Source organism: Streptomyces sp. NPDC002537, assembly GCF_053594975.1.
This window is the reverse complement of sequence record NZ_JBSFWT010000008.1, coordinates 54,653-141,486: the sequence shown is the minus strand read 5'-3', so window position 1 is coordinate 141,486 and position 86,834 is coordinate 54,653. Positions and strand designations below refer to the sequence as shown.

Below are 86,834 nucleotides of genomic sequence, written 5' to 3'. Positions count from 1 at the left end.
GCACGCGGCCGTTCGGGTCGGCGTCCTTGTAGTACTCGACGCCCTGCACCAGCGAGGCGGCGCAGTTGCCCACGCCGACGATGGCTACGCGAACCGAACCCATTCCGGTTGCTCCCTGTGTTGACTCGACGAAAGCCCTGCGTGTGCAGGGCTCACTTGACGGTGCCGCCGGACCGATCCGCCCGGGAGCCGCCCCGGCTACCGGGGCGGACCGCCTGTTTCTCCTGATGTGTCCTGCGGCGCGGCGGCCTTGCGCATGTCGCGCCCGGACCGCTCGCTCTCGATCAGCTCGTTCAGCCAGCGGACCTCGCGCTCCACCGACTCCATACTGTGCCGCTGCAGTTCGAGGGTGTAGTCGTCCAACCGGTCACGGGTACGGGCCAGGGAAGCGCGCATCTTCTCCAGGCGCTCCTCCAGCCGGCTGCGGCGGCCTTCCAGCACCCGCATCCGGACGTCACGTGAGGTCTGCCCGAAGAACGCGAAGCGGGCGGCGAAGTGCTCGTCCTCCCACGCGTCCGGCCCCGTATGGGCGAGCAGTTCCTCGAAGTGGTCCTTGCCGTCCGCCGTCAGGCGGTAGACGATCTTCGCCCGTCGCCCCGCCAGGGAAGCCGCGCGGGCGTCCTCCGGGGCACTTCCCGGTTCCTCGATCAACCACCCGTTGGCCACGAGGGTCTTGAGGCAGGGGTAGAGGCTGCCGTAGCTGAACGCTCGGAACACCCCGAGCGAGGTGTTGAGACGTTTCCGCAGTTCATAGCCGTGCATCGGGGACTCACGGAGCAGCCCGAGAACGGCGAACTCGAGGATGCCGGAGCGTCTGCTCATTTGTCGCCCTCCTTCGTCCCCAGTGTCCCCTATGCCGCACTATGCCGAGCTGATGTATCGACTCGATACATCCAGACGATAGAACGAGCGTGTTGATGCGACAAGAGGGGGCACGGTGAACGAGGTCACATCACCGATTCGTGGGACACAACCTGCCTGAATTGGAGTGAACATCCCCAGTGGGAGCGATTTGGCCGTGCGTAGTCTGTGCGCCATGCAGACCACCGGGAACCGAGTGACTCCGTCAGGCGTCCTCGTCCCGGATGCAGTGCGCCCGGTCGCTCAGGGGGGTTACCGGCAGCGCATCGGGGGGAACGCAAGCCACCTGCCGCTTCCAGGCGTTGAGACGCCTGCCCTAGGAGTAATCGTTCGATGAGCGAGCACCGCCGCAAGCCGCCGCAGCCCCAGGGCGGCGGACGAGCCGCGGCCAGGCGCGCGGCCCAGCCGTCGTCCGGCCGCCGTGCCGCACCGCCCAGCAGTTCCGCCGCGTCGGGTTCCGGAGGCGGTGACGCATCTCAGTACGCCAGCCGGGCCGAAGCCCGTCGCGCGGCCCAGCGCGGGGGCGGGGGCGGGGGGCGCAGACGCCCGGCCGACCCGGGCCCCGGAGGCGGGGGCCGCGGACGCGGCGGCCACCCGGGAAAGAAGCGGTTCATCGACTATCCCCGCGCGGGCAAGACCGGGGCGTGGCGCTGGGTGCCGTCCTGGAAGCTGGTCCTGGGCATGTGCTTCGGCTTCGCCGGCCTGATTCTCGGCGCCGTGGGCGTCGCGCTCGCGGTGGTGCAGGTGCCGAGTGAGCAGAAGGCGGCGGCCGTCCAGAAGAACGTCTATTACTGGGCGGACGGCAAGCAGATGGTCGTCGCGGGCGGTGGCAATCTCAACCGGCAGATCGTGCCGATCAGCAAGATTCCCGTGTCGATGCGGAACGCGGTGATCTCGGCCGAGAACGCCAGTTTCTACAAGGACTGGGGCGTCGACCCCATGGGTATCGCGCGCGCCGTCGTGAAGATGGCACAGGGCGGTGAGACCCAGAGTGGCTCGACCATCACCCAGCAGTTCGTGAAGAACACGTACCTCAGCCAGGAGCAGACGCTCAAGCGCAAGGCCACGGAACTGCTGATCTCCATAAAGGTCGGGGCCACGAAGGACAAGGACGACATCCTCGCGGGCTATCTCAACACGGCCTATTACGGGCGCGGCGCGTACGGCATCCAGGCGGCGGCGCGGGCGTACTACGACAAGGACTCCTTCCAGCTGACGCCCAGCGAGGGCGCCTTTCTCGCGGCGACGCTGAACGGGCCGAACCTTTACGACCCTTATGGCGGTCAGGGCCCCGCGGCGACGCCGGAGAAGAACACCAAGCGATCGACGGACCGCTGGAAGTGGACCCTGGACCGTGAGGTCCAGGTCGGCCACATGCAGGCCGCGGAGCGCGACGACTGGGTGAAGAAGGGCTTCCCGATGCCCCAGAAGCCCAAGCCCGCGACCAACCGGGCCGGTCAGATCGGCTATCTCACGGATCTCGCCGACAATTACATCGTCGCCCACTCCAACATCAGCAAGAGCCAGCTGGACCGCGGCGGGTACCAGATCCGCACGACCTTCGACCACGACAAGGTCGACGCCCTTTCGAAGGCCGTCGAGGACGTGCGCAAGGCCAACATCAAGCCCGATGTGCGCGACGTCGACAAGTTCGTGCAGTTCGGCGGGGCCTCGGTGGAGCCGAAGACCGGCAAGATCGTCGCCATTTACGGTGGCGAGAACGCGCTGGAGCACTACACCAACAACGCCGATTACACGGGTGTGCAGGTCGGCTCGACGTTCAAGCCCTTCGTGCTCGCCGCGGCGATGACGCACGGCAAGCGGGATCCCAATCTCGGGCCCCAGCAGAGCGACAGTCAGCGCACGCTGGTCTCGCCGGAGAGTATCTACAACGGCAACAACAAGGTGACGCTGCGGACTTACGACGGCAAGGTCTGGCACGACAACGACGGCAGCGAATGGCGCCAGGCGAACGACGGCGACGAGGACAGGGGCAATGTCTCGCTCCGCACCGCCATGCAGTTCTCGGTGAACACGCCGTACATCCAGCTCGGCATGGACGTCGGCACCGACCTGGTCAAGGAAGCCGCTCTGAGTGCGGGGCTGGACAAGGACCAGCTCGCCTCCACCACGCCCACGTTCTCCCTCGGCACCTCGGCGCCCAGCGCGATCCGGCTGGCGGGCGCCTATGCGACCTTCGCCGCCAGCGGAAAACAGATCGACCCCTATTCGGTCGAGAAGGTGGAGAAGGACGGCAAGCCGGTCTTCGCCCATGAGATGTCCAGCAAGGTCGCGTTCTCCTCGCAGGTGGCCGACAATGTCACCGATGTCCTGAAGACGGTCGTGGAAGCGGGCACCGGTACCTCCGCCCAGCTCGGCGACCGCCCGGTGGCGGGCAAGACGGGTACGACCGACGGAAACCGGTCGGCCTGGTTCGCGGGCTACACCCCGCAGCTCTCCACCTCGATCGGGATGTACCGGGTCGACCCCAACGCCAAGAAGCAGGAATTCCTTTCCATGCGCGGCGTGGGCGGCAAGCCGACCATTCACGGTGCGTCGTTCCCGGCGGACATCTGGGCCGATTACATGGGCAAGGCGCTCAAGGGCGTGCCCGTCGAGCAGTTCGAGTCGGCGGAGCCGATCGGTCAGAAGGTCTTCGGGGACGGCGCGAGCCCCGCGCCCAGCGCGGTCCCGTCCACGGCGCCGTCGGCGATGCCGTCGCAGTCCGCCCCGGCGACGCCCTCGAAGCCCGCCTCCCCCAGCCCCTCGGCGAGCAAGCCCTGCTCCCTGTTCGACCGCCACTGCCAGGGCGGCAACGGCGGGGCCGCCAACGGCGGCGCGAACGGCGGTGGACCGGGCGGCATCGGTGGCACCGGTGACCCGGGCGAATCGCCGAGCCCATCGGACCCCGGCCATGGGCGCCCCGGTGGGCTGTTCGGCGGGATGCGCGGCTGACCAGCTGAAACACCCTGCCGAGAGACTCGGCTGAGCCATCCGACCCGAGGGCCGTCCCGCGTTCGCGTGAGACGGCCCTCGAGGTTATCCACAGGCTCCGACGGCTGTTGGCGCCGTACGGCAGGATGGGCGTATGAGGAGCGAGCGGGACGATCAGCTTGTACGGCCCACCGTCGAGGACGAGGTGGCCGCTGCCGGCAGCGAGCTCATCGGCGGTCCGATCGGGCGGCGGGCGCTGATCGGCACGAGCTGGTGGACACCCGTCCGGGTGATCGCGCTCGTGGCGATCGGGATGTTCGCGCTCGGGATGGTGCAGAAGCTGCCGTGCTACGACTACGGCTGGTTCTTCGGCGCCACCACCCAGTACACCCACGCCTGCTACTCGGACATCCCGCACCTGTACAGCGGCCGTGGCTTCGACGCCGGGCTCATCCCGTACTTCGACCGGATCCCCCAGTCGCTGTCCGGCGGCATGGACTATCTGGAATACCCGGTCCTCACCGGTCTGTTCATGGAGGTCGCCGCCCGGCTCACCCCCGGCGGCGGCTCGCTCCAGCACCGCGAGCAGCTCAACTGGATCGTCAACGCGGGCATGCTGATGGCCTGCACCGCGGTCATCGCGGTCTGCTCCGCCCGTACGCACCGGCGCAGGCCCTGGGACGCCCTGTTGATCGCGCTCGCCCCGGCCTTCGCCCTGACGGCCACCGTCAACTGGGACCTCTTCGCGGTCGCCCTCACCGCCGCCGCGATGCTGATGTGGTCACGCGGCCGGACAGTGCTGGCAGGCGCCCTGATCGGGCTCGCCGCCGCGGCCAAGCTCTATCCGGTGCTGCTGCTGGGCCCGTTGCTCGTCCTGTGCTGGCGGGCGGGCCGGCTGCGGGCCTTCCGCGCCGCGGCCCTGTCGGCGGCCGGAGCCTGGCTGGTGGTGAACCTGCCGGTCATGATCACGCATGACGCGGGCGGCTTCCACATCCGCGAGGGCTGGGCGAAGTTCTACACCTTCAGCCAGGAGCGCCCGATCGACTTCGGCTCGATCTGGCTCCTGATCTCCCAGCGCACGGGCGATCCGCTGGAGAACGCCAACACCTATGTGACGCTGCTGATGATCCTGGGCAGTCTGGCCATCGGCGCCCTGGCCCTCTGCGCGCCCAGGCGCCCGCGCTTCGCGCAGCTGGCCTTCCTGATCGTGGCGCTGTTCATCCTCACCAACAAGGTCTATTCACCGCAGTACGTGCTGTGGCTGGTCCCGCTGGCCGCGCTGGCGCGCCCCAAGTGGCGGGACTTCCTCGTCTGGCAGGCGTGCGAGGTGCTCTACTTCCTGGGCATCTGGATGTACCTGGCCTACACGGGAAGCGGGGACAAACACCAGGGGCTGCCCACGGAGGGCTATCAACTGGCGATCGCCGTCCACCTGTTGGGGACGCTGTACCTGTGCGCGGTCGTGGTGCGCGACATCCTCCTGCCGGAGCGGGATGTCATCCGGCGCGACGGCTCGGACGACCCCTCGGGCGGAGTGCTGGACGGGGCGCCGGACATATTCGTCCTCGGCTCCGCGGGCCGGTCCCGGCACGCGGAGCCCTCCGACGCCACGTATGTCCAATGGGGGACGGGGAACCGCTCGCGGTAGCGGCGGCTCCCGCCCCGTACCCGGGGGGTGGGTCAGTGATCGAGCAGACGGTCGAACTGGGTGGTGGTGTTGCGCAGGTGCGCGAGCAACTCGTCGCCCACCTGCGGCGGGGTGACGTCGCCCGGCACGAACAGGATCGAGACCTGCATGTGCGGGGGCTCCGCGAACCAGCGCTGCTTGCCTGCCCAGACGAACGGCGAGAGGTTGCGGTTCATGGTCGCGAGACCGGCGCGGGCCACGCCCTTGGCGCGCGGCATCATGCCGTGCAGCGCCTTCGGCGCCTCCAGGCCGACGCCGTGCGAGGTGCCGCCCGCCACCACCACGAGGTAGCCGTCGCCGGCGGCCTTCTGCTGGCGGTAGCCGAAGCGGTCGCCCTTGGCGACGGGCGTGACGTCCAGGACGGCGCCGCGGTACTGGGTGGCGTCGTGGTCGCCGAGCCACAGCCGCGTGCCGATCCGGGCGCGGAAGCGGGTCTGCGGGTACTGCTGCTGCAGCCGTCCGAGCTCGTCGGACTTGAGGTGGCTGACGAACATGGTGTGCAGCGGCAGCCGGGCGTTGCGCAGCCGCTCCATCCAGCCGGAGACCTCCGAGACCGCGTCGGTGCCGTCCGTGCGGTCCAGCGGGAGGTGGATCGCGAAGCCCTCCAGGCGCACGTCCTCGATGGCGGCGTGCAGCTTGGGGAGGTCCTCCTCGCTGATGCCGTGCCGCTTCATGCTGCTCATGACCTCGACGACGACGCGGGCGCCGACCAGGCCGCGCACCCCCTCGACCGAGGACACGGACCGTATGGCCCGGTCGGGCAGCGGCACCGGCTCCTCGCCCAGCCGGAAGGGGGTGAGCACCAGCAGGTCGCCGCTGAAGTAGTCCTTGATACGGGCCGCTTCGTAGGTCGTGCCCACGGCGAGGATGTCCGAGCCGAAGCGCGTCGCCTCTTCGGACAGCCGCTCGTGGCCGAAGCCGTAGCCGTTGCCCTTGCAGACCGGGACGATGCCCGGGAACTGCTGGAGGATGGACTGCTGGTGTGCCCGCCAGCGCGCGGTGTCGACGTAGAGCGTGAGCGCCATGGCCGGTCCCGGAGCCTTTCCCTGTACCTGCTGCTGGATGAGGTGTTCGTGTGCCTGACGGCGGTGCCGCGTGGTCGTGCGGAGGGGTCAGCGGCGCGACATGTACATATCGAGCGCCTTGTGGAGCAGCTTGTTGAGCGGGAAGTCCCACTCACCGAGGTACTCGGCCGCCTGGCCGCCCGTGCCGACCTTGAACTGGATGAGGCCGAAGAGGTGGTCGCTCTCGTCGAGGGAGTCGCCGATGCCGCGCAGGTCGTAGACGCTCGCGCCCAGGGCGTAGGCGTCGCGCAGCATCCGCCACTGCATCGCGTTCGACGGGCGGACCTCGCGCTTGTGGTTGGCGGAGGCGCCGTACGAGTACCAGACGTGCCCGCCGACGATCAGCATGGTCGCGGCGGCGACGGCCTCGCCCTCGTGCACGGCGAAGTACAGCCGCATGCGGTTGGGGTCCTCGGTGTTGAGGGCCGTCCACATGCGCTGGAAGTAACTCAGCGGGCGCGGGCGGAACTTGTCGCGCTCGGCCGTGATCTCGTAGAGGTGCTGCCAGGTGGGCAGGTCCTCGTAGCCGCCCTGGACGACCTCGACGCCGGCCTTCTCGGCCTTCTTGATGTTGCGGCGCCACAGCTGGTTGAAGCCCTTGTGGACGTCCTCCAGGGAGCGGTTCTGCAGTGGCACCTGGAAGACGTAGCGCGGCTGCACGTCGCCGAAGCCGGCTCCCTCCTCCTCGCCCTGCTGCCAGCCCATGCGGCGGAGCTTGTCGGAGACCTCGAAGGCGCGCGGCTCGATGAAGGTGGGCTCGACGTCGCGCAGACGCTTGGCGTCCGGGTCCGCGATGCCCTTCTTGATCGCGTCGGCGTCCCAGCGGCGGATGACGACCGGCGGGCCCATCTTCACGGAGAAGGCGCCCTGCTTCTTCAGGTGGGCCAGCATCGGCTGGAGCCAGTCCTCGAGGTTCGGGGCGTACCAGTTGATCACTGGGCCCTCGGGGAGGTAGGCCAGGTAACGCTTGATCTTGGGGAGCTGGCGGTAGAGCACCAGGCCCGCGCCGACCATCTGGCCGTTCTTGTCGAACCAGCCCAGGTTCTCCGAGCGCCACTCGCCCTTCACATCGGCCCACGCCGGCACCTGCATGTGACTCGCCGCGGGCAGGCTCTGGATATATGCCAGATGCTGCTCTCGGCTGATTGTCCTCAGGGTCAGGCTCATGCGGGGCGCTCCTCGGCAGGTGTGTCCCCAGGGTCGGGGCTCCGGCTCTCGCGCCGAAGCCTACTGCGACCTGGGAGCGCCCCGTCTGGGCGTACCCGCCGCTACCCGATCAGGCCCCCGAAGAGACCGCCGTGCGCCATGCCCAGGAAGAAGCCCACGGCGGACGCGCCCAGCCCGATGATCAGCAGGAAGCGCTCGCCCGTCGTGGCCGATATGAACTGGCCCCACGCGCCCGAGAGGATGCCCACGAGGCCGCTCCACGAGCTGAGCAGATGCAGGTTCTCGAATGCCGAGCTGATGAAGGCGAGGGCGCCGAGCACGACCGTCACCGCGACGAGGGTGTTCTCGACGGGGTGCGGTTTGCCGTCGCTGTTGAGAGCGGAATTGATCAGCGCCCTGAGCCCGCGGGGCTGCCGAGCTGCCTGTGTCATGGGGCTACCTCCTGAAGGCAGGCGGCGCACTGTAGCGCCGGTCACACCCGATGCGTCCAGATTGCGGTGCCGGACCGCTGGATTTCAACCGGAAGCCGGAGTGCGGGTACTGTGTACGGTCTGCACCGGTGTCTGCCCAGACCCAGCTTCGGTCCCAGGGGCGACCCAGGGACTTTCCGCTGATTGTCAGTGTCGGCCGATACCGTTGCTCACGCATCACGACCCTCCTGCCACGGAACGACCGTGGCCGCTGAGTCCAAAGGAGGTGGGTTCCACATGCGTCACTACGAGGTGATGGTCATCCTCGACCCCGATCTCGAGGAGCGCGCTGTCTCCCCGCTGATCGAGAACTTCCTCTCCGTCGTCCGTGAGGGCAACGGAAAGGTCGAGAAGGTCGACACCTGGGGCCGTCGTCGTCTGTCGTACGAGATCAAGAAGAAGCCCGAGGGCATCTACTCGGTCATCGACCTGCAGGCCACGCCTGCGGTCGTCAAGGAGCTCGACCGCCAGATGAACCTGAACGAGTCGGTCCTCCGGACCAAGGTCCTCCGTCCCGAGACCCACTGAACCCCAGCGGTTCAGAGGTAATCGGGCTGCATCTCATCGAGTAGCAAGCAGCCAGCACACCCGCCGAGAGGTTCACCCATGGCAGGCGAGACCGTCATCACGGTCGTCGGCAATCTCGTCGACGACCCCGAGCTGCGCTTCACCCCGTCCGGTGCGGCGGTCGCGAAGTTCCGCGTCGCGTCCACTCCCCGCACCTTCGACCGCCAGACCAACGAGTGGAAGGACGGCGAGAGCCTCTTCCTCACGTGCTCGGTGTGGCGTCAGGCGGCGGAGAACGTCGCCGAGTCGCTTCAGCGCGGCATGCGCGTCATCGTGCAGGGCCGTCTGAAGCAGCGGTCCTACGAGGACCGCGAGGGCGTCAAGCGCACGGTCTACGAGCTCGACGTCGAAGAGGTCGGTGCCAGCCTGAAGAACGCCACGGCCAAGGTCACCAAGACCATGGGCCGCGGCGGTCAGGGCGGTGGCTTCGGCGGCGGCGGTGCCCAGCAGGGCGGCGGCTGGGGCAATGGCCCCAGCGGCGGCCAGCAGGGCGGCGGCGGGGCTCCCGCCGACGACCCGTGGGCGACCGGCGCTCCGTCCGGCGGCCAGCAGGGCGGCGGCGGAGGCGGCTGGGGCGGCGGCTCCGGCAACTCCGGCGGCTACTCGGACGAGCCGCCCTTCTAGGCCCTTCGTGGGCCCGGGTCCGTACGGACCCGAGGGCGAAGCACCACAACTTCTTGATCACACAGGAGAGAGACAATGGCGAAGCCGCCTCCGCGCAAGCCTAAGAAGAAGGTCTGCGCGTTCTGCAAGGACAAGACCGCTTACGTGGACTACAAGGACACGAACATGCTGCGGAAGTTCATTTCCGACCGCGGCAAGATCCGTGCCCGTCGCGTGACCGGCAACTGCACTCAGCACCAGCGTGACGTCGCCACGGCCGTGAAGAACAGCCGTGAGATGGCGCTGCTGCCCTACACCTCGTCCGCGCGATAAGGGAAGGGTGACCGAAAAATGAAGATCATCCTCACCCACGAGGTCTCCGGCCTCGGCACCGCCGGTGACGTCGTCGACGTCAAGGACGGTTACGCCCGCAACTACCTGGTCCCGCGCGGTTTCGCGATCCGCTGGACCAAGGGTGGCGAGCAGGACGTGGCGCAGATCCGCCGTGGCCGCAAGCTGCGCGAGATCGCCACGATCGAGCAGGCCAACGAGGTCAAGGGCCAGCTCGAGGGCGTCAAGGTCCGCCTGGCCGTCCGCGCCGGCGACGCCGGCCGCCTGTTCGGCTCGGTGACCCAGGCCGACGTCGCGTCCGCGATCGAGGCTTCGGGTGGCCCGAAGGTCGACAAGCGTCGCGTCGAGCTGGGCTCGCCCATCAAGACCCTGGGTGCGCACCAGGTGTCCGTGCGTCTGCACGCCGACGTCGTCGCCAAGCTCGGCGTCGAGGTCATCGCTGCCTGATCGCTCCGCGATCGTCAGTGTGAGAAGGGCCGCACCCCACTGGGGTGCGGCCCTTCCGCCGTTCGGGGTGCGCGCCGTCAGGCCCGTACGGCCCCCGTGACCAGCCAGTGGCCCGACCGGGTGCGCAGCCACAGGCTCAGCATGCGGACCGTCATCATCAGCGTCATCGCCCACCACAACGTGGTGAGGCCGCCGCCGAGGGTGGGGACGAGCAGCGCGACGGGGGCGAAGACGGCGAGGACCACCAGCATCGCCCGAGCGAGGTAGGGGCCGTCCCCGGCGCCCATCAGGACGCCGTCCAGGACGAAGACGACGCCCGCGACCGGCTGGGTGACGGCGACGATCAGCAGGGTGGGCAGCAGGGCGTCCCGTACGGCACCGTCGGAGGTGAACATCGGGATGAACAGCGGCCGCGCGGCCACCACCAGCACCCCCAGTGCCACCCCTGACGCGATCCCCCACTGCACCATGCGGCGGCAGGCGGCCCGTGCTCCGGCGGCGTCGTCCGCGCCGAGGCAGCGGCCGATGATCGCCTGTCCGGCGATGGCGATGGCGTCCAGGGCGAAGGCGAGCAGGCTCCACAGGGTCAGCACGATCTGGTGCGCGGCGATCTCCGCGTCACCGAGGCGGGCCGCCACCGCCGTGGCGATCATGAGGACGGCGCGCAGCGAGAGCGTACGGACCAGGAGGGGCGCACCGGCCTGGGCGCAGGCCCGTATGCCGGCCGCGTCGGGGCGCAGGGAGGCGCCGTGCCGCCGCGCGCCCCGTACGACGACGGCGAGGTAGACGGCGGCCATGGCGTACTGGGCGATGACCGTGCCCCAGGCGGAGCCCTCGATGCCGAGGCCGGCGCCGTAGACCAGCCCGAGGTTGAGCGCGCCGTTGGCGGCGAAGCCGCCGATGGCGACGTACAGCGGCGTACGGGTGTCCTGGAGGCCGCGCAGCACGCCGGTGGCGGCGAGCACGACGAGCATGGCGGGGATGCCGAGCGCGCTGATCCGCAGATAAGCGGTGGCGTACGGGGCCGCGGTCGGGGAGGCCCCGAAGAGCTCGACGACGGCGTGCGCCGTGGGGAGGACGGCGGCTATGACGGCGGCGCCGATGAGGAGGGCGAGCCAGATGCCGTCCATGCCCTGGCGGATCGCGGCCTGGAGGTCCCCGGCGCCGACGCGGCGCGCGACGGCCGCGGTGGTGGCGTAGGCGAGGAAGACGAAGACGCTGACGGCCGTGGTGAGCAGGGCCGCGGCGACCCCGAGCCCGGCGAGCTGGGGGGTGCCGAGGTGGCCGACGATGGCGCTGTCGGCCATCACGAAGAGCGGTTCCGCGACGAGTGCGCCGAAGGCGGGGAGGGCCAGCGAGACGATCTCGCGGTCGTGCCTGCGGGCGCTGTGCGCGTCTCGCGCGGGGGACTGGCTCATGTTCTCAACCTAATCTTCCACAGGTAACCTGTGCAATGGCCGAATGACCCTTACATCGGGCTCTTCGGCGAGATCTTCTCTGCGGCGTTTGTCGCGATCTTGCGCCGAGCGGGAAAGTTTTTCTCCTCAACAGCCAGTGGATGGCGAAAGTGCAGGTCAGAGCGGTGTGCCGGGGGTGATTGTGTGTTTGTCCACAGCGCTTTCCCCCGTGCCGTGCACAGGTTGCGCGGACTTCTCCACAGGATGGGGCCCATCATCCACATGCCCTGTGGATAACCAGATTGGCTGACGGTGCCCGCGGGCCTACCGTGGACCGGCGCCTGTCGCCTGTTCCGGCCCCGAAGACCTTACGAGATCGACACGAACTCGATGCACCGGAACCGGAGTCGGGCGTCCTATTTGTCAGAGCCGTGCCGTAAGAAAGAACAGCACGGCGAGGTCCGCTCCGCGGACGGGAGGAGGTGGCGGGGTGAGCATCCCCGAGCCCATGGACGACCCCTGGGCGGACGCCGGACCCGGCGACCGGCTCCCCGTCTCCCGCCCCCGCCGGGGCGACGGCCAGCCCCGCGGCGAGCGGCACGACCGCGGCGACGACGGCGGTTCGTGGGACCGGGGCGGGTCCTCCCAGGGGGCGCAGGGCTTCGAGCGCGTCCCCCCGCAGGACCTCGACGCCGAGCAGTCCGTGCTCGGCGGCATGCTGCTCTCCAAGGACGCCATCGCGGACGTCGTCGAGGTCCTCAAGGGCGTCGACTTCTACCGCCCGGCACACGAGACGATCTTCCAGGCCGTCCTCGACCTGTACGCCAAGGGCGAGCCCGCCGACCCGATCACCGTGGCCGCGGAGCTCACCAAGCGCGGTGAGATCACCCGTGTCGGCGGTGCGGCGTACCTCCACACCCTGGTCCAGTCCGTCCCCACCGCGGCCAACGCGGAGTACTACGCCGAGATCGTCCACGAGCGTGCCGTGCTGCGCCGCCTGGTCGAGGCGGGCACGCGCATCACGCAGATGGGATACGCGGCGGACGGCGACGTCGACGACATCGTCAACAACGCCCAGGCGGAGATCTACGCCGTCACCGAGCAGCGCACCACCGAGGACTATCTGCCGCTCGGCGACATCATGGAGGGCGCGCTCGACGAGATCGAGGCCATCGGCTCGCGCAGCGGCCAGATGTCCGGCGTCCCCACCGGCTTCACCGATCTCGACGCGCTCACCAACGGCCTCCACCCGGGCCAGATGATCGTCATCGCCGCCCGTCCCGCGATGGGCAAGTCGACCCTCGCGCTGGACTTCGCCCGCGCCTGTTCGATCAAGCACAATCTGCCGAGCGTGATCTTCTCGCTCGAAATGGGGCGCAACGAGATCGCGATGCGCCTGCTGTCCGCCGAGGCGCGGGTGGCGCTGCACCACATGCGCTCCGGTTCCATGACGGACGAGGACTGGACGCGTCTCGCCCGCCGGATGCCGGACGTCTCCACCGCCCCGCTCTACATCGACGACTCCCCGAACCTGTCGATGATGGAGATCCGCGCCAAGTGCCGCCGCCTCAAGCAGCGCGCGGACATCAAGCTGGTGATCATCGACTATCTCCAGCTGATGCAGTCCGGCGGCGCCAAGCGCGCCGAGAGCCGTCAGCAGGAGGTCTCGGACATGTCCCGAAACCTCAAGCTGCTGGCCAAGGAGCTCGAACTGCCGGTCATCGCGCTCTCCCAGCTGAACCGTGGTCCCGAGCAGCGCACCGACAAGAAGCCGATGGTCTCCGACCTCCGTGAGTCCGGTTCCATCGAGCAGGACGCCGACATGGTCATCCTGCTGCACCGCGAGGACGCCTACGAGAAGGAGTCCCCCCGCGCGGGCGAGGCGGACATCATCGTCGGCAAGCACCGAAACGGCCCGACGGCCACCATCACGGTGGCCTTCCAGGGCCACTACTCCCGCTTCGTGGACATGGCGGGGGCGTAACCCGTGGCTGCGGTGCTTCCGCGCGGGGCGGATCGGTCGGCGGCGGAAGCGCTCGGCTAGTGCGGGGCCAGCCAGGGGAGTTCGGCGGCGAGGTCCTGGCGGAGGCGGCGCAGGGGCCGGGCGCCGACGACGGAGCGGACCGGGGCGCCCGCGCGGAAGAGCAGCAGGGTCGGCATGGAGAGCACGCCGTACGCCGCCTGCGTACGGGGGTTGGCGTCCACGTCGAGCTGAACGACCTTGAGGCGGCCCGCCTCCTGCCGCGCCAGTTCGGCGAGCACGGGCGCGATCATGCGGCACGGGCCGCACCAGGACGCGGTGAAGTCGACGAGTACGGGCAGCTCCGAGGCGAGCACTTCGGTGGCGAACGTGTCGTCCGTGACCGCTGCGACGGAGGTGGCGGAGGTTGCGGTGATGGTCATGGTGTGTCGAGCTCCGTTTCGATGTCCGGCGGGGTTTCGGTGTCTGGTGTTTCGATGCGGGGCGGGGTGAGGTCGCAGCGCGGGGACGGACCTCCGGGCACATCCGCGGCGGCCCTCAGCGCGGCGGTCTCCCGTTCGGCGCGGGCGAGTTGGGCGCCGACCTCCGCCCGTACGCGCCGGAGGTGCTCGATGCAGTCGTCGAGCTCCGCCAGCTTGCGGCGGTAGACCTCCAGCGAGGCCGGGCAGGAATCGCCCGCCGGGTGACCCGCGCGCAGGCACTCGACGAACGGCCGGGTCTCCTCCAGGCCGAACCCGAAGTCCTGGAGGACGCGGATCTGCCGGAGGAGGCGCAGATCGTCCTCGTCGTACGTGCGGTAGCCGTTGCCCGCGCGGCGGGCCGGCAGGAGCCCCAGCGACTCGTAGTGCCGCAGGGTGCGGGTGGTGGTGTCCGCCTGCCGAGCCAGTTCCCCGATGCGCATGACGACGACCGTAGACGTTGACGTGGACGTCAAGGCCAGCGGCGATGCGGACAGCGGGTGGCTAGGGTGCTGGCATGACCACCTTGCACGAAGTGTCCATGGACGACCTGCAGTTCTCCGGTTTGCTCCCCGCCACCCGGCGGGCCCTGCTGCACCGGATCGCCGTCGCCCAGTCGGAGGGCCGTACGCCATCCCTGGTGGGAGCGGTGATGCGAGAGGGGCGCATGGTGTGGTCCGCGGGCCGGGGTGAGGTCGACGGGACGGCGCCCGGCCCCGATACGCAGTACCGGATCGGCTCGATCACCAAGGTGATGGTCGCCGTGCTGGTCATGCGGCTGCACGAGGAGGGGCTGATCGACATCGACGCCCCGGTCGGCACGTACCTCGACACCCCCGAGGCGGGCGAGGCGACCGTCGCACAGCTCCTCTCCCACACCTCCGGGCTGGCTGCGGAGGCGCGCGGCCCGTGGTGGGAGCGCACGGACGGTGACTTGCGCCCCAAGCTCGCCGATGTCTTCGGCGAGCGCCCCCAACGGCACGCGCCCGGACGGCTGTACCACTACTCCAACCCCGGCTACGCGCTGCTCGGAGCCCTGGTGGAGCGACTGCGCGGGGAGCCGTGGGACGAGGTGCTGCGCCGTGAGGTGCTGGTGCCGCTCGGCATGGACCGTACGACGCTCGAGCCCGTGGCCCCGTACGCGGCGGGCTGGGCCGTGCACCCCTGGGCGGACGCGGTCCTTCCGGAGCCCTCGGTGGACGCCGGACGGATGGCTCCTGCCGGTCAGCTCTGGTCCACGGCGGCCGATCTGTGCCGCTTCGCGGCGTTCCTGCTGGACGGGGACGAGCGGGTGCTCGGGGCGGAGGCCGTCGCGAGGATGCGGGTACCGGCGTCCGGCCCCCAGGACCCTGGCTGGGCGTTCGGGTACGGCCTCGGTGTGCAGCTGACCCGCCGGAACGGCCGTACCCTCATCGGCCACACCGGGTCGATGCCGGGGTTCGTGACGGTGCTGTGGGCGAGCCCCGAGGAGGGGCTGGCCGGGGTCGTCCTGACGAACTCCACCTACTGCGCGGTGGTGGACCCCACGGCCGCGGACCTGGTGGCGGCGGTCGCCGAGCGCGAACCGCGGATTCCCGCGCCGTGGCGCCCGCGTGGCGATGTGGACAGCGAACTGCTGGAACTGGCCGGGCCCTGGTACTGGGGCGCCACGCCGTTCGCCCTGCGGCTTCGCGCGGGCCGGGACCTGGAACTCGTGCCGCTCGCCGGCACGGGCCGCGCGTCGCGCTTCCGCGCGGAGGACGACGGCACGTGGACCGGCCTCGACGCGTACTACGTCGGCGAGACGCTGACGGCCGTCCGGACGCCGGAGGGTGCCGTGAGCCATCTCGACGTCGGGACGTTCGTGCTGACGCGGTCCCCGTACGAGGATGCCGGAGTGGTTCCGGGTGGGGTGGACCGGGAGGGGTGGCGGTAGGTAGGGGTTTCGCCTCGCGCTGTCCTCGGCTGCGGGCCGGTTCGCCGCCTGCGGCGGTGGCGGCCTGCGGCCGCGTCCTCAATCGCCGGACAGGCTGGATCTGCCGGCTGTGGTCCGCAACCTGCGGGCATTTCAGCCCGTCCGGAGATTGAGGACAACGCGGCGGAGCCGCACGTTGGCGCCGGGGGAGGGACGGGGCAGGGGGCAGAGCCCGCCGCAGGCGTGGACGTAAGGTCGGGGAGAGATTGGCGGGCGCCGGTGTACGGCGCTGTATCCCTGGAAGGTCACCGTGACTGCGAACACCGCACCGGTCCTGCTCGACCTCGCGCCGCTCGACGCCGCGCACTTCGCGCGCATCGAGGACAAGGTCGCCGCGCTGATGCGCACACGCGAGAGCGTCGTCGCCATGCAGGGCGAGGCCCTGCTGCCCCTGGAGGCGTGCATCCGCTCCGCCGTGCGCCCCGGCAGCACCGCGCTGAACATCATCACGGGCCCGTACGGCGAGACGTTCGGCGGCTGGCTGCGCTCCTGCGGGGCGGAGGTGGTCACGGTGGCGGCGCCGTTCAGCGGCGCGGTCACGCCGGAGCAGGTGGCGGAGGCGCTGCGGGCGCACCCGGAGATCGACTTCGTCAGCCTCGTGCACGCGGAGGCGGCCACCGGCAACACCAACCCCGTCGCCGGGATCGGTGCCGTCGTACGGGAGCACGGCGCCCTGCTGATGCTGGACGCCGTGGCGTCCGTCGGAGCGGAGCCGCTGCTCACCGACGAGTGGGGGGTCGACCTGTGCGTCATCGGCGGACAGAAGGCCATGGCGGGCCCGGCGGGTGTGTCGGCCGTGTCGGTCAGCGCCCGCGCGTGGGAGCGGATCGCGGCCAATGAGCGGGCGCCGCGCCGCTCGTACCTCTCCCTCCTGGACTGGAAGGAGCGGTGGATCGACGGGGGGCGCACGGCGCTGCCGCACGCCCCCGCGCAGTTGGAGATGCTCGCCCTGGAGCAGGCGGTGGACCGTATCGAGGCGGCCGGTCTGGACACCGTCATCGCGCGTCACCGCGCCGCCGCCGCGGCCACGCGGGCGGGCGTACGGGTACTGGGCGGCCTCGCCCCGTACGTCGTCCGGGACGTGGACGCGGCCCCCGCGGCGACCACCCTGCGTGCCTCCGACGGGCTCGACGCGCGCGAGGTCGTCGCGGCCGCACTGGCGGCCGATCCCGCCGTGCCGGTGCAGGCGGCGGCCGGGGCGCTCGCCAAGGAGATGATCCGCGTGAACCACTACGGGCTCGCGGCCGACCGTTCCGTCGTCCTGGACTCGCTGTCGGCGCTCGGTGCCGCGCTGCGGTCGTTGAACGGCGGCACGGTGGGCGCGACGGAGGAGGCACTCGCGGCCGCGGGCGCGTCCTGGGACGCGGTGATCGCGGGCTGACCCCCCAGGGGCTCAGGGGAGCGATTCGTTCGGGCTGACCTTCTGTCGCTCGTACGCGCTAAACATCACATCTCGAAGCCGCTGTCGGTGCGTTATGCGCCGACAGCGGCTTTTTTGCTTTTTACCCGGTTTCGCCGCTGCGGTGCCTTGTTCAGGTGCCCGGATAGAATCGGAACACCCAGCCCGTTTCGTTTTTTCGCCCCTCGGAGGTGTCGCGCATGCCGCGACGCAGCAACACGGTGGCTCAGGCCTCTGCTTCGACGTCCCTTCGCGCGGACGCGCGGCGCAACAGGGCGCTCATCCTCGAAGCGGCCCGATCCGCCTTCGAGGAAAAGGGGTTGGCGGTTCCGCTGGGGGAGATCGCGCGTCGCGCCGGGGTCGGTACGGGTACGGTCCATCGCCATTTTCCTTCCAAAGAAGCGCTGTTCAGGGAGACAGTGGCAGGCCGGATCCGGCTTTTCGCCGACACGGCTGGGGAGTTGGCGGATGCGGACGACCCCGGAACGGTGTTCTTCCGCTATCTGTCGGCAGTGGTACGGCTCTCGGTGCGCAACAAGGCGCTGCGGGACGCTCTGGAGGCGAGCGCGGACGGCCTGTTCGAGCCCACCCCGGGCCTGGAGAAGGACTTCCGTGACGCTCTGTCCGTCCTGCTGACGCGCGCTCAAGAAGCCGGTGCTGTACGGAAGGACGTCCAGGTCGAGGATGTGGTCGCCCTGCTCTTCGGATGTCTCGCGATGGAACGGCGGCGCCTCCCGGACGGGGCGGCCGGGCGGATGACGGCGCTGATGTGCGACAGCCTTCGGCCGGGGCGGAACGTGACGAAACTGCCGATCGCTGCCGCTTCGCGTGACGAAACCGGTGTGTGTGAGATGTGCGGGGGGCCGGTGCGGGTGGCTCGTACGGGGAGGCCGGGGCGGTACTGCGGGGCCGCTTGCCGGCAGCGGGCCTATCGGGAGCGGTGCCGCTGACCGCGGCGGTTCACCGGGGTTCGGGGCCGGTCAGGGTGCGGCGCCGTCGCCGCCTGCGGCGGGGGCGGCCTTCGGCCGCGTCCTCAAACACCGGACGGGCTGGTTCGTGCGGACCGTGGCCGGCACATTCAGCCCGTCCGGCGTTCGAGGGCAACGCGGCGAAGCCGTGTTGTGAGGTCCGGGGCGGAGCCCCGGTTACGGCGACCGGCCCGCAGTCGGGGGCCGGCCGTGTCGCTAGGACACCGGTGACAGCGACCGCACCGCGGCCACCAGCGGCGCCAATTCCTCGCGCATGGAGGCCGATTCGAGCGCTTCGCGCAAAGCCGTGTCGTTGGTGGGGCGGGCCTCCGCGAGCAGGGCGAGGCCGGCCTCGGTGACGTCGGTGTAGATGCCGCGCCGGTCCGTGAGGCAGAGGTAGCGGGTCAGCAGGCCGCGGTCCTCCAGGCGGTTGACCAGGCGGGTCGTCGCGCTCTGGCTGAGGACGACGGAGTCGGCGACCTCGTTCATCCGCAGATGGCCGCCCTCGCCGCTGTGCTGCCTGCTGAGCACGTCGAGGACGCCGAACTCGCGCACGCTCAGGCCGTGCCGCGACTGCAGGGCGCGCTCGATGTGGGTCTCGATCCGGCCGTGCAGCGCGGAGAGCGCGCACCAGCCCTGCGCCGGCCCGAGCAGGGCTGGATCCGGAGTACAGGTCATGAGGCGGGCCCTCCTTCATGTGCGGAGTCGGGTGTGGTGCCCGTACGGAACAGGATAGACCTCCCCTGCAATAGCCCGCGCTTGCAAGTAACAGGCGTCTGCAATTATTGTTCACGCTTGTAAGGCCCGCCTGCAATCAACAACCCCCAGCCTCGAAGGACACACCCGTCATGCCTCTCGCACTGCTGGCGCTCGCCATCGGCGCCTTCGGGATCGGCACCACCGAATTCGTGACCTCCGGGCTGCTCCCCGAGATCGCGGCCGAGTTCGGCGTCTCCATCCCCACCGCCGGCTACCTGACCACGGGCTATGCGCTCGGCGTGGTGATCGGCGCCCCGATCCTCGCGATCATCGGCAGTCGTGTGCCGCGCAAGCAGATGCTGATGTTCCTGATGGGGCTGTTCGTCGTGGGCAACGCGCTGTCCGCCGTCGCCCCCGTCTTCGCGCTGATGCTCGCGGGGCGGATCGTCGCCTCCCTCGCGCACGGCGCGTTCTTCGGCATCGGCGCGATCGTCGCCGCCGGACTCGTCGCCCCGCAGAAGAAGGCGGGCGCGATCGCGATGATGTTCACCGGGCTCACCGTGGCCAATGTGGTCGGTGTGCCGCTGGGCACCGTGGTCGGACAGAACGCCGGCTGGCGCCTCACCTTTTTCCTCATCGCCGGGCTCGGCGTGCTCGCCGTCCTCGGGGTCGCGGCTCTCGTACCGCGGCAGCCGCGCCCCGAGCGGAGCCGCGTCGGCGGCGAGCTCGCCGCCTTCCGCAACCCCCAGGTCCTGCTCGCCATGGCGATGACCGTCCTCGGCTTCGGCGGCGTCTTCACCATGAGCACCTACCTCGCGTCCATGGCGACCGAGGTCGCGGGCTATGCCCCGTCCTCCGTCACCTGGCTGCTCATCCTCTTCGGCCTCGGCATGGTCGTCGGCAACCTCGTCGGCGGCCGGTACGCGGACCGGGCCCTCATGCCCCTGCTGTACGTCAGCCTGAGCGCCCTCGCGATCGTGCTCGCGCTGCTGCCGCTGGCCGCGCACGACAAGATCGCGGCCGCCGTCGCGATCCCCCTGGTCGGCGCGTTCGGCTTCGCGTCCGTACCGCCGCTGCAGAAGCGCGTCCTCGACCAGACCGCCGACGCGCCGACGCTCGCCTCCGCGGTCAACATCGGCGCCTTCAACCTGGGCAACGCCATCGCGGCCTGGCTCGGCGGCCTCGTGATCTCCGCGGGCTTCGGCTACGCCGCGCCCAACCTGGTCGGTGCCGCGATGGCCGCCTCCGCCCTCGCCCTGGCCGTACTGGCCGCGTCGCTGGAGCGGCGCGCGGGCCGGGGCGGCGGCCGGATCGCGGCCCGGTCCGGTGCCGCGGCAGCCGCCGAGCCCGAGGTCGCGGCGACGGGCCACTGAGACCCGCGGGCCCGGGCCCGCACCCCTGGACCACCACGGGTCCCCCGGGATGCCGCACGCAACACCGCGCACAGCAGCACCGCGCGCAACGCCGCACGCATCCGCACAACAGCGCTGCACGTACCCACACGCAACACCGCACACACGAACAGCTAGGAGCACCACCTCATGACCGCCCCCATCCCCGCCTCCACCCCCGTCTTCCCGCTCACCACGGACGAGGCGGAGGCCCTGGTCGCCGCCGCCCGCCGCGCCGCCGACGAGCAGGGCGTACGGGCCGCCGTGACCGTCCTCGACGCCGGTGGGCACCTGCTGGCCTTCCGGCGTGACGACCGGGCGGTGCTGATCGCGGGGGAGACCAGCAACCGCAAGGCGTTCACCGCGCTGCAGCTGGACGCGCCGACCGCCGACGTGGTCGACGCCGTACAGCCCGGCGGGCTCTTCCACACCCTGCCGACCGCGCTGGACCGCCCGCTCCTCTTCATCGCGGGCGGCGTCCCGCTGCACCGCGACGGCCGACTGATCGGCGCGATCGGCGTGGGCGGCGGTGCGCCGGAGCAGGACCACGGCATCGCGCGGACGGCGATCGAGGCGGTCCTGGGCGGCTGAGGCCCGTCCGGTCCGTGCCGGGGTCCGGGAGCTCGCGCCCCCGGACCCCGCGTGCGTGATATACCCCTCTTCGAAGGTTGCGCGATTGCGCAACCTTTTACGCGGCTCCGCCCCTCTCTTGAGAGGAGAAACCGGTCACCTGCCGGAGAGCGGGGCCGTCCGAGCCGAGGGGGACAAGGAATGAGCGCTGGAGCGAGGGCTTCGGTCCGCACGGCGCGGAGCCGGAACGCCGAGTTGCTGCTGCTGGGCGCGGCGGTGCTGCTGACGCTGTTCGGCTATGCCTCGGTCGGGCTGGCCACGGCCGGGAAAGTGCCCGGCGAACTGCTCATGTACGGCATCGGGCTGACCGTCGCCGCCGGGCTGGCGCACCTGGCCGTGCGCCGCTTCGCGCCGCACGCCGATCCGCTGATCCTGCCGCTCGCCTTCGCGCTCAGCGGCCTGGGCCTGGTGCTGATCCACCGGCTCGACATCTCGTACAAGATCCGTTACCACTCACCGCCCGCCGCGTCGAACCAGGTGATGTGGAGCGCCGTCGGGCTCGCCGTCCTCCTGGCGGTCCTGTTCTTCCTCAAGGATCACCGGCACCTCCAGCGGTACACCTACGTCATGGTCTTCGCGGCCCTGGTGCTGCTGATGGCACCGGCGTTCTTCCCGGGCGACTCCTACGGCGCCAAGCGGTGGATCCGGCTCGGGGCGCTGTCCTTCCAGCCCGGCGAGTTCGTCCGCATCGCCATCGCGGTGTTCTTCGCCGGGTATCTCACGATGCACAAGGACGCGCTCGCACTGGCCAGCAGGCGGGTGATGGGCTTCTACCTGCCCCGCGGGCGCCAGTTCGGGCCGATCGCGGCGGTGTGGGTGCTGAGCCTGCTCGTGCTGATCTTCGAGCGGGACCTCGGCACGTCGCTGATCTTCTTCGGGCTGTTCGTCATCATGCTCTACGCCGCCACCGAGCGGTCGAGCTGGGTGCTGTCGGGCCTGGCGATGTTCGCCGTCGGGGCGGCCGTCGTGGGCTCCATGGAGCCGCACGTCCACGGCCGCGTCGTCGCCTGGCTGCACCCGATGGACTACTACCTGCCGCACCCCCCGGCCGGGCTCACCTCCCCGCAGGCCGCGGAGGCGCTGTTCAGCTTCGGCAGCGGCGGCGTGCTCGGCACCGGCCTCGGGCGCGGGCACTCCGACCTCATCGGTTTCGCCGGGCGCAGCGACTTCATCCTCACCACGGTGGGCGAGGAACTGGGGCTCGCGGGCATGATGGCCGTGTTCCTGCTGTACGCGCTGCTCGTCGAGCGCGGGCTGCGCGCGGCGCTCGACGCCCGGGACCCCTTCGGCAAGCTCCTGGCGACCGGCCTCGCCGGCGCGCTGGCCCTCCAGGTCTTCGTGGTCGCGGGCGGCGTCACCGGACTGATGCCGCTGACCGGCAAGGCGCTGCCCTTCCTCGCGCAGGGCGGTTCCTCGCAAGTGGCGAACTGGGTGCTCATCGCCCTGCTCCTGAAGATCAGCGACGCGGCGCGCAGGCCCGCGCCGGAGCCCGTGAACGACCTCGACGACCAGGCGACGCAGTTGATAAGGCGCTGATGACAGGGCGCTGAGCCGCTTACGCTCGGGACTGTGAGCAGACTGCATGTATTCGACATGGACGGGACCCTGATGCACGGGTCCGCGGCGGCCGTCGAGATATCCCGGCAGCTGGGCCTGGAGCGCGAGATCGGTGAACTGGAGCGGGCCTTCGCGGCCCGCGAGCTGACGCCGCCCCGATTCGCGGTCCTGGTGTGCGAGCTGTGGGCGGGACTCACCGAGGAACACGTCGCCGCCGCTTTCGAGGGCGCCCCCTGGATGGACGGCATCAAGGAGGTGTGGGCGGACATCCGGGCCCGCGGCGAGCGGTGCGCGGTGATCTCGCTGTCGCCGCACTTCTTCGTGGACCGCCTGCTGACCTGGGGCGCGGACGCGACCCACGGCTCCCGCTGGCCCGCCGTCCCCTTCCGGGAGCCCGTGGACCCGAGGACGATCCTCGACGCGGACGCGAAGGTGCGGATCACCGACGCGCTCTGCGCGGAGTACGGGCTGGCCCGCGCCGACTGCGTGGCGTACGGGGACTCGATGTCGGACGCGAAGCTGTTCGCGGCGGTGCCGGTGTCGGTGGCGGTGAACGCGGATCACCATGTGCGGGACATCGCGGCGCACGCCTATACGGGGACGGACCTGCGGGACGCGTACGCCTTGGTGGGCGCGGCCTGACGCCCTTCCGCGGACACGGCGGGTGGACGCCCTTCCACGGCGGCGGGCGCGGCGGATGCGGCGGGGCACAGAAGCGCACCACCCTAGCCCCAACCACCCACGCGGTACCCGGAGTTCCGCCGATTCGCCCAACTCCCACCCGGAGGGTGGCAAGCTGCGTCGCCTGACGAGCAGAGCGGGAATCGTGAGGCGAGGCGATGAAGGACGCTCCGACCACGTCGTCCGACGGCGGGAGAGACGTCAACCGGCGTGACCAGGGCTGGTTCACCCCACGCCCGAACGAGGGCCCGGAAGGCGGCGCGCGCTCCGAACGCCCCGCCGTACGCCCGGCGAAGTGGGTGCCCGTACAGGCGCCGGCATCCGCCCGTACGGCGGCCCTCCCCCCGGCCGATCCCGTGCGCCGCCATTACGCGGGGCCGCCGGACGATCAGCCCCGGGCGCACCCGGCGGCTCCGGAGGACCGGGAGCACCAGCGGTCGCCGGAGCCCGTCCCGGACCACGAGACCCTCCCCCACAGCCGGGACGGCATGAGCGGTCCCCCCGCCCCCGCTCCGGACGGCATGGGAGGCGACCCCACCGTTCCGCCGGGCCCGCCACCGGAGACCGGAGCGGAACCGGCCTCGCCCGACGCGCGGTTGATCCGCCGGACCATGGCGGAGCTCGGCCCCGTCGCCGACAAAGCCACCTCGTACTTCTACGCGTTGCTGTTCATACGCCACCCCGATCTGCGATCCCTCTTCCCCGTCGCCATGGACGTCCAGCGCGACCGGCTCTTCAAGGCGCTGTTGACCGCGGCCCGGCACGCCGACGACGCCGCCACGCTCACCGACTACCTCTCCCGGCTCGGCCGCGGGCACCGCAAGTACGGGACGCTGCCCACGCATTACCCCGCGGTGGGCGAGTGCCTGATCGGGGCGCTGACCCGCTATGCCCCCGACTCCTGGGACGAGGCGACCGAGGCCGCCTGGGTGCGGGTGTACACCGCGATCTCACAGATCATGATCGACGCGGCCGCCGAGGACGAGGCGGTCTCCCCCGCCTGGTGGCAGGCGGAGGTCATCGGCCATGAGCTGCGCACGCCGGACGTCGCCGTCGTGACCGTACGGCCCGACCAGCCCTACCCCTTCCTCGCCGGGCAGTACGCGAGCATGGAAACCCCCTGGTGGCCGCGCGTGTGGCGGCATTACTCCTTCTCCACCGCCCCGCGCCGGGACGGGCTGCTCTCCTTCCACGTCAAGGCCGTTCCGGCCGGCTGGGTGTCCACCGCGCTCGTGCACCGCGCCCGCCCCGGCGACGTGCTGCGCCTCGGACCCCCCACCGGTTCCATGATTGTGGACCACACCACTGACAACGGCCTGTTGTGCCTGGGCGGCGGCACCGGCATCGCGCCCATCAAGGCCCTGGTGGAGGACGTCGCCGAGCACGGCAGGCGCCGTCCCGTCGAGGTCTTCTACGGCGCGCGCCACGACGGCGACCTCTACGACATCGACACCATGCTGCGGCTGCAGCGCTCGCACCCCTGGCTGTCCGTCCGGCCCGTGGTGGGCGAGGGACCGGTGCGCGGCCTGGGCGGGCAACTCCCGTACATCGCCCGGCAGTACGGCCCGTGGCGCGACCACGACGCCTATCTCTCCGGCCCGCCGGGGATGATCCGGTGCGGTGTGGACGCCCTGACGCGGATGGGCATGCCGTCGCACCGGATACGGCACGACGCGGTCGACGGGCTGATGACGACGGCCCTGGAACGAGGACGGGAACGAGGACGGGAACGAGGACCGGAATGACGGCGGGAACGGCGGCGGGAACGACGGCCCGTCGGCCGTGCGGAGCGTCAGCCGAGGTCGTGCGCCAGCAGCGCCCGTACGCCCTCGATGTTCGCGTCGAGGTACGCGCGCAGGGACGGCGGGACGAGCGTGACGGAGGCGATCCCGGCCCGGGTGAAGGGGATGCGCACCACCTCGTACGTCCCGCAGGGCTCGTCCACCTCGGGGCCGTGGCGCTGCGAGAGGTCCATGGAGGCGAGTCTGCAGACGAAGAAGTGCTGGACCTTGACGCCGTGGGCGGCGATGGGGGCACCTCCCATGCCGTTCAGGCCATGGGGGAGTGTGGAGTGGGTGACGGTGTCGACGAAGGCCGGTACGACGTCGACGACCTTGGCGCCGAGTTCTTCGTCGACCTCGCGGTGGAGGGCCGCGACGACGGTCGCGTCCTCGGGCTCCATGCCGCCGCCGGGGGTGATCCAGTACGGGGCCTCGCCGGGCTTGGTCCGCTTGATCAGGATCATTTCGAGGGCGGGACCGGGCGTGGCTCCGGGGCTGCCGGGGGTGGGGCTGTCGAGCAGGATGGCACGTGCGGTGCGCTTGACCACTGGACGTTCGGTCATACGGGACATCTGCCGCGTGACCGCCCCGGTGAAACCCCTTGGTGCAGGCGTTTCTCACCAGGAGACGGCAGCGCGCAGCAGCCACTCGTGTGCGCGTGCCAGGTGGGGGTGGGCGAGGCTGCCGGTGCGTACGACGAGGAAATAGGTGCGCAGCGGGGGGACGGGAGGGTCGAGGAGGGCCACGATCTCCCCGGTGTCGAGGGCGTCGGAGCACAGGTAGCGGGGCAGCACGCCGAGCCCGGCCCCCGCGGCCACGCAGGTGAGGACGGCGCGCAGATCGGGTGCGATGACGCTGCCGTTGGTGACCGGTTTGGCGTCGAAGACGGCTGCCCAGTAGCGGGTGACGAGCGGCAGGCTCTCGTGGACCTCGACGACGGGCAGGTGCTCCAGGGCCCGCACGCCCTTGTCGCGGACGACGGCCGCGCCGCCGAGGCGGGCCGCCCAGCGCGGTGCGGCGACGAGGACGTGCTCCTCGTCGCAGAGCGGGGTGGCGGTGAACAGCCGGCCGCGTGGGCGGGTGGTGGTGATGGCGAGTTCGTGGTGGCCCGCGGCGAGCCCTTCGAAGAGTTCCTCGGCGATGCCGTGCGCGGCCCGTACGGTCAGCCCCTGGGTGATGAGGGGGGTGAGCGCGGGCAGGGCGCGCAGGGCCAGGAATTCGGGCGGCCCGGCGAGGTGGAGCGTGCGGTCGGCGGACGGGTCGTCCAGGCCGCCCGCCTCGGCGATCTCCAACAGGGCGTCGACGTGCGGCGCGAGCTTGTGGGCGAGTTCGTCGCCGATGGTGGTGGGGGTGACGCCGCGCGCCTGCCGGAGGAAGAGCGGGCGCCCCAGTTGTTTCTCCAGTGCCCGTATCTGGCTGGTGACGGCCGGCTGCGAGAGCCCCAGGAGGGCGGCGGCCCGGGTGAAGGAACCGGCTCGGTGCACCGTGACGAACGTGCGTAGCAGGGTCAGATCCATGCCGGCTCCCCTGGGCCCGAGGCAGTCGCTCGTAGGGGAACTATAAATAAGTCGATAGGGCTGTGTCGTCGGAGTGATTGGACACTGACGCAGAGTCAACTAGCCTTGGTCGCGCGGCCCGTCGTGTGTCCACCGACCGGCCCGACGGCTCAAGCCATGAGGGGGGAGGCTTGAGCCGTCCCCCTGTGCGGGTCGGCGCGGCGGCTCCGTCGGCTCATCCGGGGATCCTTCAGTCCTTGTCGTCCGGCAGGATCATGTGCATCGCCCACGCCACGACCGAGATGATCACGCCGCCGACCAGCGCGCTCCAGAATCCCTCGACGTGGAAGCCGATCCCGAGCCTGCCCGCGATCCACGACGTCAGCAGCAGCATCAACGCGTTGATCACCAGCGTGATCAGCCCGAGGGTCAGGATGAACAGCGGGAAGGAGAGCAGTTTCACGACCGGCTTGACGACGAAGTTGACCACGCCGAAGACGAGTGCGACGAGAATGAGCGTGAGTACCTTGCTCACCGTGGTGTTGTTCTCGCCGGACAGCGTGATGCCCTTGAGCAGCCAGATGGCTGCCGCCAGGGCCGCCGCATTGGCGATCGTCTTGACTACGAAATTCCTCATGGTGAGATCGTTGCAGACGGGATCGGCCGACGGACCCCCGCGGGGAACGCGCGGTAAAGCGACAAAGCGACGTGAACAACGGTAACGAGGTGGGCGAGAGATGAAGGCGTTCCGGCTGGACGAGCTGGAGGCGGAACGCGCCGCCAACGAGGGCGCGTATTTGCAGTTCCTGCGCGAGCGCAACATGTCCGTCGGGCTGTACGCGCTGGACGCGGGCGACCTCGACCCGCAGTCGCCGCACTCCCAGGACGAGGTCTACGTGGTGATGAGCGGCCGCGGGGCGATCACGGTGGGGGACGAGACGACGGAGGTCGGGCGCGGCAGCGTCGTGTACGTACCGGCCGGGGCGGTGCACCGGTTCCACCACATCAGCGAGGACCTGAGGGTTCTGGTGGTCTTCTCTCCGCCTGAGAGCTGACCCCGGCCCCCGGCAACCCGTAGGGGGTCGCTCAGGGACGGACGGGGGCTCCGGGGCCCCCGCCGGGCCACTCCGTCGCCCTAGCATCGAGAGCGAGGCCGGAAGCACTTCCGCTCCGGCTCCACACAGCGAAGAGCAAGGACGGACGACATGGCTGAGAAGGGGATTTTCGCAGGACTGCCGTGGTGGGTGAAGTGGATCGCCGTGCCGGTCCTCGTCCTCATGGTCTTCGGCAGCCTGATCATGAGCGCGCTCGGTTTCGTCATCGCGCTGGTCTTCAAGGCCCTGCTGCTGGTGGCGCTCGTCGGTGGTCTGATCTTCGTCGTCAGGAAGTTCACCTCGTCCTCGTCGTCGAAGGGCGACTGGTAGAGGATCCCATCGGTGTGCGGGAGACAGGAGTACGTCACCCGCACCCGTCCCCGGCACCGCCTTCCGACTGTCGCCCCGGGCCGGTGTTGACGGATATGGCGATTTCTCCGCCCCGAATCGCCCGGAACGACTCCACCCCGTAGTCGAGTCGCTACGCTCCAGAGTCATAGAGCTCGTAAGCTCACTCTCGATCTCTATTGGTATCTGAAATATCACTCCCTGTGATCCACGGATGCTGTCGAATGACGGAATCCACGGACATAAGGAACAAAATCCCGGACAAAGCGACGAATCGGGGCATTGGGCGATGCGTGAAACGGTTCAGGCAGAAGTGATCATGACCTTCCTCGTCTCCGAGGAACTGTCCTTCCGGATCCCGGTGGGGCTGGTCTACGACAGCAGTGACCCCTACGCGGTGAAATTCACCTTCCACCTGCCCGGCGACGCGCCCGTGACCTGGGCGTTCGCAAGGGAGTTGCTGCTCGACGGGCTCAGCCAGCCCTCCGGCGAGGGCGATGTGCACATCGCCCCCGCCTCTGCCGAGCATCTCTCGGACGTCTTCATCCGGCTGCAAGTGGGCTGCGAAGGAGCCCTGTTCCGGGCCGGGGCGGCGCCCCTCGTGGCGTTCCTCGACCGGACCGACCGCATCGCGCCCCTCGGCGAGGAGCGCACGGTCGCGGACTTCGACTACGACCTCGCCGCGGCCCTGGACAACATCCTCACCGGCAACCCCGAGGGCCAGAACGCCGGTTAGCGGCGGTCAGGAGCGGTGCCCTCGGCCCCGCCCTCCTGCTGGATCCTCACCCGCTCCGTGCGCGGGGCCGTGCCCGTAGGCGCGGCCGCAGGACCCCGGCCCACGGGGCTCCCGCCGTCACGGGTCACAGTGCCGCCGATCCCACCGGCACTGCTCCCCCCGGCGCCGCCCGTACCGCCCGCGGTGCCGCCGTTCACGGCCGGGCCGCCGGCGCCGTTCGTCCCCGGAGCGTCCGTCGTGCCCATGCTGGCCAGCAGCTGCCGCGCCAGCCCCAGGCCCGTACCGCCCATGGTCAGGGCCTTGGCGAACAGGTCGGACATGCCGTCCGCCCCGTTCAGCAGCACCATGTGATCGACGTTCCCGAAGGCTTCCGCCCCGGCGCGCACGATCTCCGGCCAGTTCTCGGCCAGTTGCTGCGCGACCACGGCCTCCTGGTTCTCCGCCAGGGCCGCCGCCCTGGCCTTGATCGCCTCGGCCTCGGCGAGACCCTGCGCCTTGGCCGCCTCCGCCGCCGCCAGACCCTTGGCCTGCGCGGCCGCGGCCTCCGCCTCACCCGTCGCCCGTGTCGCCTGGGCGGCCGCGGCACCGCGCGCCTTGGTGGCCTCCGCCTCCGCGACCGCCGCCGTCTTCACCCGCGTCGCCTCGGCGGCCGCGGCCAGTTCGGTCTCCTGGGCCTTCGCCTGCGCGGCGGAGATGCGGGCGTCGCGCTCCGCCTCCGCCAGCGTCCGCTTCTCGTACGCCGCCGCGTCCGCAGGCTTGCGCACGTCGGCCTGGAGCTGCTGCTCCTTGCGGTGCGCCGTGAGTTCGGCGACCCGGGTCTCCTGGACCACGACCTCCTGCTGCGCCGCGGCGTCCGCCAGCGGACCGGCCTGCCGCGCCTTGGCGGCCGCGCTGTCCCGCTCGGCCTGGTAACCGGCTTGGAGGATCTCGCTGTCGCGCTTCGCCTCCGACATCCGCGCCGCGGCCTGCTGCTCCGCCTCCGTGGCGAGGCGGTCCGCCTCCGCCTGGGCGATGCGCGCGTCGCGCTGCACCGCGGCCGCGTGCGGCGCGGAGAGGTTCTTGATGTAGCCCGTCGGGTCCTGGATCTCGTGGATCTGCAGGGAATCGATGATCAGGCCCAGCTTCTCCATCTCGGTGCCCGAGGCGGCCCGGGTCTCACCGGTCAGCCGCTCCCGGTCACGGATCATGTCCTCGACCGTCAACCCGCCGACGATCGAGCGGAGGTGACCGGCGAAGACGTTGTGCACGCGATGGCCCATGACCTTCTGCTGGTCCAGGAAGCGGCGGGCCGCATTCGCGATCGACACGAAGTCGTCGCCCACCTTGAAGATCACCACGCCGTGGACCTTGAGCGGAATGCCCTGCTTGGTCACGCAATCCACGTTCAGCTCGGCCTCGTTGAGGTCGAGCGACAGCTTCCGTACCACCTGCACCCCGGGTAGCACGAGCGTTCCCCGGCCGGTGACGATCCGGAAGCCCATGCCTTCGCCCAGGCCCTCGGTGCGGTGCTTGGAACCGGAGATGACCAGCGCCTCATTGGGCTCCGCCACTCGCCACATCAGCTTGAACAGACCTACCAGGATGCCGACGCCGAGGACGACGGCTCCCGCGACGATGCCGATGAGCATCGTTCAGCCCCCCCTTTTGCGGTCCCCCTCCGAACAGGGACCCGTGATCAAAAGTGTGCGCCCGCGCGGGCCGGTGGTGAAGAGCTGTCGCAGTCTTGGCGCGTTCTTGACACGGTGGGCATTCCTGTCGGCCGGGGCCGGATGCACCCCTGCCCTCCGGCGGGCAGGAATCGGCCGAACGCGCCCCCGCACAGGCGGAAATCAGCCATACGCCGCCGCCACGTACACCGTGCGCGGCGCCTGATACTCCACGATCACCACCACCGTGCCCCGCTCGAAGCGCTCGCCGGCCTCCACCGCGTACGCCAGGAACGCCTCGGCGCCGCCCCGGACCCCGACGATCACCTCGCCGACCAGCCCGGGGCCGATCGCCCCCGTCACTCTGCCCTGTTCGCCGACCATCAGCCCGCCCCCCGTGTGTGGTCACTTCGCCCGGCGACGCCTGCCCCGCCCCCTCGCGCTCTTATTCGTATTGTGCCGGTCGGCACTGACAACGAGCGCTGACAGTGCGGTCGTCACGGGCACCGAGGCCACCAACCCGATACTGCCGATCAGCGTCCGGACGATCTCCTCCGCCACGATCTCGCTGGTCGCCACCCTCCCCACCCCGCTGTCCGCGATCGAGAACAGCAGCAACAGGGGCAGGGCGGCACCGGCGTACGCCATCACCAGCGTATTGACCACCGACGCGATGTGGTCCCGCCCGATGCGCATCCCCGCCCCGTACAGCTTGCGCCAACTCGCGCTCGGGTCGGCCTCCTTCAGCTCCCACACCGCCGAGGTCTGCGTCACCGTCACGTCGTCGAGCACGCCCAGGGAGCCGATGATGATCCCGGCGAGCAGCAGACCGCGGATCTCGATCTCCGGGTAGAGACCGTGCACCAGCCCCGTCTGGTCGTCGGTGTCGCCGGTCAGGTGCGCCCAGCCGGTGAACAACGCGCCGAGCAGGCCGATGAGCATCAGCGAGGTGAGCGTGCCGACGACCGCCACGGACGTCCGCGCGTTCAGGCCGTGGCACATGTAGAGCGCGATCAGCATGATCGCGCTGCCGCCGACCACGGCCACCAGCAGCGGATCCGAACCGTGGAGGATCGCGGGGAGGATGAACAGCGTCAGCACCCCGAAGCTGACCACCAGCGCGATCAGCGCGAAGAGCCCCCGCAGCCGGCCGACCACGACCACGGCGAGCGCGAACAGCCCGGCGAGCACCGCCATCGGCACGGTCCGGTCCACGTCGGTGACCGCGTACTGGAGGTTCTTCGGCGCCTTCGGCGCGTACGCGAGGACGACCTCCTGGCCCACCGAGTAGCGGCGCGAGGCGCTCGGCTGGACGATCTCGGTGAACGTACGGCCCTTGTCCGGGCCCGACGTCACCTCGATCTCCGACTTCTCGCAGGGACCCTTCGGCGGCGCGGCACCGCCCGGCTGCGGCGTCTGTTGCTGCGGCTGCGCGCCCGCCGTCGTGCAGTCCATCTCCTCGATCTTCACGACCCGGCCCGACCGCGTCTGCTGGTCGAGCCCGAGCCCGGAGTGCTTGTGCGGCGGCGCGCCGCCCGGCCACATCACGACCATCCCGGCGAGCACGGCGACGGCGAACGGGATCAGCACCGCCGCGATCACCTTGCGGAGGTGCGCCGAGACGGGCGTGGGCGGGCCGTGGCCGTGCGAATGACCATGGCCGTGGTGGGGGGCATGGGTGAGAGGCTGCTGTTCCGTGGGGGACATGCCCCGCATCATCGCAACCCCCTCTGGCCCTCCGCGCGGGGGAAGCGCTAGCGTGGTGGCACCTTTGCAATCGCGGGAGCTCGGAGCACCGGGCTGAGAGGGCGCTGACCGCCGTACGGTTCGTACGGACACCGCTGCGTCGACCGCCGAACCTGTTACCGGGTAATGCCGGCGTAGGGAGTTCTGGTCTCATGACCTCGCAGGATGCACGCACGTCCGAAACCGGTCCGATCGGTTGGCACAAGGACTACGTGACCGGCTCGCGCCCGGACCTTCGGGTCCCGGTGCGGCGGGTGCATCTCACCAACGGGCAGGACGTACGGCTGTACGACACCTCCGGCCCGTACACCGACCCGGCCGTCGAGACGGACGTCCGCCGTGGTCTCCAGCCGCTCCGGGAGAACTGGATCATCGGGCGCGGTGACACCGAGGAGTACGCGGGCCGCCCGATGCGCCCGGAGGACGACGGCATCAAGCACACCGCTCCGCGCGGGGGCCTGCGGAACCTCGACGCGGTCTTCCCCGGCCGTCCGCGCCAGCCCCGCCGGGGCCGGTCCGGCGCCGCGGTGACCCAGCTCGCGTACGCCCGCCGTGGTGAGATCACCGAGGAGATGGAGTACGTCGCCCTCCGGGAGAACGTCTCGCCGGAGACCGTGCGCGAGGAGATCGCGGCGGGCCGGGCCGTGCTGCCCGCCAATGTGAACCACCCGGAGATCGAGCCGATGATCATCGGCAAGAAGTTCCTGGTGAAGGTGAACGCCAACATCGGCAATTCCGCGGTCACCTCCTCCATCGAGGAGGAGGTCGAGAAGATGACCTGGGCCACGCGCTGGGGCGCCGACACGGTCATGGACCTCTCCACCGGCCGCAACATCCACACCACCCGTGAGTGGGTGCTGCGCAACTCCCCCGTGCCGATCGGCACCGTGCCGCTCTACCAGGCCCTGGAGAAGGTCGACGGCAAGGCGGAGGAGCTCACCTGGGAGATCTACAAGGACACCGTCATCGAGCAGGCCGAGCAGGGCGTGGACTACATGACCGTCCACGCGGGCGTGCTGCTCCGGTACGTGCCGCTCACCGCCCGCCGCAAGACCGGCATCGTCTCGCGCGGCGGCTCGATCATGGCCGCGTGGTGCCTGGCGCACCACAAGGAGTCCTTCCTCTACGAGAACTTCGAGGAGCTCTGCGAGATCCTCGCCTCGTACGACGTGACGTACTCCCTCGGCGACGGGCTGCGCCCCGGCTCGATCGCGGACGCCAACGACGAGGCGCAGTTCGCCGAACTCCGGACGCTGGGCGAGCTGAACACGATCGCCAAGCGGCACAACGTGCAGACGATGATCGAGGGTCCGGGCCATGTCCCGATGCACAAGATCAAGGAGAACATCGACCTCCAGCAGGAGATCTGCGAGGAGGCGCCGTTCTACACGCTCGGCCCGCTGACGACCGACGTCGCGCCCGCGTACGACCACATCACCTCGGGCATCGGCGCGGCGATGATCGCCTGGTGGGGCACGGCGATGCTCTGCTACGTGACGCCGAAGGAGCACCTGGGCCTGCCGGACCGCGACGACGTCAAGACCGGCGTGATCACCTACAAGATCGCGGCACACGCGGCGGACCTCGCCAAGGGCCACCCGGGCGCCCAGGAGTGGGACGACGCGCTGTCCGACGCCCGCTTCGAGTTCCGCTGGGAGGACCAGTTCAACCTGGCCCTCGACCCGGACACGGCCCGCGCCTTCCACGACGCGACGCTGCCCGCGGAGCCCGCGAAGACGGCGCACTTCTGCTCGATGTGCGGGCCCAAGTTCTGCTCGATGAAGATCTCGCAGGACATCCGCCGGGAGCACGGCGGCGAGCTCGCGGTCGACGCGGCGGCGGGCATGGCGGAGAAGTCCCGCGAGTTCGCGGCCGCGGGCAACCGGGTGTACCTGCCGATCGCCGACTAGCGGTCGGGCCCCGGGAACCGCTTGCCCGGACCTCGATCCTCAACGGCCGGCCGGCCGGAAGGCCGATCCGGCCGGCCGTTGAGGACCTGGTGCGGGGCTCACTCGGGACGGTGGTCCGGGCCGCCGTAGTCGGGGCTGGTGAAGTCCGGGCTGGTGTAGCGCGGGCGGAGGTGGGGGGTGGATTCGCTGTCCGGGCTGGAGAAACCCGGGCGGGAGTACCCCAGGTGCGGGGTGCGTTGGTGGCCTTCCGTGCGCCTGCGGGCGTACGAGGGCGGCGCGATGGCGGGGGCGTCGGCGAGCGCCTCGCGCAGGAAGGGCAGTATGCCGCGGTGGAGCAGCGCCTGCCGCCAGGCCTCACCGGCCCGCTCCGCCTCCTCGGCCAGGCTCACCCCTCGCGCGTCGCTGCCCTCGCCGACCCCGTTGCGCAGGGCCGTCACGACCATGCCGACCATCGCCACGAACGCACCGGCGGCGGTGAGTCCGGCGAACCACCAGCCGATGGTGACCATGGGATCGGCGACGGCCGCGTTGGAGCCGACCGTCCGCAGTACATAGCCGACGAGGAGGAAGAGCAGCGCGGCTATCCCGGAGAGCACCGGGGCCAGCACGGCGAGGACGGCACCGGCGCCCGCGCCGGCCGATTCCACGACCTCGCCGTCCGTGAGGGTGAATCCACCGGCCGCGGTCATTCCATCGGGGGCGCTTTCATCGCCGCGCGCGCCTCCGGCGCTCACGGTCTGGGGGTGCACGCTCGCGGAGAGCGTGCGCAGAGCGCCGCGCGCCCTTACAAAGGTCTGGTACTCGGTGCCAGCGCACGCCGAGATGGCGGTCATGGCGTTGAGCGCCATGGTGCGCAACTGTTCTGCCGTGAGCCGCTGTCCTATCGCGGCGGCCAGTTCCGGGTCATGGTCGGCGGTACGCAACGCCTGGTCGAGAACCCGCTCGAATTCCGGGCGGTCCTCGGCCAGCAGGTGCGGAGCGCTGTTCATGTGCATCCCCCGATGCTCCGTAGGGCCTTCTTCCCGGCTTGTACCGGGCAGTGGGCGGAAACGGAGGAGAGCCTGCTACGGATAAGCCGATGGTAGAGCGGTACCGGCGCGCGGTGACAGTGTGTTTCGTGAATTGCCCCGCGCCGGTGGAACTCCCTACCTGCCCTGGCGCTTACCCGCTGAACCCTCAGCCACCCAGCGGAAGTTGCACCACCAGCAGTTTTCCGGCCATTGTGACCCCTCCGTCCATTGCGAGCGCGAGCCCGTCCGCGTACAGGTGCGGGCCGTCGACGGCGGGCGCGCCGCCGTCCTCGCCGTCCTCGTCCTCGGCGCCGACCTCGCCCAGCAGATACGGAATCGGACTGTGGCCGTGCACGAGGCGGCCGCCGCCGTAGGTGTCCAGCAGCTCCCGCACGGCCGTCGGGCCGGACTCGTCGCGGAAGGCGAAACGCTTGGTGAACTTGCGGAAGAGGTCCCAGCACTCGTCCGGGTCGTTGCGCTGGAGCGCTTCCGTCACCGCGTCGTTGACGGCCTCGATGGAGTCGCCGTACTCGAGGTAGACGGTGGTGTCGGAGTGCACGAGCAGGTGCCCGTCCTCCTCCGCCATCGCGTCGAGCCGTGACATCCACTGGAGGTGGTGGTCCTCCAGGCGCTCCATGTCGGTGCGCTGGCCGCCGTTGAGCAGCCACGCCGCCTGGAAGGAGGCGGTGCCCGCACCGGAGTTGACCGGCGTGTCGGCGAACCGCTTGGCGCCGATGATCAGCAGTTCGTGGTTGCCCATGAGGGCCTTGCAGTAGCCGCCCGCGGCCGCGGCCTCCGCCGACAGCCGCATCACGAGGTCGATCACGCCGACGCCGTCGGGACCGCGGTCGGTGAAGTCGCCGAGGAACCACAGCCGGGTGTTGCCCGCGCACCAGCTGCCGTTCGCGTCGATGAGGCCCTGCGCCTGCAGCGCCGCGACCAGCTGGTCCAGATAGCCGTGCACGTCGCCCACGACGTAGAGCGGCCCGGGGCCCGAGCGCGGTGCCGGCACATGGTGCTCGGTCAGGGGCGTCAGCGCGACGGTCGGCACGTCGTCGGGGACGACCTGGCCGATGACGGGCAGGTCGCGCTCGGTCGGGGTGTAGCCGTCCGGGGCGTCCAGGAGGGGCTGCACGGGCGGGACCGTCCCGTCGTAGGGAGGCATGGGGGCAGGAGGAGGGGGTGCGGCGTACCCGGGGAAGGGCGGGATCGCCGCCGTGGTCCGTGCCGCGGGTCCTTGACCGGCCCCCTGAGTCATCGACCCCTCCACCATCGCGCCGCCGTGCACCTTGTGGACCTTGCCTGGTCGACGGCGGTCCGTGGTGTCGTGCGCCCATCATAGGAATGACCGTCGCGCCTTGTGACGCACCAGGGGCCGTGAATCGGGGCGGGAGGGTGCGCGCGTCGGTTATTTCTCCCCAATTGAGCCATTCGCCCCCGGGTCTCCGCGCCCTTCGCGCCCTCCGGGCGCCGTCGCCGAAGGTGTGGCGGCCCGGAAACGGCACGTTGACCCCGGAGGCCCCTACGGGCGCGTCTCAGCCCTGGGCGGGGCCGCGCGGCGGGTTGACCGTGGTCTGCGGCCGACGGCGCTGCGAGGAGGTCCTGACGATCAGCTCCGTCGGTATCACCTGCTCGACCGGCCGCCCGCTGTCGAGCCCTTCGATGGCGTCGATGAGGAGCTGTACGACCGCCGTGCCGATCCGCCGGGGCTTGAGGGACAGGGTGGTGACGGGCGGCTCGGTGGCCGCGTAGACCGTCGATTCGCTGCAGCACACGAGCAGCAGGTCGTCCGGCACGCGCAGGCCGTAGCGGCGGGCCGCGGCGAGCAGGTCGGTGCCGTTGGGGTCGAACAGGCCGTACACGGCGTCGGGCCGGTCGGGCCTGGCGAGCAGCCGGTCGGCCGCCACGGCCCCGGCGCACGGGTCGTGCGCCGGGTACTCCTCGTAGACCGGGTCCTGCCCCACCCGCTCGCACCAGCGCAGATAGGCCTGGGTGGAGAGCCGGGTGTACGTGTCCGTGGTGGTGCCGGTCAGCAGGCCGATCCGGCGGGCGCCCGCCGCCGCGAGGTGGTCGAGGATGCCGAGGACGGCGGCCTCGTGGTCGTTGTCGACCCACGCGGTGACCGGGAGGGAGCCCGCGGGGCGGCCGTCGGAGACGACGGGGATGCCCTGCCGGACCAGGTCGGAGACGACCGGGTCGTGGTCGGAGGGATCGACGACGACGGTGCCGTCGAGGGCGACGTTGGACCACACGTCGTGGCGCGAGGTGGCCGGGAGGATGACCAGTGCATAGCCGCGGGCCAGCGCCGCCGAGGTGGCGGCCCTGGCCATCTCGGCGAAGTACGCGAACTCGGTGAAGGTGAAAGGTTCATCCCCGTAGGTGGTCACGGTCAGACCGATGAGGCCGGACTTGCCCGTACGGAGGGTGCGGGCCGCGGCCGACGGGCGGTAGCCCAGCCGGTCGGCGACCTCGCGGACATGGCGGCGGGTCGCGTCCGGTAGCCGGCCCTTGCCGTTGAGCGCGTCGGAGACGGTCGTGATCGAAACCCCGGCGGCGGCGGCCACGTCCCGGATGCCCGCCCGGCCCAGCCGGCGTCCGGTGGCCCGGCTCACCTGATGCTTCCCTGGTGCTGTCATGGCGAGCCGATAGTAGGGCTCGGGTCGTGCCGGGACCCGGTGCCGCATTTAGCTGTTGACAGGCACGTTTCTGCATGTTCGCAATGGCTCAATGACCATGGAAATGCAGGGAGTTAGGGCCCTTGATGGCGAACCATTGGCCTCTGGCATATCCGCACCTGATATCGGGCCCAGGTCTCGAAGAGGTCTCAACTCACCTTCACGGGCGATGCGCGCCACGGCGCTCGCCACCGGCGCGCGGAACTTCAAGGAGCGCTACCCCTGCTCTGGACGCCGCCCGGGGGAATCCTCTTAAGGTGTGCAGTATTCATGTCCATTCATGTCTGCTGACTCGTGTGCGGTCTGCCCGTGCGGGTGCGAGCGCACGGGATGTCGAGGAGGACCCGGTGACCGAGAAGACCCCGAGGCTGCGCCCCGCCCTGGAGGGCGTGCCGACCTACAAGCCGGGCAGGCCCGCCGCCGTGGGCGGCCCCGTCGCCTACAAGCTGTCCTCCAACGAGAACCCCTATCCGCCGCTGCCCGGGGTGCTGGAGAAGGCGGTCGACGCGGCGGGCAGCATCAACCGTTACCCCGACATGACCTGCACGGCCCTGATGGCCGAACTCGCGGACCGCTTCTCCGTCCCGGTCTCGCACCTGGCCACCGGCACCGGCTCGGTGGGCGTCGCCCAGCAGCTGGTGCAGGCCACTTCGGGGCCCGGCGACGAGGTGATCTACGCCTGGCGGTCCTTCGAGGCGTACCCGATCATCACCCAGGTCTCCGGCGCCACTCCTGTGCAGGTGCCGCTGACGGACGACGAGGTGCACGACCTCGACGCCATGCTGGCCGCGATCACCGACCGCACCCGGCTGATCTTCGTCTGCAACCCCAACAACCCCACGGGCACCGTGGTGCGCCGTGCCGAGCTGGAGTCCTTCCTGGACCGGGTGCCGGCCGACGTGCTGGTCGTCCTGGACGAGGCGTACATCGAGTTCGTCCGTGACGCGGACGTCCCCGACGGCCTGGACCTCTACCGGGACCGCCCGAACGTCTGCGTGCTGCGCACCTTCTCCAAGGCGTACGGGCTGGCGGGGCTGCGCGTCGGCTTCGCGGTCGCGCACGAGCCCGTCGCGGCGGCGCTGCGGAAGACGGCCGTCCCGTTCGGTGTGAGCCACATCGCGCAGGAGGCGGCGATCGCCTCGCTGCGCAGCGAGGGCGCGCTCCGGGAGCGGGTGCAGGCGCTGGTGGAGGAGCGCGCCCGGGTGGTCGAGGCGCTGACCGGGCAGGGCTGGACCGTGCCGGAGACGCAGGCCAACTTCGTCTGGCTGCGGCTGGGGGATCGCGCGGCGGACTTCGCGGCGGCGTGCGAGCGGGCCGGGGTGGTCGTACGGCCGTTCCCGGGCGAGGGCATCCGCGTGACGATCGGCGAGACGGAAGGGAACGACCTCTTCCTGGAGGTGGCGGGGGCGTTCCGCAAGGAGCTGTAGCCCCTGTCGCCGTGCTGCCGCAGGCCGTGCCCGTCCGTCGGGCACGGCCTGTCGTCGTGTGCGCCCCGGGTGCCGTTCGGCGTTTCGTCCGCCTGTCGCTCCGGGCGGTCCGGGCCCCGGGGATCTGGCCGAAGGACGTCGGCCGGCGGCTGAGGGGACCCCCTTGCATGATCGCGAAGGGCTGTGCGTCATAATTGCTTGTGAATGTGAACGCGTTCACAAGCACGTCCTTTACCTCCTGTTTTCAGTGGGGCAAAAGGGTGCATATCGCCGATGGACGAGTCGTCGGTGACGCAAGAGGCAAGGAGAGTCCGCGTGAATCTCGCTATGGCGCCGGAAACGCTGGCGCGCTGGCAATTCGGCATCACCACCGTCTACCACTTCCTCTTCGTGCCGCTCACGATCAGCCTGGCGGCGATCACCGCCGGGCTGGAGACGGCCTGGGTGCGCACCGGCAAGGACAAGTACTTCCACGCGACGAAGTTCTGGGGAAAGCTCTTCCTGATCAACATCGCGATGGGCGTGGTCACCGGCCTCGTGCAGGAGTTCCAGTTCGGGATGAACTGGTCGGACTACTCGCGGTTCGTCGGTGATGTCTTCGGCGCGCCGCTCGCGATGGAGGCCCTGCTGGCCTTCTTCTTCGAGTCCACGTTCATCGGTCTGTGGATCTTCGGCTGGGACAAGCTGCCCAAGAAGATCCACTGCGCGTGCATCTGGATCGTCTTCATCGGCACGGTGCTCTCCTCGTACTTCATCCTGGCGGCGAACTCCTGGATGCAGCACCCGATCGGCTACGCCATCGACAAGGCGACCGGCAAGGCCCGGCTCACCGACATCTGGGCCGTGCTGACGCAGGACACCACGCTCGTCGTGGTCTTCCACACGCTCACCGCGGCGTTCCTCACCGGTGGTGCCTTCGTGATCGGCATCGCCTCCTTCCACCTGTGGCGCGCCAAGCGCAAGCAGTTGAAGGGCGAGGAGCTGGGGGAGAAGCAGCGGGCGCAGGTCGGCGCGATGCGGGCCTCGCTGCGCGTCGGCCTGGTGGTCGCGGTCATCGCGGGCCTGGGCACCGCGCTCAGCGGCGACAGCCTCGGCAAGGTGATGTTCGAACAGCAGCCGATGAAGATGGCCGCCGCCGAGGCCCTGTGGGACACCCAGGCACCGGCACCCTTCTCGGTCTTCGCCGTCGGCGATGTCACCAAGGGCCACAACAGCGTGGAGATAGAGGTGCCCGGCGTCCTCTCCTTCCTCGCGCACAGCAACTTCACCGAGGCCGTCCCCGGCATCAACGACGTCGCGGCGCAGGAGGCCGCACGGTACGGCGGCAAGCCGGAGGACTACATCCCCAGCATCTTCATGACCTTCTGGGGCTTCCGGCTCATGATCGGCTTCGGGATGACCTCCTTCGTCGCCGCGCTGATCGGGCTGTGGACCACCCGAAAGAAGCTCTGGCTCGCACCCGAGTTCCGCACGGGCGACGACGAGGTGCCGCGCCTGATGCTGACGAAGACCCGGGAGATGAGCCCCTTCCTCACCGCCTGGTCCTGGCGCATCGGCCTGCTGACCATGGGCTTCCCGCTCATCGCCAACTCCTTCGGCTGGATCTTCACCGAGATGGGCCGCCAGCCGTGGGCCGTCTACGGGCTGATGAAGACCGGCCACGCGGTCTCCCCCGGCGTCAGCCAGGCCGAAGTCCTCACCTCCATGGGCGTCTTCACGCTGCTGTACGGGGTGCTGGCGGTGGTCGAGGTCAAGCTGCTGGTGAAGTACGCCAAGGCCGGCCCCGACACGGACGAGAAGCCGCCCACGCGGGATCCGCGGCTGCGGCTGCCGTCCGGCGGCGCCGGAGCGGAGCGTCCGGAGGACGCCGACAAGCCGATGACCTTCGCGTACTGACGCGGCCGCGAACGGAGACAACGAGCCATGCACCTGTACGACTTCTGGTTCCTGCTGATCGCCGTCCTGTGGACCGGCTACTTCTTCCTCGAAGGCTTCGACTTCGGCATCGGCGTCCTGACCAAGGGCCTGGCCAAGGACCGCACCGAGCGCCGGGTGCTGATCAATACGATCGGCCCCGTCTGGGACGGCAACGAGGTCTGGCTGATCACCGCGGCGGGCGCGACCTTCGCGGCCTTCCCCGACTGGTACGCCACCCTGTTCAGCGGTTTCTACCTGCCGCTGCTGGCCGTCCTGGTCTGTCTGATCGTGCGCGGGGTCGCCTTCGAGTACCGCCACAAGCGGACCGGCGAGCGCTGGCAGCGCAACTGGGAACACGCGATCTTCTGGTGCTCGCTGCTGCCCGCCTTCCTGTGGGGTCTCGTCTTCGCCAACCTCGTGCGCGGGGTGCCGATAGGGCCGGACAAGAACTTCAGCGGCACCGTTCTGGACCTGCTCAACCCGTACGCCCTGCTGGGCGGCCTCCTCACGCTCGTGCTGTTCACCTTCCACGGGGCGGTGTTCGCCGCCCTCAAGACGGCGGGCGCCATCCGGCACCGGGCCCGGTCGTACGCCACCGTGCTGGGCCTGACCGCGGGCGTCCTCGCGGTCGCCTTCCTCGGCTGGACGCAGGCGGAGTCGGGCAACGCGCGCAGCCTGGCCGCCCTGATCGTGTCCGTGGCCGCCCTGGGCGCGGCGCTGGTGATGAACCACGCGGGGCGCGAGGGCTGGGCGTTCGGCTTCTCCGGGGTGGCGATCGCGGCCGCCTTCGCGCTGGTCTTCCTCGCGCTCTTCCCCGATGTGATGCCGTCCTCGGTCAACCCGGCCTGGAGTCTCACGGTGGCCGGCTCCGCCTCCAGCCCGTACACGTTGAAGATCATGACGTGGGTCGCGGTGCCCATGACGCCTCTCATCGTCGCCTACCAGGCCTGGACCTACTGGGTGTTCCGCAAGCGGATCGGCACCCAGCACATCCCGGCCCCCGCCGCCCACTAGGACGGAACGCGCATGAAGCCCGTCGACCCCCGACTGCTCAGGTACGCCTCCGCGACCCGGCTCTTCCTGGTCGCCTCCCTCGTGCTCGGGCTGGCGGGGGCCGGCCTGGTGATCGCCCAGGCGATGCTGATCGCCGAGGTCGTGACCGGCGCCTTCCGGCACGGCCGGACCACCGGCGACCTGGCCGTGCCGCTGGCCCTGCTGGTGGCCGTGGCCGTGGGCCGGGCCGCCGTCGCCTGGCTCACCGAGCTGACCGCCCACCGTGCGAGCGCGGCGGTCAAGTCCGAGCTGCGCACCCGGCTGCTGGCGCGGGCCACCCGGCTGGGGCCGGACCGGCAGAGCGGCACCGGGGAACTGGCCACCCTCGCCACGCGCGGCATCGACGCGCTGGACGACTACTTCGCCCGCTACCTGCCCCAGTTGGGCCTCGCGGTCGTCGTGCCCGTGGCCGTGCTCGCCCGTATCGTCTCCGCGGACTGGCTCTCCGCGCTCGTCATCGTCCTCACCCTGCCGCTCATCCCCCTCTTCATGGTCCTCATCGGATGGGCCACCCAGTCCCGGATGGACCGGCAGTGGCGGCTGCTGTCCCGGCTGTCCGGCCACTTCCTCGACGTCGTCGCGGGGCTGCCCACGCTGAAGGTCTTCGGGCGGGCCAAGGCGCAGGCGGAGTCGATCCGCGCCATCACCTCGGACTACCGGCGGGCCACGCTGCGGACGCTGCGGATCGCCTTCCTCTCCTCCTTCGCGCTGGAACTGCTGGCCACGATCTCGGTGGCGCTGGTCGCGGTGGGCATCGGCATGCGGCTCGTGCACGGCGAACTCGACCTGGAGACCGGCCTGATGGTGCTGGTCCTGGCGCCCGAGGCGTATCTGCCGCTGCGGCAGGTCGGCGCGCAGTACCACGCGGCGGCGGAGGGGCTGACGGCCGCCGACGCGGTCTTCGCGGTGCTGGAGACCGAGCCCGGACCCGTCGGCACCCTGCCCGCGCCCGAGGCCGGCACCGCGACCCTGACGGTCGACCGGCTGGTGGTGCGCCACGCGGGACGGGCCGAACCCTCGCTGCCCGAGACGTCGTTCGAGGTGCGGCCCGGGGAGACGGTCGCACTTGTGGGCCCGAGCGGCGCCGGGAAGTCCACACTGCTGAACGTGCTGCTCGGCTTCGCGCGCCCCACGAGCGGGCGGGTGCTCGTCGGCGGTACGGACCTGTCATCGCTCTCCCCCGAAAGCTGGCGGGACCAGGTGGCCTGGGTCCCGCAACGACCCCGTCTCTTCGCCGGGACGGTCGCCGAGAACGTACGACTGGCCCGGCCGGACGCCACGGACGCGCAGGTGCGGGAAGCACTCCGCGCGGCCGGTGCGCTCGACTTCGTCTCCATGCTGCACCACGGCACTGACACCCGCCTCGGCGAGGACGGTGCCGGGCTCTCGGCCGGGCAGCGCCAACGCATCGCGCTGGCACGGGCGTTCCTCGCCGACCGGCCGGTCCTGCTGCTCGACGAGCCGACCGCGAACCTCGACGGCGGGACGGAGGCCGCCGTGGTGGCGGCCGTACGGCGGCTGGCCGCGGGCCGGACCGTCCTGCTGGTCGTGCACCGGCCCGCACTCCTCGCCGTCGCGGACCGCGTCGTCCGCCTCGACGGCGCGCACCAGGGGCGCGAGGCCGCGCCCGCGCGCCTGCCCGCGCAACCGAAACCCTCGGGCACGGCTGCCCCGGCGCCTTCCGACGACCACCCGGAGGAACACGCTCCGGAGCGCGGGGCGGGGACGCTGGCCCGGGTACGGGCCATGGGCAGGCCGCTCCGGGCGCGGTTCGCCCTCGCGCTGCTGCTGGGCGCGCTGGCCCTCGGCAGCGCCGTCGGCCTGATGGCCGTCTCCGGCTGGCTGATCTCCCGCGCGTCCCAACAGCCGCCCGTGCTCTACCTGATGGTGGCCGTCACCGCGACTCGCGCGTTCGGGATCGGCCGCGCCGTCTTCCGCTACGCCGAGCGCCTCGTCTCCCACGACGCCGCGCTGCGTGCCCTCGCGGGGCTGCGGGTCTCGGTGTACCGGCGCCTGGAACGGCTGGCGCCCGCCGGGCTCCGGGACACCCGCCGCGGCGACCTGCTCTCCCGGCTCGTCGCGGACGTCGACGCCCTCCAGGACTACTTCCTGCGCTGGCTGCTGCCCGTGGGGTCGGCCGTCGCCGTGGGCACCGTCTCGGTCGCCTTCACGGCGTGGCTGCTGCCGGAGGCGGGCCTGCTGCTCGCCCTCGGGCTGCTCACCGCGGGAGTGGCCGTGCCGGCGCTGTCCGGGGCGTTCGCCCGGCGTGCCGAGCGGCAGTCGGCGCCCGCGCGCGGCGCGTTGTCCACTCAGGTCGTCGACGTCCTGGAGGGCACGGCCGAACTGACGGTCGCGGGCGCCCTTCCGGCCCGGCTGGAGCGGCTGCGCCGGGCGGACGGCGCGCTCACCGCGATCGCCCGCCGGACGTCGGCCGCCACCGCGCTCGGCTCCGGCCTCTCCGCCCTGGCCTGCGGGCTGACCGTGGCGGCCGCGGCCTGGGCGGGCACGGCCGCGGTGCGCGACGGGCGTCTGGGCGGCCTGTGGCTCGCGGTGGTGGTGCTGATGCCGCTGGCCGTGTTCGAGGCGGTGGCCGGGCTTCCGCTCGCCGTGCAGTACCGGCAGCGGGTACGGCGCTCCGCGGAGCGGGTGCACGAGGTGCTGGACGCGCCCGTGCCCGTGCGGGAGGGCACGGCGAAGGCGCCGGGCTCGCCGTTCCCGCTGCGCGTGGAGGGGCTCACGGCGCGCTACCCGGGGCAGCCCGGACCGGCCCTGGAAGGGTTCGGCATGGAACTCGTGGCGGGCCGCAGGGTGGCCGTCGTGGGGCAGTCCGGTGCGGGCAAGACGACACTCGCGCAGGTGCTGTTGCGCTTCCTGGACGCCGAGTCCGGCACGTACACCCTGGCGGGCGAGGACACCGGCCCCATGGCGGGCGAGGCGGTACGGCGGCTGGTGGGCCTGTGCGCGCAGGACGCGCACATCTTCGACAGTTCGGTGCGCGAGAACCTGCGGCTCGCGCGGCCCGGGGCGAGCGATGCCGAACTGCGGGCCGCCCTGCGGTCCGCGCGGCTCCTGGAGTGGGCCGACAGCCTGCCGCAGGGGCTCGACACGCTGGTCGGCGAGCACGGGGCGCGGATGTCCGGCGGACAGCGGCAGCGGCTCGCCCTGGCCCGCGCACTGCTCGCGGACTTCCCCGTCGTCGTACTGGACGAGCCCGCCGAACACCTCGACCTGGCGACGGCGGACGCCCTGACCGCCGACCTGCTGTCGGCCACAGAGGGCCGCACGACCGTACTGATCACCCACCGGCTGGCCGGACTGGAGGCTGTCGACGAGGTGATCGTGCTGGACCGTGGCAGGACGGTGCAGCAGGGCCCGTACGAGGCCCTGGCGGCGACGGAGGGGCCGTTCCTGCGCATGCTGGAACGGGAACGCGAGGCGGACGCGTTCGCCCGCGGCGCGCTGACCGGTACTTCCTGAGCCGGGCCCCGGGTTCTCGACCCGGGGCTCCGCACCGGCCCCGGTCCGCGCTCCGCGCGGTGTCCTCAGGAGCCGGACAGGCTGAATCCGGACGGGCCGAATTCCGCGGACCGTGGCCCGTGCCTCCCACCCGTCCGCGCCGCAATCCGGCCCGTCCGGCGCTTGAGGACGCTCCCGGAGGGAGCTCCCGCCGCAGGCGGCGACCGGCTCGCAGTCGCCCCCGAGGCCAGACGCCAGCCGCCACCACTTTCCCTGACAAATAGTGCTTATTAGTCTCTAGGCATGGCAGCCACGGCAAACCCCTCCGACCCACAGGGCCCGATGGATCCCCTGGCCATCGCCACGGAGGCCACTCGCAGCCTTCAAGGGATGTCCACGGAGATGGCCGCGCGCGTGCCGCAGCTGCTGGAGGCGATGCGCTCCGTGGGCACCGGGCTGGAGCTCCACACCACGCTCGACCGGATCGCCGAGACCGCCGCCGAACTGGCCGACGCCAAGTACGCCGCTATCGGAATCATCGACTCCACGGGCGAGGGGCTGGCCGACTTCATCACCTATGGGGTCACCAGGGAGCAGCACGAGCGCATCGGAGCGCTGCCGGACGGCCATCGCGGTCTGCTGGGCGCGCTCATCCACCAGCCCGCGCCGGTGATGCTCGCCGATCTGGCGGCCGATCCCCGCTCCGCGGGATTCCCCCCGGAGCATCCGCCGATGCGCAACTTCCTGGGCGTGCCCATCCAGGTGGAGGGGGAGATCTTCGGCAACCTCTACCTCACGGAGAAGCGCGGAGGCGGGGAGTTCAGCATCGCGGACCTCCACATGGTGAAGATTCTCGCGACCGAGGCGGGTATCGCGATCGGCAACGCGCGCGTGCACGAAGAGGGGCGCCAGCGGATGCGCTGGATCGACGGTTCGGTGGCCGTCACGACGGCCCTGCTGTCCGCCAGTGACGCCGAGGACGCGCTGTCCGTCGTCGCCGAACAGGCGCGCAGGCTCGCGGATTCGGCGGCGGGCATCGTGCTGCTGCCGGACGGCGAGGGCGGGCTGGAGATGGTGGCCGTCTCCGCCGACGACCCCACCGGCCTGCTGGGTACGGTGATGCCCGCGCACAGCCCGGTCGTCTCCCGTCTTCTCGCGGGTGAACCGGTTTTCGTCGACGACTCCGCCACCGACCCGCGCATGATCACCGGAGTGGCTCCGCGCTTCGGCCCGAGCATGCTGCTGCCGCTCAAGAGCGGCGACCGGGTGCTCGGCACCCTCGCGACGCCACGCGCGCGTGGAGCGCGCAAGTACACGGCGGCGGAGCGCACCCTGGCCGCCCAGTTCGCCGCGCAGGCGGCCCTGGCGCTCGTCCTGGCGGAGGCGCAGCGCGACCGGGAGCGGCTCGCCGTCTACGAGGACCGCGACCGGATCGCCAGGGACCTCCACGACCTGGTCATCCAACGGCTGTTCGCCACCGGTCTGATGCTGGAGAGCGCGCAGCGCAACGCCGTCGTGCCCGATGTGCAGGCGAGGGTCGGCCAGGCCGTCGACCAACTGGACGTGACCATCCAGGAGATCCGTACGGCCATCTTCGCGCTCCAGCAGGGTCCCGCGGAGGCGCCCACAGGGCTGCGCACGCGCGTCCTGCGGGAGCTCGGCACGGCCGCCGTCCCGTTGGGCTTCCAGCCCTCCGCCAACTTCGTCGGGCCGGTCGACGCGAAGGTCGGCGAACTCGCCGGCAAGAACCTCGTCGCCGCTCTGCGGGAGGCGCTGTCCAACGCGTTCCGGCACGCGCGGGCGTCCCGTATCGAGGTCGTCGTCGACGCCACGGCCGAACTGCCGGACGGCAGGCCCGCGGTACGGCTCACCGTCGCCGACGACGGTGTGGGCATCCCCGACGGCGGTCGGCGCAGCGGTCTGCGGAACCTCGCCAAGCGGGCCGAATCACTGGGCGGCTCCAGCTCGTACGGGCCGGGGCTGGGGGAGGGCGGGGGCGGTACGCGGGTGGTGTGGGAAGCGCCCCTGTAGTGGTCCGTGGTGGCCCCCGCGGGCCGCGTCCCGTGTCACCCGGCGGCGGCCGCCCCGTCCTCCGAACGGACCTCAGCGGGCGCGCCCGGCCGCGGTGCGGGACACGATCGCGTTCATGGGACACCCGTACCGTCCGCTCCGCGGACCGCGCGGTCTGCGGAGAGCCGGAGACTGCGCGCTGTGTGTCCTGTGCGCGCTCTGCGCGGTGGTCTGCCCGCCGCTCGGTTCCGGTCCGTCGGTGGCCGTCAGGGCTCCGGACAGGGCCGCGCGCGTCACCTCCGACGTGTTCCGGCTGACGGAGGAGGCGGTACGGGTCAAGCGGCGCTACGAGCGGGCGCTGCGGGCGGCCAAGGAGCACAAGGCGCGGGCCGACGAACTCGGCCGGCTGCTGCGCGGCCGGAAGGTCGTCTCCGCGGCGCTGCGCGACGACGCGGGAGCCGCTGCCCGCGCGCAGTACCGCACGGGCGGCTTCACCGTCGGGGAGGGCACGGAGGACGTCGAGGACCCGGTCGAGCTGCTGGAGCTCCAGGAGCCCGCGGTGCGCCGCCGGGCCGCGCTGGGGCGGCTGCTGGACGAGGACGGCCGTACGGGCCGGAGGCTGGCGGGGGAGGAGCGGGCGCTGAAGGCCGCCCGGCCCGCCCTGGAGAAGGACAGGGCGCGGCTGAAGGAGGCGCAGCACTCGGTCACCAAGCGCCTGGCGGCCGCGAGGGACCGGCTGAACGCGCTGTCCCAGGAGGCCGTCGGCAGCGGCCACTGCGAGCCGGTCGACGAGGAGGAACCGGAGACCGGGAGGGCCGTCGTCCGCAGGGCGGTCGAGGAGCACGGGGAGTGGATCCGCCCCGTGGAGTCGTACGAGCTCACGGCGGGTTTCGGCGGCACGGGCGCGAACTGGGCGAACGGGCACACCGGGCAGGACTTCGCCGTCCCGATCGGTACGCCGGTGCGCTCGGTGGGTGAGGGGACGGTGGTCTCCGTCGGGTGCGGCGGTGCCTACGGCATCAGCCTGGTGATCCAGCACGAGGGCGGCTGGTATTCGCAGTACGCGCACCTGTCGGCGCTGCTCGTGGCCCCGGGGCAGCAGGTGGGCACCGGTCAGTGCGTCGGCCTGTCGGGGACCACGGGCAACTCCACCGGCCCGCACCTGCACTTCGAGATCCGCACCACGCCGGAGTACGGCTCGGCGGTGGACCCGGTGGAGTGGCTGAACGCGCGGGGCGTACGGCTGTAGGCGGCCGGCCCGGATCCGGGGGACTACAGAGTGCGGCCGTGCAGGAGCTGCTCGATCACCGTGGCGACGCCGTCGTCGGTATTGGCGGCGGTGTGCCGGGCGGTGGCCGCGAGAACCTCGGGATGGGCATTGGCCATCGCGTACGCCGTCCCCGCCCAGTCGAGCATCTCCAGGTCGTTCGGCATGTCGCCGAACGCCACGACGTCCTCGGGCGCGATGCCGCGCTCGGCGCAACACCGCGCGAGCGTACTGGCCTTGCTGACCCCGAGGCCGCTTATCTCCAGCAGCGCGGTCGGGCTGGACCGCGTGAACTCGCCGTGCGCGCCTCCCGCTTCGCGGGCGATGGCCAGGAATTCGTCGGGGCCCAGTTCGGGGTGGTGGGTGAGCAGCTTGAGGATGGGGTCGGTGTGGCCGGAGTCCTCGGCGAGCAGTTCCTCGGCGGGCCCGGTCACCGCGCCCGGGTCGAGGAAGAAGGGCGGGTACGCGGGCTCGTAGTGGATGCCACCGGTGTGCTCCACGGCGAACGAGGCGCCGGGTGCGGCGGCGCGCACCGCGTGCACGACGGCGAGGGCGTCGGCGCGCTCCAGCGGGCGGACCTCGATGAACCGGCCGCCGTCGTGCAGGTCGACGACGGCGGCGCCGTTGGCGCAGATCGCCAGCCCGTGGCCGTGCACGTGATCGCGGACGACGTCCATCCAGCGGGCCGGGCGGCCGGTGACGAAGAAGACCTCGATGCCCGCCGCCTCGGCCGCGGCCAGGGCCGCGACGGTCCGGTCGGAGACCGTCTTGTCGTCGTGCAGGAGGGTGCCGTCGAGGTCGGTCGCGATCAGCCGGGGGAAGGCGGCTGGGCGGAGGGCCGCCGGGGTCTCGGGCTGCTCGATAGCTGAAGTCACGGCTCCATTCTCGTCCACGGACCCCAGGGGTCGCACAGGCGTGCGCCGGTCCGGCTGTCCCGCTTCCGGGGCCGGTCATGGCCGTCGCGCGGGCGGATGCCGTGCCGGGGGCATGGGCTTTTGTCATACCCAGCGCTTAGGCTCGGGGCCATGCGACTGAGCACCGTGATCCTTCCCGAGCGCCGCTGGTCCGAGGGCGGCCGTGAGACGTGGCAGCGAGCCGAGGAACTGGGCTTCCACGCGGCCTACACCTACGACCACCTGTCGTGGCGCACCTTCCGGGACGGCCCCTGGTTCGGCGCGGTGCCGACGCTGACGGCGGCCGCGACCGTGACCTCCCGGATGCGGCTCGGCACGCTCGTCACCTCACCCAACTTCCGGCACCCGGTGACGCTGGCCAAGGAGCTCATCTCCCTGGACGACATCTCGGGCGGGCGCATCACGCTCGGCATCGGCGCGGGCGGCTCGGGCTTCGACGCCACCGCGCTGCTGAAGGACGGGGAGGAGGCGTGGACCCCGCGCGAGCGCGCCGACCGCTTCGCCGAGTTCGTGCCGCTGCTGGACCGGCTGCTCACCCAGGACGTCGTCTCGTACGACGGCGAGCACTACTCGGCGTCCGAGGTGCGCAACATCCCCGGCTGCGTGCAGCGCCCCCGGCTGCCCTTCGCGGTGGCCGCGACCGGCCCGCGCGGCCTGAAGCTCGCCGCCCGCCACGGGCAGGCGTGGGTGACCACGGGTGACCCGAAGCTGTTCGAGACGGGCACGCCGGAGCAGTCCCGCGAGGCCGTCGCCGGGCAGATCCGGCGGCTGGGCGCGGCCTGCGCCGAGATCGACCGCGACCCCGCGGAGCTCGGCAGGATCATGCTCACGGGCTTCACCCCGGACCGTCCGCTGGACTCCGTCGACGCCTTCGTCGACTTCGCCGGCTCGCACGCCGAGCTGGGCATCGACGAGATCGTGGTGCACTGGCCGATAGCCGGCTCGATGTTCGCGGCCGACCCGGTGATCTTCGAGAAGATCGCGGCGGAGGGCCTCGCACAGCTTTCGTGAGGGCCCCGGGACGATCCTCGTGGGTTCTTTACCCCGCGCACAGCCGGTGAGGTGGAGAATCGGGAGCAGAGGCAATTACTGGGGGCGCGTTTGCGCGGAGCCTTGGAGGTAGCCCCATGCCACGGACCCGATTCGCTCCCGACCGCGGGCTGACCGCCCGCATGGTGAGCACGATGTTCTTCATCGGACTGCTCTACGTGGTCTTCGTGGGCGTGCTGATCGTGCTGCTGCGCGGGGCCTGGCCGATCGTCCTGGTGATCGCGGGCGGCATGTTCATCGCGCAGTTCTGGTTCAGCGACCGGATCGCCGCCTTCAGCATGGGGGCGCGGGAGGTCACCCCGGAGGAGGCGCCCGAGCTGCACGGCGCCGTCGACCGGCTGTGCGCGCTCGCGGACATGCCCAAGCCGCGCGTCGCCATCGCCGACAGCGATGTGCCCAACGCCTTCGCCACCGGGCGCAACCAGAAGAACGCCCTGGTGTGTGCCACGACCGGGCTGCTGCGCCGACTGGAGCCGGAGGAGCTGGAGGGCGTGCTCGCCCACGAGCTCTCCCATGTGGCGCACCGCGATGTGGCCGTCATGACCATCGCGTCGTTCCTCGGGGTGCTGGCCGGGATCATCACCCGCATAGGGCTCTGGGGCGGCTTCCGCCGGGCGGGCGGCCGTGACCAGAACACCGCGATCCTCATGGTGCTGATTCCGCTCGTCAGCGCGGTCGTCTACGCCATCAGCTTCCTGCTCACCCGGCTCCTGTCCCGCTACCGCGAGCTGTCCGCCGACCGCGCGGGCGCCCTGCTGACGGGCAGGCCCTCGGCGCTGGCGTCGGCGCTCACCAAGGTGACCGGGCAGATGGCGCGGATCCCGACGCGCGACCTCCGGCAGGCCGAACCGTTCAACGCGTTCTACTTCGCCCCCGCCTTCTCCAAGGACAGCCTGGGCCGGCTGCTGTCCTCGCATCCGACGCTGGAGCAGCGGCTGGAGCAGCTCGGCCGGATCTCGGCACAGCTCGGCCGCGCCTGACCGCCGTACGCCCGCCTCAACGCCGTACGCCTCCGGGAAAGGAGCGACCGTCCGTGGGATTCCTGGACGCCATCCTGGGCCGCAGCAAGCCGGTCCGGCCCGACCTCGACCAGCTCTTCGGACTGCCGTCCGCCGCCGTCACGCTCCAGGCCGGTGCCGGGTTCACCCCGACGGGGCTGGGCTCGGTGTGTTTCGCGAGCGTGGAGGGCGGCGCCTTCACCCGGCTCCAGGAGGACGTGCGGGAGCTGCTGGACGCCGGTACGGGGCCGGGCGGGGCGCCCGTGGAGTTCAGCCGGGACGGCTACGGCTACACCTGGCTGCTCGCGCGGCGGCCCGCCGACGACGTGGCCGGTCTGGTCAACGACCTGCACGCGGTCAACACCCTGCTCCAGGACGGCGGTTTCGGCCCGCAGCTGCTCTGCTCCCTGCTGGGCTTCCGGGACGAGGGCCGACGTTCGCTGGCCCTCGTCTACCTCTACAAGCGCGGCACCTTCTACCCCTTCGCGCCGGTGCCCGGCGGGGGAGACAAGCGGGACAACGGGCTGGAACTCCAGACGCGGGCGCTGCTGGCGGACGACCTGCGGATCGAGGAGGACCTGGCCCGGTGGTTCCCCGTATGGGGCGCGCCCGGCCTGAACTGATGACCCGTCACATGGCTTGTGGCGCACCGATCTCGTCCGCCGCCCAACGGGCCCACTCCTCGCGCATGGCGGTGAAGCGCAGCCCGTACTCCAGGGCCAGCCGGCCGTTGACCGACAGGGCGTCGTCGCCCCAGTCGACCTTCTTCTCCAGCTCCTGGAGCGCGCCGTGCTGGTCGGCGGCGCGCTCCGCCTCGCCGACGAGGTAGGCCGTCGCCTCCAGGGGCGTGAGGTGGCTGAGGAAGAAGACGCGCAGCAGCGCGTCGCTCCGGCGGACCGGGCTGGGGTCGGCCTCCGTGAGCCAGTGGTGCAGCTCGGCGCGGCCCTCTTCGGTGATGGCGTATTCCTTGCGGCCGCGGGGGCCTTCCGCCGCGACCTCCAGCAGGCCGCTCTTCGCGAGCTTGCCCAGCTCGCCGTAGACCTGGCTCTGGGTGGCCGGCCAGACATTGCTGAGCGAGGTCTCGAACCGCTTCATCAGGTCATAGCCGCTGGCGGGCCGGTCGGCCAGCAGGCCCAGCATCGCGTGTCTCAGGCTCATGCCTTCACTCTACATTCCACTCTTGACACGTCAAGAGTGGAACCTCTACTTTCGACGTGTCACAGTTGGAATGTCGGTTGGGCGGCCAACCGGGGGCAGACCGCATCGGCTGAGGAGATCCCTTCCATGAACTACCTGCGTGGCTTCGTTCCTTGGATCGCGTTCGCGGTCGTCTCCTCCGTCGGCTGGCAGTGGGGAGCCGTCACCGGCCTGGTCGTCGGCGCCGCGCTGCTGGTCAAGGACCGCAAGGCCGGGGCCACGGGCGAGTCGCAGATCCTCGAGCGCAGCACGGTCGCCTTCTTCGCCGCGCTCACCGTGCTGGCCTTCGCCGTCCCGGACAGCGGGCTGCGGAACTTCGCCGGCCCCATGTCGCTGGGCTGGCTCGCCCTCACCGCCTGGGCCACGCTGATCATCGGGCGTCCCTTCACCCTCGGGATAGCCAAGCGGCAGACACCGCCCGAGATCTGGGACTCGCCGGTCTTCCGCAGTGTCAATGTCGTGCTCACCACGGTGTGGGCCGGGGCGTTCACGGCGACCGCCGTCGCCCTCACCGCCGTCCACGCCGCGGGGCTCGGCAGCGGGGTGTCCATCCCGGTCCAGGTCGCGGGATTCGTCCTCCCCGCCGTCTTCACCGCCCGCTACCCGGAACGCGTCCGCGCCCGCCACATGCCTGTCGGCTGACCGAGATGGGGCACCCTCTGTCCGGGGGTTGCGCCCCCGGACCCCCGACCGCGCTCCGCGCGGTGTCCTCAATCGCCGGACGGGCTGAATCAGGCGCCCGATCCAGCCCGTCCGGCGATTGAGGATGCGGCCGGAGGCCGCCCCGCCGCAGGCGGTGAACCGGCCCCGCAGCCGGAGATCCGGGGTGAGCCCTGCAGGGAACCCGCTCCCGCCGCTGGGGGTACCTCCCGGACGGAGTCCGGGGGAGGCAACGGGGCGGCCAGGAGTCCGGGCACGCCTCAGCGGCGCAAGCGCATCGCGTCCATCCTCCGGGCCTGGACCTCCCGCTCGGCAGCGGCTGCTATGAAGGCCTCCACGTGTTCCCGTCCCACGAGGGCGCGGACGGCCGCCACAGTCCGCGAGGGCAGCCGGACCGGCTCGCAGGAGGGCCGGATCTCCGGTGCGGCCGGTATCTCGGTGGCCTCGGCGGTCATGGCGGCGCTGCCGGCCGGGGGTGTCTCGCCCTCCAGGTGCCGGCGAAGGTGGCGCGTGGCCAACACCCGCATCGCGCGGGCGAGTTCGGCATCCATGGCCTGCTGTGCCAGTGGGCGCAGTCGACGGACCAGGACGGCGGCCTCGGCGGCCTCCTCGTCGGTCGGCGGGTGGTCGAAGTACTGGTGGAAGAGGTGCTCGGTCGTGAAGTCGAGGAAGCGGCCGGCGATGTGCTCGACCTGGGTGCGCAGTTCGCGCAGATGGCCGGAGATGGCCGGCAGCGGCACTCCGGCCGCGTGCAGTTCGACGGCGACGGCGAGTTCCCGGGGGCTGGGCACCAGGAACTCGTCCGGCGCGTCCGGCACCCGTACCAGCACCCCCAGGTCCACCGCGTCGTCGACTGCCCGGTCGTCCTGGACGCCGCCGAACCTCTCGTCCAGTGTCGCCCGCGTGATCCGTTCGGCCTGTTCGTCGGTCCACGGCCGGTCGACCTCGGCGACCAGCCCCAGGACCCCGTCGAGCCCCCGGCCCGCGTCCCACGCCTCCAGCAGCTCCTTGATGCTGGCGAGCGTGTAGCCGCGGTCGAGGAGCCCGGCGATCTGGCGGAGCCGCGCCAGGTGGTGCTCCCCGTAGACATTGGACCGGCCGCGCCGCTCGGGCCGGGGGAGCAGCCCGCGGTCCTGATAGGCGCGGATCGTGCGGACCGTGGCCCCGCTGTGATGGGCCAGAGCCTCGATCCGGTACTCGACCGCCGCCCGTTCCGGCGGCTCCAGCGGTTCCGGCGGCTCCACCGGCTCCGAGGTCCGCTTCCGCTTCGTGGTCACAGGGCGCTCCTTACGAGATGGCGGCGCGGCCGATCGCGCCCGCCGCGGCCCGTGCCGCGGGCGAGGTCGCCAGATATTCGACGGCTCTGCGCAGCGATCCCTCCTGCGAGGGGTGATACGAGCGCCGCAGATAGCGTGGCACGGCGGAGCCGAGCTCCCGCCAACCGGGCAACAAGCCCTTGTCGATGGCCTTGTTGTGCTCGCGCAGCGAATACCGCCGCTGCCGTCCTGCGAGCCGCGGGTCGTGGCGGAGGAGATAGGCGGATCCGTATCCCCAGAGGTAGAAGAGCACGGGAGCGGTGAACGCCATGCCCAGGACCCGGCGGGCGTAGCGCCCGGGGTCGGATCCGCCGCAGTGCTCGTACATGTCGAAGGCCACCGCGCGGTGTTCGACCTCCTCGGCGCCGTGCCAGCGGAGCAGGTCCAGCATCACCGGGTCGGCGGCGGCCCGGTCCAGCCCGTCGGCCTGCAGCACCCAGTTGCCCAGCACGGCGGTGAACTGTTCGATGGCGGCGATCAGCGAGAGCCGGTAGCGCAGCCACTCCCGGTCGGATATCGGCAGGCCCAGCGGGGGCCGCTCGCCGAGCAGCACGTCCAGGAAGAACTCCATCTGCCGGGTGTACGGACGGGTGTCCAGGCCCTGCCGGGCGAGGTGTTCGAGCACATAAGCGTGCTGCACGCTGTGCGTGGCCTCCTGGCCCATGAAGCCCTTGACGTCCTTGAGGAGTTCCTCGTCCCGGACGAGTGGGAGAGCCTCCTTGAACACCTTGACGAACCACCGCTCCCCGGCCGGGAGCAGCAGGTGCAGGACGTTGATGACATGGGTGGCGGTGGGTTCGTCGGGTACCCAGTGCAGCGGTGTCTCGTCCCAGTCGAAGCTGACGCGCCGCGGAGCGATCGTGTAGCTGCTCTGGTGGTCGTGGTCCATCTCTGCTCCTCTGCGGGCTTCCGCTATACCGGCGGGTCGAGCCGCGCGACGGCGCGCAGCAGTCGCGGCGTGAAACGGGACATGAAGTGGGCGGCGTGCGCCTCGGGGGCGACCGGGACGACGGCCTGGTTGCGGAGAACGGCGCGCAGGACGGCGTCGGCGACCTTCTCCGGCGGGTAGTTGCGCTTCGCGTACAGCCTGGTCACCCGGTCCCTGCGGCGCTGCTGCTCCTCCTCCGGGACGCCCGCGAAGCGCGAGGTCCTGGTGATGTTGGTGTTGATCACGCCGGGGCAGATCGCGGTGACGCCGATGCCCTGCCCGGCCAGCTCGGCGCGGAGGCTCTCGCTGAGCATCAGCACGGCCGCCTTGGAGGTGGCGTAGGCCGCGAGGGCCTTGGAGGGCTGGAAGGCCGCGGCGGAAGCGGTGTTGACGATGTGGCCGCCCTGCCCGCGCTCCGCCATCTGCCTGCCGAAGGTCCGGCAGCCGTGGATGACCCCCCACAGATTGACGTCGAGGACCCGTCGCCAATCCTCCGTCGAGGTGTCCATGAAGGATCCGCCCAGGCCGATCCCGGCGTTGTTGACCAGCACGTCCACCACGCCGTACTCGGCGGCGACCTTCGCCGCCAGCTTCTCCATCGCCTGTTCGTCGGCGACGTCGACGCACTCGCCCCACGCCTCGGGGGCGCCGATCAGCCGGGCCATCTCGGCGGTACGGATCGCGCCCTCCGGGTCGCGGTCGACGGCGACGACCCGTGCGCCCGCCTCCGCGAAGGCGAACGCGGTGGCCCGGCCGATGCCGCTGGCCGCGCCGGTCACCAGCACTAGGCGCCCGCCGAACGCCTGCGCGTACGGGCTGTTGTCCACGGCCTCGCCCACTCCCGCGCCGCCCGGCCCGGCAGTGCCCGCCGCGCCCGCTCCGCCCCGCTCGTGGGCCGTCACGAACTCACCGATCCAGGAGGACAGTTGGTCCGGTCGTGTCCGCGGCACCCAGTGCTTGGCGGCCAGCGTGTGCCGCACGAGCCGCGGTGCCCACTCGTCGAGATCGTCGTGGATCCGCACGGACAGGAAGGTGTCACCGGTCGGAGTGATCAGTTGCACCGGCGCATGTGCGTAGGCGTCCGTGCGCGGCCGGCGCAGCCGGGGACGGATGTTGTCGCGGTAGAGCCACGCGCCGTTCGCGGCGTCCCTGCTCAGCGACGACGTCGGATAGGTGTCACTGGGCAGCTTCTCCATGCGCTCCAGCATCTTCGGCCACTGCTTCATCAGCGGCCCCCGCATCATCGCCTCCGGCAGGCCCGGTGTGTGCAGCGCGGACACGTACCAGGACCGGGCTCCCTGGTTGAGCAACTGGGCCACCCTGCGCGGGGTCGGCCGCGACATCCGCTTCCTCGCCCACAGGGCGAGGTGGTCGAGGGCCGGGCCCGAGATGGAAGTGAAGGAGGCGATCCGCCCCTCGGTGCGCCGCACCGTCGCGAACTCCCAGCCCTGCACGGAACCCCAGTCGTGCCCGACCAGGTGCACGGGGGCGTCCGGGCTCACCGCGTCCGCCACCGCCAGGAAGTCGTCCGTGAGCTTCTCCAGGGTGAAGCCGCCCCGCAGCGGCCGGGGCGCGGAGGAACGCCCGCAGCCGCGCACGTCGTACAGCACGACGTGGAAGCGGTCCCGCAGGCGCTCGGCCACCGCCGACCAGACCTCTTTGCTGTCCGGATAGCCGTGCAGCAACACCACCGTGGGGCGCTCGGCGTCCCCCAACTCGGCGACGCACAGCTCGATTCCGCCCGTACGCACCCACCGCTCGCGCGCGCCCTCGAGCCCGGCGCCGTTCCCATTCCCGTTCCGGTTCATGCGGCGATCTCCTCCTGGGTGCGCCGCACGTGCGGCAGGTCGTCGTCGAGCCAGAAGGCGCTCTCCTCGGGGTCCCGGGAGTCGGTGACCACCAGGAGCTCCTCGAACTTCGCGCCCGTGCCCCGGAAGCCGAGGTGGGGTTCGACCGCCCACAGGCCCGGCCGGGGCGGGTGGTCGGAGAAGCGGTGCGGACTCCACAGTGGCGACCAGCCCTCGCGGTGCCCGCGGACGGCGTCGGCGGCGAGCCCCTTCAACGCCTGGGTGCCGAACCCGAACAGATGTGGTGACCAGCGGCGCTGCCGCACCGCGCCCACCTTGTGCGCGATCACCCCGAAGGGATAGGCGCGGTGCCGGTTGGCGTATCCCTGTCGGCCCATGAGCCGGTCCACGTCCTCGTAGATCTCCCGGAGGGTGCGCCGCTCACGGACCTCGCGCAGGATCAGCTCCCGGTGCGCCCGCAGGTCCGTCATCATCCGGTCGTGCAGCGGATGGGGTCCGAGGCAGCCCGAGTAGCCGATGTCGGCCGTGAAACCGCCGTGGACCGGGGCCATGTCGAGGATGAACGGCATCCCCGGCTCCAGCTTCCGGTCCGTCGGGAAGAACTGGAGCGGCACCCGGAAGCCGGCGAAGGCCGTGCGGTCCCCGAACCAGGCGAAGGGCAGGTGGAACCAGTCCCGCACGCCGCGGTCGCGCAGCCAGTCCCGCTGCATCCGCGCCGCCTCGCGCTCGGTCACCCCCGGTCTCAGCTGCGCGGCCACCGCTTCCGCACAGTCGTACGCGAGGCGCTGCACTTCCCGGAACCCCCGCAATTCCGCGGTGAGTTCCCGGGGTGCCGCCGATGTCGCCGCCGATGCCGTCGTCACTCGTCCGTCCCGCCTGCCGGGCCCCCGGACCCGAGGCCGGAGGAGCGTCCGCAACTTGACACTGATGAATGTGACAATGCCCGGCGGCTACGTCAAGACATATGCACGGCCTGTGGATAACTTTCGGTAACCCCGCCTCTCCCTCCCTCGTAGGGGGAGCGTCAGACCCGAGGACTACACACATCCCGTCATCTGGGCTGACGACCGCCGTTCCGCGCGAACCTAGCGTGGAGGGGTGACTGTGATCGCTACCGAAAGCCTCAGCAAGCGGTACCCCCGGGTGACCGCGCTCGACCGGCTCTCCGTCGACATCGCGCCGGGCGTGACCGGCCTGGTGGGTGCCAACGGGGCAGGCAAGTCCACGCTGATCAAGATTCTGCTGGGGCTGTCCCCGGCCACCGAGGGCCGCGCCACCGTGCTCGGTCTCGACGTGGCGACCGAGGGTGGCGCCATCCGCGAGCGGGTCGGCTACATGCCCGAGCACGACTGCCTGCCGCCGGACGTGTCGGCGACCGAATTCGTCGTCCACATGGCGCGGATGTCCGGTCTGCCGGTCACCGCCGCCCGGGAGCGCACCGCCGACACCCTGCGCCACGTCGGCCTCTACGAGGAGCGGTACCGTCCCATCGGCGGCTACTCGACCGGCATGAAGCAGCGGGTGAAGCTGGCGCAGGCACTCGTGCACGACCCGCAACTGGTGCTGCTGGACGAGCCGACCAACGGCCTCGACCCGGTCGGCCGCGACGAGATGCTCGCCCTGATCCGTCGCGTACACACCGACTTCGGCATCTCGGTCCTGGTCACCTCGCACCTTCTCGGCGAACTGGAGCGCACCTGCGACCAGGTCGTCGTCATCGACGGCGGGAAGCTGCTGCGCTCCTCGTCCACGGACGAGTTCACGCAGGCCACCGGCTCCATCGCGGTCGAGGTCACGGACTCCGACACGCACCCGGACGGCACCGGCGCCCTCCTCGGGGCGCTGTCCGCCGCCGGCCTCACCGTCCAGCCCGTGGGCCGCACCGCGGAGTTCGCCGCCGCGGGCTCCGGCCACGTCCTCCTGGTGGACGTCACCGGCGACGGGACGTACGACACGGTGCGCGACGCGGTGGCCGACCTCGGTCTCGGCCTGATCCGCATGGAACAGCGCAGGCACCGCATCGCGGAGGTCTTCCAGACCGCCGACAGCGCACACGAAAGGGGCAGCTCCGATGCCGCCTGAGAGCATCACGGCGCCCGCCCAGGACGTCATCCACAACATCGGTTACCGCAACTACTCCGGAGCCCGCCTCGGGCGCGCCTACGCCCGCCGCTCGCTGTTCTCGCAGAGCCTGCGCGGCGCCTACGGCCTCGGGCGCTCCGCGAAGTCCAAGGTCCTGCCGATGATCCTCTTCGGTGTGATGTGCGTCCCCGCCGCCATCATGGTCGCCGTCACCGTGACGACGAAGATGACCAAGCTGCCCGTGGAGTACACGCGTTACGCGATCATCCTCCAGGCCGTCATCGGCCTCTACCTCGCCGCCCAGGCCCCGCAGTCCGTCTCGCGCGACCTGCGCTTCAAAACGGTGCCGCTGTACTTCTCGCGGCCCATCGAACGCGTCGACTACGTGGTGGCCAAGTTCGCCGCGATGGCCTCGGCCCTGTTCATCCTCACCGCCGCGCCGCTGCTGATCCTCTACGTGGGCGCCCTGCTCGCCAAGCTGGACTTCGCCACGCAGACGAAGGGATTCGCCCAAGGACTGGTGTCCGTGGCCCTGTTGTCGCTCCTCTTCGCCGGAATCGGGCTGGTGGTCGCCGCCGTCACACCGCGCCGCGGCTTCGGCGTCGCCGCCGTCATCGCCGTGCTGACGATCTCCTACGGCGCCGTCACCACCGTCCAGGGCATCGCCCTCGACCGCGACAACACCGGCGCCATCAGCTGGATCGGCCTGTTCTCGCCGGTCACCCTCATCGACGGCGTCCAGACGGCCTTCCTCTCCGCCACGTCCGCCTTCCCCGGCAACCACGGCCCGGACGCCGCGACCGGCGTCGTCTACGTCGCCGTGCTGCTCGCGCTGATCGCCGGGTCGTACGGGCTGCTGATGCGCCGCTACCGAAAGGCCGGACTGTGACCGACCGGCAGTCGCCCACCACCACTCCGCGAAGGAATGGGCCGCGCCCATGACAACCATCACCATCGACAACGTCTCGCGCTGGTTCGGCAACGTGGTCGCCGTCAACGACGTCTCCATGACCATCGGCCCCGGCGTCACCGGCCTCCTCGGGCCCAACGGCGCCGGGAAGTCCACGCTCATCAACATGATGGGCGGCTTCCTCGCCCCCTCCACCGGCACGGTGACCCTCGACGGGCAGGCCGTCTGGCGCAACGAGCAGATCTACCGCCACATCGGCATCGTCCCCGAGCGCGAGGCGATGTACGACTTCCTCACCGGCCTGGAGTTCGTCCGCGCCAACGCCGAACTGCACGGCCTGGGCGCGAAGGAGGCCCGACGGGCGCTCGCCACGGTCGAGATGGAGTACGCGCAGGACCGCAGGATCGACACCTACAGCAAGGGCATGCGCCAGCGGGTGAAGATGGCCTCCGCGCTCGTCCACGAGCCGTCCGTGCTGCTCCTCGACGAACCGTTCAACGGCATGGACCCGCGGCAGCGCATGCAACTGATGGAGCTGCTGCGGACGATGGGGGCGGACGGCCGTACCGTGCTGTTCTCCTCCCACATCCTCGAAGAGGTCGAACAGCTCGCCGCCCACATCGAGGTCGTCGTCGCCGGACGGCACGCCGCCTCCGGCGACTTCCGCAAGATCCGCCGGCTGATGACGGACCGCCCGCACCGCTACCTCGTGCGCTCCAGCGACGACCGGGCCCTGGCCGCCGCGCTCATCGCCGACCCGTCCACCTCGGGCATCGAAGTGGACGTCCAGGAAGGCGCCCTGCGCGTCCAGGCCGTCGACTTCGACCGCTTCACCACCCTGCTGCCGCGCGTCGCCCGCGCGTACGGCATCCGGCTCCTCACGGTCTCGCCCTCCGACGAGTCCCTGGAATCGGTCTTCTCCTACCTCGTAGCGGCCTGAAAGGAGCCCTGACGCCATGTACCACCCGACCGTCGCACGGCTCACCTACCGGGGCCTCCTGGGGCGCCGCCGTGCCGTCATCCTCTTCGCGCTCCCCGCGCTCCTCATCGTCATCTCCGCCGCCATCCGGATGCTGACCGGGGCCGACGACGGCACCGCCGTCAACGTCCTGGGCGGCTTCGCGCTCGCCACCATGGTGCCGCTCATCGGCGTGGTCGCCGGAACGGGCGCGATCGGCCCGGAGATCGACGACGGCTCCGTGGTCTACCTCCTCTCCAAGCCCGTCGCGCGCCACACCGTCATCATCACCAAGCTGATCGTCGCCATCGGCGTCACCGCGGCCTTCTCGGCGGTGCCCACCCTGATCGCGGGCTACCTGCTCAACGGCAACAGCCAGCAGATCGCGGTCGCCTACGCGGTGGCCGCGGCGGTCGCCTCCGTCGCCTACAGCGCGATCTTCCTGCTGCTGGGCACCGTCACCCGGCACGCCGTCGTGGCCGGTCTCGTCTATGCCCTGGTGTGGGAGTCCCTCTTCGGCAGCCTCATCCCGGGCGCCCGCACGCTCAGCGTCCAGCAGTGGTCCCTCGCCCTCGCCCAGAAGATCGGCGCGGACGGCGCGATCTCCTCGGACGTCGGCCTGCCCCTCGGACTCACCCTGCTGGTCGCCGTCACCGTCGCGGCGACCTGGTACGCGAGCCGGAAGCTGCGCACGCTCACGCTCGCCGGGGAGGAGTGAACCCGGAGCGCCGGGTGTAAGGGGCGGTCTCCCCGGAGGCCGCCCCTTACGCATGCCGCCCTTGCACATGGCGCCTCACACGCGGGCGTCCAGCAACACCCGTGCTATCTCCAACTGGTTGGACGCGAGGCTGACCGCCTCGCCGGACTCGGTGTCCTCTATCTCCCACAGGGCGTTCTGGAGCACCCGCCCGAGCGACCACCGTGCGGCGCGCCGCCGGTCCAGACCGACCACTTCGGTCATCAGGTCGAAGCGCCGCAGGACGGCCCGCCGTACGTCACCGGTCGCGGTGACGTCCTCCCAGCGGTCGTGCAGGGCGGGCAGCAGATCGAAGCCGGGGTCGCCCACCAGCGGCTTGGGGTCGATGGCGAGCCAGGGCTCCCGCTCGGAACCCGGCAGCGGCGCCAGCACGTTCGCGTAGTGCAGGTCCCAGTGCAGCAGCCGCCCGTCCGGCACGGGCTCACCGGACACCTCCCGTACGGCCGCGGCGCAGTCGGCCACCAGCCGCCGCTCGGCGGCGTCGGGCACGGCCGGGAGAGCCGCCGGCACCTCCGCGAGCATCGCGCCCGCGATGTCCGTCAGGGTGCGCATCCCGGCCGGCGGGGGAGTCTTCAGCAGCCGGGCGAGCAGTTCGGAGAGCGTCCGCAGCGCGTCCTCCGCGTCCGGCACGGACAGCAGGGAGCGCTCGGCGTCCAGCCGTTCCAGCAGCATCGTGCCGGACCCGGCGTCGTGGTCGAGGAGGGCGACCGCGCCGTCGCCGCCCCAGGCCCGCAGCGCGGCGGGTTCGTCGACGCTCTCGTCGGTCAGCGGCTGGAGCTTGAGGGCCGCCGGGGTGCCGTCCGCGCGGCGTACGGGCAGGACGAGCGCGACCATCCCGTGCGACGCGGGACCGTCGAGCCGCAGATCCCAGCGGTCCAGGAACTCGGCGGCCAGCTCCGGCAGGGCGGCGACCCAGGCGCGGCCCACGTCCCCGTCGAAGGTCGCGTGGAATCCGGCCAGTTCGGCGGGGACGGTGATCCGGGAAGGCACGTACATGGGTGACGCTCTCCTCGCGACGGGTGGGAGGTTCCGGGGAGAACCGCCCTGCCCTCCCAACGTCTCAGATCTTCCGATCGCGCCCCGCGCCGAGCCCGAGTGTCATCAGCCCGGCGCACACCACCAGCAACACCACGATCGGCACGGTCCAGCCGCCGGTCAACTGGTGGACGGCGCCGAGGGCGAACGGACCGACGGCTGCGAGCAGGTAGCCCCAGGTCTGTGCCATGCCCGACAGCCGGGCCGCCGTGTGCGCGTCACGGGTGCGCAGCACCATCATCGTCAGCGCGAGCCCCAGTGTGCCGCCCTGCCCGATGCCGTACAGCGTCGCCCAGAGCCAGGCGCCGCCGACCGGTGCCACGAGCAGTCCGGCCACACCCGCGGTCATCAGGGCCACCACGCCGACCACCAGGGGCCGCTGGGAGCGCATCCGGCCCGCCAGCATCGGCACGACGAACGACCCGACCGCCTGGACCAGGGTGCTGAACGCGAAGACGAGACCGGCCTGCGCCTTGCTCATCCCGTGGTCGGTGAAGATCGTCGGCAGCCAGGCGATGACGACGTACGCGACCAGCGACTGGGAGCCCATGAAGAGGGTGATCTGCCAGGCCAGTGGAGTGCGGGTGAGCTTCGGCGCGTCCGCGGCGGCGGGCCCGGCCGCTGCCGGGGCGCTCCGGCCGCCCGCGGTGGCCTCCTGGGCGGCGCGGCGCGTGATGACGACCTGCGGGAGCCACACGGCCGCCGCGACGGCCGCCAGCACCGCCCAGGAGGCGAGGGAGCCCCGCCAGCCGCCGAGGGCGTCCTCCAGCGGCACGGCGGTGGCGGCGGAGACGGTAGCGCCGAGGATCATGGCGGTCGAGTAGAGCGCGGTCATGCCCGCCGCCCGCTCGGGGAAGTCCCGCTTGATCAGTCCGGGCATCAGCACGTTGAGCAGGGCTATCGCCGTGCCGACGAGCGCGCAGCCGGCGAACAGCGCGACGACCGGCGGTGCGACGCGCAGCAGGATGCCGCCGCACAGCAGGGCGAGCGCGCCGCACAGCACGGCCTCGGTGCCCCACCGGCGGGCCAGTTTCGGCGCGACGATCGAGCCGAGTCCCATGAAGACGAGCGGAATGGTGGTCACCAGGCTGCTCGCGGTCGCCGCCAGGTGGAAGTGGTCCCCGATCTCACCGACCAGGGGCGACACCCCGGCCAGTGCGGCCCGCATGTTGAGCGAGGCCAGGACGATGCCCAGCAGGACGAGCAGCGGATGGGCCCGCAGCCGCCGGGCGGCCGCGGCGGGTGGTGCGAGTTCCCGGGCGACCACGGTTTCTTCCGTGGCCCGTTCCGCGTCGATCTGCGGTGCGTGCGACCTCGTCTCCGACATGGGGGCCTTTCCGATGGGGTTGTGCGTGGGGTGTGCGGGCGTACGGGAGCGGGTGCCCCTGCGGGCCGTACGGGAACAAACCGGATGGCGCTGTTCCGTACGTCAGGGCCGTACGTCAGAGGCCGTACGCCAAGGGCCGTAGGCCGGGGCCGTACGCCAAGGGCGGCGTCAGTCCTCCGCGAGGAGTGATTCCACTGCCTGCTTCGGCCGCTCCAGCAGCGAACGGCAGGCCTGCGCGGCCGCGTCCGGGTCGCCGGACGCGATGGCGGTCAGCAGGGCGTGATGGTCGCCGTGGACGATGCGCGGCATCTCCCGGTCGCCGAGCGCGGTGACCAGCGCCTCGCGCACCGAGCTGCTGAACCAGGAGTACGTGGCGGTCAGCGCGCTGTTGTGGGCGGCCGCCACGACCGCCATGTGGAACTCGATGTCGTGGTCCGCGTAGAGCTCCAGGTTGCCCGAGTCGGGCTGGCCCTCGCCGTCCTCGAACGCCGTCTGCGCCTCCAGCGCCGCCCGCATCCGCTCCAGGTCGGCGGGCTCGTGGCGCAGCGCCGCGAGGCGCGCGGCCTCCGCCTCCAGGGCGATGCGGAGCTCCAGGACGTCCCGGACCCCGGCGCGCTGCACGCCGCGCATGATCTCCGCGGGGTCGGCCATGGAGACGACGAACGTGCCCTCGCCCTGGCGCGAGCGCAGCATCCCGGCGTGTACGAGCACGCGGACGGCCTCGCGGACGGTGTTCCGCCCGACCTGGAGCTGTTCGGCGAGTGCGTGCTCGGTCGGGATGCGCTCGCCGACCTTCCACTCCCCGGCGGCCACCTGTGCGCGCAACTGGTCCACGACGGTGTCCACCAGGGACTGCCGTCCCGCCGCTCGCAGTGCCATGCCGTCGCTCCTCGCCTCTGTTCACCCGGTTGCCCAATCATCCTACAACTGCGAAACCGGTGGGTCCCGGCTACCGTCGAATGGTGAAACGGGACGGTTCCGGCGCCGCCGACCGTTGGGCGGCCGCCTGCGGTCGGCTGGGCGCCGGCGTACGGGCCTGGATCGTGTCGGCCCCCGGCACCCATATCTGGCTGCTCATCATCGGCGTCACCAGCCTGGTGATCGCCGCGGCGAGCCAGGACCTGGAGAACTTCCTCCTCCACCGCAACAGCTCCAACATCCACGAGCTGAACAGGCATCCTCTGCAGTCGCTGCTGATCAGCGGCTTCTGGATCGAGAACCCGTCGTCCTTCGTGCTGTACGCCGTGCTCTTCGAGCTCTTCCACGCCAACGTGGAGCGCTGGATCGGCACATGGCGCTGGCTTCTCACCATCGCCCTCGCGCACGTCGCGGCCACGCTCATCAGCCAGGAAGTCGTCCTGCTGTCGATCGAGAACCACTCGTTGCCACGCTCGATGAAGCACGTTGTCGACATAGGGGTGTCGTACGGGCTGGCCGCCGCGGCCGGGGTGCTGGCGTACCGGGTGCCGCGGCCATGGCGGTGGGCGTACGTGGGGGCGGTGGGGCTCTTCTTCGCCGTGCCGTTCGCCGCCGGTGCGACGTACACCGACCTCGGGCATGCGATTTCGGTGGCGATCGGGTTGGGGTGCTGGCCGCTGACGCGGGGGCGGGGGACGTGGGTCGTTCCTCGGGTACGGGACCTTTTCGCCGACCGGGGGGTCTGACGGGCGGGGCTCCGCCCCGGACACCGCAACACGGCTTCGCCGCGTTGTCCTCAAACGCCGGACGGGCTGAAATCCGCGGACCGTGGCAGCGAACCTGCGGGACCGGCCCGCAGGCCCAAGGCCACGGTCCGCAAAATCAGCCCGTCCGGCGATTGAGGACGCGGCCGCAGGCGGCAACGGCCCGCAGCCGAGAACGCGCCCCGCAGCCGGAAAAGCGGCTCACCCCCGTCAGGGGAAAAGGCGCTCCAGGACGACCGCGATGCCGTCGTCCTCGTTGGAGGCGGTGATCTCGTCGGCGACAGCCTTGAGTTCGGGGTGGGCATTGGCCATGGCTACGCCATGGGCGGCCCAGCCGAACATCGGCACGTCGTTCGGCATGTCGCCGAAGGCGATCGTGTCGGCGGCCTTCATGCCCAGGCGGCGGGCCGCCAGGGAGAGGCCGGTGGCCTTGCTCAGGCCGAGGGGGAGCAGTTCGACGATGCCCGCGCCCGCCATCGTCACGCCCACCAGGTCACCGGCGACCGCCCGCGCGACCTCCGCCAGGCCGTCGTCGCCCAGCCCCGGGTGCTGGAGATAGAGCTTGTTGAGGGGCGCGGCCCACAGCTCGGCGGGGTCCGTGATCGGGATCGCCGGGAGCGGGCCCTCCTGGATGCGGTAGCCGGGGCCGATCAGCACCTCGCCGTCCATGCCGTCACGGCTGGCGGCGAGGTACAGCGGACCGACCTCCGCCTCGATCTTGGCGAGCGCCAGACCGGCGAGCTGCCGGTCCAGCGTCACGGACGTCAGCAGCCTGTGCTCGCCCGCGTGGTAGACCTGCGCACCCTGGCCGCACACCGCCAGGCCCTGGTAGTCCAGGGCGTCCAGGATGTGCTTCGTCCACGGGACCGAGCGCCCGGTGACGATGATGTGCGAGGCGCCCGCGGCCGTCACCCGGCGGAGCGCCGCACGCGTGCGCTCCGAGACGGTGTCGTCGGAGCGCAACAGCGTGCCGTCGAGATCGGTCGCGATCAGACGGAAGGGCAGCTCGCTCGTGTCGGTCACCGGGCGACCGGCTCCAGGACCTCACGGCCGCCCAGGTACGGGCGGAGGACCTCGGGCACGCGCACGGAGCCGTCGGCCTGCTGGTGGTTCTCCAGGAGCGCCACGATCGTGCGCGGGACGGCACACAGCGTGCCGTTGAGCGTCGCCAGCGGGCGGACGTTCTTGCCCTCGCGGACGCGCACCGACAGACGGCGGGACTGGAACTCGTCACAGTTCGACGTCGAGGTCAGCTCGCGGTACTTGCCCTGCGTCGGGATCCAGGCCTCGCAGTCGAACTTGCGCGAGGCGGAGGAGCCCAGGTCGCCCGTGGCCACGTCGATCACCTGGTAGGGCAGCTCGAGGCTGTTCAGCCACTGCTTCTCCCACTCCAGCAGGCGCGCGTGCTCCGCCTCGGAGTCCTCCGGCGCGATGTACGAGAACATCTCGACCTTGTCGAACTGGTGCACGCGGAAGATGCCGCGGGTGTCCTTGCCGTACGTGCCGGCCTCGCGGCGGAAGCACGGCGAGAAGCCCGCGTAACGCAGCGGGAGCTGCGACGCGTCCAGGATCTCGTCCATGTGGTACGCCGCGAGCGGCACCTCGGAGGTGCCCACCAGGTAGAAGTCGTCCTTCTCCAGGTGGTAGACGTCCTGCGCGGCCTGGCCGAGGAAGCCGGTGCCCTCCATGGCGCGCGGCTTGACCAGCGCGGGCGTGAGCATCGGCGTGAAACCGGCCGCCGTGGCCTGCGCGATGGCGGCGTTGACCAGGGCGAGCTCCAGCAGCGCGCCGACGCCCGTCAGGTAGTAGAAGCGGGAGCCGGACACCTTGGCGCCGCGCTCGACGTCGATGGCGCCGAGCGCCTGGCCGAGCTCCAGGTGGTCCTTGGGCTCGAAGCCCTCGGCGGCGAAGTCGCGCGGGGTGCCGACGGTCTCCAGGACGACGAAGTCGTCCTCGCCGCCGCGCGGCACGTCCGGGTGGACCAGGTTGCCGATCTGCAGCAGCAGGCGCTGCGCCTCGGCGGCGGCCTCGTCCTGCTCGGCGTCGGCGGCCTTGACGGCGGCGGACAGTTCGCCGGCCTTCTTCAGCAGCCCGGCCTTCTCGTCACCGGTGGCCTTGGGGATGAGCTTGCCGAGCGCCTTCTGCTCGGAGCGGAGTTCGTCGAAGCGGACGCTGGACGACCTGCGCCGTTCGTCGGCGGAGAGCAGCGCGTCGACGACGTCGACGTCCTCTCCACGGGCGCGCTGGGAGGCGCGCACACGGTCGGGGTCCTCACGAAGCAGGCGAAGGTCAATCACCCCACCAGGCTACCGTTGCGGGCGCGATCACTCGACGCGATATTCCTCTTCGTTATGATTTGCCCCATTTTGGTGGGAGTGGAAAAGGCTGTGAATAACCGGGCGTGCGTCAGCGTCGGGAAATTCCAGCGCTTTTCGCGAAATGGGGCATAGGGGCGTCGCGGTACGGTGATCCGCCTTGCGGGGGGCGGGAGTTGACGGAGTTGTTGTCCACAGGACTCAGACCCTCCGTTTTCTTTGTCCACAGGCTGTGTGTGAAATCTGTGGACGCCGGAATCGAACATTCCAGCCGGGTCTGTCCTATGTCGTGGATTGCTTGACCAAACCCTCGCCTAGTCGCTCATTCGGGTGATAATGGCTCGCCCTCAAGGGGCGTTCGACGCGATTCGCCTGATCGGCGAGGGTGTCGTGCACACTCCGGGTGAACCTTGGTGCTGTGGATGGCGGCCCTGTAGTTAGAGCGATTTGTCGACCTTGACCGATTTCCTGGGCCCTTTCGGTGCCTCAATCTGTCGACTTATCCCCAGACGGGGAGAGGCCTGTGGATAACTCTGTGGATCACTCCGCGGTCCCGCCGTCCGCGCAGCGCGCCAGCCACTCCGCCGCCGCCAGGAACTCGCTGTCCGAGGTCCCCGGCCGCAGGGGCATCGCCTCCGTCGCGCCCGCCCTGGGGTACGAGCCCAGGAACCGCACCTTCTGGGAGGTCCGCTTGAGGCCCATCAGGGCCTCGCCGATACGGCGGTCGGTGATGTGGCCCTCGCAGTCCACCGAGAAGCAGTAGCGGCCCATGCCCTCGCCCGTCGGCCGGGACTCGATCCGCATCAGGTTCACCCCGCGCGCCGCGAACTCCTGGAGCATCTCCAGCAGTGCGCCCGGATGGTCGTCGCGGATCCAGACGACCAGCGACGTCCGGTCCGCCCCGGTGCGCGCCGAGGGGCGGGCCGGACGGCCCGCCAGGACGAACCGGGTCTGCGCGTTCTTCGCGTCGTGGATGTCCTTGACCAGCGGCTCCAACCCGTACGTCGCCGCCGCGAACTCCCCCGCGAACGCCGCGTCGTAGCGGCCCTCCTGTACCAGCCGCGCGCCGTCCGCGTTGGACGCGGAGGACTCCCACTGGGCATCCGGCAGGTGCTCGGCGAGCCACTTGCGCACCTGCGGCTGGGCGACGGGGTGGCCGGTCACGGTCTTGATGTCGGAGAGATTCGTGCCGGGGCGCACGAGCAGCGCGAAGGCGATCCGGAGCAGCACCTCGCGGTAGATCATCAGCGGGCTGCCGGTGGCCAGTTCGTCGAGGGTCGCGGTCACCCCGCCCTCGACGGAGTTCTCGATCGGCACGAGGGCGGCCGCGGCCTCCCCGTTCCGCACGGCGTCCAGCGCGGCCGGCACGGAGACCATGGGCACGAGCTCGCGCGTGGCCGCCTCCGGCAGCGTGCGCAGGGCGGCCTCGGTGAAGGTGCCCTCGGGTCCGAGATAGGTGTAGCGACTGGCCGACATCACGCTTTTCGCTCCTCGAGGTGGGGGTTCGGGGCGGGCTCCGCCACACTACCCAGGTCCGTGCGGGTGCCCCTTGGGCCGTCCCAAAGGGCACCCCACGGCGACGGTCACCCCTCCAGCAACTTCTGTCCCACGTACTCGCCTTCCGCGCAGCCGCCCGGGACGGCGAAGAGGGCGCTCGACTCATGACGGAGGAAGCGCGAGAGACCGTCACCCCGGTCGAGCTTCCGCTGCACCGGGACGAACCCCCTGCGCGGGTCCGCCTGCCAGGCGATGAACAGCAGGCCCGCGTCCGGCGCGCCGTCGTCCAGGAAGCCGTCGTGGTACGAGAACGCCCGCCGCAGCATCGCCGCGCCCCGGTTGGACTCCGGTGCCGCGACCCGGACATGCGCGTCCCCGGCGATGGCGAGGGAGCCGTCCTCGCCCACCTTGTCCAGGTCCACGGGCGTCGTCTCCGTGCCGCCCGACAGGGGGGCGCCGTCCGACTTGCGCCGTCCGATCACCCTCTCCTGCCGTTCCAGCGACAGGTGGTCCCAGCTGTCGAGCAGCATGCGGATGCGCCGCACGACCGCGTACGAACCGCCCGCCATCCAGTCACCCGAGTCGTCCGGCACGAACACCCGGGCGTCGAATTCGGGGTCCGTCGGCTTCGGGTTGTTCGTGCCGTCGATCTGGCCCATCAGATTGCGGTCGGTCATCGGCTTGCGGGTGGCGCCGGGCGTCCGGTTGAAGCCGTTCATCTGCCAGCGCAGCCGGGCCGCGTCCCCGGCCTGCTTCTGGAGCAGCCGGAGCGCGTGGAAGGCGACGAGGGGGTCGTCGGAACCTATCTGCACCCACAGGTCGCCGTCGCCGCGCTTGGCGTCGAGCGCGTCCGCGGTGAACGCGGGCAGCGGCTCCAGCGCGGCGGGGCGCTTGTCCGCCAGCCCGGTCCGGTCGAAGAAGGTGCGGCCGAAGCCGAAGGTGACGGTCAGCGAGGACGGGCCCGCGTCGAGCGCGATGCCCGTGTCGTCGCCCTTCGGCGCGTCACCCGTCGTCAGTTCCGCGGCCGTCGCCGACCAGCGCCGCAGCAGTGCCGCCGCGGCCTTGCGGTCGGCCCCCGGCGCGAGGTCGAAGGCGAGCAGGTGACCGCACGCCTGGGCGGGGTCGGCGATGCCCGCCTGATGTTTCCCGTGAAACGGTACGGCCGTGGAGCCGACCCCGGTGAGCGGCGTCTGCTTCTCGCGGGCGGCCTCGGCGGCGAACGCGCCGCCCGCGCCGCCCACGACGAGGCCGGCCGCTCCGGCGGCACCGGCGGTCCCGAGGAGCCGTCTACGGCTCATCCCGTGCATTTCGGTCTGTTCAGCCATCAGTTGATCTTCACGTTTCCGATCTCCGTGATCTGGTCGATGTCGGAGGTCCGTACGGTCAGGGTGAGCTGCCACTCGCCGGCCATGGGGAGCTGGAGGCCGGTGGCCCGCCAGCGGCCGGTGGCGGTGTGCTGGAGCGGGGCGCGCAGCGGGCCGATCTTCTTCCGCGTCTCGGTGAGCGACACGTCCAGCTCCGCCACGTCAACGGCCCGGCCCGCGGGGTCGGTCACGGTGACGTCGAGAGTGTTGTCGCCGGAACGCGCGGGGTCGATCCGGACGGCGGCCTTGCCGCGCCCGTTCGCACCACCGGTGTCGAAGGGGATCGTGACCTCGGCGGGCCCCGCGGTGGCTGGGGCGGTGGTGCGGGCCCCGCCCGCCGCCTCCTTCTGCTCGGTCACCGCACGGCCCGGCTGGGTGCCGGTGAGCAGCGTGGTGACGGCGAGCAGGACGACGGCGACGCCGGTCTCGGCGAGGACGGAACGCCGAAGTCCGCTGCGGCTCCCGTCCGCGTCGCGCTGCCGCTTCCCGGCCGCCTTGACGAGCGCGGCCTGCTGCCGGGCGAGCTGGGCGGCGCGCTCGGGGGAGGGCACGTCGCCGCTCTTCGCCGCGGCGGCCTTGGGCTGCTTCGGCCCCGTACGGTCCTTCGTCGCGTCCGTACGGGCCCTCTTCGGTTCCGTACGGCCCTTCCCGGGCTCCGTGCGGTCGGTGAGCCGTTCCGTCCAGCGTCGCGAGACGTACGCGATGCCGACCAGGACGGCCACCAGTCCGGCCTTGAGCAGCAGCAGGCGTCCGTACTCCGTGCCCGTGAGCGCGCCCCACGAGCCGACCTGCCGCCAGGACTGGTAGAGCCCGGTCGCCACCAGGGCGCACACCGAGGTGAACGCGATCCGGGAGAAGCGCCGCACGGCCGCGCGGGGGACCGGCTCGCCGTTCCACAGCGTGGCCAGCAGCGCGGCCAGGCCGCCCAGCCAGGCCGCGACGCCCAACAGGTGCAGGACGTCGACCGGCATCGCGAGCCACGACTGCAGCCCGGCGGAAGCGTGTTCGGCCATCGCCCAGGTCGCCGCCAGCCCGATCGCGACGACGGTGCCGCCGATCGCGAGCCCGTACGCGACGTCCCGGCGCTCGCCGGCCGTCCGGCCGTCGTCCTCGCGGGCGTACGAGCCGAAGAGCACGGCCAGGAAGACGGCCGCGGCGCTCAGCAGGAGCAGCCGCGACAGCAGCGCGGCCCCCGGTTTGGTGGCCAGCACGTCGCCGATCAGCGAGAGCTGCAGGACGGAGCCGGGCCCCTTGCCGGTCGTATAGGCGCCGCGCAGCAGTATCAGCGCGGCCGTGGAGACGAAGAGCGCGATCCAGCCGCCGACCGCGATCCGCTGCACGGACCGCGAGGCGCGGCACACCCCGGCGAACAGACAGCCGCCGACGAGCAGGATGAATCCGGCGTACGCCGCGTAGCGCCCCATGCCGTAGAGCGTGTCCACGGTCGGGTCTATCTCGGCGGTCGCCACTTTCGCCGCCGTCCTGGACGGGGCGCCGATGGAGAAGGTGAAGGCCCCCGCCACCGGGTGGCTGTCCGCCGAGACGGCCTGCCAGGCCACGGTGTACGTGCCGTTGCCGAGCCCGGAGCGCAGGCCCACGGCCGCGGTGGCGGACTTGCCGCCCACGTGCGCGGGCCTGCCCTCGTCGACGCGTACCCCCTGCGGGTCGAGGACCCGCAGGGAGTCGGCGTTCAGCAGCACACCTTCGGAGAAGGTGAGTTCGACCTGCCGGGGCGCGGCCGGGACCACCGACCCGTCGGCCGGGTCGGTGGCGGTCAGCGCGGCGTGCGCCGACGCGGTGCCCGCGCCGGGGCCGAGCGCGCAGAGCAGCGCGGCGAGCAGCATGCCGAGGAGGGCCGGCAGCCGCCCGGTGGTCGGGGTCCTCATCGCACGTCAGTCCTGGGGACGGAACGTGGTGGACTCGACCGGCACCTGGATCTTCACCGCGCCGGCCTCGGCGAAGTGCAGCGTGAACTCGATCTTCTCGCCCACCTGGGGCTTGTGGTCGAGCTTGCCGAGCATCAGGTGGGTGCCGCCGCGGGCGAGCTTCAGCTCGCCGTTCGCGGGCACCTCCAGCTTGCCCGCGTGCTTCATCTGCGAGCCCTCGGTGGTGTGCATGGTGATGTCACCGGAGAGCGGGCTGGTGACCGAGGTGAGCTGGTCGGCCTTGCCGCCGTCGTTCTTGACGGTGAGGTACGCGGCTGCCATGTCGGTCATCGCGGGCTGCGGCAGGTAGGCGCCGCTGACGGACAGGTCGGACTTGTCCGAGGCCAGGGCGTCCTTCTCGGACTGGCAGCCGGTGATCAGCAGCAGGCCCCCGGCGAGCAGGAGCGGCATGGCGGCGGCGGTGGCGGCGGTCTTCTTGCGCATCACGGGTTCTCCCCCTTGACGATCTTCGGGAGATCCTTGGCGTACTGGGCTGCGGTGGTTTCTGCGGTGTAGATCCAGTGGGCTCCGTCGTCCTTCGGCGAGAAGCCGATGACCTCGGCGCCGTGGCTGACGGTGACGGAGCCGTCCTTCTCCTTCTTCGCCTTCTCGACCAGGATGCCGAGCGGCTTGGCGGCCGCCTGGATGGTGTCGAAGTCGCCGGTCAGGCCGACGATGTCCTGGCCGCCCTGGGCGTCGAGCCACTCGCGCATCCGCTTGGGGGTGTCGCGCTCGGGGTCGGTGGTGACGAAGACGATCTTCAGGTTGTCCCGGTCGGCCTTGGGCAGCTTCTTCGCCGCGGCGGCCATGTCGGAGACGACGGTCGAGCAGACGTCCGGGCAGTAGGTGTAGCCGAAGTAGAGCAGGACGGGGTGGCCCTTGGTCTCGTTGACCAGCTCGTACTTCTTCTCGGACGTGTCCGTGAGGACGAGGTCCGGCTTGGCCTTCGGGGCGTCCAGGGTGATCGCGGCCTTCTTGGGGGCCGCGGAGACGTCGGCGACGGGCTTGTCGCTGTCGTCGCCCGAACCACCGCCACAGGCGGTGAGGGTGAGCGCGGCGGCTATCGCCAGCGCCGCACCCAGGGTTTTGGTGCGCATGGAGCTTTTCTCCAGGGGGTCGGTAGGTTTCCGGTCCTGCATGCGTACGGTTCGCGTGGCTCGGGCCGTCGCGTGCGCGGCGGCCCGAGCGGTCCGGCTCAGGCGGAGCGGCGGCGTCCGGCGAGCACGCCGAAGGCGACGCCCGCGATGCCGACGACGATGCCGACGCCGCCGAGGACACGGGCCGTGGTGTCGGAGGAACCGTTGTCGTCCTTCTCCGCCGAGGCCTCCGGCTTGGCGGCCTTGTCGTCGTCGGAGGCCTTCTGCGCGCCCTTGCCGGCGGCAGCGGCCTTGTCGACGAGCTTCAGCGTCGGCGCCGGGTGCGCGGCCTCCTCGCCGTTCGGCTTGGACGGGTCGATCCAGCGGACGACCTCGTCGTCGGAGTAGGTCTGGAGCGCCTTGAAGACCAGCTCGTCGGTGTCCGTGGGCAGCTGGCCGACAGACAGCGGGAACTGCTGGAACTGGCCCGGCTCGATCTTGCCGCCGCTCCAGGTGACCTTGGTGACGGCCTCGTCGACCGTCCCGTCGTCCGTCTTCACCGGCTTGTCGAGCTTGGACTTCTCGACCTTGATGTCCCAGCCCGGCACGGGCTGCGGCATCACCGAGGCGAGCGGGTGCTTGGGGTCGAGGCTGAGCTCCAGCTTCACCGTCGAGGCGTTGTCCTTCTCGTTCGGCACCTTGAGGGCGATGGTGCTGTAGCCGCCCTTCTCGGCGGTGCCGGGCTGCACGCTGACGTGGGCGAAGGCGGGTCCGGCGAGCAGCAGGACACCACCGGCGGTGAGGCCGGCGAGGACGGGGAGGCGGCGCGGCCGAGCGGTCTTGGCGTTCATGAGGACACTCCACAGGCAGGAGGGGACGAAAGGGGTGTACGGCGCGCGTGCGGCGACAACACGACCGCCCACCTGTCCGAAATGCCGGAATTTTCAAACGACATGGGGATGCCGTCACGATGCCGGAAGTGCCGGAGCGGGTACCGGACATGCCGGAACCACAGGAGTGCGTCGCTTCGTCAGGCCGCGAGGGCGAAGCGCGGCGGTCCCCGCCTGATCACGAAGTGCTGGAGCACCGGCTCCGACGCCGGTCGCTCGTCCTCGCCGTACGCCCTCCGGACGGGCGCGACGGGCTGTACGCCGGTCCGGTCGCACAGCGCGCGAACGAGCGTGAAGGCAGCGCGCAACGCCCGTACGAGCGCCGCTTCCGCGACCCCGCGCGCCGACCGCTCCGACAGCCCGACCACGCGCCACAGCGCCACTTCACCGCGCCGCAGCAGCCAGCCCAGGGCCAGTGCCGCGAGCAGGTGCCCGAGCAGCATCGGCAGCGAGGGCAGCAGCGCGTCCAGCGGCGAACTCGCCGCCGCGGGCACCGGCGCGGGCATCTGCATGGGGTGGACGGACGGGTCGAGCCCGGCGTCCGTGATGACGCGGCGCGCCTCGGCGGCCGACGCCGGGTGCGGCTGGTTGCAGATCAGCCGCGCCGCGAAGGTGATCAACCGGCCGTCGGAGCCCGCCTGTCGCGGCGTCGTCCCGGCGCTCTGCTGACCGAGCCCGAAGAGCGTGTGGAGCGCGAGCTGCCCGGCGGCCAGTACGGCCGCGATGCCCGGCAGCGAGCGTTCCCGCCCCGCCAGCGGCACGACCGCGGCGAACACACCCGCGAAACCCGCGCACAGCGTCCACAGCGGAACGCTCGCGCAGGAGGCCAGCACATGCCCGCCCGCGGACAGCAGAACACAGACCGCGGTGAACACCGCGGCCCGGAACAGTCGCAGATCGGCGCCGGCGCGCGCGACGGGGTGAGGCATGGCTGCGTCATCATCCCATCGGACTTACTCCTTCCCTACGGCAGGGGGCGCTCAGAGGGGGCGCACAGGCGCACGGCGGTGCCGAGGTTATACATCGATGCACCCGCCGGGCGCGTCGGCCGAATGAGCGGTCTCACACTTCCCACAGGCTTACGGGTCGGCGGCGCTGGCTATACGTATCGGTATATCGAGCCGCGGCCAGGAGGCTGAGCATGAGCATTTGGTGGTCACTCCATCTGCGGCGCGAGGCCGCGAGTGTTCCGCTCGCCCGGCGGCTGCTGGTCGGCACGATGGACACCGCCGGAGTCGACCCCGAGATCTCCTACGACCTGTCGGTCGCCCTCAGCGAGGCGTGCGCCAACGCGGTCGAGCACGGCGGCGATGCCTCCACCGGCTATCTGGTGACGGCGTTCATCGACGGCGACACCTGCCGTATCGAGGTCACCGATTCCGGTCCGGGTTTCCCCGAACAGCCCCGCCGCCACGACCGCCGCCGCCCCGGCGCGCCCCGCGCGAGCAGGCAGCAGCCCACGGCCCCTCCCCATGACGAACATGGCAGGGGCCTCTTCCTGATCGAGTCGCTGACCGACCACGTCCGGGTCCACAACCGTCCGGGCAGGCAGGGCGCCGTCGTCAGCTTCGACAAGATCCTCAAGTGGCGGGAGGACGCGGCGCTGCTCCGGGCGTCGTAAGCGTCCCCGGCAGCCCCCGTAGTCCCCCGTGACTCCCGGAAGTTCCCTGAGTTCCCCGAGTTCCCCGTAGTTCTCCGAGATCGGCCCAGGGGTGGGCCCGTGCCCGTGTGGGTCTCATCCGCGGGCGACGGCAGGTATTTCCTCATAGCGTGGCAATACCGGCATTTCACTCGCCTCAGGAGAGCTCCATGCCCACACCCGTCCCCCTGCCCAAGCGCACGCTCAAGGACAAGGTCGTCGTCATCGGCGGCGCCTCCAGGAACCTCGGCGGCCTCATCGCCAAGGAGGCGGCCGCGGACGGTGCCCACGTCGTCGTCCACTACAACAGTCCGTCCTCGAAGGAGGGGGCCGAGAAGACCGCCGGGGAGGTCAAGGCCCTGGGCGGCGAGGCGGTGGTGCACGAGGCCGACCTGACCAAGGTGTCCGAGGTCGAGGGGCTCTTCGACGTGGCCGTCGCCGCGTTCGGCAAGGTCGACTGCATGGTGAACACCGCCGGCATGGTGATCAAGAAGCCGATGACCGAGGTCACGGAGGAGGAGTACGACCGGATGTTCGCCGTCAACTCCAAGGCGGCGTACTTCATGATGCGCGAGGCGGCCAGGCGGATCGAGGACGGCGGGAAGATCGTCACCGTCGTGACCTCGCTGCTCGCCGCGTACACCGGCCTGTACTCGGTGTACGCGGGCAGCAAGGCGCCCGTCGAGCACTTCACGCGGGCGCTCTCCAAGGAACTCTTCGGCCGGAACATCTCCGTCAACAACATCGCGCCCGGCCCGATGGACACCGGCTTCTTCTACCCGGCGGAGACGGAGGACTCCATCGCCTTCCACAAGTCCTCGTCGATGAACGGCGAGCTGACGAAGATCGAGGACATCGTCCCGTACGTGAGGTTCCTGCTCACCGACGGCTGGTGGCTCAACGGCCAGACCCTCTTCGTCAACGGCGGGTACACGACGCGCTGACGGGCCGGGCGAAGGCCCGGCCCGTCAGCGCGTGGACTCCGTGTGTCAGACGGCCTTCAGGCCCGCCATCCACGTCTCGACGTCCGCCGAGGTGCGCGGCAGCGCCGCGGACAGGTTCCGGTTGCCGTCCTCCGTGACGAGGATGTCGTCCTCGATCCGGACGCCGATGCCCCGGTACTCCTCCGGCACGGTCGTGTCGTCCGCCTGGAAGTAGAGACCGGGCTCGACGGTCAGCACCATGCCCGGCTCCAGGACGCCGTCCACGTACGCCTCGGTGCGCGCGACGGCGCAGTCGTGCACGTCCATCCCGAGCATGTGGCCCGTGCCGTGCAGCGACCAGCGGCGCTGGAGGCCGAGCTCCAGGACGCGCGAGACCGGACCCTCGAGCAGGCCCCACTCGACGAGCTTCTCGGCGAGCACGCGCTGGGCGGCGTCGTGGAAGTCGCGGAACTTCGCCCCCGGCCTGACCGCCGCGATGCCGGCCTCCTGGGCCTCGTACACGGCGTCGTAGACCTTGCGCTGGAGCGCGGTGTACGTGCCGTTGATCGGCAGCGTGCGGGTGACGTCAGCGGTGTAGAGGGTGTGGGTCTCCACACCGGCGTCCAGGAGCAGCAGTTCGCCGGAGCGGACCGGGCCGTCGTTGCGCACCCAGTGGAGCGTGGTGGCGTGCGGACCGGCGGCGCAGATCGAGCCGTAGCCGATGTCGTTGCCCTCGACGCGGGCGCGGAGGAAGAACGTTCCCTCGATGTAGCGCTCCGAGGTGGCCTCGGCCTTGTCGAGGACCTTCACGACGTCCTCGAAGCCGCGGGCGGTGGAGTCGACGGCCTTCTGCAGCTCGCCGATCTCGAACGCGTCCTTCACGAGGCGCTGCTCGCTGATGAAGACGCGCAGCTCCTCGTCCCGCTCGGCGGTGACCTTGTCGGTGAGGGCCGCCTCGATGCCCGCGTCGTGGCCGCGGACCGCGCGGACGGGGCCGGTGGCCGCGCCCAGCGCGTCGGCGAGCTCGCGCACGTCCTTGCAGGGCAGGCCGTACAGCGTCGCCGCCTCGGTGAGGCTGTGGCGGCGGCCGACCCACAGCTCGCCCATGCCGTCGAGCCAGAACTCGCCGTTCTCGCGGTTCGAGCGGGGCAGCAGGTAGAGGGTGGCCTCGTGGCCCTCGGCGCCGGTGGGCTCCAGGACGAGCACGCTGTCCTGGGTCTGGTCGCCGGTGAGGTACGCGTACTCGGTGGACGCCCGGAAGCTGTACTCGGTGTCGTTGGAGCGGGTCTTCAGGTTGCCCGCGGGGATCACCAGGCGGTCGCCGGGGAAGCGCGCGGAGAGCGCGGCGCGGCGGCGGGCGGTGTCCGGGGCCTGGGCGATGGGCTGCAGGTCGTGCAGCTCGGTGTCGGCCCAGCCGGACTTCATGTTCTCGGCGAGTTCGTCGGAGACGGCGGGGTACAGACCGTTCTTCCGCTGCTTGATGGGCTCGTCACCTTCGGGATTCTCGGGCGCGGGCTGCTGCTCGGTCACTGCTCTCCTCCTCGGACTGGGCCGTCTCCATCGTATGTGCGAGGAAAAAACAAGGAGAAGCGGTCGGGAAGCCCGCGAACCAGAGGTTTGAACGGAGACGGGCGCAGAAGGCCGATCGCGTACGGCGGACGGCTACCGGCCGGGCAGGGTCATTCGAAGTGCGCGGCAAGGAGGACGACGTCCTCGCCGCTGTCGCTCCCGGCGGCGTCCTCGTCGCCGCCGGAGGGCAGCAGGGTCCGCAGGATGTGGTCGACGACGGTCTCGGGGTCGCGCAGCGCGGCCCGCGGCACACCCGCGGCGGCCTTGTGCAGCCGGGCGAACGCCCGGTCCATCGGGACGCCGGTGCGGTGCAGCAGCCCGTCGCTGTAGAGGAGCAGCGTCTCCCCGGGGCCGGGGGTGATCTCCACGCTGGGTGCCTCCCAGCAGGCGAGCATGCCGAGCGGCGCGGACAGGGAGGTCTCCACGTACTCGGCGCGGCGTTCGCCGACGATCAGGGGCGGGCAGTGCCCGGCACCGGCCAGCACGACCTTGCCGCCCCGGCCGCCCGCGCCCGTGGACGGCTCGCAGTAGGCGAAGAGCGCGGTGGCGGTGCGCGCGGGCTCGGTCAGCCGCAGCAGCAGTTCGAGGTCGGAGAGGACGGCGACCGGATCCTCGCCCTCCATCACGGCGTACGCCCGCAGGGAGGCCCGCAGCCGGCCCATCGCCGCGACGGCGCCGGGCCCGGAACCCGTCACTCCGCCCACTGCCAGGCCGAGCGCGCCCTCGGGCAGCGGCAGCGCGTCGTACCAGTCGCCGCCGCCGTGGGGGCCCGACCGGTGGCGCACGGCGAGCCGGACCCCCGGGATGCGGGGCAGCCTGCGCGGGAGCAGCTCCTCGCGCAGGGTGGCCACGGCGGCGCGGGCCTCGGCGAGTTCGAGGTGGCGGGCGAGGTGCTCGGTGGCGTAGTCGCGGTAGAGGCCGACGAGATGCTGCTGCCGCTCGCTGGGCTCGGCGGGCTCGTCGTAGAGCCATACGGCCGCGCCGATGCGCCCGGCGGCCTCGGACTCCAGCGGTACGGCGTAGCTGGCGCCGTACCCGAGGCGGGCCGCGACCTCGCGGTGGCGGGGGGTGAGCTCCTCGTCCGCGGAGATGTCGGGGTGGGCGACGCCCGCGCGGTTCCCGGCGGGCGGGAGGTCGTCGAAGAGGCGGCCGTACGAGGCGGGGTCGGGCCGGCCGGCCGGCTCCTGCGGGTCGGCCTGCCGGTGGGGCGCGGGGGCCTCGTGCGGGATGGTCTCGATGTGCCCGAGGTCGGCGTGGCCCAGGCCGAGCCCGATGGTGGTGGGGCGGTCGCGGCCGGGCCCGTGGGCGGGCTGGAGGGTGACCAGCCCACGGCGGGCGCCGACGAGTGAGGAACCGGCGCTCAGCACCTCGTGCAGCGCCGCGTCGAGGGTCCCGGTCCGCGCGAGCCGCTCGGTGAGTTCCTGGAGGGTGGTGAGGTCGGAGATCCAGCCCGCGAGGCGGTCCTGCACGAGGGCGTTGGGCGCCGGGACCGGGGCGCCGCCCGGGGCGTCCGGGTCACAGGGGCCGGCGGAGCCGGGGGCGCCGGGCGGTTCGGGAGGAGCGGCGGAGGCGAGGTCGGCGGAAGGGGCGGTGGACTCGGGTGGCGGAGTGTGCGAGGGCGCGGGGAGCGGAGGGTTGATTCCGGCCACTTTCGGCAGGTGGGGCGTCGTCATGGCCGTCTGCCCGGTGCGGACCGCGCGGGGATGTGGGGGGCAGGGGTCCGGAACGGCTCGCGCAGCATCTCGCCGAAACCTCTTGACCTGCTGGTTGGCCTGTGCTTTTTCGTCAATAGCATCGCAAACCCCCTGTCGTGTTGCGTGCTATCAGTGCTCCACATGTACACGCCCGGGTAAGCCGATGTCCAGCATCGAGCCGGTGGGATTGGTGGTGTCTATGGGGTTTCAAAGTTGGCCGGAAAATGGTCCCGAGGACATGGATTTGAGGTCGACTGGCGTTGCTCGACAGCGCGTCATATCCACCCCGGTGGGTACGTACTCGGAGGAGGGCAGGGGCAGTTGGGGCCGCCCCGGGAACCCCGCGGCGGGCCCGAGCGTCTACATCCGCGAGGCCGCGCCCGCCCCCGAGGGCGTGGGGCAACCCGTGTCGCAGGACGAGGGGTGCAGCGGCTCGGCACAAAGCGCCATAGGCGCGCCACCCCCCGCCAGGTTTCACGCTCCACCCGTGACGTGATGCGCTGCGTTGCACATGCAGTGACTTTTGATCCACGTGGTGTGCCGGCCTCGAAAGAGCCACGGCGTGTTGAGCAGCGCGCGATGTCGGGCCCGTAGTGCCATGGAGTTCAGACGCAGTCCGACGCAGTGCCATCGCAATGCCACGCAGTCCGCACGGCCCACGCAGTCCCGGCAGTTCTGTGCAGTGCCACGCAAGTCCAGCGAGTTCACGCAGTTCAGGAAAGTTCCACCCAGTGCGATCAGACCCCTGCCCTCCGGCAGGGGCCCCGACTTCGGCGTTTACGGAAAGGAACGAGCGCTCATGCGCGAGATCCTCGGAAGGCGACGCAAGCTCTCGCTTCGGCGAGGCGGCCGGTCCGCGGTGGTCACCGCGGCCCTGGCCTATGCCACGGAGTGGCAGTGGCCCGTGCTCCCCGGCGTGGGGCTGCGGGCCGGCGGCGGCCGCGAGCGCGAATGCGCCTGCCCGCACCCCGACTGCGCCGCTCCCGGCGCCCACCCGTTCGACCCCGGTCTGCTGGCGGCGACCACGGACGCCCGGATGGTCCGCTGGTGGTGGACCAACCGTCCCGACGCACCCGTCGTGCTCGCCACGGGCGGCCGCGCGCCCTGCGCGGTGAGCCTGCCCGCCGTGGCGGCCGCGCGCTCCCTGGCGGCCTTCGACCGCGCGGGCGTGCGCCTCGGGCCCGTGGTCGCCACACCCACGCGCTGGGCGCTGCTGGTCGCGCCCTACTCCCTGGAGGTCCTCGGCGAGCTGCTGCACAGCCAGGACTGGGTGCCCGGTTCGCTGCGCTTCCACGGTGAGGGCGGCTACGTGGCCCTGCCGCCGTCGTCCACGGGGGCGGGCAGGGTGCGCTGGGAGCGGGCGCCGCAGCCCGCCGTCCCGGCCCGTACGGCGCGCGGGGACCGGGAGCGCGCGAAGACGTCCGCCCGGCCGTGGCTGCCGGACATCGCCACTGTGGTCGACGTCCTCGTCGCGGAGAGCGCGGGCACGTCCGGGGGCGGCAGCAAGCTCGCGTACTGACGCGGGACACGGGGTCGCGGCCGTACGGGCCGCAGGCGCCCCCTTCGAGGGGCGGCCGGTCAACGGGGAAGCATGAGAGCGCGTACGGACGGGAGACGCACGCGCTCTCACTCTTACGGGTGTAAGCCGCTCCGAGAACGGCGGTAACCGCCGCGCGGCCGCCCGGAGGGCGCCGTCCTGCCCGCTATGTTCGGGTGAGGGCCTGCGCCGGATGATGCCGGGCGCCGTCGGCCCGGCGGGGTATCGGGAACCGTCCCCGCATCTTCAGCGTTTCGCGGCGAGTTGCAGGTGGTCCTTATGGAGCGTCCGTCCGGTGTGCCCGGAGAGCCCAGTGCGTCTCAGCAGCGAGCGGCGAATCTTCGGATGGTCGCGCTCGCGAGCGTGGCCGCCCTGGCCGTGGTGCTGCCGCTGGCGGCGGCCACGGCGGGCCCCGCCACCAGGACGGAGAAGTCCCCGCGCGGTACCGGCCGGGCCACCGGCGCCCTCGGCGGCGGGACGCGGGGCGCGGGGGCACGGACGTCGGTGCCGCTCGCCGAGGCGGGGAACGCCTCCGGGGACACGTCCTCCGCCGAACCGTCCGCCACTCTCGACGGACTCGGAACTTCCGGTTCCGGTCGTGTCGGCGGGAGCGGTGTGCGGGACTCCGCGCGCTGCGGTCCTGAACTCGCCGCACCCGAAGGCGTGGAGGCGCAGACGTGCGTCCTGCGGCAGGGGGCGGACACCTGGGCGCGCACGTACTTCCGCAATGCCACAGGCGGCCCGCTGGCGGCCGTGCTCACGCTCATGGACCCCGACGGCCGGACGGTCGAAGTGCACTGCCGGATGGGCCCCTCGGACGATCCCGACGGGTGCGAGACGCCGCACGGGCGGACCGGGCGCGACCAGCGGGCTCTCGACGCGTACTCGGCGGTGGCGGAGATCGCCTCGGCGGACGGGAAGCTGTTGCTCCGGTCCGGCAGCAACTCGCCGGGGGACCAGGCGGATTAGCCGCCGCTCGCGGGCGGCGGCGCCGGGCGCGAACGCGGGCATGGAAACGCCCGGTCGCTGGCGACGGGGGATGCACCAGCGACCGGGCTCCTAGAACGGTAACAAGAGATCGGCCGTTCGCAAATTCGATCGTGGATTTCCGGACGCGTATTTCCGGCCTGACAGCGGGAGTTGTGACAGGAGTCACGCAAATGGCGCCGTCAGAGGCCCGGAATCATCCCCTCCGCACCCTGCGCCGTGGACCGTGCCGGTTCCGGGGGGACCGATGTGTCGACCGGCGTGTGGACGGACGGGCGGAGGGGAGCGCAGCCGGATGACGGACGGGGGCGCAGACCGATTGCATGCGTCGGCCGGAGGGGCGCACAGGGGCGCACGGCAAGGGGGCGGGCAGGGGAGCGCTCCCCTGCTCGCCCCCTTGTCCACTCCCGGGCGGCGGTCCGGTCAGTTGAGCGTGACCTGGCGGCTGGTGAGGCCGCCGCGTGCCCGACGCTCGTCGGCCGTCAGCGGCGTCCCGTCCGCGAGGGCGGCGGCGAGCCGCTCGGCGAAGGCCGCGGCGGGCTTCTCGATGTCCTCCGCGCGCATCGCGCTCGGCAGGTCCCACACCGGGACGGTCAGCCCGTGCGCCCGGAACGAGCCCACCAGGCGGGTCCCTTCGCCGAGAGAGGCCGCGCCCGCGACGTACAGCCGGGCCAGGGCGTCCAGCAGCTTCTCCTCCGGGTGGGTCATGACCCAGCGCAGGTGGTTCTTCTCCGGCGTCTCGCACCAGTACGCGGCGTCGACGCCGGACAGCCGGACCGTCGGGATGGCGGCGGCGTTGGCCCGGTCCAGGGAGGCGGCGACCTCGCCGGTCGCGTTCTCGGCGTTCTCCACCCAGAACTCGAAGCCCGTGTGGACGGCCGGCTCGAACGGGCCCTCCGGGGCCAGCAGGTCCTGCAGGCGCGGCCCGTCGGTGCCGACGCGCTCGGCGGCGACGGGGCTGCCCGGCTCGGCCTCCAGGGCGCGCTGGAGCGTGTGGGCCAGGTCGCGGCTGAGGTCACCGGAGGCGGTGTCGTTCTGGAGCCCCAGCAGCACGGCGCCGTTGTCGCGGCGCAGGGCCGGCCAGGCCATGGGCAGCACGGTGGCCAGCGTCACGGACGGCACGCCCTCGGGCAGCCCGTCCTTGAGGGTGAGCTCCACGGTGGCCGCGGGCACGAGCTCGCGGAGCGCGACCCAGTCGGCCTCGCTCGGCAGCCCCTCGAAAGGCCGCTGCACGAGCTCGGCCACCGAGTGCGCGGCCTCCCGGCCGTGGCACGCCTTGTAACGCCGCCCCGACTGGCACGGGCAGGGCTCACGGGCGCCGACGACGGGAATCGGGCCGTCGACGGCCTGCGGCGTGGCGGCCTTGGTCTGGGGTCGGCGCTTCTTGGCCATGGCGTGCGGTTCTCCCGTTGGGGTGCGGAATGTGTGCGGTGAGCCTAGTCCTTGCCGGACGGGCCTGGGCGGAGGACGTCACACCGGGTTACACGGGTGCGGCCGCCTTACGGCCTGCGGCCGCGTCCTCGATCGCCGACGGGCTGGATTTGTTGCCCGGACGGCAAGTGGGCGCACCGCGGGTCGCGGTCAGCGGCTGCGCCGGCTCGTGCTCGCGGCCCTCCGGGCAGGCCGCAGTGGCTGTAACGAGCCGCGAGATCCAGCCCGTCCGGCGTTTGAGGACACCGCGCGGAGCGCGGTTCGGGGCGGGGCTGGGGGGAAGGAAGGGGCGGACGGGCCCCGGAGGGAAAGCCGTATGTCGACTGTCGACGGCAGTCGTGAGGGTGCGGCCAGTGGTGATGGGGTGCCGCGAACCACGGACGCTTCGCGTCCGTACCGCAGGGCGCACCAGCCGTACCGGGCGCGCTCGGAACAGCGCCCCCAAGGGTCGGCGAACGCAACGTTCTACGCGCGTTGCATCGTCGTTATGTCAGCTCGTCGATATCCGTGAACGCCATGTCGGGCGCCAGCTCGATCCGCGTGCTGAAGCTGTCACGCGCCGAGAGGGTGGCCCATACGGTCACTTCGTCGCAGGCGTCCCGTACGCCCCAGTCCTGGGAGAGGGCGCTGATGATGTTCAGGCCGCGGCCCCCGCGTGCGGTCACCGAAGGTGTGGCCGGAAGTGGCCGGGTCGGGCCGCCCCCGTCCGTGACCTCGACCGTGAGCCGACCGTGCTTGTCCACTCTCCAGGCGGCGCGTATCCCCCCGTCAGCCTCCCCGTCTCTGTCGCCGTTCGCCGGGCTCAGCGGGCGTCCGTGCCGGTACGCGTTGCTGAGCAGCTCCGAAAGAATCAGTACGGCGTCGTCGATGACCGAATCCGCCACCCCGCTGATGCGCAGATCCTCACGCATCCGGTGTCTTGCCTGGCCCACACCGGTTGGACCATGGGGTACGGCCATGATCGACGACGTGGGCACCTCCTGTGCCACCACCAACGCCACCCCCGAGACCTCCTTTGCCCCACGTCAGGGGATGGATGCCCCAATGGACTGGACCGGAAACCGGCCATCCCGGAGACGGTGAGGCACTCATATCCGTCGAACACGCACCGAACGCGCCGGTGCACTCCATGTAATGGCGCTACGGGCGCCGGAGCTGCGAGAGCACCTGTTTGGGGCGATTGGTGATGACCGCGTCGACTCCGACCCGGGCGCACAGTTCGACGTCGACGGGGTCGTTCACCGTCCAGACGTGCACCTGGTGTCCGGCGCGGTGCACCCGTGCCACGTAGCCGGGGTCCTTCCGCACGATCCGGATGCTCGGACCGGCGATCCGCACGCCCGGAGGCAGGCGTCCGTCGCGGTAGCGGGGGGAGAGGAACTGCATCAGGTAGACGGTCGGGATGGCGGGCGAGGCCGCCTGCACGCGGTGGAGGGAGCGGGCCGAGAAGCTCATCACCCGCACCCGGGAGGGCTCGTCGGCGGGCGGCTCGGCGAGGCCGAAGCGCTTGAGCAGGTCGAGCAGTCT

At 71.3% G+C, this 86,834-nt stretch carries 77 protein-coding genes and 1 pseudogene (1 of these 78 cut by a window edge); 38 read left to right on the top strand and 40 right to left on the bottom strand.

The features are described from left to right. Positions 1-152: 152 nt before the first annotated feature. A pseudogene (locus ACWD4A_RS06375) lies at positions 153-822 on the bottom strand (PadR family transcriptional regulator). Positions 823-1,194: 372 nt separating this feature from the next. Between ACWD4A_RS06375 and ACWD4A_RS06370 the strand changes: the two are divergent. Next, positions 1,195-3,816 carry a transglycosylase domain-containing protein gene (locus ACWD4A_RS06370; protein ID WP_451190133.1) on the top strand — a complete coding sequence of 874 codons (2,622 nt, stop codon included), beginning with the start codon at positions 1,195-1,197 and terminating at the stop codon, positions 3,814-3,816. 133 nt (positions 3,817-3,949) lie between these two features. Beyond that, a complete protein-coding gene (locus tag ACWD4A_RS06365; protein ID WP_451190131.1) occupies positions 3,950-5,443 on the top strand; it encodes a glycosyltransferase family 87 protein in 1,494 nt (497 codons plus the stop codon). A 32-nt stretch (positions 5,444-5,475) separates the two neighbouring features. Here the strand turns inward: ACWD4A_RS06365 and ACWD4A_RS06360 are convergent, their stop codons facing one another. The 3 genes from ACWD4A_RS06360 to ACWD4A_RS06350 all read right to left on the bottom strand — a co-directional run bounded on the left by ACWD4A_RS06360 (position 5,476) and on the right by ACWD4A_RS06350 (position 8,144). Continuing rightward, a complete protein-coding gene (locus tag ACWD4A_RS06360) occupies positions 5,476-6,507 on the bottom strand; it encodes an alanine racemase (RefSeq protein ID WP_451190129.1) in 1,032 nt (343 codons plus the stop codon). 87 nt (positions 6,508-6,594) lie between these two features. Then, positions 6,595-7,713 (bottom strand): lipid II:glycine glycyltransferase FemX, encoded by a 1,119-nt coding sequence (locus ACWD4A_RS06355; protein WP_451190126.1) that lies wholly within the window; start codon positions 7,711-7,713, stop codon positions 6,595-6,597. Positions 7,714-7,814: 101 nt separating this feature from the next. Continuing rightward, positions 7,815-8,144, bottom strand: a complete 330-nt coding sequence (locus ACWD4A_RS06350) for a hypothetical protein (RefSeq protein WP_451190124.1) — start codon at positions 8,142-8,144, stop codon at positions 7,815-7,817. A gap of 276 nt (positions 8,145-8,420) precedes the next feature. On the opposite strand from ACWD4A_RS06350, the gene rpsF reads away from it, so the two are divergent. The 4 genes from rpsF to rplI all read left to right on the top strand — a co-directional run bounded on the left by rpsF (position 8,421) and on the right by rplI (position 10,151). Then, complete coding sequence (gene rpsF, locus ACWD4A_RS06345; protein ID WP_058045341.1) at positions 8,421-8,711, top strand: 30S ribosomal protein S6; 291 nt, start codon at positions 8,421-8,423, stop codon at positions 8,709-8,711. Positions 8,712-8,789: 78 nt separating this feature from the next. Further along, positions 8,790-9,374: a single-stranded DNA-binding protein gene (locus ACWD4A_RS06340; protein ID WP_451190122.1), complete on the top strand. Its 585-nt coding sequence runs from the start codon at positions 8,790-8,792 to the stop codon at positions 9,372-9,374. Positions 9,375-9,449: 75 nt separating this feature from the next. Beyond that, complete coding sequence (gene rpsR, locus ACWD4A_RS06335; RefSeq protein WP_004950692.1) at positions 9,450-9,686, top strand: 30S ribosomal protein S18; 237 nt, start codon at positions 9,450-9,452, stop codon at positions 9,684-9,686. Between the two features lie 18 nt (positions 9,687-9,704). Continuing rightward, positions 9,705-10,151 carry a 50S ribosomal protein L9 gene (gene rplI / locus ACWD4A_RS06330; protein WP_451190119.1) on the top strand — a complete coding sequence of 149 codons (447 nt, stop codon included), beginning with the start codon at positions 9,705-9,707 and terminating at the stop codon, positions 10,149-10,151. A 77-nt stretch (positions 10,152-10,228) separates the two neighbouring features. Here rplI and ACWD4A_RS06325 read toward each other — a convergent pair whose 3' ends face one another. Further along, positions 10,229-11,569, bottom strand: a complete 1,341-nt coding sequence (locus ACWD4A_RS06325; RefSeq protein ID WP_451190118.1) for an MATE family efflux transporter — start codon at positions 11,567-11,569, stop codon at positions 10,229-10,231. 487 nt (positions 11,570-12,056) lie between these two features. Between ACWD4A_RS06325 and dnaB the strand changes: the two genes are divergently transcribed. Beyond that, positions 12,057-13,532 carry a replicative DNA helicase gene (gene dnaB, locus ACWD4A_RS06320; RefSeq protein WP_451190141.1) on the top strand — a complete coding sequence of 492 codons (1,476 nt, stop codon included), beginning with the start codon at positions 12,057-12,059 and terminating at the stop codon, positions 13,530-13,532. 56 nt (positions 13,533-13,588) lie between these two features. Here the strand turns inward: dnaB and trxA are convergent, their stop codons facing one another. Beyond that, positions 13,589-13,951 (bottom strand): thioredoxin, encoded by a 363-nt coding sequence (trxA, locus tag ACWD4A_RS06315; protein ID WP_451190116.1) that lies wholly within the window; start codon positions 13,949-13,951, stop codon positions 13,589-13,591. Beyond that, positions 13,948-14,430 carry a MerR family transcriptional regulator gene (locus ACWD4A_RS06310; RefSeq protein WP_451190115.1) on the bottom strand — a complete coding sequence of 161 codons (483 nt, stop codon included), beginning with the start codon at positions 14,428-14,430 and terminating at the stop codon, positions 13,948-13,950. The genes trxA and ACWD4A_RS06310 overlap by 4 nt, the downstream gene beginning before the upstream one ends. Before the next feature lie 74 nt (positions 14,431-14,504). On the opposite strand from ACWD4A_RS06310, the gene ACWD4A_RS06305 reads away from it, so the two are divergent. The 3 genes from ACWD4A_RS06305 to ACWD4A_RS06295 all read left to right on the top strand — a co-directional run bounded on the left by ACWD4A_RS06305 (position 14,505) and on the right by ACWD4A_RS06295 (position 18,290). Next, complete coding sequence (locus ACWD4A_RS06305) at positions 14,505-15,902, top strand: serine hydrolase domain-containing protein (protein ID WP_451190113.1); 1,398 nt, start codon at positions 14,505-14,507, stop codon at positions 15,900-15,902. 289 nt (positions 15,903-16,191) lie between these two features. Further along, positions 16,192-17,322: a pyridoxal-phosphate-dependent aminotransferase family protein gene (locus ACWD4A_RS06300; protein ID WP_451190111.1), complete on the top strand. Its 1,131-nt coding sequence runs from the start codon at positions 16,192-16,194 to the stop codon at positions 17,320-17,322. A 218-nt stretch (positions 17,323-17,540) separates the two neighbouring features. Continuing rightward, on the top strand, positions 17,541-18,290 hold the full coding sequence (locus tag ACWD4A_RS06295; protein WP_451190139.1) for a TetR/AcrR family transcriptional regulator: 750 nt from the start codon (positions 17,541-17,543) through the stop codon (positions 18,288-18,290). Positions 18,291-18,524: 234 nt separating this feature from the next. Here ACWD4A_RS06295 and ACWD4A_RS06290 read toward each other — a convergent pair whose 3' ends face one another. Further along, complete coding sequence (locus ACWD4A_RS06290) at positions 18,525-18,986, bottom strand: MarR family winged helix-turn-helix transcriptional regulator (RefSeq protein WP_451190109.1); 462 nt, start codon at positions 18,984-18,986, stop codon at positions 18,525-18,527. 170 nt (positions 18,987-19,156) lie between these two features. On the opposite strand from ACWD4A_RS06290, the gene ACWD4A_RS06285 reads away from it, so the two are divergent. The 5 genes from ACWD4A_RS06285 (at position 19,157) to ACWD4A_RS06265 (ending at position 25,011) form a co-directional block, all read left to right on the top strand. After that, positions 19,157-20,380 (top strand): MFS transporter, encoded by a 1,224-nt coding sequence (locus tag ACWD4A_RS06285; protein WP_451190108.1) that lies wholly within the window; start codon positions 19,157-19,159, stop codon positions 20,378-20,380. Between the two features lie 168 nt (positions 20,381-20,548). Beyond that, entirely contained in the window at positions 20,549-20,989 is a 441-nt protein-coding gene (locus ACWD4A_RS06280) for a GlcG/HbpS family heme-binding protein (RefSeq protein ID WP_451190106.1), read from the top strand. Between the two features lie 180 nt (positions 20,990-21,169). Further along, positions 21,170-22,564, top strand: a complete 1,395-nt coding sequence (locus tag ACWD4A_RS06275) for an FtsW/RodA/SpoVE family cell cycle protein (RefSeq protein ID WP_451190104.1) — start codon at positions 21,170-21,172, stop codon at positions 22,562-22,564. Between the two features lie 33 nt (positions 22,565-22,597). Next, positions 22,598-23,227 carry an HAD family hydrolase gene (locus ACWD4A_RS06270; protein WP_451190103.1) on the top strand — a complete coding sequence of 210 codons (630 nt, stop codon included), beginning with the start codon at positions 22,598-22,600 and terminating at the stop codon, positions 23,225-23,227. A 197-nt stretch (positions 23,228-23,424) separates the two neighbouring features. Next, positions 23,425-25,011, top strand: coding sequence for a globin domain-containing protein (locus ACWD4A_RS06265; protein ID WP_451190102.1), 1,587 nt, complete (start codon positions 23,425-23,427; stop codon positions 25,009-25,011). A 47-nt stretch (positions 25,012-25,058) separates the two neighbouring features. Here the strand turns inward: ACWD4A_RS06265 and ACWD4A_RS06260 are convergent, their stop codons facing one another. The 3 genes from ACWD4A_RS06260 to ACWD4A_RS06250 all read right to left on the bottom strand — a co-directional run bounded on the left by ACWD4A_RS06260 (position 25,059) and on the right by ACWD4A_RS06250 (position 27,180). Further along, positions 25,059-25,610, bottom strand: coding sequence for an NUDIX domain-containing protein (locus ACWD4A_RS06260; RefSeq protein WP_451190101.1), 552 nt, complete (start codon positions 25,608-25,610; stop codon positions 25,059-25,061). A gap of 54 nt (positions 25,611-25,664) precedes the next feature. After that, positions 25,665-26,564, bottom strand: a complete 900-nt coding sequence (locus ACWD4A_RS06255) for a LysR family transcriptional regulator (RefSeq protein ID WP_451190099.1) — start codon at positions 26,562-26,564, stop codon at positions 25,665-25,667. 229 nt (positions 26,565-26,793) lie between these two features. Continuing rightward, positions 26,794-27,180: a phage holin family protein gene (locus tag ACWD4A_RS06250; RefSeq protein ID WP_451190098.1), complete on the bottom strand. Its 387-nt coding sequence runs from the start codon at positions 27,178-27,180 to the stop codon at positions 26,794-26,796. A gap of 100 nt (positions 27,181-27,280) precedes the next feature. Between ACWD4A_RS06250 and ACWD4A_RS06245 the strand changes: the two genes are divergently transcribed. The 3 genes from ACWD4A_RS06245 (at position 27,281) to ACWD4A_RS06235 (ending at position 28,721) form a co-directional block, all read left to right on the top strand. Further along, positions 27,281-27,598, top strand: coding sequence for a cupin domain-containing protein (locus ACWD4A_RS06245; RefSeq protein ID WP_451190097.1), 318 nt, complete (start codon positions 27,281-27,283; stop codon positions 27,596-27,598). 150 nt (positions 27,599-27,748) lie between these two features. Next, a complete protein-coding gene (locus ACWD4A_RS06240; protein ID WP_451190095.1) occupies positions 27,749-27,967 on the top strand; it encodes a DUF5326 family protein in 219 nt (72 codons plus the stop codon). A 307-nt stretch (positions 27,968-28,274) separates the two neighbouring features. Beyond that, the gene (locus ACWD4A_RS06235; protein WP_451190093.1) at positions 28,275-28,721 is read left to right on the top strand and encodes an SsgA family sporulation/cell division regulator; all 447 of its coding nucleotides are present in this window, start codon (positions 28,275-28,277) and stop codon (positions 28,719-28,721) included. Here the strand turns inward: ACWD4A_RS06235 and ACWD4A_RS06230 are convergent. The 3 genes from ACWD4A_RS06230 to ACWD4A_RS06220 form a co-directional block, all read right to left on the bottom strand. Beyond that, positions 28,718-30,349, bottom strand: coding sequence for an SPFH domain-containing protein (locus ACWD4A_RS06230; RefSeq protein WP_451190092.1), 1,632 nt, complete (start codon positions 30,347-30,349; stop codon positions 28,718-28,720). The genes ACWD4A_RS06235 and ACWD4A_RS06230 overlap by 4 nt on opposite strands. 201 nt (positions 30,350-30,550) lie before the next feature. Beyond that, complete coding sequence (locus ACWD4A_RS06225; protein WP_451190091.1) at positions 30,551-30,751, bottom strand: hypothetical protein; 201 nt, start codon at positions 30,749-30,751, stop codon at positions 30,551-30,553. Positions 30,752-30,772: 21 nt separating this feature from the next. Next, entirely contained in the window at positions 30,773-32,074 is a 1,302-nt protein-coding gene (locus ACWD4A_RS06220; RefSeq protein ID WP_451190090.1) for a YibE/F family protein, read from the bottom strand. A gap of 191 nt (positions 32,075-32,265) precedes the next feature. Between ACWD4A_RS06220 and thiC the strand changes: the two genes are divergently transcribed. Beyond that, positions 32,266-34,023, top strand: coding sequence for a phosphomethylpyrimidine synthase ThiC (thiC, locus tag ACWD4A_RS06215; protein WP_451190089.1), 1,758 nt, complete (start codon positions 32,266-32,268; stop codon positions 34,021-34,023). Positions 34,024-34,121: 98 nt separating this feature from the next. Here thiC and ACWD4A_RS06210 read toward each other — a convergent pair whose 3' ends face one another. From ACWD4A_RS06210 to ACWD4A_RS06200, 3 genes are all read right to left on the bottom strand, one after another. Continuing rightward, on the bottom strand, positions 34,122-35,012 hold the full coding sequence (locus tag ACWD4A_RS06210) for a hypothetical protein (protein WP_451190087.1): 891 nt from the start codon (positions 35,010-35,012) through the stop codon (positions 34,122-34,124). Between the two features lie 187 nt (positions 35,013-35,199). After that, positions 35,200-36,198, bottom strand: coding sequence for a metallophosphoesterase (locus ACWD4A_RS06205; RefSeq protein ID WP_451190085.1), 999 nt, complete (start codon positions 36,196-36,198; stop codon positions 35,200-35,202). A 370-nt stretch (positions 36,199-36,568) separates the two neighbouring features. Next, complete coding sequence (locus tag ACWD4A_RS06200; RefSeq protein WP_451190083.1) at positions 36,569-37,669, bottom strand: LacI family DNA-binding transcriptional regulator; 1,101 nt, start codon at positions 37,667-37,669, stop codon at positions 36,569-36,571. Positions 37,670-38,055: 386 nt separating this feature from the next. On the opposite strand from ACWD4A_RS06200, the gene hisC reads away from it, so the two are divergent. The 6 genes from hisC to ACWD4A_RS06170 all read left to right on the top strand — a co-directional run bounded on the left by hisC (position 38,056) and on the right by ACWD4A_RS06170 (position 48,820). Continuing rightward, on the top strand, positions 38,056-39,135 hold the full coding sequence (gene hisC, locus ACWD4A_RS06195) for a histidinol-phosphate transaminase (RefSeq protein WP_451190081.1): 1,080 nt from the start codon (positions 38,056-38,058) through the stop codon (positions 39,133-39,135). A 315-nt stretch (positions 39,136-39,450) separates the two neighbouring features. Continuing rightward, positions 39,451-41,031, top strand: a complete 1,581-nt coding sequence (locus ACWD4A_RS06190; protein ID WP_451190079.1) for a cytochrome ubiquinol oxidase subunit I — start codon at positions 39,451-39,453, stop codon at positions 41,029-41,031. 27 nt (positions 41,032-41,058) lie between these two features. Next, positions 41,059-42,066: a cytochrome d ubiquinol oxidase subunit II gene (gene cydB / locus ACWD4A_RS06185; RefSeq protein ID WP_451190077.1), complete on the top strand. Its 1,008-nt coding sequence runs from the start codon at positions 41,059-41,061 to the stop codon at positions 42,064-42,066. Between the two features lie 12 nt (positions 42,067-42,078). Continuing rightward, positions 42,079-45,582, top strand: a complete 3,504-nt coding sequence (gene cydD / locus ACWD4A_RS06180) for a thiol reductant ABC exporter subunit CydD (protein WP_451190075.1) — start codon at positions 42,079-42,081, stop codon at positions 45,580-45,582. A gap of 282 nt (positions 45,583-45,864) precedes the next feature. Next, complete coding sequence (locus ACWD4A_RS06175) at positions 45,865-47,592, top strand: GAF domain-containing sensor histidine kinase (protein ID WP_451190073.1); 1,728 nt, start codon at positions 45,865-45,867, stop codon at positions 47,590-47,592. Between the two features lie 115 nt (positions 47,593-47,707). Beyond that, entirely contained in the window at positions 47,708-48,820 is a 1,113-nt protein-coding gene (locus tag ACWD4A_RS06170; protein ID WP_451190070.1) for a peptidoglycan DD-metalloendopeptidase family protein, read from the top strand. A 23-nt stretch (positions 48,821-48,843) separates the two neighbouring features. On the opposite strand, the gene ACWD4A_RS06165 is transcribed toward ACWD4A_RS06170, so the two are convergent. Beyond that, positions 48,844-49,713, bottom strand: coding sequence for an HAD family hydrolase (locus ACWD4A_RS06165; RefSeq protein WP_451190068.1), 870 nt, complete (start codon positions 49,711-49,713; stop codon positions 48,844-48,846). 150 nt (positions 49,714-49,863) lie between these two features. On the opposite strand from ACWD4A_RS06165, the gene ACWD4A_RS06160 reads away from it, so the two are divergent. The 3 genes from ACWD4A_RS06160 to pspAB all read left to right on the top strand — a co-directional run bounded on the left by ACWD4A_RS06160 (position 49,864) and on the right by pspAB (position 52,423). Beyond that, on the top strand, positions 49,864-50,763 hold the full coding sequence (locus ACWD4A_RS06160) for an LLM class flavin-dependent oxidoreductase (RefSeq protein WP_451190066.1): 900 nt from the start codon (positions 49,864-49,866) through the stop codon (positions 50,761-50,763). A gap of 116 nt (positions 50,764-50,879) precedes the next feature. After that, positions 50,880-51,782, top strand: a complete 903-nt coding sequence (gene htpX, locus ACWD4A_RS06155) for a zinc metalloprotease HtpX (protein WP_451190064.1) — start codon at positions 50,880-50,882, stop codon at positions 51,780-51,782. Between the two features lie 53 nt (positions 51,783-51,835). Continuing rightward, positions 51,836-52,423, top strand: coding sequence for a PspA-associated protein PspAB (gene pspAB, locus ACWD4A_RS06150; protein ID WP_451190061.1), 588 nt, complete (start codon positions 51,836-51,838; stop codon positions 52,421-52,423). 7 nt (positions 52,424-52,430) lie between these two features. Here the strand turns inward: pspAB and ACWD4A_RS06145 are convergent, their stop codons facing one another. Further along, positions 52,431-52,958, bottom strand: coding sequence for a PadR family transcriptional regulator (locus ACWD4A_RS06145; protein ID WP_451190059.1), 528 nt, complete (start codon positions 52,956-52,958; stop codon positions 52,431-52,433). Between the two features lie 126 nt (positions 52,959-53,084). Between ACWD4A_RS06145 and ACWD4A_RS06140 the strand changes: the two genes are divergently transcribed. After that, on the top strand, positions 53,085-53,639 hold the full coding sequence (locus ACWD4A_RS06140) for a hypothetical protein (RefSeq protein ID WP_451190056.1): 555 nt from the start codon (positions 53,085-53,087) through the stop codon (positions 53,637-53,639). Between the two features lie 278 nt (positions 53,640-53,917). On the opposite strand, the gene ACWD4A_RS06135 is transcribed toward ACWD4A_RS06140, so the two are convergent. The 4 genes from ACWD4A_RS06135 to ACWD4A_RS06120 form a co-directional block, all read right to left on the bottom strand. After that, positions 53,918-54,883: a MerR family transcriptional regulator gene (locus ACWD4A_RS06135; protein WP_451190137.1), complete on the bottom strand. Its 966-nt coding sequence runs from the start codon at positions 54,881-54,883 to the stop codon at positions 53,918-53,920. Positions 54,884-54,944: 61 nt separating this feature from the next. Next, on the bottom strand, positions 54,945-55,862 hold the full coding sequence (locus ACWD4A_RS06130; RefSeq protein WP_451190054.1) for a metal-dependent hydrolase: 918 nt from the start codon (positions 55,860-55,862) through the stop codon (positions 54,945-54,947). Between the two features lie 23 nt (positions 55,863-55,885). Beyond that, positions 55,886-57,709 (bottom strand): SDR family oxidoreductase, encoded by a 1,824-nt coding sequence (locus ACWD4A_RS06125; RefSeq protein ID WP_451190053.1) that lies wholly within the window; start codon positions 57,707-57,709, stop codon positions 55,886-55,888. Further along, positions 57,706-58,572: a M24 family metallopeptidase gene (locus ACWD4A_RS06120; RefSeq protein ID WP_451190051.1), complete on the bottom strand. Its 867-nt coding sequence runs from the start codon at positions 58,570-58,572 to the stop codon at positions 57,706-57,708. The genes ACWD4A_RS06125 and ACWD4A_RS06120 overlap by 4 nt, the downstream gene beginning before the upstream one ends. Before the next feature lie 235 nt (positions 58,573-58,807). Between ACWD4A_RS06120 and ACWD4A_RS06115 the strand changes: the two genes are divergently transcribed. From ACWD4A_RS06115 to ACWD4A_RS06100, 4 genes are read left to right on the top strand one after another with little or no spacing between them, the layout of a single operon-like run. Next, complete coding sequence (locus ACWD4A_RS06115; protein ID WP_451190048.1) at positions 58,808-59,791, top strand: ABC transporter ATP-binding protein; 984 nt, start codon at positions 58,808-58,810, stop codon at positions 59,789-59,791. Beyond that, entirely contained in the window at positions 59,781-60,680 is a 900-nt protein-coding gene (locus ACWD4A_RS06110) for an ABC transporter permease subunit (RefSeq protein ID WP_451190047.1), read from the top strand. The genes ACWD4A_RS06115 and ACWD4A_RS06110 overlap by 11 nt, the downstream gene beginning before the upstream one ends. Positions 60,681-60,729: 49 nt before the next feature. Then, the gene (locus tag ACWD4A_RS06105; protein ID WP_451190045.1) at positions 60,730-61,641 is read left to right on the top strand and encodes an ABC transporter ATP-binding protein; all 912 of its coding nucleotides are present in this window, start codon (positions 60,730-60,732) and stop codon (positions 61,639-61,641) included. A gap of 16 nt (positions 61,642-61,657) precedes the next feature. Then, positions 61,658-62,377: an ABC transporter permease gene (locus tag ACWD4A_RS06100; RefSeq protein ID WP_451190043.1), complete on the top strand. Its 720-nt coding sequence runs from the start codon at positions 61,658-61,660 to the stop codon at positions 62,375-62,377. A 75-nt stretch (positions 62,378-62,452) separates the two neighbouring features. On the opposite strand, the gene ACWD4A_RS06095 is transcribed toward ACWD4A_RS06100, so the two are convergent. The 3 genes from ACWD4A_RS06095 to ACWD4A_RS06085 all read right to left on the bottom strand — a co-directional run bounded on the left by ACWD4A_RS06095 (position 62,453) and on the right by ACWD4A_RS06085 (position 65,657). Continuing rightward, the gene (locus ACWD4A_RS06095) at positions 62,453-63,412 is read right to left on the bottom strand and encodes an aminoglycoside phosphotransferase family protein (protein WP_451190041.1); all 960 of its coding nucleotides are present in this window, start codon (positions 63,410-63,412) and stop codon (positions 62,453-62,455) included. Between the two features lie 64 nt (positions 63,413-63,476). Next, positions 63,477-64,778, bottom strand: a complete 1,302-nt coding sequence (locus tag ACWD4A_RS06090) for a CynX/NimT family MFS transporter (RefSeq protein ID WP_451190040.1) — start codon at positions 64,776-64,778, stop codon at positions 63,477-63,479. A 168-nt stretch (positions 64,779-64,946) separates the two neighbouring features. Further along, positions 64,947-65,657, bottom strand: a complete 711-nt coding sequence (locus ACWD4A_RS06085; RefSeq protein ID WP_451190038.1) for a FadR/GntR family transcriptional regulator — start codon at positions 65,655-65,657, stop codon at positions 64,947-64,949. Between the two features lie 80 nt (positions 65,658-65,737). Here ACWD4A_RS06085 and ACWD4A_RS06080 point away from each other — a divergent pair, with 80 nt between their 5' ends. Beyond that, on the top strand, positions 65,738-66,442 hold the full coding sequence (locus ACWD4A_RS06080; protein WP_451190036.1) for a rhomboid-like protein: 705 nt from the start codon (positions 65,738-65,740) through the stop codon (positions 66,440-66,442). Positions 66,443-66,670: 228 nt separating this feature from the next. Here the strand turns inward: ACWD4A_RS06080 and ACWD4A_RS06075 are convergent, their stop codons facing one another. The 9 genes from ACWD4A_RS06075 to ACWD4A_RS06035 all read right to left on the bottom strand — a co-directional run bounded on the left by ACWD4A_RS06075 (position 66,671) and on the right by ACWD4A_RS06035 (position 76,456). After that, positions 66,671-67,483, bottom strand: a complete 813-nt coding sequence (locus ACWD4A_RS06075; protein WP_451190034.1) for an HAD family hydrolase — start codon at positions 67,481-67,483, stop codon at positions 66,671-66,673. Then, entirely contained in the window at positions 67,480-68,757 is a 1,278-nt protein-coding gene (serS, locus tag ACWD4A_RS06070) for a serine--tRNA ligase (RefSeq protein ID WP_451190032.1), read from the bottom strand. Before serS ends, ACWD4A_RS06075 begins: the two co-directional genes overlap by 4 nt. Before the next feature lie 558 nt (positions 68,758-69,315). Next, entirely contained in the window at positions 69,316-70,251 is a 936-nt protein-coding gene (gene pheA / locus ACWD4A_RS06065; protein WP_451190135.1) for a prephenate dehydratase, read from the bottom strand. Between the two features lie 107 nt (positions 70,252-70,358). Further along, the gene (gene efeB, locus ACWD4A_RS06060; RefSeq protein WP_451190030.1) at positions 70,359-71,597 is read right to left on the bottom strand and encodes an iron uptake transporter deferrochelatase/peroxidase subunit; all 1,239 of its coding nucleotides are present in this window, start codon (positions 71,595-71,597) and stop codon (positions 70,359-70,361) included. Beyond that, on the bottom strand, positions 71,597-73,522 hold the full coding sequence (locus tag ACWD4A_RS06055; RefSeq protein WP_451190028.1) for a copper resistance CopC/CopD family protein: 1,926 nt from the start codon (positions 73,520-73,522) through the stop codon (positions 71,597-71,599). Before ACWD4A_RS06055 ends, efeB begins: the two co-directional genes overlap by 1 nt. A 6-nt stretch (positions 73,523-73,528) precedes the next feature. Further along, positions 73,529-74,005 carry a copper chaperone PCu(A)C gene (locus tag ACWD4A_RS06050; RefSeq protein WP_451190026.1) on the bottom strand — a complete coding sequence of 159 codons (477 nt, stop codon included), beginning with the start codon at positions 74,003-74,005 and terminating at the stop codon, positions 73,529-73,531. Beyond that, positions 74,005-74,658, bottom strand: a complete 654-nt coding sequence (locus ACWD4A_RS06045) for an SCO family protein (RefSeq protein ID WP_451190024.1) — start codon at positions 74,656-74,658, stop codon at positions 74,005-74,007. Before ACWD4A_RS06045 ends, ACWD4A_RS06050 begins: the two co-directional genes overlap by 1 nt. Positions 74,659-74,756: 98 nt before the next feature. Continuing rightward, entirely contained in the window at positions 74,757-75,488 is a 732-nt protein-coding gene (locus tag ACWD4A_RS06040; RefSeq protein WP_451190022.1) for a YcnI family copper-binding membrane protein, read from the bottom strand. 179 nt (positions 75,489-75,667) lie between these two features. Next, complete coding sequence (locus ACWD4A_RS06035; protein ID WP_451190021.1) at positions 75,668-76,456, bottom strand: hypothetical protein; 789 nt, start codon at positions 76,454-76,456, stop codon at positions 75,668-75,670. A 212-nt stretch (positions 76,457-76,668) separates the two neighbouring features. Between ACWD4A_RS06035 and ACWD4A_RS06030 the strand changes: the two genes are divergently transcribed. Both ACWD4A_RS06030 and ACWD4A_RS06025 read left to right on the top strand, forming a co-directional pair. Then, complete coding sequence (locus ACWD4A_RS06030) at positions 76,669-77,148, top strand: ATP-binding protein (RefSeq protein ID WP_451190019.1); 480 nt, start codon at positions 76,669-76,671, stop codon at positions 77,146-77,148. Positions 77,149-77,336: 188 nt separating this feature from the next. Then, positions 77,337-78,110: an SDR family oxidoreductase gene (locus ACWD4A_RS06025; RefSeq protein ID WP_451190016.1), complete on the top strand. Its 774-nt coding sequence runs from the start codon at positions 77,337-77,339 to the stop codon at positions 78,108-78,110. Between the two features lie 45 nt (positions 78,111-78,155). Here ACWD4A_RS06025 and ACWD4A_RS06020 read toward each other — a convergent pair whose 3' ends face one another. After that, entirely contained in the window at positions 78,156-79,619 is a 1,464-nt protein-coding gene (locus tag ACWD4A_RS06020) for an aminopeptidase P family protein (protein WP_451190013.1), read from the bottom strand. 149 nt (positions 79,620-79,768) lie between these two features. Next, positions 79,769-81,331 carry a PP2C family protein-serine/threonine phosphatase gene (locus tag ACWD4A_RS06015; RefSeq protein WP_451190011.1) on the bottom strand — a complete coding sequence of 521 codons (1,563 nt, stop codon included), beginning with the start codon at positions 81,329-81,331 and terminating at the stop codon, positions 79,769-79,771. An 820-nt stretch (positions 81,332-82,151) separates the two neighbouring features. Here ACWD4A_RS06015 and ACWD4A_RS06010 point away from each other — a divergent pair. Beyond that, positions 82,152-82,871, top strand: coding sequence for a bifunctional DNA primase/polymerase (locus ACWD4A_RS06010; protein WP_451190008.1), 720 nt, complete (start codon positions 82,152-82,154; stop codon positions 82,869-82,871). A 363-nt stretch (positions 82,872-83,234) separates the two neighbouring features. Beyond that, positions 83,235-83,858, top strand: a complete 624-nt coding sequence (locus ACWD4A_RS06005) for a hypothetical protein (protein ID WP_451190006.1) — start codon at positions 83,235-83,237, stop codon at positions 83,856-83,858. Positions 83,859-84,299: 441 nt separating this feature from the next. Here ACWD4A_RS06005 and ACWD4A_RS06000 read toward each other — a convergent pair whose 3' ends face one another. From ACWD4A_RS06000 to ACWD4A_RS05990, 3 genes are all read right to left on the bottom strand, one after another. Continuing rightward, positions 84,300-85,268, bottom strand: coding sequence for a DUF5926 family protein (locus tag ACWD4A_RS06000; RefSeq protein WP_451190005.1), 969 nt, complete (start codon positions 85,266-85,268; stop codon positions 84,300-84,302). Between the two features lie 524 nt (positions 85,269-85,792). Beyond that, on the bottom strand, positions 85,793-86,218 hold the full coding sequence (locus tag ACWD4A_RS05995; RefSeq protein ID WP_451190002.1) for an ATP-binding protein: 426 nt from the start codon (positions 86,216-86,218) through the stop codon (positions 85,793-85,795). A 229-nt stretch (positions 86,219-86,447) separates the two neighbouring features. Continuing rightward, a protein-coding gene (locus ACWD4A_RS05990) for a glycerophosphodiester phosphodiesterase (RefSeq protein WP_451190000.1) crosses the window boundary here: on the bottom strand, positions 86,448-86,834 show its 3' end. 438 nt of this gene lie beyond the right edge of the window; 387 of the gene's 825 nt are visible here — the last part of the coding sequence; its start codon lies off the right edge, out of view; it ends in the stop codon at positions 86,448-86,450.

Excerpts from the sequence above, each read along its gene's own strand:
- ACWD4A_RS06370 (WP_451190133.1), top strand. The coding sequence starts at position 1,195 with ATGAGCGAGCACCGCCGCAAGCCGCCGCAGCCCCAGGGCGGCGGACGA.
- ACWD4A_RS06365 (WP_451190131.1), top strand. The coding sequence starts at position 3,950 with ATGAGGAGCGAGCGGGACGATCAGCTTGTACGGCCCACCGTCGAGGAC.
- ACWD4A_RS06360 (WP_451190129.1), bottom strand. The coding sequence starts at position 6,507 with ATGGCGCTCACGCTCTACGTCGACACCGCGCGCTGGCGGGCACACCAG.
- ACWD4A_RS06355 (WP_451190126.1), bottom strand. The coding sequence starts at position 7,713 with ATGAGCCTGACCCTGAGGACAATCAGCCGAGAGCAGCATCTGGCATAT.
- ACWD4A_RS06350 (WP_451190124.1), bottom strand. The coding sequence starts at position 8,144 with ATGACACAGGCAGCTCGGCAGCCCCGCGGGCTCAGGGCGCTGATCAAT.
- rpsF (WP_058045341.1), top strand. The coding sequence starts at position 8,421 with ATGCGTCACTACGAGGTGATGGTCATCCTCGACCCCGATCTCGAGGAG.
- ACWD4A_RS06340 (WP_451190122.1), top strand. The coding sequence starts at position 8,790 with ATGGCAGGCGAGACCGTCATCACGGTCGTCGGCAATCTCGTCGACGAC.
- rpsR (WP_004950692.1), top strand. The coding sequence starts at position 9,450 with ATGGCGAAGCCGCCTCCGCGCAAGCCTAAGAAGAAGGTCTGCGCGTTC.
- rplI (WP_451190119.1), top strand. The coding sequence starts at position 9,705 with ATGAAGATCATCCTCACCCACGAGGTCTCCGGCCTCGGCACCGCCGGT.
- ACWD4A_RS06325 (WP_451190118.1), bottom strand. The coding sequence starts at position 11,569 with ATGAGCCAGTCCCCCGCGCGAGACGCGCACAGCGCCCGCAGGCACGAC.
- dnaB (WP_451190141.1), top strand. The coding sequence starts at position 12,057 with ATGGACGACCCCTGGGCGGACGCCGGACCCGGCGACCGGCTCCCCGTC.
- trxA (WP_451190116.1), bottom strand. The coding sequence starts at position 13,951 with ATGACCATCACCGCAACCTCCGCCACCTCCGTCGCAGCGGTCACGGAC.
- ACWD4A_RS06310 (WP_451190115.1), bottom strand. The coding sequence starts at position 14,430 with ATGCGCATCGGGGAACTGGCTCGGCAGGCGGACACCACCACCCGCACC.
- ACWD4A_RS06305 (WP_451190113.1), top strand. The coding sequence starts at position 14,505 with ATGACCACCTTGCACGAAGTGTCCATGGACGACCTGCAGTTCTCCGGT.
- ACWD4A_RS06295 (WP_451190139.1), top strand. The coding sequence starts at position 17,541 with ATGCCGCGACGCAGCAACACGGTGGCTCAGGCCTCTGCTTCGACGTCC.
- ACWD4A_RS06290 (WP_451190109.1), bottom strand. The coding sequence starts at position 18,986 with ATGACCTGTACTCCGGATCCAGCCCTGCTCGGGCCGGCGCAGGGCTGG.
- ACWD4A_RS06285 (WP_451190108.1), top strand. The coding sequence starts at position 19,157 with ATGCCTCTCGCACTGCTGGCGCTCGCCATCGGCGCCTTCGGGATCGGC.
- ACWD4A_RS06280 (WP_451190106.1), top strand. The coding sequence starts at position 20,549 with ATGACCGCCCCCATCCCCGCCTCCACCCCCGTCTTCCCGCTCACCACG.
- ACWD4A_RS06275 (WP_451190104.1), top strand. The coding sequence starts at position 21,170 with ATGAGCGCTGGAGCGAGGGCTTCGGTCCGCACGGCGCGGAGCCGGAAC.
- ACWD4A_RS06265 (WP_451190102.1), top strand. The coding sequence starts at position 23,425 with ATGAAGGACGCTCCGACCACGTCGTCCGACGGCGGGAGAGACGTCAAC.
- ACWD4A_RS06260 (WP_451190101.1), bottom strand. The coding sequence starts at position 25,610 with ATGACCGAACGTCCAGTGGTCAAGCGCACCGCACGTGCCATCCTGCTC.
- ACWD4A_RS06255 (WP_451190099.1), bottom strand. The coding sequence starts at position 26,564 with ATGGATCTGACCCTGCTACGCACGTTCGTCACGGTGCACCGAGCCGGT.
- ACWD4A_RS06250 (WP_451190098.1), bottom strand. The coding sequence starts at position 27,180 with ATGAGGAATTTCGTAGTCAAGACGATCGCCAATGCGGCGGCCCTGGCG.
- ACWD4A_RS06245 (WP_451190097.1), top strand. The coding sequence starts at position 27,281 with ATGAAGGCGTTCCGGCTGGACGAGCTGGAGGCGGAACGCGCCGCCAAC.
- ACWD4A_RS06240 (WP_451190095.1), top strand. The coding sequence starts at position 27,749 with ATGGCTGAGAAGGGGATTTTCGCAGGACTGCCGTGGTGGGTGAAGTGG.
- ACWD4A_RS06235 (WP_451190093.1), top strand. The coding sequence starts at position 28,275 with ATGCGTGAAACGGTTCAGGCAGAAGTGATCATGACCTTCCTCGTCTCC.
- ACWD4A_RS06230 (WP_451190092.1), bottom strand. The coding sequence starts at position 30,349 with ATGCTCATCGGCATCGTCGCGGGAGCCGTCGTCCTCGGCGTCGGCATC.
- ACWD4A_RS06225 (WP_451190091.1), bottom strand. The coding sequence starts at position 30,751 with ATGGTCGGCGAACAGGGCAGAGTGACGGGGGCGATCGGCCCCGGGCTG.
- ACWD4A_RS06220 (WP_451190090.1), bottom strand. The coding sequence starts at position 32,074 with ATGTCCCCCACGGAACAGCAGCCTCTCACCCATGCCCCCCACCACGGC.
- thiC (WP_451190089.1), top strand. The coding sequence starts at position 32,266 with ATGACCTCGCAGGATGCACGCACGTCCGAAACCGGTCCGATCGGTTGG.
- ACWD4A_RS06210 (WP_451190087.1), bottom strand. The coding sequence starts at position 35,012 with ATGAACAGCGCTCCGCACCTGCTGGCCGAGGACCGCCCGGAATTCGAG.
- ACWD4A_RS06205 (WP_451190085.1), bottom strand. The coding sequence starts at position 36,198 with ATGCCTCCCTACGACGGGACGGTCCCGCCCGTGCAGCCCCTCCTGGAC.
- ACWD4A_RS06200 (WP_451190083.1), bottom strand. The coding sequence starts at position 37,669 with ATGACAGCACCAGGGAAGCATCAGGTGAGCCGGGCCACCGGACGCCGG.
- cydB (WP_451190077.1), top strand. The coding sequence starts at position 41,059 with ATGCACCTGTACGACTTCTGGTTCCTGCTGATCGCCGTCCTGTGGACC.
- cydD (WP_451190075.1), top strand. The coding sequence starts at position 42,079 with ATGAAGCCCGTCGACCCCCGACTGCTCAGGTACGCCTCCGCGACCCGG.
- ACWD4A_RS06175 (WP_451190073.1), top strand. The coding sequence starts at position 45,865 with ATGGCAGCCACGGCAAACCCCTCCGACCCACAGGGCCCGATGGATCCC.
- ACWD4A_RS06170 (WP_451190070.1), top strand. The coding sequence starts at position 47,708 with ATGGGACACCCGTACCGTCCGCTCCGCGGACCGCGCGGTCTGCGGAGA.
- ACWD4A_RS06160 (WP_451190066.1), top strand. The coding sequence starts at position 49,864 with ATGCGACTGAGCACCGTGATCCTTCCCGAGCGCCGCTGGTCCGAGGGC.
- htpX (WP_451190064.1), top strand. The coding sequence starts at position 50,880 with ATGCCACGGACCCGATTCGCTCCCGACCGCGGGCTGACCGCCCGCATG.
- ACWD4A_RS06145 (WP_451190059.1), bottom strand. The coding sequence starts at position 52,958 with ATGAGCCTGAGACACGCGATGCTGGGCCTGCTGGCCGACCGGCCCGCC.
- ACWD4A_RS06140 (WP_451190056.1), top strand. The coding sequence starts at position 53,085 with ATGAACTACCTGCGTGGCTTCGTTCCTTGGATCGCGTTCGCGGTCGTC.
- ACWD4A_RS06130 (WP_451190054.1), bottom strand. The coding sequence starts at position 55,862 with ATGGACCACGACCACCAGAGCAGCTACACGATCGCTCCGCGGCGCGTC.
- ACWD4A_RS06125 (WP_451190053.1), bottom strand. The coding sequence starts at position 57,709 with ATGAACCGGAACGGGAATGGGAACGGCGCCGGGCTCGAGGGCGCGCGC.
- ACWD4A_RS06110 (WP_451190047.1), top strand. The coding sequence starts at position 59,781 with ATGCCGCCTGAGAGCATCACGGCGCCCGCCCAGGACGTCATCCACAAC.
- ACWD4A_RS06105 (WP_451190045.1), top strand. The coding sequence starts at position 60,730 with ATGACAACCATCACCATCGACAACGTCTCGCGCTGGTTCGGCAACGTG.
- ACWD4A_RS06100 (WP_451190043.1), top strand. The coding sequence starts at position 61,658 with ATGTACCACCCGACCGTCGCACGGCTCACCTACCGGGGCCTCCTGGGG.
- ACWD4A_RS06095 (WP_451190041.1), bottom strand. The coding sequence starts at position 63,412 with ATGTACGTGCCTTCCCGGATCACCGTCCCCGCCGAACTGGCCGGATTC.
- ACWD4A_RS06090 (WP_451190040.1), bottom strand. The coding sequence starts at position 64,778 with ATGTCGGAGACGAGGTCGCACGCACCGCAGATCGACGCGGAACGGGCC.
- ACWD4A_RS06085 (WP_451190038.1), bottom strand. The coding sequence starts at position 65,657 with ATGGCACTGCGAGCGGCGGGACGGCAGTCCCTGGTGGACACCGTCGTG.
- ACWD4A_RS06080 (WP_451190036.1), top strand. The coding sequence starts at position 65,738 with ATGGTGAAACGGGACGGTTCCGGCGCCGCCGACCGTTGGGCGGCCGCC.
- pheA (WP_451190135.1), bottom strand. The coding sequence starts at position 70,251 with ATGTCGGCCAGTCGCTACACCTATCTCGGACCCGAGGGCACCTTCACC.
- efeB (WP_451190030.1), bottom strand. The coding sequence starts at position 71,597 with ATGGCTGAACAGACCGAAATGCACGGGATGAGCCGTAGACGGCTCCTC.
- ACWD4A_RS06055 (WP_451190028.1), bottom strand. The coding sequence starts at position 73,522 with ATGAGGACCCCGACCACCGGGCGGCTGCCGGCCCTCCTCGGCATGCTG.
- ACWD4A_RS06050 (WP_451190026.1), bottom strand. The coding sequence starts at position 74,005 with ATGCGCAAGAAGACCGCCGCCACCGCCGCCGCCATGCCGCTCCTGCTC.
- ACWD4A_RS06045 (WP_451190024.1), bottom strand. The coding sequence starts at position 74,658 with ATGCGCACCAAAACCCTGGGTGCGGCGCTGGCGATAGCCGCCGCGCTC.
- ACWD4A_RS06040 (WP_451190022.1), bottom strand. The coding sequence starts at position 75,488 with ATGAACGCCAAGACCGCTCGGCCGCGCCGCCTCCCCGTCCTCGCCGGC.
- ACWD4A_RS06035 (WP_451190021.1), bottom strand. The coding sequence starts at position 76,456 with ATGCCTCACCCCGTCGCGCGCGCCGGCGCCGATCTGCGACTGTTCCGG.
- ACWD4A_RS06030 (WP_451190019.1), top strand. The coding sequence starts at position 76,669 with ATGAGCATTTGGTGGTCACTCCATCTGCGGCGCGAGGCCGCGAGTGTT.
- ACWD4A_RS06025 (WP_451190016.1), top strand. The coding sequence starts at position 77,337 with ATGCCCACACCCGTCCCCCTGCCCAAGCGCACGCTCAAGGACAAGGTC.
- ACWD4A_RS06015 (WP_451190011.1), bottom strand. The coding sequence starts at position 81,331 with ATGACGACGCCCCACCTGCCGAAAGTGGCCGGAATCAACCCTCCGCTC.
- ACWD4A_RS06010 (WP_451190008.1), top strand. The coding sequence starts at position 82,152 with ATGCGCGAGATCCTCGGAAGGCGACGCAAGCTCTCGCTTCGGCGAGGC.
- ACWD4A_RS06005 (WP_451190006.1), top strand. The coding sequence starts at position 83,235 with ATGGTCGCGCTCGCGAGCGTGGCCGCCCTGGCCGTGGTGCTGCCGCTG.
- ACWD4A_RS06000 (WP_451190005.1), bottom strand. The coding sequence starts at position 85,268 with ATGGCCAAGAAGCGCCGACCCCAGACCAAGGCCGCCACGCCGCAGGCC.
- ACWD4A_RS05995 (WP_451190002.1), bottom strand. The coding sequence starts at position 86,218 with ATGCGTGAGGATCTGCGCATCAGCGGGGTGGCGGATTCGGTCATCGAC.